Origin of the sequence: Streptococcus cuniculi, from assembly GCF_001921845.1 — a bacterium.
Lineage (GTDB): Bacteria > Bacillota > Bacilli > Lactobacillales > Streptococcaceae > Streptococcus > Streptococcus cuniculi.
Map to the genome: position 1 here is coordinate 1 of NZ_MSJM01000002.1, position 115,343 is coordinate 115,343.

General features: G+C 41.6%; 127 protein-coding genes and 3 pseudogenes (1 of these 130 running past the window's edge). 93 read left to right on the top strand and 37 right to left on the bottom strand.

What is annotated here, in order from left to right; translation table 11 throughout:
- Positions 1 to 309 precede the first annotated feature (309 nt).
- Positions 310 to 1,161: a MurR/RpiR family transcriptional regulator gene (locus BU202_RS01670; protein ID WP_075104077.1), complete on the bottom strand. Its 852-nt coding sequence runs from the start codon at positions 1,159 to 1,161 to the stop codon at positions 310 to 312.
- Positions 1,162 to 1,308: 147 nt separating this feature from the next.
- Between BU202_RS01670 and BU202_RS01675 the strand changes: the two genes are divergently transcribed.
- The 6 genes and pseudogenes from BU202_RS01675 to BU202_RS01700 all read left to right on the top strand — a co-directional run.
- The gene (locus BU202_RS01675; RefSeq protein WP_075104078.1) at positions 1,309 to 3,162 is read left to right on the top strand and encodes a beta-glucoside-specific PTS transporter subunit IIABC; all 1,854 of its coding nucleotides are present in this window, start codon (positions 1,309 to 1,311) and stop codon (positions 3,160 to 3,162) included.
- A 76-nt stretch (positions 3,163 to 3,238) separates the two neighbouring features.
- Positions 3,239 to 4,666 carry a 6-phospho-beta-glucosidase gene (locus BU202_RS01680; RefSeq protein ID WP_075104079.1) on the top strand — a complete coding sequence of 476 codons (1,428 nt, stop codon included), beginning with the start codon at positions 3,239 to 3,241 and terminating at the stop codon, positions 4,664 to 4,666.
- Between the two features lie 17 nt (positions 4,667 to 4,683).
- The gene (locus BU202_RS01685) at positions 4,684 to 5,886 is read left to right on the top strand and encodes an MFS transporter (RefSeq protein WP_075104080.1); all 1,203 of its coding nucleotides are present in this window, start codon (positions 4,684 to 4,686) and stop codon (positions 5,884 to 5,886) included.
- 11 nt (positions 5,887 to 5,897) lie between these two features.
- Entirely contained in the window at positions 5,898 to 6,716 is an 819-nt protein-coding gene (locus tag BU202_RS01690; protein WP_075104081.1) for an MBL fold metallo-hydrolase, read from the top strand.
- Positions 6,717 to 6,766: 50 nt separating this feature from the next.
- Entirely contained in the window at positions 6,767 to 7,528 is a 762-nt protein-coding gene (locus BU202_RS01695; RefSeq protein ID WP_075104082.1) for a carboxymuconolactone decarboxylase family protein, read from the top strand.
- A 91-nt stretch (positions 7,529 to 7,619) separates the two neighbouring features.
- A pseudogene (locus BU202_RS01700) lies at positions 7,620 to 7,799 on the top strand (aldo/keto reductase); the annotation flags it as partial.
- Between the two features lie 87 nt (positions 7,800 to 7,886).
- On the opposite strand, the gene BU202_RS01705 reads toward BU202_RS01700, so the two are convergent.
- Positions 7,887 to 8,774, bottom strand: coding sequence for a MurR/RpiR family transcriptional regulator (locus tag BU202_RS01705; protein WP_075104083.1), 888 nt, complete (start codon positions 8,772 to 8,774; stop codon positions 7,887 to 7,889).
- A gap of 245 nt (positions 8,775 to 9,019) precedes the next feature.
- On the opposite strand from BU202_RS01705, the gene BU202_RS01710 reads away from it, so the two are divergent.
- From BU202_RS01710 to lacG, 14 genes and pseudogenes are all read left to right on the top strand, one after another.
- Entirely contained in the window at positions 9,020 to 10,456 is a 1,437-nt protein-coding gene (locus BU202_RS01710) for a 6-phospho-beta-glucosidase (RefSeq protein ID WP_075104084.1), read from the top strand.
- 238 nt (positions 10,457 to 10,694) lie between these two features.
- Positions 10,695 to 11,012 (top strand): PTS cellobiose transporter subunit IIB, encoded by a 318-nt coding sequence (locus tag BU202_RS01715; protein WP_075104085.1) that lies wholly within the window; start codon positions 10,695 to 10,697, stop codon positions 11,010 to 11,012.
- Positions 11,013 to 11,086: 74 nt separating this feature from the next.
- Positions 11,087 to 13,095: pseudogene (locus BU202_RS10730) on the top strand (BglG family transcription antiterminator).
- Between the two features lie 3 nt (positions 13,096 to 13,098).
- A complete protein-coding gene (locus BU202_RS01725) occupies positions 13,099 to 13,416 on the top strand; it encodes a PTS cellobiose transporter subunit IIA (protein WP_075104086.1) in 318 nt (105 codons plus the stop codon).
- A gap of 21 nt (positions 13,417 to 13,437) precedes the next feature.
- Entirely contained in the window at positions 13,438 to 13,944 is a 507-nt protein-coding gene (locus BU202_RS01730) for a hypothetical protein (RefSeq protein WP_075104087.1), read from the top strand.
- Positions 13,945 to 13,988: 44 nt separating this feature from the next.
- Positions 13,989 to 15,323, top strand: a complete 1,335-nt coding sequence (celB, locus tag BU202_RS01735; protein WP_075104088.1) for a PTS cellobiose transporter subunit IIC — start codon at positions 13,989 to 13,991, stop codon at positions 15,321 to 15,323.
- Between the two features lie 183 nt (positions 15,324 to 15,506).
- Positions 15,507 to 16,268, top strand: coding sequence for a DeoR/GlpR family DNA-binding transcription regulator (locus tag BU202_RS01740; RefSeq protein WP_075104089.1), 762 nt, complete (start codon positions 15,507 to 15,509; stop codon positions 16,266 to 16,268).
- 188 nt (positions 16,269 to 16,456) lie between these two features.
- A complete protein-coding gene (gene lacA / locus BU202_RS01745) occupies positions 16,457 to 16,879 on the top strand; it encodes a galactose-6-phosphate isomerase subunit LacA (protein WP_075104090.1) in 423 nt (140 codons plus the stop codon).
- A gap of 15 nt (positions 16,880 to 16,894) precedes the next feature.
- A complete protein-coding gene (lacB, locus tag BU202_RS01750; RefSeq protein ID WP_075104091.1) occupies positions 16,895 to 17,410 on the top strand; it encodes a galactose-6-phosphate isomerase subunit LacB in 516 nt (171 codons plus the stop codon).
- Between the two features lie 28 nt (positions 17,411 to 17,438).
- Positions 17,439 to 18,428 (top strand): tagatose-bisphosphate aldolase, encoded by a 990-nt coding sequence (gene lacD, locus BU202_RS01755; RefSeq protein WP_075104092.1) that lies wholly within the window; start codon positions 17,439 to 17,441, stop codon positions 18,426 to 18,428.
- A gap of 165 nt (positions 18,429 to 18,593) precedes the next feature.
- Complete coding sequence (locus BU202_RS01760) at positions 18,594 to 19,427, top strand: PRD domain-containing protein (RefSeq protein WP_075104093.1); 834 nt, start codon at positions 18,594 to 18,596, stop codon at positions 19,425 to 19,427.
- A 39-nt stretch (positions 19,428 to 19,466) separates the two neighbouring features.
- Positions 19,467 to 19,781 (top strand): PTS lactose/cellobiose transporter subunit IIA, encoded by a 315-nt coding sequence (locus BU202_RS01765; RefSeq protein ID WP_075104094.1) that lies wholly within the window; start codon positions 19,467 to 19,469, stop codon positions 19,779 to 19,781.
- A gap of 1 nt (position 19,782) precedes the next feature.
- Entirely contained in the window at positions 19,783 to 21,477 is a 1,695-nt protein-coding gene (locus BU202_RS01770; protein WP_075104095.1) for a lactose-specific PTS transporter subunit EIIC, read from the top strand.
- A 9-nt stretch (positions 21,478 to 21,486) separates the two neighbouring features.
- Positions 21,487 to 22,896 (top strand): 6-phospho-beta-galactosidase, encoded by a 1,410-nt coding sequence (gene lacG, locus BU202_RS01775; RefSeq protein ID WP_075104096.1) that lies wholly within the window; start codon positions 21,487 to 21,489, stop codon positions 22,894 to 22,896.
- Between the two features lie 101 nt (positions 22,897 to 22,997).
- Here lacG and BU202_RS01780 read toward each other — a convergent pair whose 3' ends face one another.
- Positions 22,998 to 23,951 carry a polysaccharide deacetylase family protein gene (locus tag BU202_RS01780; RefSeq protein ID WP_075104097.1) on the bottom strand — a complete coding sequence of 318 codons (954 nt, stop codon included), beginning with the start codon at positions 23,949 to 23,951 and terminating at the stop codon, positions 22,998 to 23,000.
- Positions 23,952 to 24,052: 101 nt separating this feature from the next.
- Between BU202_RS01780 and BU202_RS01785 the strand changes: the two genes are divergently transcribed.
- The 55 genes and pseudogenes from BU202_RS01785 to BU202_RS02055 all read left to right on the top strand — a co-directional run bounded on the left by BU202_RS01785 (position 24,053) and on the right by BU202_RS02055 (position 64,448).
- A complete protein-coding gene (locus BU202_RS01785; RefSeq protein ID WP_075104098.1) occupies positions 24,053 to 25,339 on the top strand; it encodes a homoserine dehydrogenase in 1,287 nt (428 codons plus the stop codon).
- Position 25,340: 1 nt separating this feature from the next.
- Positions 25,341 to 26,204, top strand: coding sequence for a homoserine kinase (gene thrB, locus BU202_RS01790; RefSeq protein ID WP_075104099.1), 864 nt, complete (start codon positions 25,341 to 25,343; stop codon positions 26,202 to 26,204).
- 168 nt (positions 26,205 to 26,372) lie between these two features.
- On the top strand, positions 26,373 to 27,275 hold the full coding sequence (murB, locus tag BU202_RS01795) for a UDP-N-acetylmuramate dehydrogenase (RefSeq protein ID WP_075104100.1): 903 nt from the start codon (positions 26,373 to 26,375) through the stop codon (positions 27,273 to 27,275).
- Positions 27,276 to 27,519: 244 nt separating this feature from the next.
- Complete coding sequence (locus tag BU202_RS01800) at positions 27,520 to 28,674, top strand: ABC transporter ATP-binding protein (protein ID WP_075104101.1); 1,155 nt, start codon at positions 27,520 to 27,522, stop codon at positions 28,672 to 28,674.
- Complete coding sequence (locus BU202_RS01805; protein ID WP_075104102.1) at positions 28,658 to 29,458, top strand: ABC transporter permease; 801 nt, start codon at positions 28,658 to 28,660, stop codon at positions 29,456 to 29,458. The genes BU202_RS01800 and BU202_RS01805 overlap by 17 nt, the downstream gene beginning before the upstream one ends.
- On the top strand, positions 29,458 to 30,228 hold the full coding sequence (locus BU202_RS01810; RefSeq protein ID WP_075104103.1) for an ABC transporter permease: 771 nt from the start codon (positions 29,458 to 29,460) through the stop codon (positions 30,226 to 30,228). Before BU202_RS01805 ends, BU202_RS01810 begins: the two co-directional genes overlap by 1 nt.
- Positions 30,228 to 31,298: an ABC transporter substrate-binding protein gene (locus BU202_RS01815; RefSeq protein ID WP_075104104.1), complete on the top strand. Its 1,071-nt coding sequence runs from the start codon at positions 30,228 to 30,230 to the stop codon at positions 31,296 to 31,298. Before BU202_RS01810 ends, BU202_RS01815 begins: the two co-directional genes overlap by 1 nt.
- A gap of 230 nt (positions 31,299 to 31,528) precedes the next feature.
- Positions 31,529 to 32,404: a substrate-binding domain-containing protein gene (locus BU202_RS01820; RefSeq protein ID WP_075104105.1), complete on the top strand. Its 876-nt coding sequence runs from the start codon at positions 31,529 to 31,531 to the stop codon at positions 32,402 to 32,404.
- A gap of 10 nt (positions 32,405 to 32,414) precedes the next feature.
- Positions 32,415 to 33,260 carry a phosphate ABC transporter permease subunit PstC gene (gene pstC, locus BU202_RS01825; protein WP_075104106.1) on the top strand — a complete coding sequence of 282 codons (846 nt, stop codon included), beginning with the start codon at positions 32,415 to 32,417 and terminating at the stop codon, positions 33,258 to 33,260.
- Between the two features lie 5 nt (positions 33,261 to 33,265).
- Positions 33,266 to 34,117 carry a phosphate ABC transporter permease PstA gene (gene pstA / locus BU202_RS01830; RefSeq protein WP_244149002.1) on the top strand — a complete coding sequence of 284 codons (852 nt, stop codon included), beginning with the start codon at positions 33,266 to 33,268 and terminating at the stop codon, positions 34,115 to 34,117.
- Positions 34,110 to 34,859, top strand: coding sequence for a phosphate ABC transporter ATP-binding protein PstB (pstB, locus tag BU202_RS01835; RefSeq protein ID WP_075104108.1), 750 nt, complete (start codon positions 34,110 to 34,112; stop codon positions 34,857 to 34,859). Before pstA ends, pstB begins: the two co-directional genes overlap by 8 nt.
- Positions 34,859 to 35,503, top strand: a complete 645-nt coding sequence (phoU, locus tag BU202_RS01840) for a phosphate signaling complex protein PhoU (protein ID WP_075104109.1) — start codon at positions 34,859 to 34,861, stop codon at positions 35,501 to 35,503. Before pstB ends, phoU begins: the two co-directional genes overlap by 1 nt.
- Before the next feature lie 4 nt (positions 35,504 to 35,507).
- A complete protein-coding gene (locus BU202_RS01845; protein WP_075104110.1) occupies positions 35,508 to 36,185 on the top strand; it encodes a winged helix-turn-helix domain-containing protein in 678 nt (225 codons plus the stop codon).
- A complete protein-coding gene (locus BU202_RS01850; protein WP_075104111.1) occupies positions 36,178 to 37,830 on the top strand; it encodes a sensor histidine kinase in 1,653 nt (550 codons plus the stop codon). Before BU202_RS01845 ends, BU202_RS01850 begins: the two co-directional genes overlap by 8 nt.
- A gap of 185 nt (positions 37,831 to 38,015) precedes the next feature.
- Positions 38,016 to 38,678, top strand: a complete 663-nt coding sequence (locus BU202_RS01855; protein WP_075104112.1) for a DUF443 domain-containing protein — start codon at positions 38,016 to 38,018, stop codon at positions 38,676 to 38,678.
- A gap of 4 nt (positions 38,679 to 38,682) precedes the next feature.
- Positions 38,683 to 39,357 carry a DUF443 domain-containing protein gene (locus BU202_RS01860; protein WP_075104113.1) on the top strand — a complete coding sequence of 225 codons (675 nt, stop codon included), beginning with the start codon at positions 38,683 to 38,685 and terminating at the stop codon, positions 39,355 to 39,357.
- 15 nt (positions 39,358 to 39,372) lie between these two features.
- The gene (locus tag BU202_RS10330; RefSeq protein ID WP_083605732.1) at positions 39,373 to 40,140 is read left to right on the top strand and encodes a hypothetical protein; all 768 of its coding nucleotides are present in this window, start codon (positions 39,373 to 39,375) and stop codon (positions 40,138 to 40,140) included.
- Between the two features lie 240 nt (positions 40,141 to 40,380).
- On the top strand, positions 40,381 to 41,082 hold the full coding sequence (locus BU202_RS01870) for a hypothetical protein (RefSeq protein WP_075104114.1): 702 nt from the start codon (positions 40,381 to 40,383) through the stop codon (positions 41,080 to 41,082).
- Positions 41,083 to 41,125: 43 nt separating this feature from the next.
- Positions 41,126 to 41,365, top strand: a complete 240-nt coding sequence (locus BU202_RS01875) for a hypothetical protein (RefSeq protein ID WP_075104115.1) — start codon at positions 41,126 to 41,128, stop codon at positions 41,363 to 41,365.
- A 40-nt stretch (positions 41,366 to 41,405) separates the two neighbouring features.
- Positions 41,406 to 42,062, top strand: coding sequence for a hypothetical protein (locus BU202_RS01880; RefSeq protein ID WP_075104116.1), 657 nt, complete (start codon positions 41,406 to 41,408; stop codon positions 42,060 to 42,062).
- Positions 42,063 to 42,174: 112 nt separating this feature from the next.
- Complete coding sequence (locus tag BU202_RS01885) at positions 42,175 to 42,606, top strand: hypothetical protein (RefSeq protein ID WP_075104117.1); 432 nt, start codon at positions 42,175 to 42,177, stop codon at positions 42,604 to 42,606.
- A gap of 93 nt (positions 42,607 to 42,699) precedes the next feature.
- A complete protein-coding gene (locus BU202_RS01890) occupies positions 42,700 to 43,095 on the top strand; it encodes a DUF1310 family protein (RefSeq protein WP_075104118.1) in 396 nt (131 codons plus the stop codon).
- A gap of 93 nt (positions 43,096 to 43,188) precedes the next feature.
- Positions 43,189 to 43,587, top strand: coding sequence for a DUF1310 family protein (locus tag BU202_RS01895; RefSeq protein WP_075104119.1), 399 nt, complete (start codon positions 43,189 to 43,191; stop codon positions 43,585 to 43,587).
- A gap of 82 nt (positions 43,588 to 43,669) precedes the next feature.
- Positions 43,670 to 44,056: a hypothetical protein gene (locus BU202_RS01900; RefSeq protein ID WP_075104120.1), complete on the top strand. Its 387-nt coding sequence runs from the start codon at positions 43,670 to 43,672 to the stop codon at positions 44,054 to 44,056.
- Positions 44,057 to 44,314: 258 nt separating this feature from the next.
- A complete protein-coding gene (locus tag BU202_RS01905; protein WP_075104121.1) occupies positions 44,315 to 44,737 on the top strand; it encodes a hypothetical protein in 423 nt (140 codons plus the stop codon).
- A gap of 204 nt (positions 44,738 to 44,941) precedes the next feature.
- Entirely contained in the window at positions 44,942 to 45,412 is a 471-nt protein-coding gene (locus BU202_RS01910) for a hypothetical protein (RefSeq protein ID WP_075104122.1), read from the top strand.
- A gap of 44 nt (positions 45,413 to 45,456) precedes the next feature.
- Positions 45,457 to 45,825 (top strand): hypothetical protein, encoded by a 369-nt coding sequence (locus BU202_RS01915; protein WP_075104123.1) that lies wholly within the window; start codon positions 45,457 to 45,459, stop codon positions 45,823 to 45,825.
- Positions 45,826 to 45,865: 40 nt separating this feature from the next.
- Positions 45,866 to 46,237, top strand: coding sequence for a hypothetical protein (locus tag BU202_RS01920; protein ID WP_075104124.1), 372 nt, complete (start codon positions 45,866 to 45,868; stop codon positions 46,235 to 46,237).
- A gap of 93 nt (positions 46,238 to 46,330) precedes the next feature.
- Complete coding sequence (locus BU202_RS01925; RefSeq protein WP_075104125.1) at positions 46,331 to 46,531, top strand: hypothetical protein; 201 nt, start codon at positions 46,331 to 46,333, stop codon at positions 46,529 to 46,531.
- Between the two features lie 55 nt (positions 46,532 to 46,586).
- Positions 46,587 to 46,778 (top strand): hypothetical protein, encoded by a 192-nt coding sequence (locus BU202_RS01930; protein ID WP_075104126.1) that lies wholly within the window; start codon positions 46,587 to 46,589, stop codon positions 46,776 to 46,778.
- A 166-nt stretch (positions 46,779 to 46,944) separates the two neighbouring features.
- Positions 46,945 to 47,568 (top strand): endonuclease III, encoded by a 624-nt coding sequence (nth, locus tag BU202_RS01935; protein WP_075104127.1) that lies wholly within the window; start codon positions 46,945 to 46,947, stop codon positions 47,566 to 47,568.
- 233 nt (positions 47,569 to 47,801) lie between these two features.
- Entirely contained in the window at positions 47,802 to 48,785 is a 984-nt protein-coding gene (gene guaC, locus BU202_RS01940; RefSeq protein ID WP_075104128.1) for a GMP reductase, read from the top strand.
- A 211-nt stretch (positions 48,786 to 48,996) separates the two neighbouring features.
- Positions 48,997 to 50,346 (top strand): MATE family efflux transporter, encoded by a 1,350-nt coding sequence (locus BU202_RS01945; RefSeq protein WP_075104129.1) that lies wholly within the window; start codon positions 48,997 to 48,999, stop codon positions 50,344 to 50,346.
- 120 nt (positions 50,347 to 50,466) lie between these two features.
- Positions 50,467 to 51,120 (top strand): hypothetical protein, encoded by a 654-nt coding sequence (locus BU202_RS01950; RefSeq protein WP_075104130.1) that lies wholly within the window; start codon positions 50,467 to 50,469, stop codon positions 51,118 to 51,120.
- Between the two features lie 367 nt (positions 51,121 to 51,487).
- Positions 51,488 to 51,880, top strand: a complete 393-nt coding sequence (locus BU202_RS01955; protein WP_075104131.1) for a DUF1310 family protein — start codon at positions 51,488 to 51,490, stop codon at positions 51,878 to 51,880.
- Positions 51,881 to 52,101: 221 nt separating this feature from the next.
- The gene (locus BU202_RS01960; RefSeq protein ID WP_244149003.1) at positions 52,102 to 52,866 is read left to right on the top strand and encodes a hypothetical protein; all 765 of its coding nucleotides are present in this window, start codon (positions 52,102 to 52,104) and stop codon (positions 52,864 to 52,866) included.
- Complete coding sequence (locus BU202_RS01965) at positions 52,859 to 53,599, top strand: hypothetical protein (RefSeq protein WP_075104132.1); 741 nt, start codon at positions 52,859 to 52,861, stop codon at positions 53,597 to 53,599. The genes BU202_RS01960 and BU202_RS01965 overlap by 8 nt, the downstream gene beginning before the upstream one ends.
- A gap of 829 nt (positions 53,600 to 54,428) precedes the next feature.
- Entirely contained in the window at positions 54,429 to 55,304 is an 876-nt protein-coding gene (locus BU202_RS01970; protein WP_075104133.1) for a hypothetical protein, read from the top strand.
- Between the two features lie 93 nt (positions 55,305 to 55,397).
- A complete protein-coding gene (locus BU202_RS01975) occupies positions 55,398 to 56,279 on the top strand; it encodes a hypothetical protein (protein ID WP_075104134.1) in 882 nt (293 codons plus the stop codon).
- 116 nt (positions 56,280 to 56,395) lie between these two features.
- Positions 56,396 to 57,088 carry a DUF443 domain-containing protein gene (locus BU202_RS01980; protein WP_083605733.1) on the top strand — a complete coding sequence of 231 codons (693 nt, stop codon included), beginning with the start codon at positions 56,396 to 56,398 and terminating at the stop codon, positions 57,086 to 57,088.
- Positions 57,089 to 57,390: 302 nt separating this feature from the next.
- Positions 57,391 to 57,747, top strand: a complete 357-nt coding sequence (locus BU202_RS01985) for a hypothetical protein (RefSeq protein WP_075104136.1) — start codon at positions 57,391 to 57,393, stop codon at positions 57,745 to 57,747.
- Positions 57,748 to 57,855: 108 nt separating this feature from the next.
- Positions 57,856 to 58,227, top strand: coding sequence for a hypothetical protein (locus BU202_RS01990; protein WP_075104137.1), 372 nt, complete (start codon positions 57,856 to 57,858; stop codon positions 58,225 to 58,227).
- A 27-nt stretch (positions 58,228 to 58,254) separates the two neighbouring features.
- Positions 58,255 to 58,650: a hypothetical protein gene (locus tag BU202_RS01995; RefSeq protein WP_075104138.1), complete on the top strand. Its 396-nt coding sequence runs from the start codon at positions 58,255 to 58,257 to the stop codon at positions 58,648 to 58,650.
- Between the two features lie 196 nt (positions 58,651 to 58,846).
- Complete coding sequence (locus BU202_RS02000; protein WP_075104139.1) at positions 58,847 to 59,107, top strand: hypothetical protein; 261 nt, start codon at positions 58,847 to 58,849, stop codon at positions 59,105 to 59,107.
- A 30-nt stretch (positions 59,108 to 59,137) separates the two neighbouring features.
- Positions 59,138 to 59,476, top strand: coding sequence for an Imm59 family immunity protein (locus tag BU202_RS02005; protein ID WP_075104140.1), 339 nt, complete (start codon positions 59,138 to 59,140; stop codon positions 59,474 to 59,476).
- A 13-nt stretch (positions 59,477 to 59,489) separates the two neighbouring features.
- The gene (locus BU202_RS02010) at positions 59,490 to 59,948 is read left to right on the top strand and encodes an SMI1/KNR4 family protein (protein ID WP_083605734.1); all 459 of its coding nucleotides are present in this window, start codon (positions 59,490 to 59,492) and stop codon (positions 59,946 to 59,948) included.
- A gap of 304 nt (positions 59,949 to 60,252) precedes the next feature.
- A complete protein-coding gene (locus tag BU202_RS10645) occupies positions 60,253 to 60,510 on the top strand; it encodes an SMI1/KNR4 family protein (protein WP_244149004.1) in 258 nt (85 codons plus the stop codon).
- A 209-nt stretch (positions 60,511 to 60,719) separates the two neighbouring features.
- Positions 60,720 to 61,036, top strand: a pseudogene (locus tag BU202_RS02020) (DUF6572 domain-containing protein).
- A 61-nt stretch (positions 61,037 to 61,097) separates the two neighbouring features.
- A complete protein-coding gene (locus tag BU202_RS02025; RefSeq protein ID WP_075104141.1) occupies positions 61,098 to 61,388 on the top strand; it encodes a hypothetical protein in 291 nt (96 codons plus the stop codon).
- Positions 61,389 to 61,636: 248 nt separating this feature from the next.
- Positions 61,637 to 61,810 (top strand): hypothetical protein, encoded by a 174-nt coding sequence (locus BU202_RS10520; RefSeq protein ID WP_167364733.1) that lies wholly within the window; start codon positions 61,637 to 61,639, stop codon positions 61,808 to 61,810.
- Between the two features lie 242 nt (positions 61,811 to 62,052).
- Positions 62,053 to 62,358, top strand: a complete 306-nt coding sequence (locus tag BU202_RS02035) for a hypothetical protein (protein ID WP_142354757.1) — start codon at positions 62,053 to 62,055, stop codon at positions 62,356 to 62,358.
- 62 nt (positions 62,359 to 62,420) lie between these two features.
- Positions 62,421 to 63,410 carry an ADP-ribosylglycohydrolase family protein gene (locus BU202_RS02040; RefSeq protein ID WP_075104143.1) on the top strand — a complete coding sequence of 330 codons (990 nt, stop codon included), beginning with the start codon at positions 62,421 to 62,423 and terminating at the stop codon, positions 63,408 to 63,410.
- 113 nt (positions 63,411 to 63,523) lie between these two features.
- A complete protein-coding gene (locus BU202_RS02045) occupies positions 63,524 to 63,787 on the top strand; it encodes a hypothetical protein (protein ID WP_075104144.1) in 264 nt (87 codons plus the stop codon).
- 62 nt (positions 63,788 to 63,849) lie between these two features.
- Complete coding sequence (locus tag BU202_RS10765) at positions 63,850 to 64,092, top strand: YrhA family protein (RefSeq protein ID WP_208604243.1); 243 nt, start codon at positions 63,850 to 63,852, stop codon at positions 64,090 to 64,092.
- 29 nt (positions 64,093 to 64,121) lie between these two features.
- Complete coding sequence (locus BU202_RS02055) at positions 64,122 to 64,448, top strand: Imm59 family immunity protein (protein ID WP_075104146.1); 327 nt, start codon at positions 64,122 to 64,124, stop codon at positions 64,446 to 64,448.
- Between the two features lie 36 nt (positions 64,449 to 64,484).
- Here BU202_RS02055 and BU202_RS02060 read toward each other — a convergent pair whose 3' ends face one another.
- On the bottom strand, positions 64,485 to 64,670 hold the full coding sequence (locus BU202_RS02060; protein WP_075104147.1) for a 4-oxalocrotonate tautomerase: 186 nt from the start codon (positions 64,668 to 64,670) through the stop codon (positions 64,485 to 64,487).
- Between the two features lie 156 nt (positions 64,671 to 64,826).
- Here BU202_RS02060 and BU202_RS02065 point away from each other — a divergent pair, with 156 nt between their 5' ends.
- The 9 genes from BU202_RS02065 (at position 64,827) to BU202_RS02105 (ending at position 72,072) form a co-directional block, all read left to right on the top strand.
- Complete coding sequence (locus BU202_RS02065; protein WP_075104148.1) at positions 64,827 to 65,396, top strand: thymidine kinase; 570 nt, start codon at positions 64,827 to 64,829, stop codon at positions 65,394 to 65,396.
- A gap of 8 nt (positions 65,397 to 65,404) precedes the next feature.
- Entirely contained in the window at positions 65,405 to 66,484 is a 1,080-nt protein-coding gene (gene prfA, locus BU202_RS02070) for a peptide chain release factor 1 (protein ID WP_075104149.1), read from the top strand.
- On the top strand, positions 66,484 to 67,314 hold the full coding sequence (gene prmC / locus BU202_RS02075) for a peptide chain release factor N(5)-glutamine methyltransferase (RefSeq protein WP_075104150.1): 831 nt from the start codon (positions 66,484 to 66,486) through the stop codon (positions 67,312 to 67,314). The genes prfA and prmC overlap by 1 nt, the downstream gene beginning before the upstream one ends.
- Complete coding sequence (locus tag BU202_RS02080; protein ID WP_075104151.1) at positions 67,307 to 67,912, top strand: L-threonylcarbamoyladenylate synthase; 606 nt, start codon at positions 67,307 to 67,309, stop codon at positions 67,910 to 67,912. The genes prmC and BU202_RS02080 overlap by 8 nt, the downstream gene beginning before the upstream one ends.
- Positions 67,909 to 69,165: a serine hydroxymethyltransferase gene (glyA, locus tag BU202_RS02085; RefSeq protein ID WP_075104152.1), complete on the top strand. Its 1,257-nt coding sequence runs from the start codon at positions 67,909 to 67,911 to the stop codon at positions 69,163 to 69,165. Before BU202_RS02080 ends, glyA begins: the two co-directional genes overlap by 4 nt.
- A 5-nt stretch (positions 69,166 to 69,170) precedes the next feature.
- Positions 69,171 to 70,145: a nucleoid-associated protein gene (locus BU202_RS02090; protein WP_075104153.1), complete on the top strand. Its 975-nt coding sequence runs from the start codon at positions 69,171 to 69,173 to the stop codon at positions 70,143 to 70,145.
- 1 nt (position 70,146) lies between these two features.
- Positions 70,147 to 70,746, top strand: coding sequence for a lysozyme family protein (locus BU202_RS02095; protein WP_075104154.1), 600 nt, complete (start codon positions 70,147 to 70,149; stop codon positions 70,744 to 70,746).
- A 112-nt stretch (positions 70,747 to 70,858) separates the two neighbouring features.
- The gene (locus tag BU202_RS02100) at positions 70,859 to 71,632 is read left to right on the top strand and encodes an SDR family NAD(P)-dependent oxidoreductase (protein WP_075104155.1); all 774 of its coding nucleotides are present in this window, start codon (positions 70,859 to 70,861) and stop codon (positions 71,630 to 71,632) included.
- Positions 71,629 to 72,072 carry a hypothetical protein gene (locus BU202_RS02105; protein WP_075104156.1) on the top strand — a complete coding sequence of 148 codons (444 nt, stop codon included), beginning with the start codon at positions 71,629 to 71,631 and terminating at the stop codon, positions 72,070 to 72,072. The genes BU202_RS02100 and BU202_RS02105 overlap by 4 nt, the downstream gene beginning before the upstream one ends.
- A gap of 98 nt (positions 72,073 to 72,170) precedes the next feature.
- Here the strand turns inward: BU202_RS02105 and BU202_RS02110 are convergent, their stop codons facing one another.
- Positions 72,171 to 72,620 (bottom strand): helix-turn-helix domain-containing protein, encoded by a 450-nt coding sequence (locus BU202_RS02110; protein ID WP_075104157.1) that lies wholly within the window; start codon positions 72,618 to 72,620, stop codon positions 72,171 to 72,173.
- 198 nt (positions 72,621 to 72,818) lie between these two features.
- Here BU202_RS02110 and BU202_RS02115 point away from each other — a divergent pair, with 198 nt between their 5' ends.
- The gene (locus tag BU202_RS02115; RefSeq protein ID WP_075104158.1) at positions 72,819 to 73,055 is read left to right on the top strand and encodes a hypothetical protein; all 237 of its coding nucleotides are present in this window, start codon (positions 72,819 to 72,821) and stop codon (positions 73,053 to 73,055) included.
- Positions 73,056 to 73,132: 77 nt separating this feature from the next.
- On the opposite strand, the gene BU202_RS02120 is transcribed toward BU202_RS02115, so the two are convergent.
- Positions 73,133 to 73,840, bottom strand: a complete 708-nt coding sequence (locus BU202_RS02120) for an alpha/beta family hydrolase (RefSeq protein WP_075104159.1) — start codon at positions 73,838 to 73,840, stop codon at positions 73,133 to 73,135.
- Positions 73,841 to 74,081: 241 nt separating this feature from the next.
- Positions 74,082 to 75,629, bottom strand: coding sequence for a glutamine-hydrolyzing GMP synthase (gene guaA, locus BU202_RS02125; protein WP_075104160.1), 1,548 nt, complete (start codon positions 75,627 to 75,629; stop codon positions 74,082 to 74,084).
- Between the two features lie 130 nt (positions 75,630 to 75,759).
- Here guaA and BU202_RS02130 point away from each other — a divergent pair, with 130 nt between their 5' ends.
- The 6 genes from BU202_RS02130 to BU202_RS10440 all read left to right on the top strand — a co-directional run bounded on the left by BU202_RS02130 (position 75,760) and on the right by BU202_RS10440 (position 81,627).
- The gene (locus BU202_RS02130) at positions 75,760 to 76,458 is read left to right on the top strand and encodes a GntR family transcriptional regulator (protein ID WP_075104161.1); all 699 of its coding nucleotides are present in this window, start codon (positions 75,760 to 75,762) and stop codon (positions 76,456 to 76,458) included.
- A gap of 91 nt (positions 76,459 to 76,549) precedes the next feature.
- The gene (locus BU202_RS02135; protein WP_075104162.1) at positions 76,550 to 76,882 is read left to right on the top strand and encodes a putative DNA-binding protein; all 333 of its coding nucleotides are present in this window, start codon (positions 76,550 to 76,552) and stop codon (positions 76,880 to 76,882) included.
- Positions 76,883 to 76,893: 11 nt separating this feature from the next.
- Positions 76,894 to 78,459, top strand: a complete 1,566-nt coding sequence (ffh, locus tag BU202_RS02140; RefSeq protein WP_075104163.1) for a signal recognition particle protein — start codon at positions 76,894 to 76,896, stop codon at positions 78,457 to 78,459.
- Positions 78,460 to 78,494: 35 nt separating this feature from the next.
- Entirely contained in the window at positions 78,495 to 78,644 is a 150-nt protein-coding gene (locus tag BU202_RS10525; RefSeq protein WP_167364734.1) for a hypothetical protein, read from the top strand.
- A gap of 485 nt (positions 78,645 to 79,129) precedes the next feature.
- Positions 79,130 to 80,569, top strand: coding sequence for a flotillin family protein (locus BU202_RS02145; RefSeq protein WP_075104164.1), 1,440 nt, complete (start codon positions 79,130 to 79,132; stop codon positions 80,567 to 80,569).
- Between the two features lie 479 nt (positions 80,570 to 81,048).
- Positions 81,049 to 81,627, top strand: coding sequence for a PBECR4 domain-containing protein (locus BU202_RS10440; protein WP_075104166.1), 579 nt, complete (start codon positions 81,049 to 81,051; stop codon positions 81,625 to 81,627).
- A 56-nt stretch (positions 81,628 to 81,683) separates the two neighbouring features.
- Here BU202_RS10440 and BU202_RS02160 read toward each other — a convergent pair whose 3' ends face one another.
- On the bottom strand, positions 81,684 to 82,079 hold the full coding sequence (locus BU202_RS02160) for a GNAT family N-acetyltransferase (RefSeq protein WP_083605737.1): 396 nt from the start codon (positions 82,077 to 82,079) through the stop codon (positions 81,684 to 81,686).
- Between the two features lie 160 nt (positions 82,080 to 82,239).
- Here BU202_RS02160 and xerS point away from each other — a divergent pair, with 160 nt between their 5' ends.
- Entirely contained in the window at positions 82,240 to 83,310 is a 1,071-nt protein-coding gene (gene xerS / locus BU202_RS02165; protein WP_075104167.1) for a tyrosine recombinase XerS, read from the top strand.
- Between the two features lie 56 nt (positions 83,311 to 83,366).
- Here xerS and BU202_RS02170 read toward each other — a convergent pair whose 3' ends face one another.
- The 25 genes from BU202_RS02170 to BU202_RS02290 all read right to left on the bottom strand — a co-directional run bounded on the left by BU202_RS02170 (position 83,367) and on the right by BU202_RS02290 (position 108,115).
- Positions 83,367 to 84,878 (bottom strand): phosphohexomutase domain-containing protein, encoded by a 1,512-nt coding sequence (locus BU202_RS02170; RefSeq protein WP_075104168.1) that lies wholly within the window; start codon positions 84,876 to 84,878, stop codon positions 83,367 to 83,369.
- Positions 84,879 to 85,339: 461 nt separating this feature from the next.
- Positions 85,340 to 86,281, bottom strand: coding sequence for a sensor histidine kinase (locus BU202_RS02180; RefSeq protein WP_075104170.1), 942 nt, complete (start codon positions 86,279 to 86,281; stop codon positions 85,340 to 85,342).
- The gene (locus BU202_RS02185; protein WP_075104171.1) at positions 86,278 to 86,943 is read right to left on the bottom strand and encodes a response regulator transcription factor; all 666 of its coding nucleotides are present in this window, start codon (positions 86,941 to 86,943) and stop codon (positions 86,278 to 86,280) included. The genes BU202_RS02180 and BU202_RS02185 overlap by 4 nt, the downstream gene beginning before the upstream one ends.
- Positions 86,944 to 86,993: 50 nt before the next feature.
- A complete protein-coding gene (locus BU202_RS02190) occupies positions 86,994 to 88,964 on the bottom strand; it encodes an ABC transporter permease (protein ID WP_075104172.1) in 1,971 nt (656 codons plus the stop codon).
- A 3-nt stretch (positions 88,965 to 88,967) separates the two neighbouring features.
- On the bottom strand, positions 88,968 to 89,720 hold the full coding sequence (locus BU202_RS02195) for an ABC transporter ATP-binding protein (RefSeq protein WP_075104173.1): 753 nt from the start codon (positions 89,718 to 89,720) through the stop codon (positions 88,968 to 88,970).
- 29 nt (positions 89,721 to 89,749) lie between these two features.
- A complete protein-coding gene (locus BU202_RS10530; protein ID WP_167364735.1) occupies positions 89,750 to 89,890 on the bottom strand; it encodes a hypothetical protein in 141 nt (46 codons plus the stop codon).
- A gap of 339 nt (positions 89,891 to 90,229) precedes the next feature.
- Entirely contained in the window at positions 90,230 to 91,396 is a 1,167-nt protein-coding gene (locus BU202_RS02200; protein ID WP_075104174.1) for an ATP-grasp domain-containing protein, read from the bottom strand.
- 13 nt (positions 91,397 to 91,409) lie between these two features.
- Complete coding sequence (locus BU202_RS02205; protein WP_075104175.1) at positions 91,410 to 92,156, bottom strand: esterase family protein; 747 nt, start codon at positions 92,154 to 92,156, stop codon at positions 91,410 to 91,412.
- A gap of 13 nt (positions 92,157 to 92,169) precedes the next feature.
- Positions 92,170 to 92,994, bottom strand: a complete 825-nt coding sequence (locus BU202_RS02210; protein WP_075104176.1) for an alpha/beta hydrolase — start codon at positions 92,992 to 92,994, stop codon at positions 92,170 to 92,172.
- Positions 92,995 to 93,116: 122 nt separating this feature from the next.
- A complete protein-coding gene (locus BU202_RS02215) occupies positions 93,117 to 94,130 on the bottom strand; it encodes a DNA glycosylase AlkZ-like family protein (RefSeq protein ID WP_075104177.1) in 1,014 nt (337 codons plus the stop codon).
- Positions 94,131 to 94,229: 99 nt separating this feature from the next.
- On the bottom strand, positions 94,230 to 95,348 hold the full coding sequence (locus BU202_RS02220) for a low temperature requirement protein A (protein ID WP_083605738.1): 1,119 nt from the start codon (positions 95,346 to 95,348) through the stop codon (positions 94,230 to 94,232).
- The gene (locus BU202_RS02225; protein WP_075104178.1) at positions 95,348 to 95,986 is read right to left on the bottom strand and encodes a putative quinol monooxygenase; all 639 of its coding nucleotides are present in this window, start codon (positions 95,984 to 95,986) and stop codon (positions 95,348 to 95,350) included. Before BU202_RS02225 ends, BU202_RS02220 begins: the two co-directional genes overlap by 1 nt.
- Positions 95,986 to 96,903 (bottom strand): amidohydrolase family protein, encoded by a 918-nt coding sequence (locus BU202_RS02230; RefSeq protein ID WP_075104179.1) that lies wholly within the window; start codon positions 96,901 to 96,903, stop codon positions 95,986 to 95,988. The genes BU202_RS02225 and BU202_RS02230 overlap by 1 nt, the downstream gene beginning before the upstream one ends.
- Positions 96,904 to 96,907: 4 nt before the next feature.
- Positions 96,908 to 97,348: a MerR family transcriptional regulator gene (locus BU202_RS02235; RefSeq protein WP_075104180.1), complete on the bottom strand. Its 441-nt coding sequence runs from the start codon at positions 97,346 to 97,348 to the stop codon at positions 96,908 to 96,910.
- 90 nt (positions 97,349 to 97,438) lie between these two features.
- Entirely contained in the window at positions 97,439 to 98,785 is a 1,347-nt protein-coding gene (trmFO, locus tag BU202_RS02240; protein ID WP_075104181.1) for a methylenetetrahydrofolate--tRNA-(uracil(54)-C(5))-methyltransferase (FADH(2)-oxidizing) TrmFO, read from the bottom strand.
- Positions 98,786 to 98,968: 183 nt separating this feature from the next.
- A complete protein-coding gene (locus BU202_RS02245; protein WP_083605739.1) occupies positions 98,969 to 99,688 on the bottom strand; it encodes a DUF3307 domain-containing protein in 720 nt (239 codons plus the stop codon).
- 2 nt (positions 99,689 to 99,690) lie between these two features.
- The gene (locus tag BU202_RS02250; protein WP_075104182.1) at positions 99,691 to 100,350 is read right to left on the bottom strand and encodes a SatD family protein; all 660 of its coding nucleotides are present in this window, start codon (positions 100,348 to 100,350) and stop codon (positions 99,691 to 99,693) included.
- A 501-nt stretch (positions 100,351 to 100,851) separates the two neighbouring features.
- A complete protein-coding gene (gene topA / locus BU202_RS02255; protein ID WP_075104183.1) occupies positions 100,852 to 102,936 on the bottom strand; it encodes a type I DNA topoisomerase in 2,085 nt (694 codons plus the stop codon).
- 102 nt (positions 102,937 to 103,038) lie between these two features.
- The gene (dprA, locus tag BU202_RS02260) at positions 103,039 to 103,881 is read right to left on the bottom strand and encodes a DNA-processing protein DprA (protein ID WP_075104184.1); all 843 of its coding nucleotides are present in this window, start codon (positions 103,879 to 103,881) and stop codon (positions 103,039 to 103,041) included.
- A 92-nt stretch (positions 103,882 to 103,973) separates the two neighbouring features.
- Positions 103,974 to 104,936, bottom strand: a complete 963-nt coding sequence (locus BU202_RS02265; RefSeq protein ID WP_075104185.1) for an ROK family protein — start codon at positions 104,934 to 104,936, stop codon at positions 103,974 to 103,976.
- 23 nt (positions 104,937 to 104,959) lie between these two features.
- The gene (locus BU202_RS02270; RefSeq protein ID WP_075104186.1) at positions 104,960 to 105,505 is read right to left on the bottom strand and encodes a sugar O-acetyltransferase; all 546 of its coding nucleotides are present in this window, start codon (positions 105,503 to 105,505) and stop codon (positions 104,960 to 104,962) included.
- A 6-nt stretch (positions 105,506 to 105,511) separates the two neighbouring features.
- A complete protein-coding gene (locus BU202_RS02275) occupies positions 105,512 to 106,285 on the bottom strand; it encodes a ribonuclease HII (RefSeq protein ID WP_075104187.1) in 774 nt (257 codons plus the stop codon).
- On the bottom strand, positions 106,272 to 107,123 hold the full coding sequence (ylqF, locus tag BU202_RS02280) for a ribosome biogenesis GTPase YlqF (RefSeq protein ID WP_075104188.1): 852 nt from the start codon (positions 107,121 to 107,123) through the stop codon (positions 106,272 to 106,274). The genes BU202_RS02275 and ylqF overlap by 14 nt, the downstream gene beginning before the upstream one ends.
- A gap of 184 nt (positions 107,124 to 107,307) precedes the next feature.
- Complete coding sequence (locus BU202_RS02285; RefSeq protein WP_075104189.1) at positions 107,308 to 107,895, bottom strand: dehydroquinate synthase/iron-containing alcohol dehydrogenase family protein; 588 nt, start codon at positions 107,893 to 107,895, stop codon at positions 107,308 to 107,310.
- On the bottom strand, positions 107,777 to 108,115 hold the full coding sequence (locus BU202_RS02290) for an ATP cone domain-containing protein (protein ID WP_075099752.1): 339 nt from the start codon (positions 108,113 to 108,115) through the stop codon (positions 107,777 to 107,779). Before BU202_RS02290 ends, BU202_RS02285 begins: the two co-directional genes overlap by 119 nt.
- A 127-nt stretch (positions 108,116 to 108,242) precedes the next feature.
- Between BU202_RS02290 and pepF the strand changes: the two genes are divergently transcribed.
- Positions 108,243 to 110,033 (top strand): oligoendopeptidase F, encoded by a 1,791-nt coding sequence (pepF, locus tag BU202_RS02295; RefSeq protein ID WP_075104190.1) that lies wholly within the window; start codon positions 108,243 to 108,245, stop codon positions 110,031 to 110,033.
- A gap of 61 nt (positions 110,034 to 110,094) precedes the next feature.
- Here the strand turns inward: pepF and BU202_RS02300 are convergent, their stop codons facing one another.
- The 4 genes from BU202_RS02300 to BU202_RS02315 all read right to left on the bottom strand — a co-directional run.
- Positions 110,095 to 110,802, bottom strand: a complete 708-nt coding sequence (locus BU202_RS02300) for an MIP/aquaporin family protein (protein ID WP_075104191.1) — start codon at positions 110,800 to 110,802, stop codon at positions 110,095 to 110,097.
- A 64-nt stretch (positions 110,803 to 110,866) separates the two neighbouring features.
- A complete protein-coding gene (gene glpO, locus BU202_RS02305) occupies positions 110,867 to 112,696 on the bottom strand; it encodes a type 1 glycerol-3-phosphate oxidase (protein WP_075104192.1) in 1,830 nt (609 codons plus the stop codon).
- A gap of 15 nt (positions 112,697 to 112,711) precedes the next feature.
- Entirely contained in the window at positions 112,712 to 114,226 is a 1,515-nt protein-coding gene (gene glpK, locus BU202_RS02310) for a glycerol kinase GlpK (protein WP_075104193.1), read from the bottom strand.
- A gap of 181 nt (positions 114,227 to 114,407) precedes the next feature.
- Positions 114,408 to 115,343: the 3' portion of an AcpB/EbpR/MafR family transcriptional regulator gene (locus BU202_RS02315; RefSeq protein WP_075104194.1), read on the bottom strand. The gene runs 537 nt beyond the window's last position; only the last 936 of its 1,473 coding nucleotides appear in the window; the start codon falls outside the window, past its right edge — the gene reads right to left on this strand; the stop codon is at positions 114,408 to 114,410.

Here is a 115,343-nt window from a genome sequence, read left to right on the forward strand (position 1 = left end):
GTTCCATAAGCTACTTTCTAATGTGAGTTTGGTCGCTTTTCATTATAAGTCTTATGGGACTTTTTTGATACTCAAAAAGCCCTATAATCTCCAGGGTGGGTTTACCCACTACAGAAATTATAGAGCCGAAAATAGAGTATACTAGAGATGATAGAGGGAATAAATGACTAATATCATCCAAAATTCCAAGAAATTGAGCAGATGAGCTATTGGGATGATAATGGAGTAAAAGTGCTGATATAGAATATCAACTTGATCAATCGATGTCTATTTTATAGCATAAAAACAAGTATTGTAGTATGAATAAAGTTAGCGGTCTTCTTCCAATTTGCTAGCTAAATTAACTTTCTTTACATAATTTGAGAAAAAATCCTTCTTAAAATAAGTTGCGTAAATTGTGTTGAGGATAAACGATATTGATTTTTCTGTTGAAAAATTTCCGATTTTCTTAAGTTTATCTTCTCTAGTGCATAGTATGAAACTGATATCCGCATATTTTTGTAACAATTCTCCATTCTCACTAGTCAAGGCAATAATTTTGACTTTATTATTTTTTAGAACAGGAAGGTAACGGAGACTTTCAATACTTAGTGAGTTTCCTGAATAAGAAATGATGATAGCAACATCGTCCTCTTGAAGCGAAGAGCTTGTCAATCCGAATTCTCCTGAGTGACTGACCTCGATTACTTTTCCAATTGTTAGCATTTTTCGCTTAAACAGGTAAGCTAGATATTCATTGGGACTTAGGCCAAAGAGAACGACTCTCTTGGCCTTTTTTATGAGTTCAGTAGCGCTATTAAGATGATTAGCATCCATTTTATCAGCCGTATCTTGTATACTTTCTTTTTCAATAGTGGCGATTTTTTGAATGATGGTATCAATATCATCATCTTGATTAAAGGGAAGATTGTGGTCAATATCAGAATAGTGAGTATCTGAGTAATAACGTTCAGATAATAAGGCAGGAAGAAAATCAGTCCATCCTTTATAGCCAAGTGACTGGGCAAATCTAACGACGCTGGCCTTAGAGGTGAAACTAGCATTGGCGATGTCGTCTAGAGATAATTGTTCTATCTGATGAAGATTGCTCAATATACAGTTGGCAATAGCAGATTTTGAAGATTGTCTTGATTGAGCTAGCAGTTTTAAATCCTTTAACATTTCATCTCCTTATTTCACTCTATTTCATAATTTCTAAGAATGATGACTATTTTTGAAATCGTATTCCAAGTTTATCAAAATGGATAGTAATTGTCCAATTGAAGCGCTATACTTAATTCAAAAAGTAAAAGAACAAGGGAGTCAGCTATGTCAAAAAAATACCAAGATTTGGCTAAAAATATTGTAGACTTGTTAGGTGGTAAAGAGAATGTCGTAGATGTTTATCACTGTCAAACTCGTTTACGGTTTAAGCTAGAAGATTCTTCTAAGGTACAGAAAGTCGAACTAGAAAATCTTGACGGTGTGAGTATGTATATCGTAAATGCAGGTGTTCACCAAGTAGTGATTGGTACACATGTTAAGGATGTTTACGAAGAAATTTCACCACTTATTCAAGCGAAGACTGAAATGGGAGCATCAGAAGAAAACACGCCCATTATTCAACGGATTATTGATTTCATTGCCGGTGCTTTTCAGCCAGTTATCCCAGCCTTATCTGGTGCAGGTATGGTTAAGGCAGTTCTAGCGCTTTTGATGGTCTTTAAGATCATCGAAAACACTTCGCAGACCTATGTTATGTTGAACACTTTTGCGGATGGAGTATTCTATTTTCTACCGCTCATTCTCGCATTTACAACTGCACAGAAATTAAAAGCGAATCCGATTCTAGCTACAGGTGTTGTTGCTATGATGCTACATCCAAATTGGATAAATTTTGTTGCAACAGGTGAACCCGTTCGATTTTTTGGAATTGTACCATTTACACTAGCGACTTATACTTCATCGGTCATTCCGGCCATTATTGTTGTGTTTGTTCAATCGTATATTGAAAAATTCTTTAATCGAATGATTCCAAAGTCAGTTGAACTAGTCTTTGTTCCAATGCTAACTTTCTTAGTTATGGGAACACTAGCGTTTTCAGTTTTAGGACCAATTGGTGCTCTGCTTGGCCAGGGATTAGCGGTTGTGTTTACGTATTTGGCAGAAAATATCAGTTGGTTACCTGCTGTTCTAATCGGTAGCTTACTTCCTGTCATGGTGATGTTTGGTATCCATAATGGGATTGCGCCGCTTGGTGTCATGCAGATGGCACAATTGGGGTATGATAGTATTTTTGGACCTGGTGCACTTTGTTCTAATATGGCTCAAGCAACAGCCTCTGCAGTTGTTGCTTATAGAACAAAAGATAAAAAGATGAAACAGCTTGCGACATCAGGTGCTATCACTGGTTATATGGGAATTACTGAACCTATTTTGTATGGTGTAAGCCTTCCGAAAAAATATCCACTCTATGCTTCTATGATTGGTGGTGGGTTAGGCGGTCTCTATGCAGGAATTATGGGTGTTCATCGCTTTGCAACAGGTTCATCAGGACTACCAGCAGTGCTCCTTTATATTGGTGATGATACGATGGAATTTTTCATCAATATCATCATTGCCATGATGATTACTGTTATATCTACTGCTATCATAACGTATTTCTTATCATTCCGTTTTGAAAAAGACGATGTTGTTAGTGAAGTTCCAGAAAAAGCAATTACTGTAAAAGATGAGATTGTATTGAATCCAATTGAAGGTACCGTTATTCCTCTTACTAATGTAGATGATGCTGTTTTTGCTTCTGAGGCTTTGGGGAAAGGATTCGCAGTAGAACCGATTGGTGAATTGGTAACAGCCCCATTTAGTGGTAAGGTTGTGACAGTATTTCCAACGAAGCATGCAATCGGACTTGTATCTGATAGTGGTGTAGAATTACTTATTCATATCGGATTGAATACTGTTGAATTAAATGGTAGATTCTTTGAGACCTATGTTTCAGAGGGAGATTGCATTGTTTCAGGACAAAAATTGGTTAGCTTTGAACTTGATAAAATGAAAGAAGCAGGATTTGGAACACAAATTCCGATTGTGGTGACCAATACAAATCATTATTCAGAAATTGAATTGCTAAAAGAAGGAGATACTCCAAATGGAGAACCAGCTTTGAGTGTACACATCTAAAAAATGAAGCGATAAAATCTTCTCTATCGTAACTGTTAGAGGAATTCTAATGAGTATCTAGAAAGGAAGTAATAAGATGGCATTGCCTAAAGATTTTTTGTGGGGAGGAGCAACTGCTGCAAATCAAGCAGAAGGTGGTATACTTGAAGGAGGTCGTGGCTTAACGAATACAGATTTAATGCCTAGCGGGAACGACCGAAAGGCAATTGCTTTTGGAACATTGAATAATTTGGAGAGACGGTCAGATTATTTTTATCCGAGTGAAGTAGCTATTGATATGTATCATCATTATATAGATGACATACAACTACTGGCTCAAATGGGATTGAAAGTCTATCGGATGTCACTCTCTTGGACACGTATTTTTCCAAATGGCGATGATGAGAATCCAAACGAAGAAGGACTCCTTTTCTATGAAAGAATCTTTAAAGAACTAAAAAAACATGGAATAAAGCCTTTAGTTACTTTGGCACATTTTGATGTACCAGTTGCTTTAATAAAAAAATATGGTGGTTGGCGTGACCGTCGAATGGTAGATGCGTATGTGAATTATGCGACAACGGTATTCTCTAGATACAAAGGTTTGGTTAACCATTGGTTGACAATCAACGAAATCAATATTCTACTCCATCAGCCCTTTGTTGGCGGAGGGTTGACCTTTGAAGAAAGTGATAATGTTGAAGAATTAAAATATCAGGCAGCTCATCACCAATTAGTCTCATCTGCGCTTGCGACAAAAATTGCCCACGAGATTGATGAACATAATCTAGTTGGTTGTATGCTAGCAGGTGGAAGTCACTATCCTTATACCTGTCGCCCTAAAGATTATTTGGAAGCTATTCACCGTGATAATGGCGAATATTTCTTTATTGATGTTCAGGCGCGTGGTTATTATCCTCGATATGCCTTGAAAAAATTTGAACGGGAAGGTATACACATTCAGATGAATACTAAGGATGAGCAGATTTTGAGGGATAATACCGTTGACTTTGTATCCTTCTCTTATTATTGTTCTCGCACAGTTTCAGGATATGATGAGGATTATACAAGAACTACAGGCAACCTCTTCAAATCAATTAAAAATCCGAATTTGGCATCGACAGAATGGGGCTGGCAGATTGATCCACTTGGTTTGCGCTCATCTCTTAATATGCTTTATAATCGCTATCAGAAACCACTGTTTATCGTTGAAAATGGTTTAGGGGCATCTGATAATCCTAATGAAGATGGCTATGTAGAGGATGATTACCGCATAGACTATACTCGCCAGCATATTGAGGCATTTAAGGATGCCGTGGAGATTGATGGGGTTGAGTTGATGGGATATACGACATGGGGAATACTGGATGTTACAGCAGCCTCAACTGGTCAGATGAGTAAACGCTATGGTTTTATCTATGTAGACCGTGATGACAAAGGAAAAGGAAGTTTAAGACGGATTCCGAAAAAATCTTATTATTGGTATAAAAAAGTCATTGCTAGTAATGGTGAGGTGTTAGAATAAAGATAGGAGGGGAAAATATGCCTAACTGCCATAAATCATGGAAAGTATTAGCTGTTTTATGTGGCCTTGCTGCAGCAGCTATTGGGATTTCAATCAATACCTCAGGAGTTTTTTACTCAATTGTTTCAGAAGATTTGGGTATTTTACGAGGAGCATTCTCGTTTCATATGACGATATTTTCCTTGGTAACCGCGGTCAGCGCGCTATTTGTTCCGATGTTGATCAATACATTTCCGTTTAAACGATTTTTATCAATTGCAGTTTTAATAGCTGTTCTAGGAACTGGACTAATGGCAGTCTCTCATCAGCTTTGGCAGTTTTATTTCTTGGGTGCCCTTCGGGGATTTTCAACGGGGATGTTTTCTATTCTTACGATAACACTCATTATCAATCATTGGTTTATAGAAAAGAATGGCTTAGCAACCAGTGTTGCTTTAGGATTTTCTGGAATTATGGGTGCAGTTTTTTCGCCTGTTTTTTCCCAGTTGATTGTTCACATTGGTTGGAGGGGAGCCTATGTGGCAGAAGCAGCACTCATTCTTCTACTTTGTTTGCCTGCCATACTCTATTCTTTTACAATCAGACCTCAAGATGAGGGGCTTAAAGCTTATGGCGGTATACAGAAATCTGAAGAGGAAACTGTTCGAGAAACGAGCAGAGCTATAGGTATTCATTTATGTGGGGTATTGCTATTTGCCATTATGATAGGGTTTGTTTCTAGTATGACTCAGCACCTACCTGGCTACGCTGAAAGCATTGGTTTGTCAGTGACTTTAGGAGCTGGCCTTCTTTCGATGGGAATGTTAGGGAACATTATCTCAAAGTTAATCATCGGAGCACTCAGTGATTTTCTTGGTCCGTTGAAAGCTACTCTTATTTTGCTTGTCATTACCCTGATAGGAACTATATTGTTAATTCAAGGGTACTCATCTTTCTTATTACTGGTTGCGGCTTTCTTTTTCGGTTCATGTTATGGGCTGGGTAGCGTTTCTATTGCTCTTGTAACACGCGAAATTTTTGGAGACAAGAACTATGTTAAAATATTTCCAATTATTTCATTTGCAGGAAATGTAGGTGCAGCTCTCGCTTTTTCAGCCATTGGTTATATTTATGATTTCACGTCCAGCTATCTTTCTGCCCTTTTCTTGCTACTTATTTTACTGATAGCAAGTACGTTCAGCTTAGTTATTGCTTTTTACGTTTCGAAAAAATACAAATAAAGGAGCATTCTATGAAAATTTCATTTAGTAAAAATGGCCAAGCGATGCCATTTACGACAGAAGCCATTGATCAAACGGCTTTTGAACAACTCAATCACACGGAAATTCGTTGGTTGGGAAATGCCAGCATTCTCATTAACAGTCGAGGACGAGTCATTTTAATCGATCCTCTTCTAGATGGATTTGATATGCCTCTTTTGATTGATATGCCTATCAATAGCAAGGATATTCCTAGAGCTGATGCCTTGCTGATTAGTCATATTGATGGGGATCACTTGAATTTTGAAACATTGGAAAATATCAAGCATGTGACAAAGGCTTATTACGCACCGCCTTATGTTTCAGATGTTATGACGGAAAAAGGATACCCGACACAGACTTGTTTGCTGAATGAGCCCTTCTCCATTGAGGATATCAAGGTTACTCCGACCCCAACCAAGCATAACTGGCAGAGTGAGTTGGAGAAATACAATTACCGCGAATGGAAAGAAGAGGAATATGTTGGTTACTGGATGGAAACACCAGATGGAACCATTTGGCTACCAAGTGATTCTCGACTGCTTTCAGAGCATTTAACGATGCCTGAGCCAGATGTGATTTTGTTTGATTTTAGTGATAATGACTGGCATATTACCTATGATGGTGCGGTTAAATTGGCCAATACTTATCCAAATTCAGAGCTTATTTGCATTCATTGGGGAAGTGTTGATGCAGCGGATTGGACACCGTTTAATGGCAATCCAGAAAGATTGTTAAAAGACGTGGTCAATCCAGAAAGAGTTCATGCCCTAAATGTTGGTCAAGCATTTGTCTTAAAAGAAGAAGCATAAAACAATCAGACAACTGACATCGACTATGTACGTTACAGGAGGATTTTATCATGGCAGAAAAAATAGTACAAACAGCTGGAAGAGATATGCTTGGGGACTTTGCTCCTCTGTTTGCCTATCTAAATGACGATATTTTATTTGGTAAAGTATGGAATGATGATGCACTTGACTTAAAAACTCGGTCTATGATTACAGTTGTATCCCTGATGGCTTCAGGGATTACAGATACTTCACTCCTTTACCATTTGGAAAATATGAAGAAACAAGGCGTTTCAAGAGAAGAAGCTGCGGCTATCATTACTCACGTGGCCATGTATGTGGGTTGGCCAAAAGCATGGGCTGTTTTTCGCTTAGCAAAAGAGATTTGGCAGGAAAACGACTCGAAAAATACAGCAAAAGATGCCTATGAAGCATCACTCTTTTTCCCAATTGGTCAGCCAAATGATGCTTATGCCCAGTATTTTAGCGGGCAGAGTTTTCTAGCGCCCCTTTCACAGCATCAAGTTGCTATCTATAACGTTACATTTGAGCCATCTTGTCGAAACAACTGGCATATCCACCATGCCTCAACAGGCGGAGGACAAATCTTGGTGTGTGTAGGTGGAAAAGGCTGCTATCAAGAGTGGGGAAAAGAACCAGTAGAAATGATGCCAGGTACAGTCATCAATATTCCTGCAAATGTCAAACATTGGCATGGTGCTGCTCCAGATTCGTGGTTTTCTCATCTAGCAATGGAAGTAGCAGGAGAAAACACGAGCACTGAGTGGTTAGAACCTGTGAGGGATGTTGACTATTTAGAGGCCATTAAATAATACAGAATTTTGCCTATTTTGGCTTGACTTAGAGTGTACTCTAAAATCTAGAATAGAAGGATGTAAACTTATAAACTAGTGGAGGTCGCTGATGGAATACACAAAATTGGGAAATACAGGTCTTGAAGTGTCAAAATGATGTCTTGCTTGCATGAGTTTTGGCGATTCTAGCCTTGGCTTTCATTCTGGCTGGCTTCTTGATGAAGAAAAATCACATGCCATTATCAAAAAAGCGCTCGATTTGGGCATTAACTTCTTTGATGCCGCCAATGTATCGTTTTGATTGTAGACCACTTCATTATTCTCAAAAGTAAAGCACCAGCCTATTTGGTGGTACATGATCATTCTATCGTTCTCTTTACTCGCTCCGTGTTTCTTCCATAATTTTTGAAGAGGCCTGACGATTGGCTTCAATATAAGAAGCGGCCTCGATTTTAAATGAAAGATTTTCGTCGTAATTGAGGGCAAAAATGCCTGAGTAGAGCAGGTCTAGCAAATACAGAATCGACTCATCGGTCGTAAAGGTTGCGATTTTCGAGTAGAGCTTTTCTTTGGTCGAAATAAACAAGCGGCAATCAGTTAAGCGAGAAATCGAACTTTCTCCAATACTAGTAAGTAGGATGATGGGGATGTTGCGGCGATGTAAAATCGTTGCAATTCGGAGCAATGAGGTAGTCTCGCCCGAATAGGAAATCAGAAGAGCACAGGAGTTAGGAAAGGCTTGATAGGCATCGAAGTATTGTTCCCCAGCTAACGAATGGACACGGACATCTTTACGAATACGGCTCATTTTTTGTTGGAAGGTGAGCGGGAGCAGATTATTATTGCTCGTTGCAAAGACATGGATTGTTTGCGACTCAGCAAGAGTCCGAATCGCTTTGTTTAGGGTTTTATAGGAAAGGAGTGATTGAGTATCGTCAATGGCTTCTTTTTTTAACGTTGCTAGCTGGTGACTAATTTCTTGGATATTATCGCTCTTTTGAAATGGAATATTGGCATTGATTTGTGAAATTGTGCGATTGAGGTAGGTCAGTTCTTTTATGAAAGCTACTTTAAACTCTTGCCAGCCTGAAAATCCTAATTTTTGAGCGGTTCTGACAAGAGTAGATTTAGATGAGAATGTGGCGCTTGCAATCTCTGCTGTTGTTTGATGTTCAATGTTTAATTTCTTGTCTAAAATGTAGTCAATCACCGCTTGTTCACTGTTGGAAAATGTTTGGTATTCGATTTTTTCAATCAGTAGCATGAGTTTCCTTTCTTGAGTTGGTTTTATCGTTTGAAACGATGTTCTTTATTTTTCGATGATTTTTTATGAATTTTGAGAACACTGTTCCAAGTTGATGAAATGTCATTTAAAACCATTATAACAAATGGTAAGCTAAAATTGTCAATAAAAAGAAATAAGTATAGTGTTGAACGAACTTATAATGGATGTTTAGGAAGCACTCTAGTGCTTGACAGACAGCCAAGATGAGATAGAAGGAGTAACAAATGACTTTTCCAAAAAATTTCCTCTGGGGCGGTGCTTTGGCAGCCCATCAATTTGAAGGCGGAGTTCTTGAGACAACGAAGGGACTCAGTGTAGCTGATGTGATGACAGCGGGTGCCCATGGTGTACCACGTAAGATTACAGACGGTGTCGTTGAAGGCTATTATTATCCTAACCATGTAGGAATTGATTTTTATCATCGTTACAAGGAAGATATCGCTATGTTTGCAGACATGGGCTTCAAGTGTTTCCGAACCTCGATTGCTTGGTCCCGTATTTTTCCGACAGGATTTGAAACAACGCCTGACGAAGAAGGATTGCAATTCTATGACGATGTCTTTGACGAACTCCTCAAATATGGAATTGAGCCAGTCATTACTCTATCGCATTTTGAGATGCCGTACGAGCTGGCTAAGAAAAATGGCGGCTTTATGAGCCGTGATACGGTCGACCAATTTGTCAAGTTTGCAGAAGTGGTCTTCAAACGCTACAAGAACAAGGTCAAATACTGGATGACCTTTAATGAAATCAATAATCAGATGAACTACCACAATGACATTTTTGGTTGGACTAATTCAGGGGCTCATTTTAACGATTATGAAAATCCTGAAGAGGCTATGTATATCTGTGGTCACCATACTCTTGTTGCATCCGCAAAAGCAGTAGCAATTGGGAAACAAATCAATCCGGAATTCCAAATTGGGAATATGATTGCCATGGTGCCGATTTATCCTTATTCATGCCGACCAGAAGATATTCTCTTGGCAAATCAAGCCATGCATGACCGCTGGTTCTTCTGTGATGTGCAAGTACGTGGTCACTACCCAGCTTATGCCCTCAAGATGTTTGAACGCAAGGGCTTCCAGATTCCGATTACCGAAGAAGATAAGGCAGTCTTAGCTGCAGGAACAGTTGACTATATTGGCTTTAGTTACTATATGAGTAATGTTGTCGATTCTCAGAAAGAGCAGAGCAATGTCTCAGAAGCAATCGAGGCTTCCAATCCTTATAGTGTGGTCAATCCTTTCATTAAGGCTTCTGACTGGGGCTGGGCGATTGACCCTGTTGGCTTGCGCTATGCGCTCAATGCTTTCTACGAACGCTATGAAAAGCCACTCTTTATCGTAGAAAACGGATTTGGTGCGATTGATGTCAAGGAAGAAGATGGATTCGTTCATGACGGATACCGCATCGATTATCTGCGCAGCCATATTCAAGAAATGGAAAAAGCTATCAATGAAGACGGCGTAGAACTGTGGGGTTATACTCCTTGGGGCTGTATAGACTGTGTGTCCTTTACAACTGGGGAGATGAAAAAACGCTACGGCTTCATCTATGTAGATCGTGACAATGAAGGCAATGGTACGCTGGAACGTTCCAAAAAAGATTCGTATGACTGGTACAAACAAGTCATCGCAAGTAACGGTGAACAACTATAAGATAAAGAATAAGATTCAAAAATCTCTAGTGCAATTGTCATCGTTATGAGATAATAAATGGGAGTAGGAGTTCAGAAGATTTCGTCAATCTTCTGGCTCTTACTCCCTTTTTAAATAGGAGCATGCAATTCATTTCCTAATCAATACGGAAAAAATCTACATGTACAAACTTTTGTTCTTATCTTATAATCGGAATGTAAGCAGTTACATTATCAAATTATAGAAGAGGAATCTTATTATGACAAAAACAGCTTTAATTATTTGTGCAGGTGGAATGTCTTCATCTCTTATCGCGAAAAAAACCATGACTCTCTTACAGGAGCAGGGAGTGGATGTTTTTATGGATGCGCGTGGTGTTCCAGAAGGAACACGAGAAATTCAAGCAGATAAGTTTGACCTGTATCTCGTTAGCCCACAAACAAAAATGAACTTCAACCAGTTGGCGGATGCAGCTGCGAAATTTAACAAACCAGTTGTTCAAATTCCACCACAAGCCTATATTCCAATCCCAATGGGAATTGAAAAAATGGCAGCCTTGGTCAAAGAACATATCTAATATAGAAAGAAAATAATCCATTTTTGTAGTCCTTTGAAACAGTACCAAGGATTCAGATTAGACGGGAGGCGCCATTGTTCCAACCGAAAGAAAAATTATTACTTTTTTATTTGATAAAGCACAAAGAAAGGTTTGTGACGAGCCGTGATATTGCTGCCTACTTGGAGTGTTCAGATAGGACTGTACGGACCTACTACAAGACGATTGCAGCTGTTTTAGCTGATTATCCAGGAGTTGATTTGGTGGCAAAGCAGGGGCAGGGCTACTGTTTGACGGTGAGTGATTATCATCAATTTCAAACGTTTTTGGAAGAGGCTCAATTGGAAAAGAGCCAATTTGACCATGAACCAAAACTAGCCATCGATGAGCGACAGTCCTACATTCTCAACAAATTATTATTTGAACAAAACGATGTCTATTTTGATGATTTGGTGGAGGAATTTTTTGTCAGTAGGTCAACCCTATCAAACGATTTCAAAAAGATTCGCCAGCAATTACAGCCCTATGAGTTGAAGGTTGAAAGTAAGGCCAATAAGGGAGTCTACATTTCTGGAACAGAGCGTAACAAGAGACGTTTCATTATGGACTACTTTTTTGGAAATATCTTTGCTAATACCTTATACCAATATGTGGACAGTCAGCTCTTCCATGAAAAAGTCAGCTTTGAAGAATTGATGATGATTGTCCTTGAGGAATGTCGAAGAGGGGAGCTAACTCTCTCAGATTTTGTCTTGCAAAATCTAGTCATTCATATTGCGCTCGCGCTGCGTCGTATTGCTGAAGGCTTCAAAATCAACAAAGTGGAGCAAGTAGAGGCCTTAAGAGGTTCTCAGAGTCGAAAGATTGCAGAACAAATTCTCAAGCGAGTGTCCGCCTCAACTGGTATGGACATTCCTCCTGAAGAAATTGACTATATCACACTTCACTTGGTTGCCAAAAGGAACGGCTTGGAAGATGAAGAAAAGTATCCATTGATTTTGAACAACAAGTGAGGGCAGAACTGTTAGAGGCAATTGCCCAGTGCGGTGGTGACCTAGCCCCAGCCTTCCAACAAGACTTTCAATTAATCGAGAGCCTACTTGTTCACCTCAAGACCTTGTTGATTCGTCTAGAAAATGAGATTGTCTTGGAAAATCCCTTGTTAACTGATATTAAAACAGACTATGGAGCTAGCCTTGAAATGTCGCGTCAGATGATGCTTTCCATGCCTAGCTTTTGCTCCTATACTTTATCAGATGACGAATTGGCCTATATCGCTCTCCATTTTCTAGCGTCTTCTGAGCGTTTAAAAGAAAATCGCAAACCTAAATACAACATTTTGGTCATTTGTGCAACAGGTTATGGCAGTGCACAGCTGCTGAGAAATCGTATTGAAAAGGAGCTTGGTGATGCCGTATCCATTGTAGACGTCATCGGCTACTATGACATCAATGATAAGATTTTGGAGAATATTGATTTTATCATCTCTTCTATTGATCTCTCAAAGAATATCTTTACGATTCCAGTCTATACGGTGTCTGTCTTTTTCAAGGATGAAGAAGTTCGGATGATTCAGCAGGCCATTAAAGAACTAGGCGGTGAAAGAGCAGGTCATCCTCTGACTCAAACCATTTCGTCCCAGCAGTACGAAGCCTTGTTTGACGAATATCTCTCACCAAACTATTTCTTTGTGTACGAGAAGATTGACAAAGAGAGTTTGTTGCAAGAACTAGTCGAGGCTCTTTCGTACCAAGAAGATGAGCATTATGCTCTTACTTTTAAAAAGTTGATTGAGCAACGTGAGAGTATGAGTACAGTCGTGTTTAGTGAACACATTGCAGTCCCGCATCCTATTCAACCGATTGGGCACCATCATCGAATGGCTGTTGCTATCGTCAAAGAGGGGATGTATTGGAGTACAGACTATCCAGCCATTCAATTGGTTTTCCTGCCCTCTTTATCTGTCTATGGTAATGAAGGACTGGAACATCTTACTAAATTAATTGTCAACTTGGTGGATAAACCTAACATACAACGTGAATTAGTCAAATGTGCATCATTTGATGACTTCAAGAAAATCTTTTTATCGATAGGAGAAAAATAGTTTATGGATACAGAAGCATTGCAGGTTGCTGCCTTTGAAATTATTTTAAATAGCGGCAATGCGAGAACGATTGTTCATGAGAGTTTTGCAGATATGCGAAACGGTGACTATGAACAGGCGGCTGAAAAACTAGCTCAAGCCAATGACGAATTATTATTGGCTCACCAAGCGCAAACCAAGCTATTACATGAGTATGCAAATGGTACCGAGATTAAAATTGAGATTATCATGGTACACGCGCAGGATCATTTGATGACCTCTATGACATTACGAGAAGTAGCCCTTGAAATGTTAGAACTCTATAAAAAAGTAGGAGACTAATTCAAGGTTAGAAAGGTTCATATGACTGAAAAAGAAAAACAAGAATTGGAACAACGCAGAAGAGAACATGCAATCACGAGTTTGTATTATAACCGCTACCTACTCGTCCGCTATGCAACTGCCTTGTCCTTGTTTCTTTATCTCTATTGGACACTGATGTTGTATCTGGGCAAGTCGCCCTTTTACATAATGGTGCTTCCTTTAGCCTTGCTTCTCTTTAGTGGACTTTCTATGTGGGAAATGGCGAAAATGTACACCCGTGAACAACCGTCACCAAAAGTGACAATCTCATTTTATAAGGTCGTGCTCGGGACGAATTTTTTAGTGATTGCCCTGTGTCTTGCGCAACAATCTAGTTTGCTTTTCCCGCTATTTCGAACCTCAGTAACCAGTTTGGCAATCATTATTGGTGGTCATCTGTTAGCTAGCCTGGGCGTTATCGGGATTTTATTCCGCCTCAAGCGTATTGAAGCAAAACAGGACAAGCAGTTCCTGCGGATTAAGACCTACTTATCGTCCATTACTTAACTTACCAACATTTTAAAAAACTATAAAAAGGAGGAGATGCTAAAATGTTTGGATTTTTAGAAAAATATATCATGGGTCCCATGGCGAAGGTATCAACTTTCCGCCCAGTCCGGGCCATTGTAGCAGCCGGAACGGCTTCTATCCCGCTGACAATTGTAGGGTCAGCCTTCTTGGTACTTGGCGTATTGCCACAAGCCTTTCCAATCCTAGCAGGGATTTGGGCAGCGTCGTTTGATAAATTTGTAGCCTTGACAATCTTTGCCTATAAGTGTTCAATGGGGATTCTATCTCTCTACTTTGCTCTGATTATTGGTTATGAATATACGAAGATTTATGCCGAAGAAGAAGAATTGAACCTAAATCCGCTAAATGGTGGTCTTTTATCCGTCTTTGCTTTCTTCATGACTATTCCAGAAATCATCTGGAAAGACGGAATGATGGCAACTGTTACGGGTGATACAACAATCGGTGGCTGGACTGTCGGTGGCGATAGCTTGGCTCGACTTTCTACTTCAGGGCTTTTTACAGCGATTTTGATGTCTATTCTTGCAGTTCAACTCTATCGTCTCTGCGTGAAAAATAACTGGGTCGTGAAAATGCCAGAAGCAGTTCCAGAAGGAGTATCTCGTTCATTTACAGCGCTTATTCCAGCCTTTATTGTAGCTGTTGCTGTTCTATTGATTCAACTTGTCTTTATCTCACTAGGGACAGACATCTATAAAGTGGTTGCCATTCCATTTGGTTTTGTAACTCAGATTACCAATACGCTACCTGGACTCTTACTCATTTACTTCCTCGTCCATGCCTTGTGGTTGGTAGGTATCCATGGTGCCAACATCGTTATGGGACTTGTAAACCCTATCTTATTGGCTAACATGGCTTCAAACGTTGATGGAAAATTCTTTATCGCTGCCGGTGAGTTTACTAATGCCTACGTTACTGTCGGAGGTTCTGGAGCAACTCTTGTTCTTGCCTTGCTTATGGCGTTTACAGCACGTTCAGAACAGTTGAAACTATTAGGCCGTGCTTCATTAGGTCCTGCAATTTTCAATATCAACGAGCCAATTATCTTCGGTCTTCCGATTGTATATAACCCGAATTTGGCACTTCCGTTCCTACTTGCACCATTGGCATCTACAACCATTGCCTACCTAGGAATTCAAGTTGGATTTGCAGGTAAAGCTATTGTACAAACACCATGGCCAACTCCAGCAGGATTTGGTGCCTTTATCGGAGCTGGTGGAGATATTAAAGCAGGAATCCTTGCGATTGTCTGTGTCTTGGCAGCAGGTGCCATCTGGTTCCCATTCTTCAAAGCTTATGATAATAAACTGTTGAAAGAAGAACAAGAACTTGCAGACTCAAAAGCAGTTTCATAATCTCATTTCTAACGCAAGCAAATAGGCTGGACTTTGTGCCAGCTTTTTTGTATCTTGCAAGGATAGTCTAGAAGTCGTACATCCTTTTGATTTCTCCCCAATCAAACACTCTATGTTGTTTTTTTCAACATTTTCATCAAAATTTGGTATAATACAGTTAGAAAAATGAAAAAGGGGTAAGAGATGAACAAGCAGGAACGGTTGGAAGAAATTACACGATTGGTTCATAAAAGAGGAACCATCCGCATTTCAGAGATTGTCGATTTGCTAAATGTGACGGACATGACTGTCCGAAGAGACTTCAGCGAGCTGGAACACAAGGGAGTGTTAACCAAGATTCATGGTGGCGCGAGAAGCAACAAAGCCTTTCAGTTGAGGGAATTTTCTCATTCAGAAAAGCATGTTCAAAATATTGAAACCAAGCGAGCTATTGCTGCAACAGCAGCCGGTCTGATCGAAGATGGTGATACGATTTTCTTGGGGCCAGGTACAACTGTTGCCTGTCTTGCAGAGGCTATTAGCAATTCGAAACTCACAGTGATTACCAATTGTCTCCCTATTTTTACCATCTTATCTCAGAAGAAATCAGAAGATTTTCAGGTCTTTCTTCTTGGCGGTGAATGGCGCCAAGTGACCGAATCCTTTGTGGGAGAGATGACCAATACAGTCCTAGAAAAGATGCACTTTAGTAAGATGTTTTTTAGCGGCAATGCGGTCAAAGGTAATGACATCATGACCTCTACTCTGACAGAAGCCTACACTCAGCAGCTCGCCTTGAAGCATTCCTTAGAGAAATATCTGCTGATTGATGCTAGTAAAATCGGTAAAGAAGATTTTACCACGTTTTGCCAATTAAAAGATGTCACCGCAGTGATTAGTGATCACTTGACAGACGAAGAGCAGTACCGCTATTTGACAGCCTATACAGAAGTGATTAGTGAATAATGTTTGAAAAACAGCGATTTAAAAAAATCTGCTGTTTTTTTGTCGCATTTCTCAACAAAAATCGAACAAAATATGTTGACTTGGTGTTGGGTTTTGTGTATAATACAAACATAAAAGCGAACTGCTTTTAACTGTTTTGCAAAACATTTTTTTCCGGAAAACGAAACAAGACACACAAGGAGAAAACAATGACAATTATTATCGGTGCTGATCCAGCAGGAGAAAAACTCAAAAACGTTCTTCATCATTTTCTTGTTGAACTAGGCTACTCAGTGCTTGATGTGAGCAGTGGCAAGGACTTTGTCGATACCACTTTAGCGATTGCACAAGAAGTGAATAGACAAGAGGGCAATCTCGGCATTGCAATCGATGCTTATGGTGTTGGTTCGTTTATGACAGCAACAAAAATCAAAGGCATGATTGCAGCAGAAGTCTCAGATGAGCGCTCTGCCTACATGACACGTGGTCACAATAATTCTCGTATCATTACCCTCGGTAGCGAGATTGTTGGGGAAGGTTTGGCAAAAAATATCGTGAAAGGATTTGTAGAAGGTGTCTATGACGGTGGTCGCCACCAAATCCGTGTCGATATGCTGAATAAAATGTGTTAGAAAGAGGAGAAAAAGATGAAAATTGCAGTTGGATGCGATCATATTGTAACCTACGAAAAAATCGCAGTGGTCAATTATTTAAAAAATCAAGGCTATGAAGTCCTAGATTGTGGGACTTACGATAGTGTCAGAACCCACTACCCTATCTTCGGGAAAAAAGTCGGAGAAGCAGTTGTCAGCGGTGAAGCTGACTTGGGTATCTGTATCTGTGGGACAGGTGTTGGAATCAATAACGCTGTAAACAAGGTACCAGGTGTTCGTTCAGCACTCGTCAGAGATATGACATCAGCGCTCTACGCCAAAACAGAGTTAAATGCCAATGTCATTGGTTTTGGTGCCAAAGTGACAGGTGAATTGTTGATGTGCGACATCATTGATGCCTTTATCCAAGCAGAGTATCAACCAACGGCTGAAAATCAAGCCTTAATTGAGAAATTAGCTAAAATTGAAACGATCAATCAAGAGCAAACAGATAGCGCCTTCTTTGACGAATTCATTGAAAAATGGAACCGTGGTGAGTACCACGATTAGGCCTAGAAGTAGATAGGTGGAATATACGATGACAGTAGAAAATCAAAAACATACACTAATGGAAAAGGTCAGTAACCAAGAGGGAATTATCTCTGCTCTTGCCTTTGACCAGCGCGGTGCTCTGAAAAAAATGATGGCCAAGTATCAAGATACAGAGCCTACAGCTGAAGAGATTGAACTATTAAAAAGTATTGTCTCTGAAGAATTAACCCCCTATTCTTCGTCTATCTTGCTCGATCCAGAATACGGTCTTCCGGCTTCTCATATTCGTGATAGCCAGTCAGGGCTACTTTTGGCCTATGAAAAGACTGGATACGATGTGACTAGTACGAGTCGCTTACCAGACTGCCTAGTTGAATGGTCAGTAAAACGTCTCAAAAAAGAGGGAGCAGATGCAATCAAATTCCTCTTGTACTATGATGTGGACGGCGATCCTTACGTCAACTTGCAAAAACATGCCTATATTGAACGCTTGGGTTCAGAATGTGCCGCAGAAGGCTTGCCTTTCTTTTTAGAGATTTTGAGCTACGATGAGCAGATTCAAGACACGACCAGTCCAGAATTTGCCAAAGTAAAACCAAGAAAAGTCATCGAAGCCATGAGAGTGTTCTCAGATAAGGCCTTCGGAGTCGATGTATTGAAAGTAGAAGTGCCAGTCAATATGGCCTATGTAGAGGGATTTGCGCAAGGAAATGACACGGTGTACACAAAAGAAGAAGCAGCGGCTTATTTCAAGCAACAAGATGCAGCAACTCCTCTACCTTATATCTATTTGAGTGCGGGTGTATCTGCCAGCCTTTTCCAAGAAACCTTGAAATTCGCGCATGAATCTGGCGCAGCTTTCAACGGTGTCTTGTGCGGGCGTGCTACTTGGGCAGATTCTGTCCAAATCTATATGGAGCAGGGCGAAGAAGCGGCTAGAAATTGGTTGAGAACCCAAGGACGTCAGAACATTGAATCGCTGAATGAGGTGTTAGCTACAACGGCTTCTTCTTGGAAAAAACGTGTCGGTTTGTAAAGGTTTACAAGAAAATTGTTTCGTGATATAATTGTTTCAGTAGTTTGTATAGAGTGGATTGTAACTAAGAAAATTAGGCAAGACCGCAGATGAATAAGGGAGAAGACTTCCTTAGCTCATTTGTGGTCTTTTGTATTTAAAAAGATAAAGGAGATTATTCTTTAGATGTATCGTATTGTACAGTCTTTAAATAACAATGCAGCTTTAGTTAAAAATGAACAGGGAGAGCAGTCAGTTGTGATGGGAATGGGGGTCGCCTTTCAAAAGAAAAAAGGGGATCTGGTCAATGCTCAAAAAATTGAAAAGGTCTTTTCTCTCAAAAGTTCGGAATCCAAAGACCATTTCTTCATGCTATTGAAAGATGTGCCGCTAGACTTTATTACGGTGACCTATCAGGTGATTGATCAGTTATCGCATCAATATGATTATCCGATACAAGACTATATCTATGTGACCTTAACAACTCATATTTATTGTGCCTATAAGGCTGTTTTGGACCAAACCTATCAAGAAAGCAAGCTCCCCAGTATGCTACAAGAGTATCCGATTGAACATCAGATGGCGACAGATGCCTTGGTTATTTTTCGCCAAAAACTGCTACAGGACTTCCCAGAAGATGAAGTCGGACGAATTGCCCTACATTTTATCAATGCTAAGGGGGAAAAAGCAGAAGAGCAGGTCTTGAAAGTTGAGACGCTTCAGCTGGTCCTATCCTTGGTTGAAAAAGAATTAGCGGCAAATGGGATTTTGAGGACGAAGGAAAATAGCAAGTTCTACGATCGTTTGATGGTTCATTTGACCTACTTTATCCGCTATTCAGACAAGGAGCATAGCGGAACTTCATCTTTAGATCAGATGGCAGCAACCATGCAACTTGCCTATCCTAAAGCCTATGAATTGGGATCACGTATCCATGATATGATCGCCACTGAATTAGGGATCAGTCCAAACGAAGGCGAAAAAATGTATATCGTCCTTCATGTTCAGCGTTTAGTATAACAATCTCTCTCATCAAACATAGCAAAAGGAGAAAACAAAATGAATAGAGAAGAAATTACATTGCTTGGTTTTGAAATCGTTGCATTCGCAGGGGATGCGCGTTCCAAACTATTGGAGGCTTTGACAGCTGCCCAACAAGGGGATTTTGACCGAGCAGAACAGTTGGTTGCAGCAGCCAATGAATGTATTGTGGAAGCCCATCATACTCAAACAGCTCTTTTACAAAAAGAAGCAGCAGGAGATGATTTGGCCTTTAGTGTGACCTTGATGCATGGTCAGGATCATTTGATGACAACCTTGCTCCTCAAAGACATGATGTCACACATGATTGAATTGTATAAGAGAGGAAGCTAATATGAATCAGTTAATTGCACAAATCGAGCGCGGAAAACCTCTATTTGAAAAAATTTCACGCAATATTTACTTACGTGCTATTCGGGATGGCTTTATTGCTGGAATGCCAGTGATTCTTTTCTCAAGTATTTTCATTCTGATTGCCTATGTTCCAAATGCTTGGGGATTCAAATGGAGCGCAGATATTGAGACCCTTCTGATGACACCTTATAATTATTCAATGGGTATTTTGGGGCTGTTTGTCGCTGGGACAACTGCAAAAGCCTTGACCGATTCTATGAACCGCTCACTGCCTAACACCAATCAAATAAACTTTATTTCGACAATGCTTGCAGCAATTGTTGGTTTCCTGCTAATGGCTGCTAATCCAGCAGAAGGTGGTGGTTTCTTAACTGGCTTTATGGGGACCAAGGGCTTGCTAACAGCTTTCATCGCAGCCTTCATTACGGTGAATGTTTACAAGGTTTGCGTGAAAAACAATGTGACCATTCGGATGCCGGAAGAAGTTCCACCGAATATTTCACAAGTATTTAAAGACTTGATTCCTTTCACCGTTTCAGTGATATTGCTGTACGCTATCGAACTCCTTGTCCACAATGCTCTAGGTGTAAATGTTGCTGAATCTATTGGTAAACTATTAGCTCCATTGTTCCAAGCTGCAGATGGCTATGTGGGAATTACCATTATCTTTGGAGCCTTTGCCTTCTTCTGGTTTGTTGGAATCCATGGTCCTTCTATTGTAGAACCAGCTATTGCAGCCATTACCTATGCGAATGCAGAAGCGAACTTGCAATTGCTCCAAGCTGGAGAACACGCTGACAAGATTTTAACGTCAGGTACTCAAATGTTTATCGTTACGATGGGTGGTACTGGTGCGACACTGGTGGTTCCGTTTATGTTCATGTGGTTGACCAAATCAAAACGTAATAAAGCAATTGGACGTGCATCCGTTGTACCTACATTCTTTGGTGTGAATGAACCCATTTTGTTTGGTGCACCACTTGTCTTAAACCCTGTTTTCTTTATTCCATTTATTTTAACGCCAATTGTCAACGTTTGGATTTTCAAATTCTTCATTGATAGTTTGGGCATGAACAGTTTCACTGCGAATTTACCTTGGACAACTCCAGCTCCCTTAGGGCTTGTTCTAGGAACTAATTTCCAAGTATTATCCTTCATTTTAGCAGCTGTTTTGATTGTTGTTGACGTTGCTATTTACTACCCATTCCTAAAAGTCTATGATCATCAAATTCTTGAAGAAGAGCGTACCGGCAAATCTTCAGATGAATTGAAAGAAAAAGTTGCAGCAAACTTTAATACCGCAAAAGCAGATGCTATTCTTGAAAAAGCAGGCGCTACTGAAGCGAAAGAAATCACAGAACAGACCAATGTTTTGGTTCTCTGTGCAGGTGGCGGAACCAGTGGTTTATTGGCCAATGCCCTTACAAAAGCTGCGAAAGAATATGGTGCGCCCGTTACTGCTGCTGCAGGAAGTTATGGTGGACACCGTGAAATCTTACCTCAGTATCAATTGGTTATTTTAGCTCCTCAAGTAGCTTCAAACTATGAAGACTTGAAGGTTGAAACAGATAAACTTGGTATCAAGTTAGCTAAAACTGAAGGTGCACAGTACATCAAGTTGACACGAGATGGCCAAGGAGCCTTGGCATTTGTCAAGCAACAATTAGAAGACTAGAGGTGAAAAATGGTCAAACAATTACCGAAAGATTTTATTTTTGGTGGAGCAACCGCAGCCTATCAAGCAGAAGGAGCCACTCAAATAGATGGCAAGGGAGCTGTTGCATGGGACAAGTATCTAGCCGATCATTATTGGTACCGTGCAGATCCTGCTAGTGATTTTTATCATCGCTATCCCGTTGACTTAGAATTGGCAGAAAAATTTGGGGTCAACGGCATTCGGATTTCCATTGCCTGGTCTCGTATTTTTCCAACAGGATATGGAGAGGTCAATCCTAAAGGTGTTGCCTTTTACCATCGCTTGTTTGCAGAATGTCACAAGCGCCATGTGGAGCCCTTTGTGACCCTGCATCATTTTGATACACCAGAAGCCTTGCATTCTCAGGGAGATTTTCTCAACCGTGATACGATTGACCATTTTGTGGATTATGCTGCCTTTTGCTTTGAAGAATTTCCAGAAGTAAAATTTTGGACAACCTTTAATGAAATTGGTCCGATTGGAGACGGCCAGTATTTGGTCGGAAAATTCCCGCCGGGTATCCAGTATGATCTAGCAAAAGTCTTTCAGTCTCATCATAATATGATGGTGGCACATGCTAGGGTGGTTAAACTCTTTAAAGACAAGGGCTATACAGGTGAGATTGGGGTCGTTCATGCCCTACCAACCAAGTATCCCTATAATCCTGAAAATCCAGCCGATGTTCGGGCAGCAGAGCTAGAAGATATTATCCATAATCGCTTTATTTTGGATGCGACCTACCTTGGCGAATACTCCGATGAAACCATGCAAGGAGTTAACCATATCTTGGCGGTAAATGGCGGAGAGCTTGATTTGCGCAAGGAAGACTTTGAGCATTTGCAGGCAGCCAAGGACTTGAATGATTTCCTAGGAATCAATTACTACATGAGTGATTGGATGCGGGGAGATGATGTCGAGAAGACGGAGATTACCCACAACGGCAAAGGTGAAAAAGGTGGCTCCAAATATCAAATCAAAGGCGTTGGGCGCAGAGAATTTGATGTAGATGTTCCAAGAACGGACTGGGATTGGATGATTTATCCGCAAGGCTTGTATGACCAAATCATGCGGGTGAAGGCCAATTATCCAAATTATAAAAAGATCTATATTACAGAAAATGGCTTGGGCTACAAGGATGAGTTTGTAGATGGTACGGTCTACGATGATGCCCGGATTGACTATGTGAAGCAGCATTTGGGCGTGATTGCGGATGCGATTGCAGACGGTGCCAATGTCAAAGGCTACTTCCTCTGGTCCTTGATGGATGTCTTCTCCTGGTCCAATGGTTATGAGAAACGCTATGGTCTCTTCTATGTCGATTTTGAGACCCAAGAGCGCTATCCCAAGAAAAGTGCCTATTGGTACAAGCAGGTTGCTGAAAGTAGAATCCTTGAGTAGGATTGCTTCCTCTTTGAACCTGTGAATAGTTCTTTCATAAGGAACTGATAAAACAAGAGACTGGCCTTAGGCCAGTCTCTTGTTTTTTTTGTCGTATATTGTTATTGTCCAATCGTTTGGAGTAGGACTTCAGGTGTTGTGACGGGTAGGATACGAACGCGGTTGAGCGTCAGGAGGCCGTCAGCAGCAGAGGCGAGGCCTTCGTTGGTGGTCACACCGAGTTTGTACTGGGCTTCTTCGACGGTCTTGATGGTTTGGTCGGAGTAGCGCCCTGCGGGGTAGGCGACTGCAATGGTCTCTTGATTGAGGTTGTTGTCTAGGTAAGACTTGGAGTCTTTTAGTTCGGTAGTCTGTGCTTCAGGCGAGCTATATTCGAGGTCAGGATGGTTGACGGTATGGCTCTGGAAGGACATGCCATTGTCCTTCATTTCCTTGATTTGCTCCAAGGTCAGATGGTCGGCCTGGGTATCGGTTGCACCTGTGATGACGTTATTGGTCGCTTTCATGTTGTATTGTTTGAGAAGCGGGTAGGCGATGCTATAAAAATCCCACAAACTGTCATCAAAGGTGAGCCAGACGACTTTTTTATATTTTGGGAGGACATTTTCGGTCAATACTTTATAGGCTTCTTCAGGTGTCAGCGTATAGTATCCAGCCTCTTGGAAGGCTTTGAGGTGACTTTCAAATGTCGTCGGGTCAACAATCAGATTGGCATTGGCAGCTTCTTCAGGCGCCATGACATGGACGGCGTGGTACATGAGAATGGGAATTTTGACAGGTTCTACTTGTTTTTCCCAGGTAATGTCCTCGCTGCTTGACGGACTTGCTTCGCTCGTCTCCCTTATTGCTTCTTGGCTGGTTGTTGTCGTAGTTATAGCCATCGTCTGACTCTGTTGAGTGCTTGGATTGATGATTGCTAGAATGCTGTCACGATTGAGATACAAAACGATAGCCAGTAGAATGAGTAGTAAGGTACTGATTGCAGTCCATAGACCTTTGGTATGGTTGCGGCGTTTTTTGTGGTTTCGAGTCGAACGACTTCTTTGTGCGGGCATAAGGACCTCCTTTTGATATCTTCCTCTATTATAGCAAATTTTTTGCCAACTGCTTTAATTATCTGATATAATAGTAAAAATAGTTTTTTAAAGGAGCATGTATGTCAGTGAAAATTGGATTATTAGGATTTGGTACAGTAGCAAGCGGTATTCCCTTTTTGTTGAAGGAAAACGCAGAAAAGATTCAACAGGCTGCTCAAGACGAGATTGAGATTGCAAAGGTTTTGGTACGGGATGATGCGGAAAAAGCACGCTTGGAAGCAGCAGGACACAACTATCATTTTGTCACAAATGTTGATGAGATTTTAGCAGACAACGAGATTCAGATTGTCGTTGAGTTGATGGGGCGGATTGAGCCTGCTAAGACCTTTATCAGCCGTGCTTTGGAAGCAGGAAAACATGTGGTAACGGCCAATAAAGATTTGCTTGCAGTACATGGCAGTGAGTTGCGTAGCCTTGCGGAAAAGCATGGTGTGGCACTCTATTATGAAGCGGCAGTCGCAGGGGGAATTCCAATCTTGCGGACCTTGTCCAATTCATTTGTGTCTGACAAAGTGACGCGTATCCTTGGTGTCTTGAATGGGACATCGAACTTTATGATGACCAAGATGGTCGATGAGGGCTGGACCTATGAAGAGGCCTTGAAAACTGCTCAAGAGTTGGGCTATGCAGAGTCAGACCCGACCAATGATGTGGAAGGAATTGACGCGGCCTATAAAGCAGTGATTCTCAGCCAATTTGGTTTTGGGATGACCATTGATTTTGACCATGTGGAGCATAAGGGAATTTCAGGTATTTCACCAGAGGATGTAGCAGTTGCGCAGGAGTTGGGGTATGTGATTAAATTAGTCGGAGATATTCGTGAGACAGCTTCTGGCTTGTCAGCGGAAGTGTCACCAACCTTCTTGCCGAAAAATCATCCCCTAGCAAGTGTCAATGGGGTCATGAATGCAGTCTTTGTCGAGTCAATCGGAATCGGCCAGTCCATGTACTACGGACCAGGAGCTGGGCAAAAGCCGACCGCAGCTAGCGTTACCGCAGATATTATCCGCATTGTCCGTCGTTTGAAAGACAAGACCATCGGTAAGGCCTTTAATGAGTTTTCTCGTCCGCTTCAATTAGCGGCACCTGCTGATGTGCGTAGTGAATACTATTTCTCTATTGTGGCGCCTGATAAAAACGGTACCTTGTTGCAGCTGGCAGAGATTTTCAATGCAGAAGAAATTTCCTTCAAGCAAATCCTGCAACAGGCTTCTGACGGAACGCAAGCCCGCTTGGTTGTGGTCACTCATAGCATGAACAAGACACAGCTTGAAAACGTGACAGCCAAGTTAGCAGAAGCGACCGATTTCACGTTGCAAAATACCTTTAAAGTGTTAGGGGAATAAGATGAAGATTATTGTACCAGCAACGAGTGCCAATATCGGACCGGGCTTTGACTCTCTAGGGGTGGCCCTGTCCAAATATTTGACCATCGAAGTTGTAAAAGAGCAGGAAGAATGGTTTGTCGAACATGATCTAGAGTTTGTGCCGTCAGATCAGTACAACCTCTTGATTAAGACAGCTCTGAAAGTGTGCCCAGATTTGCGACCCCACCATGTCCGCATGACGAGTGACATCCCACTTGCGCGTGGTCTTGGCTCATCGAGTTCTGTGATTGTAGCGGGGATTGAGTTGGCCAATCAATTGGCAGACTTGCAGTTGAGTGATGATGAAAAGTTGCGGATTGCAACAGAAATCGAGGGACATCCCGATAATGTTGCCCCAGCTATCTTCGGAAACTTGGTCATTTCAAGCTATGTGAATAAAAAGGTGGCTAAGATTGTGACGGATTTTCCTCAAGCAAGTTTCATTGCCTTTATTCCAAACTATCCTTTGCGCACCAGTGAGAGCCGCGGTGTCTTGCCGACACAATTTTCATCGAAGAAAGCTGTCGCAGCAAGCGCCATCGCTAATGTCGCGATTGCAGCCTTGTTGACAGGTGATTTGGTTGAGGCTGGAAAAGCGATTGAGGCCGACTTGTTCCATGAACCTTTCCGCCAAAAATTGGTGCAGGAATTTTATCCGATTCGCCAATTAGGACGGGAATTGGGAGCTTATGCGACCTATCTATCAGGAGCAGGTCCAACGGTCATGGTCCTAGCAGACCAAGCCAAGGAAGTGGCGCTAAAAGACGCTATTGATGCTTTGCAGCTAGACGGGGAAAGTGTTATCTTGACGGTAGACAGGCATGGTGTGCGTGTCGAAGCATAGACTAATGTCAAAAAATAAGGCCATTTTAACCCAAACTGATTCGTAAAGGAGTGAGAACAATCGCGACTTTGACATTGCGATTGAACCCCACCTCCTTTTTTCTTTTTTTATCGTTTTTTACGGGGATTTTTGGTATAATGGACTGAATGTACTTTGGGAGTGAACATTATGAAAGAGAAAATCAAACAAACCTTAACAGAAATCGATATTCGCTTCGATGAACCATTGAAAGACTATACCTATACCAAGGTTGGGGGCAAGGTCGACTATCTGGCCTTTCCTCGCAATCGCTATGAATTGGTGCGGATTGTCGAATTTGCCAATCAGGAACAGATTCCATGGATGGTACTGGGAAATTCGAGCAACATCATCGTTCGTGACGGTGGGATTCGAGGCTTTGTCATTCGGATGGACAAGCTCAATAGCATTACCGTATCAGGCTATACAATCGAGGCAGAAGCAGGTGCCAATCTGATTCAGACAACGCAGGTTGCTGCCCATCATTCCTTGTCAGGTTTTGAATTTGCCTGTGGTATTCCTGGAAGCGTTGGCGGAGCCGTCTTTATGAATGCAGGGGCTTACGGTGGTGAGATTGCGCATATCCTTGTTTCGGCTCAAATTTTGACGCCAAAAGGCTATGTGGAGACGCTCGACGCTCGTGACTTGACATTTGGCTATCGTTCGTCTATTTTACAAGAAAATGGGGCCATTGTCCTATCTGCCAAGTTTGCCTTGAAGCCTGGTAATCACACGGCGATTAAGCAAGAGATGGAACGCTTGACCCACCTACGGGAATTGAAACAGCCCCTAGAGTACCCCTCTTGCGGTTCCGTTTTCAAACGTCCGATGGGACATTTTGCAGGACAGTTGATTATGGAAGCAGGCCTGAAAGGCCATCGTATCGGTGGTGTTGAAGTGTCTGAAAAACATGCAGGTTTCATGGTCAATGTCGCAAATGGTACAGCGCAAGATTATGAAGACTTGATTGCCTATGTCATTGAAACCGTTGCAACACACTCTGGCATTACGCTGGAGCGTGAAGTGCGTATCTTAGGAGATTCCTTAAAATAAGGGAAAATAAGGACGAATAAAGGAGCGTAAGTCTTTCAGTTTTGATTTAGTGCTAGACAGCGAGTTGCAGGCATTAGGTTCGGCAAGACGAGGTAACGCCGTAATAGATCAAGACTGAATGACGTAAGGGAGGTGAAGCCTATCGTAACCGGCAGTATAGAAGGTAGTAATGATGCCTTAGAGACAGAAAAGGCCTAACAGAGCCTTTAATCTGTAATCCATATAAAGAAGGAATTTATGAGAATTGAAGAAGCCAATTATCGAATTTAAGAACGTTTCAAAAGTATTTGAAGATAGTGGGACAGTCGTTTTAAAGGATATTAACTTTGAGCTGGAAGAAGGGAAATTTTACACCCTCCTAGGTGCTTCTGGTTCAGGAAAATCAACGATTTTAAATATCATTGCAGGACTCTTAGATGCTACGTCAGGGGATATTTATCTGGATGGCGAGCGAATCAACGATGTACCGACCAATAAACGCGATGTCCATACGGTCTTCCAGTCCTATGCGCTATTTCCGCACATGACTGTTTTTGAAAACGTGGCATTTCCCCTTAAATTACGAAAAATCCCCAAAGAAGAAATTGAAAAACGTGTGACAGAAGTCTTGAAGATGGTCCGCCTAGCAGGCTATGAAAAACGCGCCATTCAAAAATTATCGGGTGGTCAACGCCAGCGGGTAGCCATTGCACGCGCCATCATCAACGAACCGCGGGTGGTCTTGCTCGATGAGCCCTTATCAGCCCTCGACTTGAAACTGCGGACAGACATGCAGTATGAACTGCGTGAATTGCAACAGCGCCTTTGGATTACCTTTGTCTTTGTCACCCATGACCAAGAAGAGGCGCTTGCCATGAGCGACTGGATTTTTGTCATGAACGATGGGGAAATTGTGCAATCGGGTACGCCTGTAGACATCTACGATGAGCCGATTAACCATTTTGTTGCGACCTTTATCGGAGAGTCCAATATTATTTCAGGTCGTATGATCGAAGACTACTTGGTGGAATTTAACGGCAAGCGTTTTGAAGCGGTTGACGGTGGGATGAAGCCAAATGAGCCAGTACAGGTGGTCATTCGTCCAGAGGATTTGCAGATTACCCTGCCAGAAGAAGGAAAATTAAAGGTCAAGGTTGATACCCAGCTCTTCCGTGGCGTTCACTATGAAATCATCGCCTACGATGACTTGGGCAATGAGTGGATGATTCACTCCACCCGCAAGGCCATTGAAGGTGAGGTGATTGGTCTAGACTTTGAACCTGAAGATATTCATATCATGCGTCTCAACGAGACGGAAGAAGAGTTTGATGCTCGTATCGAAGAATACGTGGAGGTCGAAGAGGTCGAAGACGGCTTGATCAATGCAATCGAGGAGGAACGAAATGAAGAAAACCTCTAGATTATTCGTTCTTCCCTATGCTCTTTGGATTGCCCTCTTTGTCTTAGCGCCCGTTGCCATGATTGTCTACAAATCGTTTTTCGACATTGACGGCAATCTGACACTAGCGAACTACCAGACCTATTTCGACTCTCCCAATATGACCTACCTGCGGATGAGTATGAACTCCATTCTCTACGCAGGAATCATCACCCTTGTGACCTTGCTAATCAGCTATCCAACAGCCTTTTTTCTCACCCAGCTAAAGCACAAGCAGCTCTGGCTGATGCTGATTATTTTGCCGACCTGGGTCAATTTGCTCTTGAAAGCCTATGCCTTTATCGGTATTTTTGGTCAACACGGATCCATCAATCAATTTTTGAGTTTTCTAGGCTTGGGAACCCAGCAGATTCTCTTTACGGATTTTTCATTCATCACGGTGGCCAGCTACATTGAAATTCCCTTTATGATTTTGCCGATTTTCAATGCCTTGGATGATTTGGATCAAAATCTCATTCATGCCAGTCGTGATTTGGGTGCCAATGCTTGGCAGACCTTTACAAAAGTCATCTTTCCTCTCTCCATGAATGGCGTGAGAAGCGGTGTTCAAGCCGTTTTTATCCCAAGTTTGAGCTTGTTCATGCTGACCCGCCTCATCGGTGGAAATCGCGTGATTACGCTTGGTACAGCTATTGAGCAGCACTTCCTCACTACCCAAAACTGGGGGATGGGGTCCACCATCGGGGTGGTCTTGATTCTGGCCATGCTCCTCACCATGTGGCTAACGAAAGAGAGGAAGAAATAATGAAAAAAATTGGAAAAATCTATTTAACCATTACCTTCCTAGTCCTCTATCTCCCGATTTTTTATCTGATTGCCTATGCCTTCAATGAGGGTGGGGACATGAACGGCTTTACAGGCTTTACCATGGAGTATTTTTCATCCATGCTAGGCGATAGCCGTTTGATGCTCATCTTAGCCCAGACCTTCCTCTTGGCCTTTCTCAGCTCCTTGATTGCAACGGTCATCGGAACTTTCGGTGCTATTTACATCTACAATAGCAAGCAGAAATGGCAAAATATGTTGCTCTCCATCAATAATATCCTGATGGTGGCACCAGATGTCATGATTGGAGCCAGCTTCTTGATTCTCTTTACCGTGATTGGTTTCCAACTTGGCTTTGTCTCTGTTCTCTTGAGTCACGTGGCCTTTTCCATTCCGATTGTGGTTTTGATGGTCTTGCCACGCCTCAAGGAAATGAATGGCGACATGGTTCTTGCAGCCTATGACTTGGGGGCTAGCCAATTCCAAATGCTCAAAGAAATCATGTTGCCCTATCTGACACCTGCCATTATCGCAGGCTACTTCATGGCCTTTACCTATTCCTTGGACGATTTTGCTGTGACCTTCTTTGTCACAGGAAATGGCTATTCCAACCTGTCTGTTGAGATTTATTCACGCGCCCGTCAGGGAATTTCCCTTGAAATCAATGCCCTTTCCACTCTAGTCTTTCTCTTTAGTATCTTGTTGGTCGTGGGCTATTACTTCATCTCTCGTGAAAAGGAGGTGAACTAATGAAACGCTTGTATTCCTTTTTAATCGGAATTACCGTGATTGTCCTTGTCCTCTTTGGTATCAGCCATCAGCTTGAAAACCAGTCGAATGAGGGAACGACAGAAAAATTAGTCATCTATAACTGGGGAGATTACATCGATCCTGAACTCTTGGACAAGTTTACAGAAGAAACAGGGATAAAGGTGGATTATCAGACCTTTGATTCCAATGAAGCCATGTATACCAAGATTCAGCAAGGTGGAACAACCTATGACTTGACCATTCCGTCGGAGTACATGATTTCCAAGATGATGGACGAAAATCTCCTGGTCAAACTAGACAAGAACAAGATTAAAGGGCTTGAAAATATCGATCCCAAGTTTCTTGGCTTGAGTTTTGATGAGAACAATGATTATTCCATTCCTTATTTCTGGGGAACCTTGGGAATTGTCTACAATGACACCATGGTTGAAAATCCTCCGCAGGAATGGGAAGATTTGTGGTCAGAAGAATACCGTGACAACATCATGTTGGTCGACGGTGCCCGTGAGGGAATGGGGATTGGTCTTCAGACCCTCGGCTACAGCCTCAATTCCCGTAATAAAGCAGAGCTAGAAGAAGCAGCGGACTACCTCTATGAATTAACACCCAACATCAAGGCGATTGTCTCTGATGAAATCAAGGGTTACATGATTCAAGATGCGGCCGCAATTGCCGTGAGCTTCTCAGGTGAAGCAAGCGAGATGCTTGATGGCAATGAACACTTGCACTATGTCGTGCCATCAAAAGGCTCAAATCTCTGGTTTGACAATATGGTTATTCCAAAGACCGCAAAAAATATCGAAGGAGCCTACGCCTTTATCAACTTTATGCTACGTCCAGAAAATGCCTACCAAAATGCCTTGTATATCGGCTATGCAACGCCAAATACCAAGGCCAAGGAAATGCTGCCAGACGACGTAAAAGACGATGAGGCTTTCTACCCTTCAGATGAAACCTTGAAAAACCTAGAAGTCTACGACAACCTCGGTCGCAAACTCCTAGGAGACTACAACGATCTCTATCTACAATTCAAGATGTATCGTAAATAAAGAACACACATTGAGCAATGTCACGTTGAACTGCTCAATGTGTTTTTTTGTGGTGAGACTACTGCGGGCTGGTCCCTAGTCCTCTGTTTTTTCACAAGTGCACTTCAGCCTTTCATCATCTCTGGGGAGACGGTAGGAGTGATTTTACAAAAACTTTACAGAAAACAGGGAAAAGATTTGATAGTGAACCTGTAAGATAGGGATATAAAAATGAAGGAGTTGATTATCGTATGTTGAATCGTTTTACAAAAATGGCAGTCCTTAGTCTTGCCTGTCTAGGTTTTTTAACGGCCTGTGGTCAGAACAATACTCGTACAGTTGACCAAGCCATTACCGTCGTGTCTCGTGAAGAAGGATCTGGAACGCGTGGTGCCTTTATCGAGCTATTTGGCATCGAAGGAAAAGATGCAGCAGGCAATAAAATCGATCGCACAACTGCAAAGGCCATTGTCACCAATTCAACTGCGGTGATGTTGACGACAGTTGCTGGTGATTCTAGCGCAATCGGTTATGCTTCGTTAGGCGCCTTGGATGAAAGCACTAAAACACTCGAAATCGATGGTGTAGCACCAAGCGTAGAAACCATTACATCGGGTCGCTATAAAATTGCACGTCCTTTCAATATTGTCACCAAGAGCTCCGTTAGTGAGGCTGCACAAGATTTTATGTCCTTTATTCTTAGCACAGATGGTCAGGCTATTGTGGAAAAGACAGGCTATATTCCTGTTGCGGCAAGCACAGCTTATCAGGCTACAGCAGGTTCTGGAAAGGTCGTTGTTGCTGGATCTAGTTCTGTTAACCCGGTGATGGAGAAATTGAAAGAAGCCTATCAGGGGGCAAATGCTGGCGTGACAGTCGAAATTCAACAAAGCGACTCTTCAACAGGCGTAACGAGCGTTATGGAAGGAAGTGCTGACATTGGGATGGCTTCGCGGGAGTTGAAAGAGTCAGAAACAGCAAAAGGTGTGTCTGCAACGGTCATTGCAAGAGACGGTATTGCGCTCATCGTCCATAAAGAAAATCCCCTATCCGGACTAAGTATTCAGCAAGTGCAGGATATCTACACTGGTAAAGAGGGGCAATGGTCCACCTATATTTCAGACTAAGGGGAGTTTCATGCGCCAATTTAGAGAAGTCGGAATGCAAGCAGTCTTTTTGATGACTGCCTGTCTCTCCGTGTTATCCGTTGTTTTTATTTGTATCTTCCTCTTTTCAGCAGGCTTGCCAGCCATTCAGAAAATCGGCTGGGGCAACTTTCTCTTAGGCTTAGAATGGAGACCGTCAAATCAGATTTTTGGTATTTTGCCCATGATTATCGGCTCTGTCTATGTGACGGTAGGAGCCTTGTTAATCGGTGTGCCGATTGGGATATTCACGTCCCTGTACTTAGCGTTTTTTTGCAAGGAGAGATGGTATCCTTTCTTTAAAAGAGCGGTGAGCCTGATGGCAGGGATTCCGTCTGTCGTGTATGGGTTCTTTGGCTTGGTTGTTTTGGTGCCCTTTGTGCGGCAGTACATCGGTGGTCATGGAATGGGAGTGTTAACAGCCTCTATCTTGCTTGGTATCATGATTTTACCCACGATTATCAGTGTGTCAGAAGCAGCCTTGCGGGCCGTTCCAAAAGCCTATTACCAAGGAGGATTGGCCTTAGGAGCCTCTCATGAACGCAGTATTTTCTTCATCGTTTTACCAGCAGCCAAGCGAGGTATCTTAGCGAGTATCATTTTAGGGTTAGGAAGAGCGATGGGCGAGACGATGGCTGTTATCATGGTGGCCGGTAATCAGGCCCTGATTCCTACTTCCTTGACCTCTGGCGTGCGAACCCTGACGACCAATATTGTGATGGAGATGGGGTATTCAACAGACTTGCACCGGGAAGCGCTGATAGGAACCGCAGTAGTCCTCTTTCTCTTCATTCTGCTGATTAATACGACTTTCTACATGATTGATAAAAAGGAGTAGCCATCGTGTCATTTTTTAAACAAGCATCTAGTCGGGATCCTTTGTCTTTCGTTTTGAGATGGCTGGTCTATCTCGCAGCGGGCTTGGCCGGACTAGCAACCAGTTTTATTGTGGTCTACATTCTCTTGAAAGGCTTGCCTTATCTCCATTTGGACTTGTTTTCATGGACGTATTCTAGTACAAATGTGTCTATGTTACCTGCCTTGTTGAACACCGTTTTGATGTCAGTCCTTTCCTTAGCGCTTGCTCTTCCCATCGGCATTGGTGCTTCTATTTATTTGACGGAATATGCTAGTAGCTCTCATCCTCTAGTGACAGTAGTTCGATTGGCAACTGAAACCCTGTCAGGGATTCCCTCTATTGTCTACGGCTTGTTTGGAGCCTTGTTCTTTGTCAAGTTCCTCCACATGGGATTGTCGATGATAGCAGGGGCAGCTACCCTAAGCATTATGATTTTGCCCTTAATCATGCGGACGACAGAGGAAGCCTTACTGTCAGTTGAAGAGGGATACCGCGAGGGGAGTTTTGCTCTTGGGGCTGGAAAATTACGAACGATTTTTCGAGTGGTATTGCCTTCAGCCCTACCAGGTATTTTCTCTGGTATTGTCCTTGCCTTGGGGCGTGTCATCGGAGAGTCGGCAGCCCTTATCTTTACAGCGGGTACTGTAGCAGAGGTGGCAAGTCGTTTAACAAGTTCTGGTCGAACGCTTGCTGTACACATGTATGTGATTTCAGGAGAAGGGATGTATGTCAATCAAACCTATGCAACGGCAGTTGTTCTCTTGCTTCTCGTCATTGTCATGAACCTGTTATCTGAATGGATTGTAGGAAGGTTAGGAAGAAATAGATATGAGTAAATTAAGTATTCAACAGTTGAATTTGCACTATGGAGATTTTCAGGCCTTGAAACAAATCAATCTGGAAATTCCAAGCAATAAGATTACCGCCTTTATCGGCCCCTCTGGTTGTGGAAAATCCACCCTTTTAAAAAGTTTGAATCGAATGAATGATTTGGTCAAGAATTGTCATATCAAGGGGCGCATCCTTTTGGATCAGGAGGATATTTACCAAGAGATGAAGACGACTGTTCTTCGTAAAAAGGTAGGGATGGTCTTTCAAAAGCCCAATCCATTTCCGATGAGTATTTATGACAATGTTGCCTACGGCCCACGCACGCATGGCATTCACAAAAAAATGGAGTTGGATCAACTAGTGGAGCGTTCCCTCAAGCAGGCAGCCATCTGGGATGAAGTCAAGGATCGCCTCAACAAGTCGGCGCTAGGTCTATCAGGAGGCCAGCAACAGCGCCTCTGTATTGCGAGAGCCTTAGCGATTGAGCCAGAAGTGTTGCTGATGGATGAGCCGACCTCCGCTTTAGACCCAATCTCGACAGCCAAAATCGAGGAACTGGCCTTGGAGTTAAAGCGGGACTACACCATCGTCATGGTGACCCACAATATGCAGCAGGCCTTGCGGGTATCAGACCAGACAGCCTTCTTCTTGCTGGGAGAAGTGGTTGAATATGATAAGACTAGCCAACTCTTTAGTATGCCTAAAGACGCGCGCACAGAAGATTATATTACAGGGAGGTTCGGTTAATGCGCTCACGTTTTGAAAGTCAGCTCGAAGCCTTACAGAAAGATATGATGTATATGGGAGGCTTGTGTGAAGAAATGATTGCCCGTTCGGTTGACGCATTAAATGGACCAGGCCAGTTGGATGAGGCGATGATTCAACAAACCTACCAGCAGATGGAAGCGTTGGAGCAAGCCATTGAAGCTCATTGTCTCAAATTACTCTTACGCCAACAGCCAGTTGCCCGCGACTTACGGACAGTTTCCTCCGCCCTAAAAATGGTCTATGACATGAAGAGAATTGGCGCCCAGTCATCAGAAGTAGCAGATCTCATCAGTCACACTACCATGATTCAGCTAGTAGATGAAATTCCCTTGATTAAGAAAATGGCAGAGCAGGTCAGCCAGATGGTGGTTGGAAGTATTGATGCCTTTGTGAAAGAAAGTGATGTCCTAGCCCAAGAAGTCATCGCAAAAGACGATACAGTTGACCAATATTTTGGTACAATAAAAGAAAAACTGGCCAGTTATTTAGGAATGCAGTCTGCTAATGGAGACCAGGCCATTGACTTATTGATGATTGCCAAGTATCTGGAGAGAATTGGAGACCATGCGGTCAATATCGCTAAATGGGTCCAGTTTGCAATCACAGGTCAATTAGAAGGGTGAAAAAATGATCTACTGTGTAGAAGATGATGATGACATTCGAGAACTAATGCTCTATAGCCTTAAAACCGCTGGTTTTGAGGCTAAGGGCTTTCCAGAGGCAACTCGTTTTTGGGAGGCCTTGAGAGAGCAGCTCCCAGATTTGATTATCTTAGACGTGATGATGCCTGGTCAGGATGGGGTATCCATCCTCGAAGAATTGCAGAAAAATGCATCGACCCGTCAGGTGCCCGTGATGATGGCGACAGCCAAAGGAACAGAATTTGACAAGGTACAAAGTCTGGATTTAGGGGCAGATGACTACTTGGTCAAGCCTTTTGGAATGATGGAAATGATTTCTCGTATCAAGGCTGTCCTCCGCCGTGTCCAAAAAACGCAAGAAAAAGAGCGCGTGCACTATGGACTCATCGAGCTGGATCTGGCTCGGTATCGGGTAGTTGTTGAGGGGCAGAAGCTAGAGCTGACATTGAAAGAGTTTGAATTGTTGAGGTTGCTCGTTCGAGCGCCGCAGAGAGTCTTTACCAGACAGGAACTGTTGGATAGGGTCTGGGGACAGGATTTTCTCGGAGAAACTCGAACCGTGGATGTTCATATTGGAACCTTACGGCAAAAACTGGGACCTGCTGCTGGCTATATTAAAACTATCAGGGGTGTAGGTTATCTCTTGGAGGTCGAAAATGACTAAGAAAATCTTTCGTGCTATTTTCCTATCGACCATGGGGATTTTTCTTGGGACGGTCCTCCTTATCTTGGGCTATCTCTTCCACTATTTTTCTGACTTACAGTTGGAGCAATTGAGCACCCAGACTAGCCTGATGGCTCAAGCGGTAGAGCAAGATGGCTTTCATTATTTAAGAGAACTCGATAGCAAGGGACTCCGCATCACTTGGATTTCTCCTGACGGTGGGGTTCTCTATGATTCGGAGAAATCAGTAGACCAGCTAGGCAATCATGCAGACCGTGAGGAAGTAAGAGAAGCCAAAGAGCTAGGCATGGGGCACAGTATCCGACAATCAGATACCCTTACCCAGCGCTGGCTCTATTCAGCTCAACGATTGGCAGATGGAACGGTGCTTCGCTTATCCCTATCCCAACAAACGATTTGGGTTTTGTTGGGGCAGTTGATTCCTTGGCTAGGCTTACTTTTTGTCCTGTCCAGCCTAGTGTCGCTCTTTATTGCTAAGAGAATCTCTCACAAGCTATTGGAACCCCTTGAAAAATTGAATCTCGAAAAACCGTTTGAAAATGATGTCTATGTCGAGCTGTCTCCTCTGCTGAAACGCCTGGAGCAGCACCAGACCCAATTGGCAGAAAAGGAAGCCTTACTCCAACAAAAAAGGGAAGAATTTGACACCATCATTTCAAAAATGAAAGAGGGCATGGTCATCGTAGACAAAGAGGGCTACTTGGTTTCTTACAATGGCGCAGCGGGGCAGCTCTTGGAGTTAGACAAATCGAGCATCGGCCACCTCATTCCAGCTTTTTCCCGCCATATAGGACTGAAAGAAATCTTGGAAGCTGGCTTGACCGGTCAAAAAGCCGAGAGAATTTTTGAAGTTGGAGACAGACAAAGCAAGGTGCTCATTCGTCCTATTTGGGCAGAAGCAGAGCAGACAGGTGCCGTCATTCTCTTTTTTGATGTGACAGAGCAACACTATTTAGACAAGCTCCGAAGGGAGTTTACAGCAACAGTCTCCCATGAATTGCGGACCCCTTTGCATATTCTATTTGGCTACTCCGAAATGCTCCAATCAGGCCTTGCTTCTCCAGAAAACGTTCAATTATTTTCTACGAAAATCTATCAAGAGAGCAAACGGATGATTCAACTAGTAGAGGATATGTTACAACTAGCCCAGTTAGATGAGGGAGGAAAAATTCATAAAGAGGTAGTCGATATGACCAGCCTGACCGAGCAGGTATTAACTGGATTAAAGGAAAAAATCAAGCAGAAAGGACTTTCGTTGACCTTGAAAGCTGATACCATTTTCTATAAGGGAAATCCAGCTCTCTTACAATCCATCCTCTACAATCTTTGCGACAATGCAATCAAATACAATAAGGAGCAGGGAAAGATAAGCGTTGAATTGTCACAATATGAGGACACTCTGGTCCTTCAAGTAGCAGATACGGGGGTGGGAATTGCCAAGGCTGACAAGGAACGAATCTTTGAACGCTTCTATCGGGCAGACAAGAGCCGCTCTAAACAGGTGGGAGGAACAGGATTAGGTTTATCCATTGTCAAGTATGCCTTACAAGTCCACGGCGCAAGCATTGAGGTAGATAGCCTCTTAGACCAAGGCACGACCATGACGGTGACCTTCCCTGTTTAACCCCATTTATTTCGCAACAGTTTCATCACCAAAACACTACAGAAAAGATGTCACATTGACAGACCTTCTGTAGTGTTTTATACTATAGTATGAAGGGCTAGTATAGTAGGCATTGGCCGGAGCATGGACGGGCAGTTCACTCTAGGTGGCAATCATTAGAAACAGTGTTTGGGTGGTAAATATTTATGGAGAAGATAATACAGACAAGAGGAAGTTTTCATTTTTTAGAAAGAGATGGGAGACGATTTCTAATTGATAATCGTACTCTAGTCCCTAAGTCATATTTCTGGTTTGCTTTCAAAAAGCAATTGACGGCAGATATGTATGAAATAGACCCGAACGATACGAGGTTTGAGATTCAACATTCGAATACTGGGACAATGACATTTGTGATTATTTCTCAATCGATTGTGAGACTAGCATCAAATGTATTAGAAGATTTATTTATCCAAGTTGGATATAGTAATCAGATTATCTTTAAGTTGTTTATGGTTCTAGTGGCACTAGTGGTCAGTTATCTTATATATATCCTTACATTTCAAAGTGAAAATAAAAACTTCGAAGTATTTTTGACGAATCACCCAAAGCGATTTAGCGTAACATTAGCTACCGATGGAAAGAGAAATTTTGGTCTTGGACCAGTCTTTGTATCCCTGACAATAGGAAGTTTGGCATGGTACTTGTTAGGAGAAGATACTGTTTTGATTTTAGTTGGTTTATTCTCATTTTTAAGCTATGTATTTACTTGGAAAATCTTACCAATTGCTATGGCATATCAGTATCACAAACTTACGATTGAAGAGATTCGTCCAACAGTTCATTCTGAAATACAAAAAATTAGGGGCTAAACGTATGAAAAAACAGGCCGAATTAAGACTAACATTTAGGCAATCAACCATCGGGTGTTACCAAATCGTGGAAGTCTCTGACGGTAGACGATATGTGATGGATACGAGTACGGTCATGCCAAAAACTTTTTTCTGGGGAGCTTTGCCTGCGGAGGTAAGTGCTGATATAGTTGAATTGCGCTATGATAATCACGAATTTGAATTGCCATTGAGACCACCGATGGATACGACTTTAGCTGCGGTTATGGCGCAACCGATTGTAAAGATTCTTGATGGTCTATTTAGAAGTGTGTTTGGAAATTATAATCTTAGTCAGCAAGTCCTTGTAAAATTAATTCTCTTTATACTGTCTATGGTTATAGCATACCTTGTTGTTTTATACTCTTTAAAGCGGGCGCATCAAAGAGCTTCAGCGAAACTACCTAAAGATGTTAAGCATAAGCGGATGATTTTTAAGACAAATGGGAAACGGGATTATACTGGCTACTTTGCTTTAGTTTTAAATCTTATCTGTCTAGCATTCTATTTAGGAATAAATGATGGCGCAGAAGGAGGGCTACTAGTGGTCAATGGCCTCATTTCATTACTGACTTTTATAATATGCAGAGCAATGTTGCCGATATCAGCTGAATATCGTAGAGAAGTTTTACTATTTGATAAAATAATAGATGTGGAATAAAGAAAGTGGAAGCGAATGAAAAATAAAATAAAAAAGATGAGTCCAATAAAAGTGGAGAAATGTTATCGAACGAGTCGTCTTGTATTTGTGATAATGTCACTATCGTTATTAATAGCTACGGTGTATTTTGGAGTACAAAAATTAGATTTTATCATGTATATTTCGTTTTTTCTCGCATGTGTGCTAGTCATTCTTTATCCATTATATTTATGGCAGTTTCTACAAGGCTTACTGTGTATGGCGACAGAAGAACTAGACCCTTTGCGAGCAATCCAGAGTATGTCTAACATAAAAGCAGATAAAGGAGATTGGGCCTTTATCAATTATTCCTATCTTTACTTGATACTTGGTGAATTTGGACGCTCTCATGATTACCTTGCTCGCATAAAAGTAAAAAAACTACAGGGAAAATATCTTGTTTCTTTCTGGTTTATCAGTAATTTCCTTAGTATTTTGCAAGGTCAAGAACTAGATAGTGATGTTTTTCGACAAAAAATGGAATCAGGGAAATTCCGAACTACTAGAGAGAAATCACTTGCTCATGAAAAATTCCAAGTTCTCCAAGCTATTTCAGATATTGAATCTGGTCAGGTCAACTCTTACTTTGAGACAGCAGAAGCAAAGAATAATTTGGATAAGCTGATATATCAATTTTACCAAGCCAAAAATCAAGTGTTGCTTGGAAATGCGGATAAGGCCAAAGAACTTTTTGCGACAGTAGCACATTCCAATAATGACATTTATTTTGTCCAAAAGGCTAGGGAGTATCTGAAAGAGAAGTAAAGAGAGATAATATTTACTAAGTAGGTATAGGAGGTGCAAAGGCTGGAGCGGCGGGATACCTATACCAATTGTTGGAACGGTATCTGGAGCTGTAACAGGAGCGGCAATTGGAACATTAATTGGAGCTGGGGTAGGTATTGGAATATCTGTAGTGATGGATATGGATTTTGATTTTCTGAAGAATAAATCCATCAATGATTGGGCAAAAGATGGTTTAACAACCTTACTAGGAGGAAATTGATGGTAAAGAATAAATCAATGAAGAAACAAAATAAAGAACGCTACCATGGACCTTTGATTACCAATGGAGTTCAATTAAGCTATATCAAGGTCTATCCATGGATAAATTTACCTCCCTGTATCTTCCTATATTTTGCAGCTGGTTTTGGAGATACTATTGGATTCATTAAAGGAGTTTTAGGGATTTGCATACTGATTAATCTAATCAGCGTTGCTTGTTCATTATTTATGAAGTGGTTAAAGATTAGCACTCAGCTTATTTATTTCTTAATAGCCCTCTTTGTAACCACCACACTTATTTGGACTGATTTTTTAGGATTACTAATGGTAGTTGCAAACGGCCAATCCATTAGTGCTAACTCATTTTACCAATCACGGCTAGCTTTTATTTATAGTTTCCTACTAACAATTTTATTTGTCGCAATGCTCTTTGTTTACAGCTATTTCTACCGCAGGGATAGCAGGACAAATGGCGCTTATCGTAGCAAGGAAGCTAAGTTCAACAGTTGGGATAACCCTTTGTTTAAACGAATCCCGAGTAACTTTTGGCTTATTTTCGGGCTTGTCTTTACTGTCCCGTCCCTTCTAACAGGACATCTTCAAAATCTTTTTGGTTTCGTTCTAGGGATTTTACTGACCGTAACCTTCCCCGCAGTGATTGTGGATGCTGTCTATGCGGCTATCTATGAAAGGAAGAGTTGACCATGATTAGTGAAAATATTTTTAAAATATAAACAGGTGACATATGGAACTAAAAAAGAGAAAACTGAGCATTTTACAATTAATAGGTTATGAAGAAGAATTACCTTTTAAATTATCTTGGGAAAATCTTTGTCTATTAATCTATGAATTGGGTCAAAAATTTATGGTTGATATGATAGATATTGTTTATTTTGATGGTCCAGTATATTTTAAAATGTATCCTTTTGCGACAGCAGTACCTAGTAAGACACTAATCTTTTCTACTTTTGGTATTATAGAATAGTCGTGAGCATAATAGTAGGATAAGTACAGGTTGGTGAGAGATGTTTTTTAGAAAAGTCATTTATATGGGCGAATGTGGCGAGGGGGCAGTCTACTTTGACACGGAGCGGAATCTGGCTCTTGTTGCCCCTCAAAGTAAGTTGCTGAATACGGCGGGTACAGAAAAGACCAATCTCTTGATTCCGGGCTTGATTACCTTAGGATTTGGTGGAACAGGTTTAACAGTTGCCAATCCCTTTGGTGGCTATTATAGTGAAGCGACGTTTGTGTTTCTGATAATTGCGTGGATAGTGGAGTGTGTTGGACTGATTTGGCTCTTAGAACGCGCTCTTTATAAGAATGTCAAGCATGCTCAACCAACGACACGGCAAAATTTTCGGTCAGCTGTTTATGGTAATCTCTTTTGGAATAACTTTGGGGATAAAAGAGTCACTTTCGGAAAAAAATTAGTTATGTTCATAGTAGTATGTAGTATATTGGCAGCAAACTTAGCATTTGTACCTGCATTACTATATCACGTGATACCAAATATTTTAAATCAAGTATCTATTGATAGTGATATCATTATTTTAAGTATTTGGGGGATAATGCCGGCTATTTTGGTATTATTAGTTTGGCAAAATAACCCTATTCGTTGGCTGAATGTTGTTGAAAAATATCAGAAACGTCAAATTAAGTGGGGCAAGAGTGTGAAATAGCTAGTAAATATTATTTGTTAGCCCGTAGGGTCATCAGACAGATAGAACGGAGTAATACGAACTCAAAATGACAGTTGCGCACTCATCCGATTTCTAAAAGGAGGAAGAAAACATGAAGAAATGGGTGAAAGCTATCTTATTGGTCATTTTTGTAATCGGTGTACTAGTAGGCATTGGCATGAAAAAGGAGACCTTGATTGAGAAGCAACAAAAACGAGAGCTAGAGACTAGTATTGCCAAACTTTTGGTACATGACTATGAAAATGTCAAAGAAATTGAATTTAAGGGCTGGGGCTACTCCAGAGAAACAGGCACATGGGGGACTACTGTTATTGTCAATGCGAATAGTCAAATCAATCTTTCTTTTTCAGGGTTGTCTACTTTAAAAGAAATTTATAGTATAAGATACAATCCTTCAACTTTTAAGTTGAAGGAAAAAGTCAACATAGAGCGACTAGAGCCTATCAAAGATAGAGTGACTGAAATCGAAAGTGTTTCGTTAGATGATATAGAAGTGAAACATTCAATTAAGCTAGGAGAATAATATGTCTATTACTGATGGTAGTTATAATCAAATAGCGAAGCAGGTCTATAATATTGAACCTAGTAAAATAAAGTTTGATAAGAGGAATTTCAGATGAAAAGATGGCAAAAATGGGTACTGGGTATTGTCACAAGCCTAGCAGTAATACTTGGAATTATCTTATTGGAACAAGGATATCAACAAGCGCAACGAAAACAAGAGATGATACAAGTGGTGGAGAGTGAGGAAGTAAAAGAGGTGATAGAAGAGGGGTTAAAAAATTTAGATTCCAAGGCTTTGACAAAGGAAGGAATGATACAGTCCTATAGAGTAGACAGCAAATCTATTAAACAGAATCCGATGGGAGGAATCATGTTTACAGTATATGTGAATCATAGTTCGGAATTATATGTTTATTATAATATTGAAAAAAACGTGAACACTGGGGAGTATAGTTCTTCGGGAGGAGGATATTCAAGTACATTAGATGTTCTGCTGAAGGAGCAATAATGTCTCGAAAATCTAATTCTGAATAGAAAATTCGATTGGAGATGCTTGATACCATCCGAATCAGATACTAGTAAAAGAAATGAGGAATTCTACATGAAAACATGGCAAAAATGGCTACTAGGTATTGTTGCTAGCTTATCCGTAGTCGTTGGAGTAGTAGTCTTGGAACAAGTACATCAACAAGCGCAACGAAAACAAGAGATGATAAAAGTAGTGGAGAGTGAGGAAGTAAAAGAGGTGATAGAAGAGGGGTTAAAAAATTTAGATTCCAAGGCTTTGACAAAGGAAGGAATGATACAATCCTATAGAGTAGACAGCAAATCTATTAAACAGAATCCGATGGGAGGTATCGATGTTTCTGTTTTTATGAATGACGATGAAGAACTTTCCATGTCCTATACATTAAACAAAGATGTGGATTCGGATACATTTCTCCCCGGTGGGGTGATTATTTCTGAAAAACTTGATGATATGATAGATGCTAAGGACTAACTTGTGATGATGGGAATCATCGATGTATGAGGAGTTAGAGGGACTAAAAAACATTTAAAGGAATCGGTAGAAAGTAGGAAAAATGGGAATCACAGATATAACATGGGAAGAGTATGAAACTTTTAAAGAAGTAGCAACCCCAGATAATCTCTATATCCGAGAACATAATGGAAGCTATTACACTGTTTTTGAACTTGGTATTGCTTCTGTTCGCCGTGTTTTTGAGATACAGGCGACTGACTTTAATGAGTATTTATCAGGAAGACATTCTGCGGAGGACTTGCTTTTTAAATCACAAAACGATGCTTGGCCACCTAATGTCTCACAAGAGGAAGCAAATAAGATTTTTTGGCGAAAACATATTGAGGTTTTAAAAAATAATGCCGCAGCACAAAGGCATTTTACCCGTCAAGAGCTAGAAGAATTGTTACCAGAAGGGTCAGAAATTTTATCAAGTAGGGATGATTAATATTAACTAATAGAATTTCTAAGTGCAAATTTGATATAAAGAGCGATAGAATTTATTATATTGTTCTAATAAAATATAATTGCTTTAGTGAAGACTAAGGCAATTTTTGCTATAATAGGATTAGGAGATGTTTTTAAGCCCACACTATTAAAAGATGGTATCAGGGACAGAATCCCTTAGTAGTGGTTTGTGTCGGGCCGATTATGCGATTAGTGAAGCAGCGCAGAACTTCCGATAAAAAATTAGGAGGAAATTAGGATGGGGATTACAGATATAACATGGGAAGAAGTCAGCCAATATGAAGAAGTGAAAGGATATGGACAACAAATTTGGAGAAACAATCATCACTACTTTTTTGTGACCGAGGAGGGAGGAATAGCCTCTCAACTGGTCGTATATGAACTTTCAGAAGAGTTGTTTCAGTTGCTTGAGAGTGGAGAAAAAACTATAGCTGATATTCATTTTAGATTACAAGAGGACCGTTGGCCTCCAACGGAAAAAGAAAGAAGGGAAAGCCGTCGTAAATTTATATTGAAAGGTCTGACTCCTCTGATTGGTAATCCGAAGAGTCAGGAACTATTTACTCATACCGAGCTGGAGACATTAATTCCTTTAGCTGAACAAAGATGGATTGCAGCAAAAGGAAAATTGCCAGATGATTATATTTCGCCATTAAAATAGCTTTGTTCAATTCTTTGTGTCGATTTGAACGTTAGTATTTCAGAGTCTATACTCTGCTATTTCAATATAGGTCATTCGTATTAGAAGATGGTTATACAGGCGATAGGAAAACTCATGCCTTAAATCCTATCCGAGACATGATTCCGATAGAAAAGCAAGAAGTGTTAATAGTTGGGGTGATAATTCACGCAAGGAGAAACTAAAATGGAAGTAAAGAATCAATTAATTCGGAGTATAGAAAATGATTCATTATTAGAATGCTTATTGGGAGGTGAGAACTATTGTATCGAAAGCTCTCCTTATTCTCCTGAAGCTGGTCAAATTGATACAGGTAAAGTAATATCGAAAGGTATTTATCAATTATATCTTGAAAATAAGAATATCAAAAAACTTTTTGAACAGTCACTATGTAAAATGGCTACTTCATCTGATTACGGTCTATACATGTCTTTGAAGTATTTCGCATCACAGTTATTTAAGGAAAAAGGCCGTTTATCACCATTTGAAATAGACAAATCTCACCTAACAGAGGTTATTAAAAGGACTCTTGCAATTAAAGAAACTACAATAAGATCAGATGGAATAGGGGTGGGGATTGTCGGGCATATAGATGCTTGGCCCGAAATTGAAAGGATTCGTCGAGTGATAAAGAGTGAGTATGGTATCCAATTATAGTGTTATGAGATGTTCATAATGGAGATTCTAGTTTTTTATGTAAAATGGATGAGGAAGCAGAACAAATAGCTTTTTCAGCTATAAAAGGCAAGAATAGTTCTGAACCTATAGTTCTTGGAAAATATGATGACGGAGGTCCAACGGCTTATTCGACTATAGCCAAAGAGAGTGGTTCTCAATATTTTGAATTAGATCATTGGGATGATTTAGCTTCCCAGTACTCAAATGATAAAATCTGGAAAATAAATGAAAAGTTTTTAGATATTCAAACGAGTTCTGGTAGAGAAATATACCTTTCACATGATCCTAATATTGACTGGGGACAATCATTTTATGCTAAGGAGCTTCAGTATTTAGTAGACAATGGCTTTACTTTTAGTAAGAAAGGGGATTTATGGCGTGCAGTACGATAGCAACTATTATACAGAAAGAATTTCATGTCTAAAGAAAGGAATGTACCAAGTGTTTGGAGCCTCTGTCTTATTAGTTAAAGAACAGATTGATTTTTCTAAACGGGGTTACTTTAAACTTACGTTCAGATATTTGCCAAGCAATTATATTTTTATTATTGAGAATGAAATTAGATTGTTTAATATTTTTATATATGATGAAGAGGGAGCTAATATATCTTTATATCGGATAGAAGAATATAACAACAATCTTGATGATATGAAAAATATAAATTATGCAATAAATCTATTGTTTAATGTATTGAGAGAAGATAAATTCTTTTTATATCTTAAAAAAGATGGAAAGTATTACAAAAAAACATCGGCTGGAACTTTTGTGATTAAAAACATGCTGGAGGAACTTTATGGTAGATGATCATTATCTAAAATTACGGCAACAGGTTTTAGATTATACTAGCGAACAGATGAGAGAGCAAATAAAGGCTGGCTTGATTTAGTCCTAGGTGTAGTGACCATTGCAGTAGGAGTCTCAGCAATCCTAGCTAGCGGAGGAGCAGCGACTCCCTTGGTTGTAGGTGCTTGGATTGCAGGAAGTGGAACGATTGTCTATGGATTGTCTAATACGATTGAGGCAGGCAATAATATCTATCTTGGCTATACAGGCGATGGGAAAACTCATGCCTTAAATCCTATCCGTAAAAATGAATAAAATCGTTATCAATAGTGAAATCCTAGTTGTCTAAAAACGACTAGGATTTTACCTTTTGAGATTTAAATTAAACAAAGACTATCGTTCTGGGCTCACGGTTAACACATTACCAGAGTTTGATAGTTCTTATGAAAGCGTGAGGTTGGGACCATTTGAAGAGTTTCAAGAAATCAGTAGAGATAATGTTATTGCTAAAAATGCAGAAGTTGATATTTCCAAGGTTAAGGTGATTTATCTAGGAGAATGATAACGGAGTGACAGATGAGATATACTGGGTTATCAAACCAATATACGCAGTCGCACCAATCGTGAACGGGGAAGTGGATAAGTGAAAGACACTCTGTTTTTTCCATTTGTCCTAGCCCTGTGCTATAATAGTAGATAGTGAAAAATGAAAAAAGAAGTGAGAGTATATGGTATTATCAAAAAAACGTGCGCGAAAAGTGATTGAAGAAATCATTGCCCTCTATCCCGATGCTAAGCCTAGTTTGGATTTTCGCAACCATTTTGAATTGTTGGTAGCGGTCATGTTATCTGCTCAAACGACAGATGCGGCTGTCAACAAGGCAACTCCAGCCCTGTTTGCGGCGCTACCGACTCCAGAGAAGATGGCCGCAGCCAGCGAGTCTGAAATTGCAAGCTACATCTCAAGGTTAGGGCTGTATCGCAATAAGGCCAAATTTCTCAAAGAGTGCGCCCAGCAATTGCTCGACAGGCATGCTGGTGTGGTGCCACAGACCAGAGAAGAATTGGAATCCCTGTCAGGAGTGGGGCGTAAGACAGCGAATGTCGTGATGAGTGTCGGTTTTGGCATTCCAGCCTTTGCGGTGGATACCCATGTCGGTCGAATCTGCAAGCACCACGATATTGTTAAAAAATCAGCAACACCTCTTGAAACAGAGAAACGGGTCATGGAAGTGCTCCCGCCAGAATTGTGGCTCAAGGCTCATCAGGCGATGATTTACTTCGGTCGTGAGGTCTGCCATCCCAAGAATCCAGAATGTGCCAACTATCCCCAATTATATGAATTTGATTAAATTTCTTTCATCGCAGTCGTCAGATTGCGATTTTTTGAATTGAAATATATTAAAACCGAATAATATTCATTTGCAACAAAGATAAATTTTAATAATAACGAATATTAAAAAATCATATAGTTTTAAAATTGACAAAATCCAAACGTTTCTGTATAATGAATTAAGGAAACGTCACGAAAGACGTAGCGATGCAAGAGAGCATAGGTAGGTCATTATCTTAAAGGAGAGCTGAAATGCTGAACGAATTCCCTATTTTTGACTATGAAGACATTCAATTGATTCCAAATAAATGTATCATCAAGAGCCGTGCAGAGGCAGATACACAGGTGACCTTGGGAAACCATACCTTTAAATTACCCGTCGTTCCTGCAAACATGCAGACGATTATTGATGAAGAAGTGGCAGAGCAACTGGCAAAAGACGGTTATTTCTACATCATGCACCGTTTTGACGAGGCAGGGCGGATTCCTTTCATCAAACGCATGCATGAGCAAGGCTTGATTGCTTCTATTTCGGTAGGTGTGAAAGACTACGAGTATGACTTTGTCAGCCAGTTGAAAGCTGATGCTCCTGAATACATCACGATTGATATTGCGCATGGTCATGCAGATAGTGTGATTCAAATGATTCAGCACATCAAGAAAGAGTTACCAGAAACCTTTGTCATCGCTGGAAATGTCGGAACGCCAGAAGCTGTTCGTGAATTGGAAAATGCAGGAGCAGACGCGACCAAGGTCGGCATTGGCCCAGGGAAGGTCTGCATCACCAAGGTGAAAACTGGTTTTGGAACAGGCGGTTGGCAGTTGGCTGCCCTACGCTGGTGTGCCAAAGCGGCTCGCAAACCGATTATCGCAGACGGCGGTATCCGTACCCATGGTGATATTGCCAAATCCATTCGCTTTGGTGCTAGCATGGTCATGATTGGCTCGCTCTTTGCAGGCCATATTGAAAGCCCAGGTAAGACCGTTGAAGTGGACGGCGAGCAATTCAAGGAATACTACGGTTCTGCATCTGAATACCAAAAAGGTGCGTACAAAAATGTCGAAGGAAAGAAAATTCTTCTACCAGCCAAGGGTCACTTGAAAGATACCTTGATTGAAATGGAGCAAGACTTGCAAAGCTCGATTTCCTACGCAGGTGGAAAAGACATTTCTAGTTTGAAACATGTAGACTATGTCATCGTGAAAAATTCTATCTGGAATGGCGATGCCCACTAAGATATATAAACCAACCTGCTGGATACGTGTTCGGCAGGTTTTTATATGTAGAAAAGTTAATACAGAAGCATGACAGCAGAGCTAGATAAACCACCCTTGAGAGGGAGGGAGTCCACCAGATATTTTAGTTGACATTTTACTCTTTCTTCCTTAAAATGAAGTGTCAGCACCTCTTAGAGGTGAGAATTTCGGTGAGAGAGTAGGAGTCATTATGTATCAAACAGCGACTTGGAAGGAAAAAGTTTCCTTATTTTTAAAAATTTTTATCCCTCTTTTAGTGTATCAATTTGCTAATTTTTCAGCCAGCTTCATTGACACCATGATGACAGGGCAGTATAGTACGGTAGACCTAGCAGGGGTGTCGATGGCAACCAGCTTATGGAATCCATTTTTTGCCCTCTTGACGGGAATTGTGTCAGCACTTGTCCCGATTATTGGCCAACATTTGGGTCGAGGAAATCAGGAACGGATTCGGCAGGAATTACATCATTTCATCTACTTGGCAATCGGCTTAGCTCTGCTCTTGTTTATACTTGTTTTTGGGGGAGCCGTTCCCGTATTGCGCCTTCTGCATCTTGAAAGAGCTGTCTTTCAGGTAGCCGAGCAATATCTGCTCTATATTTCGATTGGGATTTTACCGCTTTTGTTGTTTAGCGTTTTTCGTTCCTTCTTTGATTCGCTGGGCTTGACGAGATTGTCCATGTATTTGATGCTCTTGATTGTCCCTTTTAACTCCTTTTTCAACTATCTGTTAATCTATGGAAAATGGGGCTTGCCAAGACTGGGAGGAGCAGGGACTGGAATGGGGACTGCTCTAGCTTACTGGGCTGTTTTAGGAGTTGTCATTTGGGTCATGCACCGACATCCGAAGATGAAAGACTACCAGATTTGGAAAATGAGCCGATTTGAGCTTTCCTTTATCACGGAAGACTTGCGGTTGGGCTTACCTATCGGTCTCCAAATCTTTGCGGAAGTCGCAATTTTTGCGGTTGTAGGACTATACATGTCCAAATTCTCCTCACAAGTCATTGCCTCCCATCAGGCTGCGATGAATTTTGCAACGTTACTCTATGCCTTTCCTTTGAGCATTTCTGCGGCCTTACCGATTGTCATTTCCTATGAAATCGGAGCAGGTCGCGATCAGGATGTGAAAGAATACAGCCGTTTGGGGCGCTTGACTGCCATGGGCTTTGCCTCTTTGACCTTGTCGTTTCTCTATTTCTTCCGTCCAATGGTTGCAAGCCTCTATGGCCATGATCCAGCCTTTATTCAGCTGACCTCCCAGTTTCTGACCTATGCTCTCTTTTTCCAGCTGGCAGATGCCTTTACAGCGCCAATACAGGGGATTTTACGGGGCTACAAGGACACCACCATGCCCTTTATCATCGGGCTTGTCTCTTATTGGAGCCTAACCTTCCCTATCGCTTTTTTCCTTGATAGCCGCACTTCGCTAGGACCATTTGCCTATTGGATTGGCCTCGTTGTCGGAATCTTCGTCTGCGGTATCTGTCTGAATCTGCGCTTGAAGATTGTTGCCAAGAGAGCAATGAAACAGTATTAAAATCACTAAATCCTGATGCTTTGGAGCGATCCAAGGCATTTTTTTGGTATAATAGACTCATATTTATTATAGAATAGTCGCTAATGGCATAATAGCAGAATAAGTACAGGTTGGTGAAATATGTTTTTTAGAAAAGTCATTTATATGGGCGAATGTGGTGAGGGTGCTGTGTACTTTGATACGGAGCGGAACCTTGCTTTGGTTGCCCCGCAGAGTATGCTTCTAAATACGGCGGGTGCAGGAAAGACCAATCTGTTGATTCCAGGATTGATTGCCCTAGGATTTGGTGGGACAGGTTTAACAGTTGCTAATCCCTTTGGTGGGCACTATAGTGAAGCGACGCTGGTCTTTCTGATAATTGCTTGGACAGTAGAGTTTTTTGGACTGGTTTGGCTTTTAGAACGAGTCCTTTATAAGAATGTCAAGAGGGCCCAACCTACGACCCGGGAAAACTTTCGGTTGGCTGTTTATGGTAATCTAATTTGGAATAACTTTGGGGATAAAAGAGCAACAACTGGAAAGAAAATTTGGCTCTCGGTACTTCTTTCTGCAATACTGATAGCCAATATTGGAATCGTTCCTATAGTTTATAAAATGATTTTACCGTTAATTAATAACAGGGAGCAAATAGGCAGTGAAATTATTATGATATCATTAATGGGAACCATGCCATTTTCTTTGGTGCTTCTTGTATGGCAAAATAACCCTATTCGTTGGCTGAATGTTGTTGAAAAATACCAGAAACGTCAAATTAAGTGGGGCAAAAAGACCTAAAAATATCGTAGAAATAAGAGGTATAGTGTTGGTAAATAGTATGAAAATAAACAAAATTCCGTTATATGCCTTAAGCCAAGACTTTTATTTGTTTTATGATACAGATACTCTGCACTTTTACCGTGCCTTGAATCAGTCCATGTATGCCACAAAAAAATAGAAAAGCAGTCTCGCGAAAATATCGCTTTTTCGGAAGAGTTTGCAATTCTTATCCCGCTTGTTTTGTTGTAGATTCACTTTCATGAGTAAAAAAGATTGTAACAGACAGCTGTTGCAGTTTTTTTATGCTTTCAAATTATGCTATAATAGAGAGGAAATAGTGTAGGAAAACCGCAGTTTTCCTATTCATATCGAAACGAGGAAAGAAATGAAAAAAACATGGGTGATGGTTAGTAGTATTTTCGTAGTGCTTGCCTTGATAATCGGTGGGTTTTATATGCAAAAGCAGAGTGAGAGACAATATATGTGGGAAGTAGTACATAGTGAAGAAGCTAAAAAAATTTATGAAGGATATTTATTAAATGTCGATCCAAAAGCGTTCACGATAGATGGAAAGATACAACATTATCAGATACTTGACGAGGAAACTGTTAAGAATCCGATGGGAGGCCTGATTGTTGAACTATCTATAAATCATCAAAAGCTATACAACTTAGAGGTTTTTATCAATAAAGATATTGAAACAGGGGAATTAAAAGGTACGGGTACAATAGCATCACCTGAGTTAGTGGCTTATCTGGGGGTAAGAGAAAAAGAATGAGTGACTTTACAGAAAAAGAACAACAGCAGATTGTTGAAAAGAGTATGACCCAACATTAGCTTTTTGTTTATCTGGAAACGAGGTTGTAAATGAAAAAAACATGGGTGATGGTTAGTAGTATTTTCGTAGTGCTTGCCCTGATAATCGGTGGTTTTTACATGCAAAAGCAGAGTGAACAGTAGAAGCATTCGGTCTAGGTGTATCAATTAGGTGGTGAGTACATGATGGAAATTCAATTACGATTAACAGGTAATTCAGAAGGGTTTGTTTTACAATCAAAATCGCAGATAGATGACAACTGGGTTGATCGGCTTGAAATTGTAGAAAACAAAGAAGGTTACCGTCTACAATCTCCAACAAAAGAAATTCTGGTTTTTAAAATATCTGAAAAAGTTTCCCGAACGGAAAGAATTGTTGCAAGGTCCGTCAAACAAGATATTATTTTTTATGAACGAAAGCAAGTGGACCATTTATGGGAACCAGCTTATTGGCATGGCGGTTTTCGATATGATCAAGATGCCTATGAACTAGAAAGAGTTCCTTCTGGGACAAAAGGAGACATTCTTCCAGTTACTAAAAATCATGATCCTATTGCTGTTTTTGCTGCTGGAAATGTATCTGTAGCAGGTAAGAGAGTTTTTTCCCTTTATACAGAACATTTAGAAGAAGTAGAAAATTTGTTGATACTTTATGTTGTAAACTATATTACGGGAATAAACTTTTTAAATCTTGATTCATTAGCTGTACACTATCGCCTCTTTTATGCTTTTAGTGGTCGCTCTGCCTTGACCAAGGAACATTTGGAAATGCTCCCACCATCTAGGCGCCCCTCCATTATAGAGGCTATGCTTTGGTTGTGCCTGGCTTTTGTCATTATAGGAACAATTAGTTATATTTCCCGCAAGCCTCTAATAATCTTTTTAGGAGGGATGATTGTCTATCACAGTTATATTTTCATTAAAAATTGGAAAGAAAAAGATGAGTAAGAAATATAGTGAACGGGAAAGGAGTATAGCTGGCAGTATGAAAAAAACGATTGGTTTAGCAGTATGCTTTCTCCTTTTTACACTAGGAGGATGTGCCTTAATGGAAACGAAAAATAGCAGACCATATATCGAAAAACAAGTGAGTAATGTAGAAAAGGTTTATCCCACAGAGAATGTTTATGATTTATTCGATACATTTCCAAGTGGATTTCAATTGGTTTATGATAAACTATCAGATAAAGAAGGATATCGCTATTCTGAATCGGTTGAGTTATTTGGCGATTCTTCAAAGAAGTATTTGTCTGGTAAATATGAACGTAGTCGAAAGGAGTTGGCCTCTTCCATCGAAGAGGTCTTAGATACTTTTTCAGTAGAATACACAAAGGATGGACTCATTCGTTCTGACACAAAAGAGAAAATCGCTTTTCCTAAAGAAGGTTTTCTCTTTCAGAATCTGACATTGGACAAATCCGTGTTAGCTTCTCAAACAGTAAACAATTACTCTTACAATGTGAACACGGAAAGCTATTTTATACGATACTCGCCATTTACGTATCCGCAATCTAATATGAGAGATGAGACCATATTAATGATTATGGGGGACGAACCGTATGATAAACATGGTTTTAGTCGCTCTGTTTCGCTAGATGACGGAAATGCTGTTATTATTGAGCGGATTGATGAATATAGTGTATTGAAAAACATTCCTTTATGGGAGAAAGAAAATGAGTGATTTAGTACCTTGTGTAACATTTAGCCTTGATTCCATTCTCATATGACGTTTCTGTATCCCTTGAGGAGTTTGAGGGGACAACATTGCCAAACTAAAAAATGAAAAGCAATGGTACTTTGGAAGAAAATACGAGTGCGAATAGTGAATTGTATCATGTTCAAAAAGCCAAAGAATTTGATGAATTGATAGGCGTAGATAGATGATAAGAAAGGTGTTAATATGTTACTAATGATAGTAGGAGCAGCACAAAATGAAGTGATATACTTAGATTATCGAACGAAAAGTTTTTATAAAGAGACAAAAAAAGTAAATAATATATTTATACAGTTGATGATTCCAATTATAACGGCAGTTCTTTCAGTTTTTTTTTGATAGTTTAGGGCGATCTTCTATCAGTTCAAACACGATAAAAGTAAATATTCTAAAAGCAATCATAACTTATTCCTTCATTTTTATATTCTCTAAGATAGTATTCCATAAAATAAATCAGAAACGAGAACTTAAAAAAATTGAATTCAGTAGTATAGTTGCTGATATTAATACTTATATAAAACAAAGCTTAGGACAAATCATTTTTATGATATTGTTGATGGTGTCCTCTATACTATTTTGTTGTGTATATCTAGTCAGTTCTGATATCAAGGATTTATTTATTTCTAATTTTATATTATTAGCTGCTTATACTATCCATCTTTACTATCACCCATTAAAAAAATTGAACGTATTGAAGAAAATAAAAAGAAGGATATAAAATACTTATCATCTATATTGTCCATCTTATTTTTATTGTAAGATGACGGCTGTAGCTCATTTAGCAAAGGATTACAATATGGAAACTAGAAGTAAGATTTTTGGAGCAACGTTTGAACAATCAAAAAAAGTTGTGAGTAAGAAGATATTGACCGAAGATGGTGCACAAATTGGTTTGATGTCATCTATGTCTTTCTTAAAAAGAATAAAGGCTTTACTGGGAGGTTTGTTTTTAATTGGTCTTCTTTATGCAGTTGGTATTGGCCTTCCCCGTTTTATAATAATGGAGCCACAAGAAACAAGAGTGTTATCGGAATCGACCATCAATTTGATACATTTATTTGGTGTCTATACGACAGGAATTACTGAGAAAATTATTATTTTGTTATTAGCCTTAATAGCTATAAACCTACTTCCAAAACCGAACTATGCCTTCCAAATGGCTTTTGGTAATTTGACATTAATTATCTTAGTTTTGTGCTCGACAACAGCTTTTATCCCTTTTACTATCGGTCTCACAGTAGGAGCCTTTGGTTGGATTGGCTTTGGTCTTCAGCTTTTAGTGTGCATCTATCTCTGGAAGTCTCTGATAATATCAAATATCGTTCAGCTAAAACAACGACTTTACCAAGGAGTGCCAAATGGTAAGGATTGGGGAGAAAGGCTAATGATATTTATCAAGAAATATGGTGGCATTCTCTTACTGCTTTCTGTTGTGAATCGTTGGACTTTCAACTTTGGAGAAATGGTCAAAACTAGACCAGATGTTTTCAGTTTCTTGTATGGTTGGACTTTTCTATTAGTGGCTTTTCTAATGATTTTTACGATGAGCATGACCTTGAAAAATTTTGTAGCGGCCTTTTACTTTTTTAAATACCAAAAAGAATACCGCCAGTTCTTTAAAGTCTCAAATGAACAATGGTATGGCAAATGGCGAGGGCGCAAAATAGATTAGATGATGGCTATGAGTTGGTTAAGAAAGGTGTCGGAAAGTCAGTTAAAGGTACTTGGAATATGATAACCAGTTGCTTTGGCGGAGGAGCGAAATATGCGTAATAAGGGACTATTATCTGCAACGTTTGAACAGTCAACAAAGCTTGTAAAGAAAGCGGAAATCATGAAATATAGTAATGATTTAGTGACGTCAATGAGTTTTTTTAAGAGGCTAATGCTATTTTTACCCATCTTATTTATCTTGAGTTTGATTTATATGATTGGTGTGGTGCTCCCTTTACAGATTGCTTCAGCAGATCAAACGAACCTGAGTATGTTTACGATCAGAATAATTTCCAAAATTGGATTAGCACTATCATCTTGGATAGAAAAATTGTTGATTTTGGAAGGAGTTTTGCTAATAATAAATCTATTTCCTAAAGCAAATTATGCAGTTCAGTTAATGTTTGGTGTTCTGATTTCAATAGTTTTATCGTTAATAGGTGTATTAGGTATTCTCCCTCTTGCTATCGGCCTCACAGTAGGAGCTTTTGGTTGGATTGGCTTTGGTCTTCAGCTTTTAGTGTGCATCTATCTCTGGAAGTCTCTGATAATATCAAATATCGTTCAGCTAAAACAACGACTTTACCAAGGAGTGCCAAATGGTAAGGATTGGGGAGAAAGGTTGATGATATTTATCAAGAAATATGGAGGCATTCTCTTACTGCTTGCTATTGTCAATCGTTGGACTTTCAACTTTGGAGAAATGGTCAAAACTAGACCAGATATTTTCAGTTTCTTGTACGGCTGGGCTTTTCTATTAGTGGCTTCTCTAATGATTTTTATGATGAGTATGACCTTGAAAAACTTTGTAGCGGCCTTTTACTTTTTTAAATACCAAAAAGAATACCGCCAGTTCTTTAAAGTCTCGAATGAACAATGGTATGGCAAATGGCGAGGAAAAAAGATGGATAAAAAGAAACACAAGGAGAGGTGATGGATACTATTCAATTACCAAATCGCTTGTTGGCCGGTATCAGCAAAATAGAGAGAAGGCAGATTCATAAATAGGGGGTAATATATGAACATTCAAGATAATATGATTAAGGAGGTATGATGGACGGCTTTCATTTTTCGTATGCGAATTTTCGCTATCTCGTATTTCAGCTTGATGGACAATATTATTTGTTGGATAGGCAACCCAATCATCTTATTGCCTACTTGTTTATGCCTTTGACCTGGTTTTTCTATCAAAGAGTTTATCCGCTTACAAATGAAGACTATTTGAATATAAGGCAGAAAAATGATGTAATGAAGCAGTTTGTGATTCCTTCTGCTTTAGGAGTAGGCGCATCGGTGTTTGTAGGGAATTGGCTTCGGATTCATCATGTCTCTAAATATTTCGAAACAGATTTTTCTGTGATGTTTAAGATTATTTTGTTGCTTCTGGCCATGGCTATATCTTCTATGTTGGCGTGGTTGGTGTACAATTCTAGGAAACGGAGCATAGCCTCCTTAACTCATGTGAATCTAACACAGCCACTCTACTATAAACTTAGACCTTCCAGAATCAGTTCTAAAATGATTGGTACTTATATGGCTTATCTTCTTGTTATTGTTGGGATGGCTAGTATGTCTCTTGTAGCTTTTATTTGTTCAGGAAATTTAGTCTTTTTACTCATTACTATCTTGATGGTATTTTTACATTTCATGGCAGTAAACCTTGCTTATAGTACGGATATTGGCTATTCTTATAAAGTAGTGGATCGTTTGGAAACAACAGATAAGAATAGGATGTTACACTAAGATAAATACTATTACTTAGGGTCGGCACATGGGGCTTTCTCTACAAAAGAAAAATGGCAATATCAGATAGTTGATGTCTTGCCAAATCAGAAAAGAATGCTTGCTGGACAGTATCAGCAAAATAGAGAGAAGGTAGATTCATAAATAGGGTGGTTAGAAGCAAAAAAGATTGTAACAGACAGCTGTTGCAGTTTTTTTATGCTTTCAAATTATGCTATAATAGAGAGGAAATAGTGTAGGAAAACTAAGAAGTCCTGCAACAAGTTATTCAAAGGAGTTATATGAGTTATTAGGAGGCGATAATGGAAAAAATTGAAACAAGAAAAAGTGATGCCTTGGAAATTTACAAGACTGGTGGAAAATATATTTTACGGTATCCGACATTTAATAGTACTATGCCAGAAGTTGAGGCAGAAATTCCTGAAGAAGCAGTCAATAGTTATTTAGCTGGTGAACATACTGGTGAGGAATTAATCTTTTTTTCAAATACAGGTAACTGGAGGCCAAAAATTACCCAGGAAGAAGCCAATAGAATTTTTTTACGAGAAAATCCTGAATTTTTACTGATAGATACCGCTCGGAAAAGACAGTATTTCTCGGAAGAAGAGTTTCAAGAACTATTAAAAAAAGCCTATGAAGTTTCCGAAGAGCAAAAATAGCGCATCACCATCAGGATTTAGAGACATTATATGCAGTAAATAGAGATGAGTGGTATATTGCTAAGGAGACACACTTGAATCTGATGGAGATTTTGGGAGGGCAGATAGATGAGTGATTATTTACCAATAAGAGAGAGTTTAGGATATAGAAATGTTAAAACAGCCTTGTGGAATGTATTTTCTGTCAACCTAGATGCCATATCTATTGACGAGAAATTATTCGAAAGTTTTAGTTTTATATTTCAATATAAGAGTTATGAAATGACCATGACTATTTCAGATACCGAAAAGCATGTACAGTTTCAAGCAGGGGAAGGGGGAATTTTTGATATTTGGTTTCCTAATCCAAAGGATGAATTATTTGGAGCGACATTCTTACATGAACTAATGGAAGATGAGAAAATAAAAGAGCGTACAAGAAGAGTATTTGGACGAGATGAAAAGGCTATTGAATACGCTATGCAAGCTCTGAAAGACTAACTTGACAAAAAGTATGAAGAGGAGCCTGTGAGAGAGAGTTTAGGATATAGAAATGTTAAAACGGCTTTGATGGCAATATTTTTCAAAAATTTAGATGATATCCTAATTCGAGAAGGAGAATATGAAAATTTTGCATTTGATTTCTTTTATAAAGGCTATGAGATAAATATGGGGATAGGTGCAACTGGGAAAAATATTCAATTTGAGGTGGGTGAAGGTGGCTTGTTTGATATTTTATTCCCTTACTGTATAGATGAGGAGATGGATTTTATTTTTTTGCATGAAGTCATTAAAGATGAAGCAATTAGGAATAGTGTTAGAAGGGTGTTTGGGAAAAATGAAAAAGATGTTGAGTATGCTATGCAGGTCTTAAAAGATTTTTTGGATTCTGACGAAGCTAAAGGATTACTAAAAGATAGATAATCTTTCAGGCCACTTCAGTCAATACTCTTATTTCCAGTTGCAAAGTGTTAAGAATGTAGACAATCTTGCGAAGAAGACATAGGATATTAAGACAGATAGCGAAGAAGCTGCCTTATATGGAGCATACTGTACAATGCTTATTCATATTCCTTAATCTTTACGATAGTATAGGAATGATAGCAGAGGTAATAAAATAATGTTCAAAGAAAAATTTTACGAGAAAATTCAAGAATTTGAAGGTAAACTATCTTTTTGGAAAGTTGTTTTAAACGAAAAAAAAGTATTTCCGTTTACTTATGGTTATTTTTTTGATACGACAAAACAAGTTTGGGTGGTATATGAAGTAGGTGAGAGGAGTGATTTTGGTATTCTAGCAGAATGCGGGAGTGAGCATGAAGCGTTGGAGGAGCTTTATATAGCTGTACGCTATACATATCGTGCGATTAACGGAAGATGAAATATAATGGCCTTAGGAGGCTTTTGACCAATGTTTAATTTAGAAAAAGAACGTTTAGAAATTTTATCAGACATTCATAAGTTAGGTTATGAAAGTTTAAGATTCTCGATATTTAATGAGCATAGGCCGTTAGAATGGGAAACGAGAATAGAGTTCAATCCTGAAACTAAGGAATATGAGGTATATGCTACCATGGATAGGGCTAGCAAGGGGGGAGTCTTTAGATTTAAAAAATTTGAGGAGGCACAAGAAAAATTCATTAAAAATCTGGAATTGACCGTTTTTATTAATAAAACTTCAGTGGATAACGGGGAAGTACCTGAATATTCCTCCCCTCTATGGGAGAAAACGGTGGAGGATTCTCGATGAGGAGGAGAAAACAATGAATTTTGAAAATATAATTCATTTTGGGAGCTTAAATGACCTCGAAATTAGCAAGCTAGAGCAGATAGTGGCGGTTTGTTTTCCAGAAGACTATAAATCTTTTCTCGTGCAGACGAATGGAGGAATTCCTAAAGAAGGATATTTAGCACTTAAGGCTTCAACTTTAGAGGAAGATTTACTCATTAACTCTTTTTTAGGAGTCAATGAAGATGACAATTTTGATTTTGTGGGGTGGAATGAAGAATATGGTGATGAATTGCCTGATTCAACCTTTATCTTTGGAATAGAGTATGGTGGTGGGATGTTCATTCATATTACAGAAGGAGAGGATAAGGGCGTCTATTTTTGGGATAGTAATTGGAGTTTTCCTGAAAGTTCTGAAGATGAAAATGTATATTTTCTAGCGGATTCCTTCTCAGACTTTTTGTCGATGGTTATATTTAAACGTACATTGTAATATGGTGAATCTTCAGTTTGCTATCTATATACTAATCAGTTTTTATGGTTATTTCTAACTACTTTGTTAGCATGGTCTAGTTTTATAGTGGTTATCTTTTTCGGTAAAACACTATATCAATTTCATAAATTGTATAAAAAGGAAATTAAAAGATGAAATGGAATAGTTATAAAAGTATCTCAATAGACCTAATCAATCAGCTAGAGACTGAATTACAGATTACACTACCTGATGATTATAAGAATACAGTTTTAAATTTTGATGGGGCTATCCTATACCTAATCGTTTTGAAATGAATAACAAAATGGAGGTTTTTAATAATCTAGTTAGTTTAGACCCTAAAGAATATGAGAATATCTATGAAATTTTAGAAGAGAATAGTTCTAGGATAGGTAAGTATTTATTTCCATTTGGTGAGGATCCATTTGGAAACTTGCTTTGTATTGATTATTCGGACAATCAAAGTATCGTCTTTTGGAATCATGAAATAAATTATGAAGAATTTATAGGCACTTCGTATATGTGTAAGGGATTTACTGAATTTATCGCACAGCTAAGATGACAGTTTTTCAGAACGCTTTTGGTTTGCTCTAGCTGCGATTATCTTCATACCATCATTTTTGATAGGCTATATTATCAATGTTTTTGGGCTTATTTCAGGTACTCTTTTTACTGTTACTTTTTCTGCTCTAATCGTGGCTGCTCTCTATGCCTCTGTTCGTATCCAGAAGCGATGGAATAATAAGATATAATGAACATTAGGAGGAAACGATGGCAGTAGATAATTTTGATACAGTTGATGCATTGGGAAAAAATCAAGAAGGGGATTTAGTGCTTATGATTGCCGATTATTTGGATTGGGATGATGAACACACACACTTATTAACATTACAAAAAAAATTAATAGATATTTGGATTTTGTTCAAGATAAGGAGTATCAGGAGTACTATGATGAGGATTTTTCAACATTCATTATTGATATTCACTTTAAATTTGGATGGACAGAGAATTGTAAGAAATTTTTAACGCAAGTTGTAGAAGTGGTAAAAATACTTAATGTTATTATCAGAATTGAAACAGATAATTAATCCATTAGACATTATCAAGTTCTCTATATAATATGTTAGTAGTGATTCAAAGGAGTTAAATGTGGAATTTAAAGAGCAAATTCAGGAATTGCAAAAACAATTACCCCCACAAAGACAGTTAATAGTTGGCAATGCACCAATACCTTATGCTAAAGGTTTTTATTTTGATGGTACATTAAACAAATGGTGTATTTATGAAAATGGCGAGCGAGGTGGCGCACCAGGGAATCAATTAATCTTATGGGAAGCGGATACCGAGGAAGAAATTATGGAACTATTTATCGAATCTGTAAAATCCGAAATTAAAAGGTATCAAAAATATTTAAATTGGGTTAATAATTCTAAGAAATAGATTTATAACTGATTATCGGTGATTTTAAAGAGCTAGGAAAAATATTTGAATGAGGTCAATTATGAAAAGTAATATTGTCATAGAAGCGAACTTGATAAAACTGAATGGAGTGGAAAATGTCTTCAAGCATCCAATTGCAGAGGTCAAACAAATTGGTACACTATATATTGTTAGACTAGCGATTCCAATGAATATTTTTAGATATAGAGGACTTTAACAATGTATATTGCATAGACAATAACGGAGAAATGAAATGGCAAATACAAAATGTCCAGCCAGTTGATTATCCAGAGTTTAAAACTGCGCCAATAGTTTTAATTAGTTTGAATGAAAGTCAATTATTTGTGAGTGACTTTATGGGACGAAGATATGAAGTTAAACTCCAAACTGGAGAAATGGAATTGAAAGGAATCACAAAGTAAGATATAAACTAGCACTTATTGTTAAGCAATCCTTCTCTATAGTTTGATATAACCGATTCACTAATTATAAAACAGGGAATGTTATCGGCTATAAGCATAAGATTACTAATAAGCTTGATGATATCGCCAAAGCAAGTAAGAGTCATATAGATGATATTCTTGAAAATGGAAGTAAATTTTCTGAAGAAGTTTCAAAAGAGATTATAGCTGAAACGTTTGATAGTAATTTGTTAAAAGAGTATTTGGATGATATTAAAAATTACACCAATAGAGAAATACCTAAGAGCCAGTTTGATGAATTGAAGAATACTTTACAAATAAAGAAATATGAAAAGTTATCGCCTGTTGAAGTAGCTAAGCATCGTTCTGAATTTAATAGAGTAAAAAATTCACTAATAAAAGAATGGGAAACAAAAACAGGACAAATTTGGCCAACATATTCAGAAGATGTTATAGGGAAGAACGGAAAAGTAGTAAGAAGAATAGGGGATTCATTTGACACGTTTAAGGAAGCTAAGAGATATTTCAGTATAGGTCATTCGTATTAGAAGATGGTTATGCAGGTGATGGGATTACTGTGAAAATGGATTTATTAAAATAGGAGTATAGTATGAGATTAAGAGAAAAATGGGAAGATGATTCTATTCAGCTTGGAAAGTTAGCAAATCTACAGATGATAAAAGCAATCATTTATGGTCTTTCAATTGGCGATGCATTAGGTGTACCAGTAGAGTTTCGAGAAAGGGACTCTTTTCACATCAGTAATATGGAAGGATACGGAACCTATCATCAGCCGTCAGGGACGTGGTCTGACGACACCTCTTTATCTTTAGCCTTAATTGAGCATTTATATGAGGAATCGGACTTGAATGGATTAATGGATAAGTTCGTGGCATATCGTACAGGTTACTTAACACCTCATGGGCAGTGTTTTGACATAGGAATTGCGACTAATAAGGCAATTGATGCTTATTTATCAGGAGTGTCTCCGGAGGAATGTGGTGGCAAGTGTGAAGATGATAATGGCAACGGTGCTTTAATGAGGATTTCTCCATTATCTATGTTGTTGAGGAAAAACTTTAATTTTACTGAGAAATTTTCATTAATTGAGAAGTACACAAAGATTACTCATGGTCATCCACGATCTCTTGTTGCCTCTATCATATATGTTCAGATTTTAATCGGGCTCTTACTTAATAATTCGCTATCAAAGGTTTTGGAGCAGTATCAACCCCACTTTGAAAATTATTTTAAGAGACAACCCTCATACTGGAAAGAGTATGAAACACATTTTAAGGAAATTTTTCAACCATCCTTTTTTGAAAAAGATAGGAGTGAGGTAGCTTCAACTGGTTATGTCGTAGATACCTTAAAGGCAGTGATATGGTGTGTAGGTATAACAAATGGTTTTGAAGAAGCAGTGCTTAAGGCCGTCAATTTAGGCGGTGATACGGACACAATAGGAGCTATCACAGGTACCTTAGCAGCGGCACTTTATCAACTTGAAAGCCTGCCTAAAGATTGGATAGATCAACTTGCGAACAAAGTGTTAATTGATGAAAAGTGTCATCAATTATTAGATACACTGTATAAAGATTAGATGGATTAATCATGTCAAACAAAGTAAAAAATCAAGCTAGAGAATAGGAGAAAGATTGGCCATTGGAATGGATAACTGACATTCGGCTCGTTCCGAATTGATTGGAGGGAAAGGTGACAAAAATTCAAGATTATGCTAGAAAAATCATCTTTATTTTGGATAATAATTATTCAAAGCAAATAGAGTTCTCAGGTATTATCAATTATTTATACAATTTAATGATGAAAATTGCGTCGCAAGATGATAATATTTCCTTAGATATTCCATCATTAGTTAGACAGTTTGTGGATGAAACAATGGATTATAATAGTTCTGTTATTATTTATTTAGAGAAGATGGATCAGGAAATCAAAAATGAAGAAAAGAGCAGAGATTAAAGAAATAATTTCTATATATACAGATATTGATGAGTTTGAGTTGTTAAAACAAAAACAATCAGATATTTTACCTAAATTATAATATTTATGATTATAATGAGATTTGGCATGTAAATGATGAAATGGAGAAGTATCTATTCATTGGTGAGAGTAACATAAGTTGGTATGTATACAATTTAAAGAATAAATTATACGAAGTGCTAGACAATCCCTCTGGCAGGTTGTTGAAACAATTTGGTACATTGGATGAGTTGTTGCGTCAAGTTTTAAAGGAGGCTTTAGAGAATGAAACTATCTCATCATAAGTTTAAATGGGGAAAAAGGAAGTAAAGTAGTGATAAATTTTGAGTTGGAAAAGAAAAATATAGTAGATGAAATAAAGAATAAGGGATATGAAAGTTTAAGGTATTCAATTTTTAGCGACCATAGACCACTTGAATGGGAAATAAGGCTTGAATTTGACAATAAAAATCAGCTTTACTTAGTATATGCTACCATGGATAGGGCTAGCTATAATAAAAAATTAGAGTTTGATAACTTTAAAGATGCTAAGGCATGTTTTATGGAAAAATTAGAACTTACCGTAAAATCTAATAAACTGAATATACAATTAGGATTGCCTTCAGAATATCCGTCACCATTATGGGATAAAACGAAATAAAAACTCAGCTTAGCGAATGACTAAACTGAGTTTTTTTTATCCCTTCCGTTTCATTTCTCCGTGAGGGAAGTAGGTGCCTTCTGGCATGTCGTTGATGATGACATGAATGGCTTCTTTGGGAGCATTGGTGTTGCGGGAGACGACCTCGGTCACTTCACGCGCAAGGGCGATTTTTTGTTCTTCGGTGCGTCCTTCAAATAAATCAATTCGTACAAATGGCATAGGATTCTCCTTTTTCTTTGCTAGGACTAGTATAGCACATTTGCACGGAATAGGATAGCCGAACGGAAACGTTTTTTTTTCTTTTTCTCTAGTACCGCATTTGCCGATTTTATGGTAGAATGGAATGAATGAGTTTGATAGATTGGAAAGAAAAAAGTGGCTCAATTTTATTTTAAATATGGTTCCATGAATTCTGGAAAGACCATTGAGATTTTAAAGGTAGCGCATAATTACGAGGAACAGGGCAAGAACGTGGTCATCATGACATCGGCTCTTGATACACGTGCAGGCGTGGGGATTGTTGCGAGTCGTATCGGAATGCAGCGAGAAGCGGTGGCAATCACAGAAGAGATGAATGTCTATGACTACATCGCTGATTTGTCCTTAAAACCCTACTGTGTCTTGATTGACGAGGCCCAGTTTTTGACCAAGCAGCATGTCTATGATTTTGCCCGTGTAGTCGATGAACTAGATGTGCCAGTCATGGCCTTTGGGCTTAAAAATGATTTTCGCAATGACTTGTTTGAAGGCTCCAAGCATTTACTGCTGTTAGCTGATAAGCTGGATGAAATTAAGACCATCTGTCAATATTGCTCGAAAAAAGCCACCATGGTCTTGCGGACGGTGAATGGTGAGCCTGTATATGAGGGCGAACAGATTCAAATCGGGGGCAATGAAACCTATATCCCTGTGTGTCGCAGACACTATTTTAGACCTGAAAGATAGGAGAAAAGATGAATATTTATGATCAATTACAGGCGGTGGAAGACCGCTATGAGGAGCTAGGAGAATTGTTGAGTGACCCTGATGTGGTCAGCGATACCAAGCGTTTTATGGAATTGTCAAAGGAAGAAGCAGCAACTCGTGATACGGTGACTGCTTACCGCGAATACAAAAAAGTGCTTCAAAACATCGTGGACGCTGAAGAAATGATTAAGGACGCATCAGGGGATGCTGACTTAGAAGAAATGGCCAAGGAAGAGCTCAAGACAGCCAAGGCTGACAAGGAAGCCTACGAAGAAAAATTAAAGATTTTGCTGCTGCCAAAAGACCCGAATGATGACAAGAATATCATCTTGGAAATCCGCGGGGCAGCTGGTGGAGATGAAGCAGCCCTCTTTGCAGGGGATTTGTTGACCATGTACCAAAAATTCGCAGAAAGCCAAGGCTGGCGCTTTGAAGTCATGGAGGCTTCCTACAACGGTGTCGGTGGTATCAAAGAAGTCGTTGCCATGGTGTCGGGGCAATCGGTTTACTCTAAACTGAAATACGAATCAGGTGCTCACCGAGTGCAACGTGTGCCTGTGACCGAAAGCCAAGGGCGCGTGCATACTTCAACGGCGACGGTCTTGATTATGCCAGAAATCGAAGAAGTCGAGTACGACATTGATCCAAAAGACTTGCGGATTGACATTTACCACGCTTCAGGTGCGGGTGGTCAGAACGTCAATAAGGTGGCGACAGCCGTGCGGATTGTCCACTTGCCAACCAATATCAAGGTCGAGATGCAGGAAGAACGGACCCAGCAGAAAAACCGTGATAAGGCGATGAAGGTTATCCGTGCGCGTGTGGCAGATCATTTTGCGCAAATTGCCCAAGATGAGCAAGACGCAGAGCGGAAGTCAACCATTGGTACAGGAGACCGTTCGGAGCGGATTCGGACCTATAATTTCCCGCAAAACCGTGTGACAGACCACCGTATCGGCTTGACTCTTCAAAAACTCGATACAATTTTATCTGGGAAAATGGACGAAGTCATCGATGCCTTGGTGCTCTATGACCAAACACAGAAATTAGAAGAGTTGAATAAATAATGAACTACGCTCAATTGTTTTCAAGCTATGAAAGCAAGTTGGAGGAGGTTGGCGAAGAGCCAGAAAGCCTGTCTTATACCTTTCGCAAGTTGAAACATCTCAACCTGACGGAGTTTGTCCTGCTCTTGACCAAGGAAGTGACCGCAGAAGACCAAGTATTGTTAGCAGAGATTTTTCAACAGTTGTTTCATCATTATCCAGCCCAGTACATTGTCGGAAAAGCCGACTTTCATGGTCTGGAATTGATGGTAGACCCGCGCGTGCTGATTCCTCGTCCTGAAACAGAGGAGTTGGTGGACTTGATTCTGGCTGAAAATCCGATAGAAAATCTTTCTGTCTTAGATATTGGGACAGGGAGTGGTGCGATTGCGATTAGCCTTGCTCATAGCAAGCCAAGTTGGAAGGTAGCAGCTTCAGATGTTTCGCCAGATGCCCTTGCGGTCGCACAGGAAAATGCGCAACATCAGCAAGTACAGCTCACCTTTCTCCAGTCAGATGTCTTTCAGGAAGTCACAGGGCAGTATGATATGATTGTTTCCAATCCTCCCTACATTGCACGAGAAGATGAGGCAGAAGTCGGGCTGAATGTGCTTCATTCCGAACCTTCTATCGCCTTATTCGCAGCAGAAGACGGACTAGCCATTTACCGAGAAATTGCAGAAAGAGCAGCAAACTTTCTCACCGACCGTGGAAAAATCTACCTCGAAATCGGCTATAAGCAAGGAAAAACTGTCTCTGAACTCTTTCAAACAGCCTTTCCAGACAAACGCGTCCGTGTTCTAAAAGACCAATTTGGACAGGATAGAATGGTGGTGGTCGACCATGAATAGGATTGAAAGGATACTAGAAGCAGGTGAGGCGGTTGTCTTGCCGACCGAGACTGTCTATGGCTTGTTTGGTCGAGCCTTAGACAAAAGGGCTGTCCAGCGTGTCTATGACCTTAAAAACCGTCCGCTCGACAAGGCCATGAATTTGAATGTGGCGAGTTTAGAGGACATTGTAGCCTTTTCCAAAAACCAACCAGCCTATCTAACCAAGCTCTTTCAGGCTTTTTTACCCGGTCCTTTGACCATTATTTTACAAGCAAATGAACAAGTTCCTCACTGGGTCAATTCTGGCATGAAAACCGTTGGTTTTCGTGTTCCCAGCCACCCTGTGACCTTGGACTTGATTAAAACATTTGGACCTCTGATTGGACCTTCTGCCAATCGATCTGGCACAGCAAGCGGTATCTTGTTTGACCAGATTATGCAGGAGTTTCATGGAGAGGTCGTGGGGATAAAAGATGATGCTTTTCTGACAGGGCAAGATTCGACTATTTTGGACTTGTCAGGTGAGAAAGCCCAGATTTTACGCCAAGGCGCTATCACTTGCGAGGAACTCCTCGCTCAACTACCAGAACTCAAGTTTAAAGGAGAAAATGCATGATTTTTGATAAAGAAGATTACAAAGCCTACGATAAAGAATTATGGGACGCCATTCAGGCAGAAGAAGAGCGTCAGCAGCACAATATTGAATTGATTGCTTCAGAAAATGTAGTCTCAAAAGCAGTGATGGCAGCCCAAGGTTCGATTTTGACCAATAAATACGCAGAGGGCTACCCTGCTCGCCGTTACTACGGAGGAACCGAGTGTGTGGACATCGTAGAAAGCCTTGCCATTGAGCGTGCCAAGGAAATCTTTGGAGCGAAATTTGCCAATGTACAACCACACTCTGGTAGCCAAGCCAACTGTGCAGCCTATATGGCCTTGATTGAGCCAGGCGATACTGTCATGGGGATGGACTTGGCAGCGGGCGGACACTTGACCCACGGAGCAGCTGTGAGCTTTTCTGGTCAGACCTACAACTTTGTGGCCTACAATGTTGATAAAGAAACAGGCTTGTTGGACTACGATGCCATTTTAGCCCAAGCCAAGGAAGTGCAACCAAAACTTATCGTTGCAGGGGCATCTGCCTATGCCCGTACTATTGATTTTGCTAAATTCCGTGAAATCGCAGACAGCGTTGGGGCTAAGCTCATGGTGGATATGGCGCACATTGCAGGGCTTGTGGCAGCGGGGCTCCATCCAAATCCAGTACCTCATGCCCACATCACGACTACAACGACCCACAAAACCCTTCGGGGCCCTCGTGGTGGGTTGATTTTGACCAACGATGAAGAATTAGCAAAGAAAATCAATTCTGCCATTTTCCCTGGTATCCAAGGCGGACCGCTTGAGCATGTTATTGCCGCAAAAGCCGTTGCTTTCAAGGAAGTTTTGGATCCAGCCTTCAAGGAATATGCCAAACAAGTCATTGACAATAGTAAGGCGATGGCAGATGTGTTCTTGGCGCATGACAAATTCCGTGTCATCACAGGCGGAACAGATAATCATCTCTTCCTTGTCGATGTGACCAAGGTCGTTGAAAATGGAAAAGTGGCTCAACATCTCCTAGATGAAGTACACATCACCTTAAACAAAAATTCGATTCCATTTGAAACCTTGTCACCATTTAAGACAAGTGGTATTCGGATTGGTTCTGCGGCGATTACGGCTCGTGGATTTGGTGTTGAAGAAGCGCGCAAAGTGGCTGAATTGACTATTAAAGCCTTGGAAAATGCTGACAATGAGGCGGTATTAGACGAGGTTCGTCAAGAAGTCCGTGCCTTGACCGATGCTTTTCCATTGTATGAGGCCTAATATCCATGGATATTTATATTAAAGAAGCCGTTATTCACCAATTTTCTCCAGAAGACACAGAGCTGGTCTTGGCAGACAAATTGTTGACCATTACACCCAAGATTGAGGAGTATCTGCGGAAAAAAATCGAGCGTTCCTATTCGGACGAAGCAAAGACAGGTCAATTGGGGGCTGACAGCCCCTTTCTTGACTACTTGTCAGATGATTTGCTAGCAAGTTCCATCACCATCGCTAATCTTTGGAAAGAGGAGTTTTCTGTTTCGGAAAATCTCAAAACCAATGACCTAGTCTTCGTTCGGTTTGAGAAGAATGGCGTGGAACAGTTTGCCTTTTTACGGATTTCCCTCCGTGAAAATCTGGTCCATGTGGGTGCAGAAAGCGATAGTCCTTTGAAACTCACGCAGAATAATCTGCCGAGTGCAGGCTCTGCTCCAGATGAGGCCTTGATTCTCAACCTGCAAACCCACAAGTACCACTTGATTGAAAAGCGAATCAAGTATAATGGAACTTTCTTGAATTATTTTTCAGATAATGTCCTCCAAGATAGCCCCGCCATCTCTGCCAAGAAATCCATCAAGGCAGTTGAGCAAACAGCACAGAAGATTGCAGAGAATTTCAATCAGGCGGATTTCCAGTTCCAATCCAAGGTTAAGTCAGCCATTTTCAATCATCTGGAAGAAGACAATGAATTGTCGCCTGAAAAACTGGCCAATCAATTATTTGATAACAATCTCACCGCTCGTTTGAGTTTCGTCGATGAGTTGAAAGATGTCATTCCAGAAAAAGTCAGCTTTGAGGAAATTGATAGCAGTCGCCAACTGAAAAAATTTGAAAATCAGAAATTGTCCCTCTCAAACGGGATTGAGCTGATTGTGCCGACCACGATTTATGAGGATGCAGAATCCGTCGAATTTATCCAGAATGATAACGGAACCTATTCCATCCTCATCAAGAATATAGAAGATATTAAGAGCAAATAAGATGAAAAAACTAACAAGAACGATCGCCCTTGTCGTCCTTGTTTTTCTAGCCTATCAATTCTACAAGATTCACCGAGATGTCAAGCAGGTCATGACCTACCAAACCATGGTTCAAGAGATACTCGCTGAAAATGACACCAAGGCCAACGAAGAATTGGTGCTAGCTATGATTTACACGGAAACGAAAGGGAAACAGGCTGATGTCATGCAATCCAGCGAATCCGCATCAGGATATGCAGATACCATCACAGATAGCAAGGAAAGCATTCGCCAAGGGGTCGAATACTTGAGTCAGAATCTCCTATTAGCAGAAGAGGCCAACGTGGATGCTTGGACGGCTGTTCAGGCCTACAACTATGGTCCTGCCTATATTGAATACGTTGCCCAAAACGGCGGTAAAAATACTATTGAACTGTCTACCAGCTATTCAAAAGATATTGTGGCGCCAAGCCTTGGCAACACCACAGCCCAAACCTACACCTACTATCATCCCATCGCCCTCTTGCATGGCGGCAAACTCTACGTGAACGGTGGCAATATCTACTATTCACGGCAGGTGCGATTTAATGTCTATTTAATTCGGTTGATGGGATTATTTTAAAGAAAACGAAAGAGTAAGGAGATAATGTTCGTCTTTTCTGCTCTTTTTCTTTTTCCCTTTCTCCTTTCTCAAAAAAAGTGGTATAATGAAAGAAAGGAAAAGGAGGGGGAGCATGACAAGATACGTACTGATTACCGGTGCGACAAGTGGAATTGGAAAAGCGATGGCCTACGCATTTGCCAAAAATCGTGATCAGGTGATTCTCACGGGTCGTAGAGTAGAAAAGTTGCAGGAAATCCAGGCTGATATAACAGAAAAATATGGTGTTGAGGCTTTCTATTACCAGATGGACGTGACAAATGCAGCAGAAGTAGTAGCGGTTTGCCAGCAGATGTTAGCAGACCTACCGCAGATTGACATCTTGGTCAATAATGCAGGTTTGGCGCTAGGGCTTGAAAAATTCCATAACTATGACGTGGCAGATATGGTCACCATGCTCGACACCAATGTGAAGGGCTTGCTGTATGTGACGCGCCAGATTCTACCAAGCATGGTCGAACGTGACCAAGGGCATGTAATCAATATTGGCTCGACAGCGGGTATCTATGCCTATGCAGGGGCAGCAGTCTATGCGGCCACAAAATCAGCTGTCAAGGTCTTGAGTGACGGTATCCGTATCGATACCATTGACAAGAATATCAAGGTCACGACCATTCAGCCAGGGATTGTGGAAACTGATTTCAGTCAGGTGCGTTTTCACGGGGACAAGGAGCGGGCAGCGACTGTCTATCAAGGAATTGAAGCCTTACAAGCAGAAGATATTGCCCAGAGCGTTCTATTTGTTGCCAACCAACCCCGCCACGTACAAATTTCAGATATGACCATTATGGCCACCAAACAAGCCACAGGATTTATGATTCACAGAGAAAGGGAGGATCATTCATGAAAAAATACACACTTCTTGCCATGTCTTTACTGGCTGTTTTAACCTTATCTACAGGCTGTTCTACGAAAACTCCCAAAACTAATGCGAGTAGTAGCGCAAGTTCTAGCCAAGTATCGACTAGCTCCTCATCCTCTACAGATAGCTCTTCTTCAGTAGCAGCGGCATCCAGTTCTGAAGCGCCAGCTGCAGAGCCGGTCACAGATCCTGCTGATGCCATACAGAATGACAATACAGGTGTGACCCTAGATAGTGGTCAGGATACGATTAACTATGCCAATAGTATTCTTGGAGACAAGGGCTGGACAGTCTTAGAAGACAATTACAATCGGACGGATTCCATCCCATATAACCTCTTGCAAGGAACAGACGGCTCACTCTACCGCGTCTATCAGAATGGTGTGATTCTCGACATGGACGATACGGTTGTGCACCAACCTTAGTGAGTAAAGAAGTTTCAGGCAAACAAAAAAACGAACAGAGGAAGCATTCTGATGAACGGACTTCCACATGTTCGTTTTTTCTATTTTGATGCGATGTTTTACTCTGACTGTTTCAATGCACCTGACTCATAGAGCTGCGCGATGAGGCTGGTTTGGGCTTCTTTTTCAAAGCCTAGTTCAGAGAGAAGGGTCATCATTCTTGCTTCAGAAATGCCTTTTTCTTTGGCAGAAGAGAGGGTTTTAAAGATGCTTGAAATGACATAATCGGCGATTTTGCTGCTTTCTTCGACAGACATTGGCTCATGATCAAGCGATGAGATGGTACTATATTCCTTATCACGCTTTCCAGTGAGGTAGTCGACACTCACCTGAAAGAAGATGGCTAAGTCTGTAATCTGAGCGAGATTGGGCTCGAGTAGGCCACGTTCCCATCTGGAATAGGTTCCTTGTTTGATATTGAGCTCATTTGATAATTCCTGTTGGGTTAATTGGGCACTTTTTCGTAACTCTTTCAGTCGCTGGCTAAAGAGATTTTTACTCGTATCCATGATTGACTCCATTTTTATTCATAATCGTATATTTTTTTGTTGACAAATTAGATACCAATTAGTATACTATAGATATACCATTTGGTATTAGTCATATAAAGAATCTTGTAGGATTATTTTACCATAAATCAGGCTAAATGCCTATGGTCAGATAGAGAGTTTGCACAAAAGGCACATGGAAGTAGAAAAGGAGAGAAGATGGAGTATATCAGTGCGGATCCCCATACCTTGACGGATATTATTGGAAAATTGACAGAGTTAGAAATGGTCGGCTATATTATGTATTCGCCAAAATTAAAGAAAAGAATCCTTTTGACCAACGAAATGTACAATGAATTGGACAAGGAGGAGCTACATCTCCACCAATCCCGACGTGAGGCCGTTATGCAGGCAATGGATTTAGTAAAAGAGTTCCTGTCAGAAGAAAAGGGCTAAACAAGCCTTTTTCTTTTTATAAGATATAAGTCATTAGAACATCAAAGCCCCTAACCATGCGGGCTTTTTACGTTCTATTATTTTTCCATAAAGTCAACCATCTGCCGAATGATCTCATCCTGTTGTTCGGAAGCAGAAATAGTAGCGGTACCGTCTTTTCGTTGTTGACCGTAAAGACCGAATCCGCTGTGATTTCCACCCTGAATGGTCACATAGTGTGTCGTTTCTGGCAGGCGTTTTTTAGCTTCTTCATATTTGTCCCATTTTAGGACCTTGTCTTCTGACGCAGTCAGCGACAGCACAGGGAGCTGGCTTTTTGCTAAGTCGGTGCTATCAGGCGGATAGGCTGCTAGTAGTATCAAACCTTCAACTTGGGGGAGTGCTGCGTTCATGCTAGCTACAACCCCGCCTAGGGAATGCCCGCCGATATACACTTGCTTCAAGTCATAACGTTTGATGACTTCTTGGAGCTTGCCAGTAGAGAGAATGGGAAGATGGAGGGTGGAGTGGAGGAGATAGACCGTATAGCCATGGTCTGCGAGTCCTGCGCCTAATTTGGCATAACTTGCATCTTCGACCAGACCGCCACCGTATAGAATCACGGCTCCTTTTTCATCTTTAGCCTTGAAAATGGTGGTTCCTGCCTCATTTGTGGCATTCTCCATATAAGCTAGAGCCTCTGAAGTAGGCTTGTAGGTCATGGTCTTGAGTGCAATACCGCCCGAGATTCCCACCACAAGCAGTAGGAGTAGTCCAATTTTAAGGATCTTTTTCAATCGTTTCATGTTGTTTCCTTTTTTACTAATGTTTTTTAAATGAAATAAAAAGTCGTAGTTTTGCTTACTGTTCATCAAGAAAAGAAGCCCTTATTGGAGCTTCTTTGGAGACACTCTGGCGACAATTCAATTGTTTTCATCTCGTTTTTACATGATTTATCAACTTTAAATAGTGCTAAATCAGGAATGGAAAAGGCCGTCAAAACTCTCTAGTTTATAGGCTCAGGCTAAAATGGTCTACTAGACCATTTTACTCCCACTCGACTGTTGCTGGTGGTTTGCTGGTGATGTCGTAGACGATGCGGTTGACGTGATCGACTTCGTTGACGATACGAACGGAGATTTTTTGGAGGACTTCCCATGGGATTTTGGCGAAGTCTGCGGTCATGCCGTCGATAGAAGTGATAGCGCGGATAGCAATCGTGTAGTCATAGGTACGACCGTCTCCCATTACTCCAACAGAGCGGACACCGGTATTGACGGTGAAGTATTGCCAAATGTCGCGGTCAAGTCCAGCTTTTGCGATTTCTTCACGGAGAATGGCATCAGACTCACGAACGGTTTCAAGTTTTTCTTCAGTGATTTCCCCCATGACGCGAATGGCAAGCCCTGGACCTGGGAATGGTTGACGCCAAACGACTTCATCAGGCATGCCAAGTTCTGTTCCTAAGGCACGAACTTCGTCCTTGTAAAGGGTGTTGAGCGGCTCAATCAACTTGAACTGCATATCTTCTGGCAAGCCCCCTACGTTGTGGTGCGATTTAATGGTTTGAGCCGTATCTGTTCCAGATTCGATAACGTCTGTATAGAGCGTTCCTTGGGCAAGAAATTCAACATCAGTCAGCTTACTTGCTTCGTCATCAAAGACATAGACAAATTCATTTCCGATGATTTTGCGTTTTTGTTCAGGGTCAGATACGCCTGCTAATTTATCAAGGAAACGTTTGGCAGCATCTGCCTTGACAATGTTCAAGCCAAATTTACCACCTAGCATCTCCATGACTTGGTCGGCTTCGCCCTTGCGAAGCAGTCCGTGGTCAACGAAGATACAGATGAGTTGATCCCCAATCGCTTTTTGGAGGAGAACCCCTACAACAGATGAATCAACCCCGCCAGATAGTCCAAGAAGCACCTTCTTGTCCCCTACGGTTTCACGAATCTTGGCAATCTGCATGTCGATGAAATTGTCCATTGACCAATCGCCTTTGGCACCACAGATATGGAGTGCGAAATTGCGCAAAATATCATTTCCATAAACGGAATGGCGCACTTCTGGGTGGAATTGAATCCCGTAAATCTTTTTATCGGGATTTTCAATGGCTGCATAAGGGCAATCAGCTGAAACTCCTGTGCGGACAAAGCCTTCAGGGATTTCAGTCACCGCGTCCCCATGGCTCATCAAGACCAGCTGCTCTTCAGGCGTTCCCTCAAAGAGAGGAGAAGGAGTGTGGGTCAGCTCAGATTGGCCGTATTCACGATTTCCAGCGTCGCCAGCAGGAACGACCTTGCCACCGAGCTTGTGGGTAATCAGTTGCATACCGTAGCAAATCCCCAAAATGGGAATACCTAGCTCAAAAATTTCTGGGTCAATATCAAAGGAACCGTCTTCGTAAACAGAATTTGGTCCACCGGAGAGCACGATTCCGACAGGGTTCATCTCACGAACTTCAGCTGCTGAAATCTTGTGGCTCTTGAGTTCGGAGAAGACACCAATCTCACGGATACGGCGTGAAATCAGCTGATTGTACTGGCTACCATAGTCCAGAACGATGATTTTTTCGACGTCTTGGAGTGTCATGTTATTTCCTTTCAAATAAAAATATCAAATGATGTTTCTTATTCTATCATAAAAACGAACAATTTGCAGTAAGAATGGTTAAAAAGATAGAAATTTGGTACAATAGAAAGAGAAACGAAGAGGAGTGAGTATGAAAGCTGCTTATATTGCCATTCACGATAAATTAAAAGAAGAAATTGACCGTGGAGTCTGGAAAATCGGCGAGCGTTTACCGAGCGAGCGGGACTTAGCTGATGAGTTTGGTGTGTCGCGAATGACCTTGCGCCAAGGGATTACGCTTTTGGTGGAAGAAGGGGTTCTACAGAGAAAAGTTGGTTCGGGAACCTATGTGGCTAGCACCCGTGTCCAAGAAAAAATGCGTGGAACCATGTCTTTTACAGATATTATTCAACTTCAAGGCAAAACTCCGTCCAGTCAATTGTTGTCCTATATCCGAACAAAGCCCAATGATAAGGAAGTGAGTCAATTGAATTTACAGGCAGGAGAGTATGTCGTGCGGATGGAACGTGTGCGTTTTGCAGATAATATCCCTGTTGTCTATGAGGTGGCCAGTATCCCTGAGCGTTTGATTCATAATGTCAAAAAGAGCGATGTGACCAATCATTTCTTCAAAACCTTGACGGAAAATGGCTACCGTATCGGGAAAAGCCACCAGACCATCTATGCTCGCTTGGCCAACGAACAGGTAGCCAAACACCTACAAATCACTAAAAATCAAGCCATTTTGGCGCTGCGCCAAGTTTCGTATTTGGAAGATGGTCAACCGTTTGAGTATGTCAATAGTCAATATGTCGGCGAGCGTTTTGAATTTTATTTAGAAAACAATTAGTTTGCATAATATTTATTATGTAAACTTTTTTATGACTAAAAATAGATAGGCAGGCTTTATCCCATGGGAAAAATTTGGTATAATAGAGGGTATGGAAATTGAAAAAACAAATCGGATGAATGCCTTGTTTGAATTTTACGCGGCGCTCTTGACCGATAAACAGATGAATTATATTGAGCTGTATTATGCGGATGATTATAGTCTAGCGGAGATTGCCGAGGAATTTCAGGTCAGCCGTCAGGCGGTGTATGACAATATCAAGCGGACGGAGAAGATTTTAGAAGATTACGAGAAAAAATTGCACATGTATTCCGATTACATTGTCCGCAGTCAGATTTTTGATCAAATCCTCGAACGTTATCCCGCAGATGACTTTCTGCAGGAGCAAATCACCATCTTAAGCAGCATTGACAATAGAGAATAAAGGAGAAGACCATGGCTTTTGAAAGTTTAACCGAACGTTTACAAAATGTCTTTAAAAACCTACGCCGTAAGGGCAAAATCAGCGAGAGCGATGTCCAAGAGGCGACCAAAGAGATTCGTCTAGCTCTTCTTGAGGCGGACGTTGCCCTACCAGTCGTGAAGGACTTTATCAAGAAGGTCCGTGAGCGGGCTGTTGGCCATGAGGTCATTGAAACGCTGAATCCTGCCCAACAAATCATCAAAATTGTCGATGAAGAATTGACTGCGATTTTAGGGTCTGATACAGCTGAAATCAATAAATCACCAAAAATCCCAACCATTATCATGATGGTCGGTCTGCAAGGGGCTGGTAAAACGACTTTTGCAGGGAAATTAGCCAATAAACTTAAAAAAGAAGAAAATGCTCGTCCCTTGCTGATTGCGGCGGACATCTATCGTCCAGCAGCCATTGACCAGTTGAAAACCTTGGGTCAACAGATAGAAGTGCCTGTCTTTGAGTTGGGGACAGGTGTTCCAGCGGTTGATATTGTCAAGCAAGGTCTTGAAGTTGCTAAACAAAACAATAATGACTATGTCTTGATTGATACGGCAGGTCGTCTGCAAATCGACGAAGTTCTCATGAACGAATTGCGGGATGTGAAGGCACTTGCCCAGCCAAATGAAATCCTCCTCGTGGTCGATGCCATGATTGGTCAGGAAGCAGCGAATGTCGCTCGGGAGTTTAATAACCAGCTCGAAGTGACTGGGGTGATTTTAACCAAGATTGACGGGGATACCCGTGGTGGTGCGGCGCTCTCTGTTCGCCATATCACAGGAAAACCAATCAAATTCACCGGTACAGGTGAGAAGATTACCGATATTGAAACTTTCCACCCAGACCGCATGTCTAGCCGTATCCTCGGCATGGGAGACATGCTGACCTTGATTGAGAAGGCTTCTCAAGAATATGACGAGAAGAAATCGCTTGAACTCGCTGAAAAAATGCGGGAAAACACCTTTGATTTCAACGATTTCATCGATCAGCTCGACCAAGTTCAAAACATGGGACCAATGGAAGATTTGCTCAAGATGATTCCAGGAATGGCAGGCAATCCAGCCCTTGCCAATCTCAAGGTTGATGAGCGCGAAATCGCGAGAAAACGCGCCATCGTCTCGTCCATGACACCAGCAGAGCGTGAAAATCCTGACTTGCTAAGCCCGAGCCGTCGCAGACGGATTGCCAATGGTTCTGGAAATACCTTTGTCGAAGTCAACAAATTCATCAAGGACTTTAACCAAGCCAAGGCCATGATGCAGGGGGTCATGTCAGGTGATATGAACAAGATGATGAAGCAGATGGGAATTAACCCCAATAATCTTCCGAAAAATCTGCCCAACAACATGGACATGTCTGCCCTTGAAGGCATGATGGGACAAGGCGGAATGCCTGATTTATCAGCCTTAGGCGGAGCTGGTATGCCAGATATGAGCCAAATGTTTGGCGGCGGATTGAAAGGTAAAATCGGTGAATTTGCTATGAAACAATCCATGAAACGCATGGCCAACAAAATGAAGAAAGCGAAAAAGAAGAGAAAATAAATCTCTTCTTTTTGATATAAAAATGATGTCACTTGGTGAATAAGGTGATGGACCGTGAGCAACTTGATAAGGGCTTTGCGACCTGGTTAAGTCAGATATTTGATAAAGACGAGACCGCCCAGTATACAGTCCATATCGAAGTCTGGTATCGAGACGATACAATCATCGACCAAGATTATCGGTAGACCAATCGAAAGTTTAGTTTACGTAATATTTATTATGTAAATTAAAAACATAGACAAACCCAAGATCTATTTAAACAAGTTCAAAAGCCCTGCTGACGTTACATTCAATTTCCGATTTTTGCGAGCAGAGCGAGCCTCATCAGATACTTTTCGCTGTGGTAAAAGTAGGGAGTGGGATAAAAATCGTGATTTCGTAGAAATCGATTATCCTCGCTCCTTTGTTTCTGGGCTCGGGCTAAAATAATCCACTGGATTATTTTACTCCGTAGGAAGTCGCTATACAGTCCGAACCACCTAAGAAAAGTATCGCAAAAGAACTTTTTCTTTAACCTAATTTTACATAATATATATTATGTAAAATTTTTTCTTGTTTAAAAAGATATACGTAAAATGGATTATCGTAAGTATTTTCATTAAAATTAAAAGTGCATAAAGGTTCATTTTATGCTATACTGAGGATAATAAAATATTTATGAGGTGAAAAAATGGATCTATTATATTTAATTGTTCTAATCATTGTAGTCCTCGCAATTCTAGGGATTTTCTTTGCGGGATTCGTATCTGCAAGTCCCGGAGAGATTAAGGTCATCTCAGGCCCAAGAGGGCAACGTGTTCTCCATGGTAAAACTGGTTGGAAAATTCCAATTTTAGAACGTGTTGACACTATGACAGCCGGAATGATCTCTGTTGATGCTCGTACGTCAGATTATGTCCCAACTAACGACTACATCAATGTCAAAGTAGACGCCGCGGTAAAAGTCAAAATTGGCACAGAGCGCCCCGAGCTATTTCAAGCGGCTACTCGCAACTTCTTATACAAAACCTCTGATGAAATTGCCGATGAAGTTCGTGATACCTTAGAGGGGCATTTGCGGGCCATCATTGGGCAAATGAAATTGGCGCAAATTGTAACTGACCGTGTATCATTCTCAGAAAAGGTGCAAGAAAACGCGACTAAAGACCTGGAAGAGATGGGGCTTGAAATCGTCGCATTTAATATTCAAGGGTTGATTGATGACAAAGGTGTCATTGAAAATCTTGGTATTGACAATACCGAGCAAATTCGTAAAGAAGCTGCAAAAGCAAAGGCAAAAGCGCAACAAGAAATCGCGCAACAACAAGCTGAATCGGATAAATTGGCGAATGAAGCACGTGTAGCAGCAGACCTTGAAATCGCTCAAAAGCAAAACGAACTTGCAAAACGCCAAGCAGCCTTACAAGCCGAAGCTGATACGGAGCGTGCGAAGGCTGATGCGGCCTATGCGATTCAACAAGAAATCCAGCGTAAAGAAATCGAACGTGAAACTGCTGAAGCAAACATTGTGAAGCAAGAAAAAGAGGCTGAAGTTAAAACACATGAGGTTGAAGTGCGTAAGCAACAGCTCGCTGCTGACATTAAAGCACAAGCTGATGCCGATAAATACGCTCGCCAACAGGCTGCCGAGGCCGACCGTTTAGAGCGTCAAGCAAAAGCAGATGCTGAATTGTACGAAACTCAAAAAGAGGCTGACGCCCGCAAAGCTCAAGCCGAGGCGGAAAAATTTGCACAACTCCAAGAAGCTGAAGCAATTGCCGCAAAAGGTAAAGCAGAAGCTGAAGCAATTCGCTTGAAGTTGGAAGCCGAGGCTAAAGGGTTACTCCAAAAAGCTGAAGCCATGAAACAAATGCAAGATGCGGCCATTACAGAAATGGTTGTCAATGTCTTACCAGAAATTGCGAAGAATGTAGCTGCTCCGCTTACAAATGTTGATTCCATTACCATGTACGGTGACGGAAATTCTGCCAAAATGGTAGGTGACATCATGAACACCATGAGTCAAGTGACAGAAGGAATGGGAATCGACATAAAAGAGTTGATTACAGCAACTTTAACTGGACGTGCAGCTGGACGTGCAATCGCTGAAAACACAGAGGAACAGGCATAGTTCAATAAGTCTCAAGCAACAATGTTTATGACGACTTTATTTCACGCATCGCAGAGACTTCTTATTTTAATCTTATTTTATTTAGTTCCTGAATATCTGGATTTTGGAAAGAAAATGAGCAAGCGACGTAAGAAATATGTCCTTAGTCTATCCTTTGACCAGTATTTAAAACGACTACTTTAAATCAAAAAGTGTTTGAGGTAGAAAAAAGAGAAGACTTTTTCATGTGTTTGTCGTGATATGATGAAAATTGCTTGAAATTTAGTAAGAATAGTGTATAATAGAAATATAGATGAGTAGTCGGCTCATGGTCAATCTGATAGTAATCTTGGACATAAGGGCCAAGCGGGTGGCGGACACCAAAACTAAATCCGATATCAATCTTGGACACAAGGGCCAAGCGGGTGGCAGACACCAAAATAAACCGACTAAAAAGATGACCCACAAATGTGAGTCGTCTTTTTGTTTTGGAGGAGTACGTGAAACAGAAAGACAAGTTTAGAAAACCTAATCCTAAAGAACTACGATACTTGGAACACAGCATGAAGACGTTACATGAAGCTGCATGTTATTTCCAAGAACATTTTGTTGGTCGAAAAATGATTTATAGTACCTCAAAGGATGAAATAGCTGTTTACTTTTCGGGGAGTAACTATATGCATCTATGTGGACTATCCTACTCTAAAGGAACAGAAAAATTCTTTATCGATTGCTTGGACAAAAAAGTTGATTTAAAATATTTAAAGGTTAAAGAAAATGGAACAACCATGCAAAAACTGCAAGTGCTGGCTTTTGTTTCAGAGCTAACTAGCCCTTATTTAAAACTTACTGGATCAGGGCGTTACTTATTCTTGGAGTTTGACTATGCATTGAGAACGAAGAAGCAGATTCTGGCTGTCACTTTGAAAGCGACGACTCATAAGATTGTACCACAGTCATTATTGGACTTAAAATCACAGAAGAGTTTTCCGATTGGTGAAGGAGTGACTCGGATTTATTCTATAGATTTATTGACACAAGAAATTAAAGAATATTTTAACTTGAATCGTGGCGATTGAAGGTAAATTCAAGTCTTTTTGATAGTTAAAACCCTATAATTTAATTTATGTAAACTCTAGAAACGATATTCCATGATAATCTCATCAGCATCTCGTTCACCCGTTTCAGAAAAGCCCAGATACTGATAAAATTGCCTTGCCGCCACATTGTCTTCGATGTAGCAAAGACGTAGTCTTGAATAACGTTTTTCATTTTTTAATAACGATAACAACTGAACAAGAGCCTGTTTGCCGTAGCCTTTTCCTTGAAATTCATCAGCGATAAAGAACTCCGCCAGGATATAGGCATCTAGGTCAGGAGCGTCATAATATAAGAACAGACCAATCGGGGTATGGTGATGGAAAATCCAACCAGCTGTGCTAGAAAAATGACGATAGGCATAGGCTCGAGCCAGAGTGGTCGCTACACTAGCAACGAATCTTTCCTGTTCAGGTTTAACTTTGATAGGCATGCGCCAATTGTCAGGGGTTATTTCTTGAAAATGAATTATATTGAATGTCCTTTATTAGTATGACGTATCCCACAAACATCTTTCCGAAAAACTATAATTTTCTTGAAATATATCTATCCTTGTGCTATAATGATAGATAAGAAAAGATTTGGAGAAAGCCATGCGACGTGAATTATTATTAGAAAAAATTGAGCAACTAAAAGCCGTCATGCCCTGGTATGTCCTCGACTACTACCAGTCAAAGCTCGCTGTACCTTACAGTTTTACAACCCTATACGAATATTTGAAAGAATATCGGAGATTTTTTGAATGGCTGATTGATGCTGACTTGGTGTCTGTATCCCACATTTCGGAGATTTCCTTGGATACTCTGGAGCATTTGACCAAGAAAGACATGGAGTCGTTTATCTTGTATCTGCGCGAAAGACCCTTGCTGAATGCCAATACCACTCAAAACGGGGTTTCGCAGACAACCATCAATCGAACCTTGTCTGCCTTATCAAGTCTGTATAAATACTTGACCGAGGAGGTCGAAAATGAGCAAGGTGAGCCTTATTTTTACCGCAATGTCATGAAAAAGGTATCGACTAAGAAGAAAAAGGAAACTCTTGCTGCGCGGGCTGAAAATATCAAGCAAAAGCTCTTTCTGGGCGATGAAACCATGGAATTTTTGGACTATGTGGACAGCCAGTATCAGGTCAAGTTATCCAAACGTGCCCTCTCCTCTTTCCAGAAAAATAAGGAACGGGATTTGGCAATTTTAGCCCTTCTGCTGGCTTCGGGTGTGCGCCTTTCAGAGGCAGTTAATCTCAATCTAGCTGATGTCAATTTAAAAATGATGGTCATCGAAGTCACACGAAAAGGGGGCAAACGAGATTCTGTTAACGTAGCGAGCTTTGCCAAGCCCTATTTGGAGAACTACCTTGCCATTCGTCAGCAACGCTACAAGGCTGAAAAGTCCGACATCGCCTTCTTCTTATCGGAATACCGTGGCCTACCCAATCGCATGGATGCATCTAGCATCGAAAAAATGGTCGCTAAATATTCGGCTGACTTCAAGATTCGTGTGACACCGCACAAACTGCGCCACACGCTCGCAACGCGTCTCTATGATGCGACCAAGTCTCAAGTCTTGGTGAGCCACCAGCTAGGTCATGCCAATACACAGGTGACAGACCTCTATACCCATATCGTCAATGATGAGCAGAAAAACGCCTTGGATAAGCTCTAGAAATAATCATATAGGAAAAAAGTTTACATAATCTATTTTATGTAAACTTTTTATCTTTATTCTCCAATGATTTCTTTCATTTTAGCTTGATTGACCTGAGGATAGGCAGCTAAAAAGGCAGACAAGCGTTTGAGGATCGGAAGAATGTAGCCTGATTGATCATTTTCCACTTGGAGGACCAAAAGTGGCTCATGGAGGCTCATTCGCAATAAGAACCAGCCATCTCCATACGGATCCGTTACATCAAAGCGCACTCCTTCTTCGTTTTCAGGATTAAACTGGAAGCCGTCAATCGACTGCGCTTGTAAATCAGCAATCACCTGTTCGCCCAGGGCTCGGTAGTCTTCTGCTTCTAGCTTGAAGCGGACTTCTTGTGTCTCTACAGGTTGTTTCAACTGCGCAATCAAATCATCTAGACTAGTGCCCTCTGCTTGCAAGCGTGGCAATAACATCAGGATTTTTGCTGCTGCATAGGTTCCATCATCCAGGAAGTAATTTTCCTTGAAAGCAGCATGTCCAGAAGTTTCAATCGCCAACTGGCAATCAATGCCTGCTGCATTGGTCTCAATCGCCTTGTTAATCACATTGCGATAGCCTGAAATATAGCGAATTTGCTTGCCACCCAACTCTTCAATAAAGCGTTTTAGATGCTCGGAAGTTGGTGAATTGGTCACAATGCTCGTTCCAGAGTGTTCTTGCAGAATGATTTGACTTAGAACAGCAATCAGATTGTTACGGTTTAATATTTCACCAGACTTAGTCACCAAGGCAGCGCGGTCGACATCGGTGTCAAAGATAATCCCTAAATCTGCCGCATTTTCTAGGACTGCCTTCTGAATGCTGGCCATAGCTTCTTTATTATCTGGATTTGGAATATGATTTGGGAATGTGCCATCTGGATCTAAAAATTGTGAGCCCCTTGTATCAGCTCCCAAAGCCTGTAACACCTTGTCCGCAAAGAAGCCCCCTGCTCCATTTCCCGCATCTACAATGATGTGGAGACCCTTTAATGGCGCTTCTGCTCCTTGGTTGGCCTGACGAATTTTCCCGACCAAATCTGCCGCATAAGGGGTCAGTAGGTCTGCTGTTCTAACGCTTCCGCCCGACTGTGTAGCTATTTCTTGGTCATGCTCAAGGATGAAGGCGATATCTTCATGCTCTGCACCGCCTTTTTGGCTAAAAATTTTAATTCCATTGAAATAATAAGGCAAGTGGCTCGCGGTCACCATGACACCCGCATGACAGGCAAATTCCGCATATTGGGTACTCATAAAAAGTGCTGGGGTGGTGGCTAGACCAAAGTCGATTACCTGTACGCCCAAGCGGACGGCTTCTTCTGTAAAAGCAGCTACCAGACTAGGACCACTCAATCGGCTATCGCGCCCGATACCGATGGTCAATTTGCCTGACTGATGGAGCTGAACCAGCGCTTCGTCTTGACAAAGCCAATGAACCAATCCGCGGACAATTTTTGTGACAGCTTCCGGTGTGAGATTCACCGCCAGCTCGTCTGTTGCAATCGCAATCCCACGAATATCTGAACCATTTTGCAAAACATGATGTGCCATAACTTCCTCCTTTATCTATTTCCTAGTATATCATCTTTTAAAACGTTTTCAAGTATTATCTAAAAATCGCTGTAAAAAATAAAATTTACATAATTTATGTTATGTAAACTAAAAACATAGACAAACCCAAGATCTATTTAAACAGGTTCAAAAGCTCTGCTAACGTAACATTCTATTTTTTCGATTTTCGCGAGCGGAGCGAGCCTCGTCAGATACTTTTCGCTGTGGTAAAAGTAGCGTCATTATCGGTAGTGACGCTACTCGGAAATTTTGAGACCTTGGGCTCAAAATTTAGGTATGGAATTCCATAGGAAGTCGCTACCGTCCGAACCACCTAAGAAAAGTATCACAAAAGAAACCTAATTTTGCATAATCTATATTATGTAAATTTTGATAATCTATTCTCATCGTCGTGCATGGAGGAGCTGGGCGCCACAACTGGCACTCTTTCTCTACTCCTCCTACTTCTCTTGCCAAATGCGGACCTGCGTTCCTTGGTCAATTTGGCTTGTAATCTGAATCATCAGACCTAATTGTGTCAGGACACGCTTGGTTAGGTAGAGGCCAAAGCCGCTAGCTTTCTGGTGTTCACGACCGTTGTAACCCGTAAAGCCTTCTTCAAACAAGCGTGGAATATCCTCTGGCAAAATCCCAATTCCCTGATCGGAAATCGTGACCCCATTGTCCAGATGAATGGTTACGGTACCGCTATTGGGGCTATATTTAATCGCATTGTCGATGACTTGTGAAAGAGCAAAGGACAGCCATTTGCGGTCGCTTTTTATCTGCCAAGTTCCCACCACTTCAACCGTCATTTCCTTTTGGAGGAATTGACTGCGGTATTTTTTGACCAATGCGATGATGACGTCCTTGACCTCGACTTTTTCAAAGCGGAAATCGCTGGCTTGATTGGACAACTTCATGTAATTTAAGAGATTGGCCATATAGTTGTCCAGACGGAGCAACTGATGATTGACATCGGTCTGATTAAGCTGATTGGTCTGGCTCATGAGAGAGAGAGCCGCCAAGGGAACCTTCATTTGGTGGGACCATATTTTAATCAGAGCCTGCCACTCATTTTCCCGCGACTTGTAGGCAAGAATCTCTTGCTTGGCCACTGCTTTTTCTTGCGCTAGTAACTGGAGATAGGCAAGGTCAGACGGGAGGTGGAATGCATCCAAGATTTCTTCATACAGGGCCTCTTCTAGCATGAGTTGCTTGCGCTGAAATCTGAAAAAGAGCCAAACCGTCCAAATGGCAAGGAGACTGCCGGTAAAAAAGAGGCTTTGGAGAATAAAATCAAAAGGCAGATGGTAGAGGGCAAACATGCCTAAAAAGCCAATTCCCATAAGGAGATAGAGCAGGTACCAGCCAGCGTATTCTTTCATAAATTTTGCAATCATTGGACGACATACCCCACTCCACGAATGGTATGAATGCGGTCAAATCCTAGCTCGCTGACTTTTTTTCGCAGACGAGTCATGTTGACATTCAAGGTGTTCTGGTCAATAAATTCCTCATTTTCCCATAGCTGTTCGAGGAGTTTTTCCTTAGTCACGACTTGGCCTTGGCTCTGCATGAGGGTGGTCAAAATCTTGGTTTCCGTAGGTGATAGCTGAATCTGATTCTCTCCATGGCTCAAACGCCCATCGACACTTAATTGATAATCATCAAGGACGAGCTGGGTTGTCTGGGTGAATTGCTGGATACGGCGTAAAAAGGCCGCGATTTTGGCATCTAAGAGGGCTAGCGAAAACGGTTTTGAAATGAAATCATCTCCGCCCATATTCATCGCCATAACGGCGTTCATCTCATCATCGCTACTGGAGATAAAGAGAATCGGCATGGTCATGGTCTTGCGAATCTCTGTCGTCCAGTAAAAGCCATTAAAATAGGGCAGGCTAATATCCATGAGCACAACATCGGGTTGCCATTCTGCTACTTCCTGACTGACGGCGCGAAAATTGCGTACGCTTTTCACTTGGTATTGCTGGCTAAGATGCGTTGTCAATAATTGCACAATCGTCTCATCATCTTCTACGATGTAAATTTTTTCTTTTTTCATATCCTTATTGTATCAAAAAAGTGGCTGAGCGAGCCACTTTTTCTGCTGTTTTATCGTTCAATAATACGGTAGTAGGTTCTGCTGGTCCATTTGTAAATGATGAAATAGATGAGGCAGACACTTGCAATGGTAATTCCACTCACGGTGTAAATCATGGCATGTGAGGTCACTCCAAACATGAGTAGCATTTGCTTGAGCATGATAAGAGACACGATAAAGTGGAGAATAGCCATGGCAAGCGGCATAAAGAAGACGAGTAAGATTTGAGAATTGATGGTCTTTTTGACGGCCGTCTGGCTCATGCCCACCTCTTGGAGAATCTTATAGGATTTCTTGTCTTCATGCCCTTCAGAATACTGCTTGTAGTAAATAATCAAGGCAGCACCGAGCAAGAAACTGATTCCGAGTAAGAAGCCTGTAAAGAGGAAGCCGCCAACGAAGCCTAATATCGCATTTTTGAAATCATCTTTTTGGACGACAAGTCCCAGACTTCTACTTCCATCTTCTGTCATGAAATTTCCATCATTTGCACCGACCAGTGCTTGGTATTCGTCCTTGCTAAGATTAGTTTGAACTTGATAGTTCATGAATCGGTCAGGATTGTCAGGTTGACTTTCTTTGAACACTTGTAGAACCTTTTCTAGCACTTGATCGTTGCTGACGATGAGAAGGAAGGGGTTATAGGTGTTTAACATATCAGGGACTTGAATCTTCTGTTTCACCTCTACAGCTTCAAATGTCTGATCGGCTAGGTAAATAGTTTCGACCTTGTTTTTTTGTTCTGGCTGGTAAAATATCATTTGCTGCTCTGTCAATTCCGGGATATCATTGCCCAATTTCTTAACATCTTCTTGGGTCATGACAACGAGACCTGCAAAAGCATTGACAGAAGGGGTGTTGAGTCTTTCCTTGGTCAACTCAAGCGTTTTCCCTCCGTCATAATAAATCACATCTGATAAAGCTAGGTAAGACCTGCTATCGTTCGCCTTTTCAGGATAGGTATCAAGTACCGTTTTTTGAAAAGCCTCTGCTCCTTCTTGACGATTCTTCACATAGTAGGTAATGGTCGTTTCTTTGGGAAAAAGAGTATCGAGGGTACTCGTCATATTGGTGTAAAGCGATGTCGTAGTCGCAATGGTGACAAAAGCCATGACAGCAAGAAGGGTGATGTTGGCAAGACCTGTCGCGTGTTGCTTCATGCGAAAAATCATCTGCGAGGTTGAGATAAAATGTTCAGGTGTGTAGAAATACTTCTTCTGCTTGCGCTTGGTTTTCAAATACCAGGTCATAAAGCTGATGTAAAAGAGATAGGTTCCCACGATGACAAACAGCACCGCAATAAAGAAGCGATAGAGAACCACGATTGCGCTAATTTTACTGGATGAAAGGGAAAGATAATAACCGATTCCAAGGCAAAGTACGCCCAAGATGGCTAGGAGCATGTTGCCTTTCGGTTCTTTTTCTCCCTCTTCCTTACTTCTAAACAAGATGAGTGGAGAAGAAAATCCAACCTTGCGAATGGCTAGTAATTCCAAGAGGAAAAAGATACCTGCAAAAATCAAGGTATTGAAGAAAAAGGCGACAAATGAGATGTCAAAGTGCAGATTGGTTCCCTGAACCAGATTGACAAATATCAAGTACATCAGGTTGGAAAATGCTGCGCTCAAGATGCTTCCGAGAATGACGACTAGACCAAACACCATCATCAATTCCAGCGTTGCAATGAGGGCTAATTTCTTCTTGTTCATGCCCAGCATATTGTAGAGCCCGAATTCTCTTCCGCGTTGCGTCATCAAGAAATTAAAACTGTAGATTTCCATGATGACAGAAAAAATCGTTAAGACCACACTACCCAAGCCGAGTGCCAGAGTCCCTGTTCCCATGGTTTTGGCCACCGGACTGAGAATAAGGAGCAAGGTCGAGCAATTGAGGACAAAGAGAACCAAGCTCGCTAGGATAAAAGGCGCAAAGGTTGAAAAGGATTTTCGGATATTGCCATAGGCTAATTTGAGATAGAACATGGACTATTCACCTCCCAGTAGTGCAGACATGCTGAGTGAGATTTCCTTGGCAAAATCACTGCTGGATTTATTGGCCTTATACAGTTGGTGGAAGATGCGTCCGTCCTTGATAAAGAGGACACGGCCCGCATGGCTGGCAGCATTGGCAGAGTGGGTCACCATCAGAATGGTTTGACCGTCTGCATTAATGTCTTCAAAGAGATGGAGTAAATCTTCGGAATTACGGTAATCCAGCGCTGCTGTCGGCTCATCTGCCAGAATCAATTGCGGCTGGGTAATCAAGCTACGAGCAATGGCAACCCGCTGTTTTTGCCCGCCAGACAGTTCAAAGGGGCGCTTGTTGAGCAAGTCGGCAATCCGCAACTTGGGCGCGATTTGCGCTAAACGCTCTTCCATCTCCTTGTGAGGTCGTCGCGCCAATACCAAAGGAAGAAAGATATTATCACGGATGGACAGGCTATCTAGCAGGTTAAAGTCTTGAAAGACAAAGCCTAGGTTGCGCAGACGGAAATCGGCTAGCTGGCTTTCCTTGATATTGGTAATATCATGGTTGTTGAGGATGACACTACCGTTACTTGGCTTATCAAGGGTGGCGAGAATGTTCAACAGGGTCGTCTTCCCAGATCCACTTTCTCCCATAATGGCGATAAATTCTCCCTTTTCAACTTTGAAGTCCACATCTTGAAGAGCGCGGGTTTCTTCTTTTGAAAAACGGGTACGGTATACTTTTTCTAAATGATTGATTTCTAAAAACATAAACACTCCTTTTGATTGTATCGAGCTGATTAGCCATGTAGATAGCGGTAAATAGCGGCCGTCTCTTGATAGAGAGCAGCTGCATATTCAGCTTTTTCAAGCAAGTTGGCTACTTCTGCTGCCTCTCTTGCTGTTACAGTTGATTGCTTTGCGATAGCTTTTTTCCACATAGGCTTTTCCTCGTTTCGTATGATTTATGGTATTATAGTCAATTGAATAAAGGTTAGGACATCTTGATGAACGCCAGTTCTATCTGTAGCTCCCTACCTTGTCCTATTCCTTTCTCAATCCACTATAATTATACCGCGAATGGAGCCAAGTGAACCTTACAGCCTTGTCACCCTACCTTACAGTTTTGTAAGTATCTCTATAAACAATCGATTAGTTGTATTCTCAATTAAAACGAGTATTTTTTGATTGTTTCTTAAGTAGTCGTGACGATCTATCAACGTTCATTCAAAGACTATACTACCACAAAAAAACTCGCCTGCTAAGAGCAGGACGAGGTATTAGGAGTGCGTTTGACTGATGTAAGCAATCATCTCCTCTAGTTCTGTGCGGTTATCCGTTGTGAGAATATAAATTGTATCTCCCTGTAGGGCTGCAAAGGCGCGTGGCATGCGTTTTTCCATTTTTAATTGACCAGCGTAGCGGCTGCGCAAGTCTTCCTCACTATGGACATACTGGGTCGTATCCCTGCGCGTGATGGCTAGGCAATATTGGGGTTCAAAGGTGCGTTTAGCCACTTCTTCTCCTGCTACGATACTCGCATAATCGCGATACAAATCAATCGAATGGGCAAAGTTGTAGACATCGACCGTAAAACCACCAGCAGGGCGATTGTTATACTCAATCGCGATGTAATCGTCTCCCTCACGGAAAAATTCAATATGGAAGAAGCGTTCTCTCATGCCAAAAGCCTTGACAATGGCACGGCCATAGGCTTGAAGTTTTGGATCGATGGTCTTTAAAATATAGTAGGCATTGTCCTTCTGGCTTTCCAAGAGCTCAAGTGGCGTATAATGATAGTCGAATGTCGTCTCAAAGACAATCGTGCCGTTGCGATCAACCAAACCATCATAGGTACAAATCTCGCTCGAATTGACAAATTTTTCAAAGAAATAGACGGTTTCGTGGTCCCACTGGTCTATAAAGTGCTCCACGTCTGCTTGACTGGTCAATTTGTAGGTTGCAGCAGCTCCTACTCCGTTATCGGGCTTGGCAATCATTGGCAGTCCAATTTTTTTCAAGGCTCTGGTAATATCTTTTTCCGTCTTAATTACCTGCCCTGGAACGACTGGCACACCTGCTTCTGCAAAGTATTTTTTCATTTTTGACTTGAATTTTGTCTTGCGAAGGTGGTTCGGCTTGGCTCCAAAGATGTGGAATTGCTCACGGAGAACCGCATCATTTTCCAGCCAGTATTCATTGTGGGATTCAATTCGGTCAATCGGACCATGCTTGTAAAACAGAAAGGCCACCGCACGCTTTACTTCGTCAATATCTTCGAGGTTTTCAACGCGGAAGTATTCGGTCAAAGCCCCCTGCAAGTCTGGTCCCAACTGTTCATAAGGTTCTTGACCAATCCCTAAGACATTGATGCCTTTCTTGGCTAATTCGATGGTAAACGGTTGGAAATTTTCAGGATAATAGGGCGAAATAACAATGAAATTCATACACATCACCTTTCTATAAATCAAGTGTTCGTAAGAAATACGGCATCTGCTTTCTCCACCAGACCCAGTCATGGGCCACATCGCTTCCCCACTCATCAAACCAAGCAGGGATTTGTTTTTCGGCAAAAGCAGCTTTCAGATTGTAGAAACTTGGTAAGCCGTCCTGCTCCCAGTCTCCAAGACCCGAGCAGACAATGATGTCAGACTTGCGATAACGGTCGATGAACCAGCCATCATTTTGGTTCCAAATGTAGTCCGCAGGAGAATTTTGGTAGACCGCATCATCGTGTCCGTAGTCCTGATTTCCATTAAAGAAACGGGCATCATAGATACCAGACAGGGCGATGACCTTGTTAAAGACATCGGGATGTTGCAAGAAGAAATTCAGCGCATGGTAAGCCCCCATAGAACAACCCGTCGTCATCATCGGATCAAACCAGTCTGTTGTGTGCTTGATAAAGGGAATGGCTTCTTCAATCACGTAGCGCTCGTAGGCACGGTGTGCTTCCGCACGGTCATGAATCGGTTTCCAATCCGCCAACCAGCTCTCCTTGTCGATACTTGTCAGAGTGAAAAATTGAACCTTCCCAGCTTCAATCGATCCCTTACAAGCCTCAATCATGCCAAAATCAGCATATTCAGTATAAGAGCCGCCTGATGATGCAAAGACGACCACGGGAATCCCCGCGTGTCCGTAACGATTGAGCTTCATCTCTCGACCTAGATTTCCTGACCAATGACTTAAAAATTCTACATGCATATATTCTTTCTCCTTACCATTTTTCACTTAAAAATCGCAGACAATCTGGCAGATATTTGGCCCAGGCTTCTTCATTGTGAATCGCTCCTGAAATGACTTCCAGCGCAAGATTGTCCAGTTCCACTCCACCTGCAATCAACTGGCGATAATAGGAGATTGACGAATGGATATAGGCCTGCTTGATATTGCCAGCCATAAGGGTTTTGTCGGTGTCATCTGCTTCTTCTGTTCCGACATAGATGTAGACCCGTTGATCCTTATCCAATTCTTGGCGCTCGATGTAGCGATCAAAGGCCTCTTGATGCAGCCAGTTGGCAGATGAAAAGACACCCAAGCAACCGATTTGGTCTTGGTAAGCCAAGCCCATGAACTGCGTGATATTTCCACCTAAGGAAGATCCAATCATGGCGGTATGGGCCTTATCGGCCTTGGTGCGGTATTCGCTGTCAATGAAAGGCTTGACGACTTCCATGACAAATTCTGCATACTCGGTTCCCTTGCCACCGAATTGGACCCCAGGGATATTGATTTCCTTGTATTTCCAAGCGGAATACTCATTCATCCGCTGGAAACCGTCATTGTCAATCGCTACCACAATCATCTTGGCAATGTCAGGATTACGCTTAATCGTAGGGATAATCTTCCAAGAATGTCCGCTAAAAGATTCCTTGCTGTAGAGGACATTTTGCCCATCGTGGAAGTAGACAACAGGATAGGATTGATTGGTATCTGTCTCATAATTTTTAGGAAGCAAGACCCGCACCCGACGCTTGTCCTTGCTGTAGGGAACCTCCAATTCGTGGGTTCGCATATCAAGATAAAAGTAAGACTTATTCATAGCATTCTCATTTCCATTTCAGTTAGAAATAGTATACCACACTTTTTTGATAAAATATTCAGAAAATTTAGTTATTTTTGCAAATATTCGGAAAAAACGAACAAAAAAAGAAAGGAGAAAGGTTAAATCCTCCCTCGCTCCTCATACGCCTTCCGACACTTCTCTAATTCCTGCAAGTCTGTCTGTGACAAAAGCTCAAAAATGTCTAAGATGATGTTCTTTTTTTCCTTTTTCCATGTGGCAACTAGGCGTCCCTTGAAAAAGACGACAGGCTTTACAATCCCCGTCAAGGTGTAGATATTTCGGATATACTTGGAATCAAAGAAAGGATTGGCCTTTTTCTCATAGCCCAATAAGATTTGATCAAAACCAGCGATGAAAAGACATTGTGGTACTGCTGCCGTTTCCAGCTCTCCCAAATAGTAACGCGTCTCGCCTTCCACTTCAATCGTCTGCAAATCCAGCTGCTTCATCCAGGTCAAAATCTTGCTCTTGCTTTCCTTGAAATAATACCTAGCATCTGCAAGGCTAACAGGTCCAAAGCCTGCAAAATACCGCCGTGCAATTTCTAATTCTGCGGCTTCCTTACTCCAAGGCTCAAATGCAGGCAAGCAATGAAACCGTCGCTCCCCATAGGTCTGGTAAATCTCACCCGCTTCCACCATATAGCGAAGTAGCCCGCCCCATGAGTTGAATAAAAAAGTTTCCATCTCCTTGGTCATTCCTTGCTCTCGACAAATCGTCTTCAATTCCTCACGGGTCAGGCTGCGTTCTTCCAAGGCCTCTACTAAAATCTGGTGAAACCGTTGCTTGGTCTGCGCAGAGACTGTTCCATCCCGACTAGGCTGGTCTAAAGGCAGGGAAAATTGCTTCATCCCCTCATAGAGGTAAAGAGGAATTTCTGATTTTAGATAGGCATGCACCGTTCCACGAATCGACCATTGCCGGACCAATTTTTCTCGCCATACAGCATCTGAAAATTCCCTTTCTGACAGACGTGTTTCAAATCCAACATCTACATAGGGTTGAAATTGTGCCTGCAAGCCATTCAAGTTCTGGCAAATCTCTTCTACCGTATAGGATTTCGTAAGTCCTTGCTTAGCAAGAATCATTGATTTCCATTCCTCATGCTTCATGGCAAAGCTCCTTTGCATACTACTATTAATCTGATTCTAGTATAACAAAAAAAGAGTGAGAAAAAACGTAAAAACGCTCTTTCCACTCACAAGTTAATGCTATGATTTATTCCGCATCATCAAAGTCGTCATTCCTGCCGTCACGAGGAAAGTGACCAAGGTTAGCATCAGAGAATCTCCAGCAACCATCAGGCTCATCAACAAGCCAATCGTTGGCAGAGCCAATTCGGCAAGATAAAATGTACGAGTCCAGCTGTAGCCTGCCTTGTTATAAGGTGCATGTAGGAGAATTCCAACCAAAAACAAGAAAATACCGCCATAGAGCAGGCCAACAATCGCATCATTGGATAGCTGATGCTCCTGCAACAAGGTAAAGGCAGCTGTAATAAAGCTCAAGCCAAAAAAGATAAAATAATGATAATAAATGGCACCATTTCCTGAAATATTTGTCTTATTGACATCTATCAACTGATCAATCTCTGTGATATAAAAGAGAAATAGATTAGCGACAATCAAAAAAGGAAATAGGGAAGAAAATGAAAAGGCTTCGATTGAAAAATAAGGGGCAATTCCAATAATCATCTCGCCAAAGGTGATAATCACAAGCAGAGACAGACGCTCGATGAGATGGGAGAAATGAATCGGTGTCAATCCCTTTAAGGCATCTGTCTTTTCTGGATTGAGTAAGAGAGATGGCATGAGCCAGGTCACAATAATTCCTAAAATAGCGATTGCTAGACTAATTGTATAGGGGAGAACTAGACAGGACAGAAGACTAACGATGCGCACTCCCAAAATGGAAAAGAATTGCTTGATAAAGTATTGATCGGCTGGATTTTTAGTAGTGCTATACTCAACACCATATTGTGCAAGCAGAAGGAAGGTGAGAACTGCCATTGAGCTAAAGAATGGGATGACCATTGTTTGCAAATCATTGGACAGCAAACTGGCAGCAACTAGCAGGCACATCATCTGCAAGAGCATAAAACGAGTGTTGGTCGGGCTATTTTTCCCAAAACGGTTGGTAAACACCATCTGAATCATCCAAGAATTGATAAAAACAATCAAGGCGATACTAAAGACGACAATATTTTCGAGGATAAACATTCCATGGTGAAGATGGGACAAGAGATGGGTCATTTGTGAAATAACATAGACATAGACTAAATCATAAAAGAGTTCAGTCAGCTCTACCTTTTTATGTCGAATTAGTGACATCACAACTCCTTTTCTATTAGGGGATAAACAACATTTCCCTTGTTTACGAGGGCAATCGGTGACAACTCACGCTTAATCATCTCTTCAAAATAGGCCTTGTTTTCTAAAAAGGGCGCTACAAGGCTATGACCTGTGCGAAAGATGTCCATGATATACCAGGTGTTGGGAGAATCCGCAACTCGCCCAACATACAGAACACCACTCTCTCTTGCCTGCATCTCCTGATGCAGCGTCTCAAACAGCTCATTTTGAAATGGTCTTTCCATACTTTCTTTGATACGGACAACCGTCAGACTCATCGACAGTTTTGACAAATCCTCTTCTTGAATCAAGCGCTCTTTTTCAAGCAAGACTTGAGGAATCAGCGCAATGCCTTCTTTTTCAGGGATAAACTCTTGCGCAAAGGTAGCAAAGTCCGCAAAATGTGCCGATTCGATATGCTCTTGATAAGCCATGCAATCACGGTAGACTTCTATCACGTAAAACCCTTGCTCTTTCGCATCTTCTGCCAAGTACATGGCAAGTGTTCCCTCTTCTTGTGCAATAGACTGGGTAAAATTAGTCTTTCCAATGCGGAAAAATTCTTCCAGTTCCCCTTCTGCTACTTTTAGCTTAAAAACATTGACAATCGGTTGCATTAGATTCCTTTCTGTTTCGATAAACGGTACCAATTATCCACAAAGATGGCTTGTTTTTCTTCGGTTGAAAGAGGCATCGCCTCAATCGCTGTGATAATTTCCTTGGTCGGTCCCGCAGGCAGAATACCTAGGGGCGCATCTGTTCCAAACAAGACATGTTCAACCCCAAAATAATCGACCGCTAATTCAAGCGCCTTTGGATTGCCTAACAAGGCTGTATCTACGTAAAATTTCTGGAAATCCTGCGCCATATCCTCTGGCAAGATATGACGAATCCGCTCGGCAAAATAGGGTACCATGGCTCCTGCATGGTGGACAATCACCTTCAAATCAGGATACTGTTGGAAATAACCAGCCTGTACGATATCAAGCATGGCCTGTGTCTGCTCGTATTCCCATGAAAAGACGATGTTATTGTCAGATTTTCTCATATCAAACACAGGATGGAGCCAAATAGGAACATGCAGCCTTGCGCAGGCTTCAAAAATCGGTGCAAATTCTGGCGCAGCAACCGACTGACCAAGGTGGCGACTGAACAGTTGAACCCCTACGATTTCCTGATGTTGGACTACAAATTCTTCCAGTATCTTCAGGCTGCCTTCCACATGATTGAGTGCGAGCATGGCCACCCCGCCTGCAAATTGCTCTGGATCTGCTTGCAAGGTTTCCAGCAGTTCCTGATTGGCTTCCTGAACCAGCTCCAAGGCCTCATCAGCTGCTACATAATCTTCGGGATTGACATTGACATAGGAGATGATTTGCTTGACAGAGGAGGTTTGATGCTGCGCCCGCATGGGCATATCAAGCAGGACAGGATTCTGCAAAAAGGGCATCTTGTCTGGCAACTGCGGATCCAGCGCCAGCATTTTTTGGTAAAACCTTGGTAGTAAAACATGGGCAAATACATCGATTTTCATCTTCTTATTCCTTCCAACTATTTTCCTTATCTGCTAAAATGGCATATTCTTCAAAATACGAGGTGACTTGGTTGATTTCGCCACTTTCATAGAGGGAAATTTTGTGTTCTAGGCGGTCGATGGAACGTTGGAGATTCTCCTTGCGTTGGTACAGGGTCGCTAATTGCTCTCTGAGGAGCTGTTCGCGTTCTGCATTGGTTGCTTCTCCCTCTTGTAATAGCTCTACGTATCGTTTCAATACTTCAATCGGAATCCCCGAATGGCGCAGACAAATCACCATCTCAAGCCAGTTCAACATTTCCTTGGTAAAATAGCGGTTCCCGTTTGGTTTTCTGGGAACAGGCGGCAACAGTCCGATACGTTCATAATAGCGTAGCGTATTGGAGTTCAATTGATAAAGTTCACTGACTTCTGTAATCGTATAGGTCTTTTCTGAATTGGTCATATTTCCCTCCTTTAACCGTATTATTATATCACTTATAGTGGACTATAAGTCAAGACGGGACATTGAAAACAGCTAGGAAAACCTAACTGTTTATTTCTTATTCAACGTCTCCATGCAGGTGCTTAAGTCTGTCAAAGCACGCTCTGCAATTTTCTCATAGCGTTCTTTTTTATCACGAATGCGTGGTCCTTCCAACTCTTTGATAATGCCGAAGTTGACATTCATCGGTTGGAAATGCTTGCTGTCGGCATGCGTCACATAGTGCGGTAAACTTCCGATGGCCGTTGTTTCTGGGAAGATGATTTCTTCTTCTCCCTTGAACAAGCGAGCAGCGTTGATGCCGGCTACAAGACCAGACGCCGCAGACTCAACATAGCCTTCCACCCCTGTCATCTGACCAGCAAAGAAGAGCTGCGGATTTTTCTTAGAGCGGAAAGTCTGGGTTAAGAGATTCGGCGAATCCATGTAGGAATTGCGGTGCATAACGCCGTAGCGGACGAATTCTGCATTTTCCAGTCCAGGAATCATTTGAAAGACCCGTTTTTGCTCTCCCCATTTGAGGTGGGTTTGGAAGCCTACGATATTGTACAAGCTACCTGCCGCATTGTCTTGGCGCAACTGGACAACCGCATAAGGCGTTTTATATTCGCCGTCACGTGGGCCTGTATAATCTTCTGGATACTCTAGACCGACTGGCTTCATCGGGCCGTACAGCATGGTTTTGACCCCGCGCTTGGCCATCACTTCAATCGGCATACAGCCTTCAAAGTATTTTTCTTTTTCAAAGGAATTGAGCGGTGCTTCTTCGGCATGGACCAAGGCATCATGAAAGGCCATGAATTGCTCTTTGGTCATCGGCGCATTCAGATAAGCAGCTTCTCCCTTGTCGTAGCGAGATTTCAGATAGACCTTGCTCATGTCAATGGTATTGACATCGACAATCGGCGCTGCCGCATCGTAGAAATAAAAGCCAGCCCCACCGTTGAAGGCGTGGATTTTTTCTGCCAAGGCATCGCTTGTCAAAGGTCCTGTCGCAATGACCGTAATTCCCTCACTTGGCAATTCTGTGATTTCTTCACGTACCACCTCAATCAAGGGATGATTTTCTAAGGTTTCAGTGACCATCTGTGAAAAACCTTCACGGTCAACCGCCAAGGCACCCCCAGCAGGAACACGCGTGCTTTCTGCTGCTTTCATAATAACAGAGTCTAAACGGCGCATTTCTTCCTTGAGCAGACCGACCGCATTGGTTAAGCTATCCCCACGTAGCGAGTTTGAGCAGACCAATTCTGCAAAATTGTCAGTCTTGTGCTGCGGGGTTGCCTTCACCCCACGCATTTCGTACAGTTTTACAGGAATGCCCTGCTTAGCAATTTGATAGGCAGCTTCGGAACCAGCCAAACCAGCTCCAATAACAGTAATGTAGGATTGAGACAATATACTAATACCTCTAAAAATGAATGCCGTAAACCTAACCAGCTTATAGCCTTCATTTCCCGAGTATGGGGGACACCCACACCCGAACCTTTCTAAATGTAATACCTGATTATCATACCATAAATATTCCCAAAGACCAATTAAAGAGAACGAGACATCGATTTACTTAATAATCTGAACGACCTAAAACAAACAAATCCAAGCGGCAACTAAAACACTTAGAATGCTAAAGAGCGAGCCGATAAGATAGTATTCTGCAAAGGTGGGACTTTCAGATATTTTATTGTAACGAGCAATGGACTTGGCAGTAAAGACCAGACCGATTGAGGCAAACTGGTGAAACATGATACAGATACTCATGACGATACGCTCTAAGTGGCCAATCGTGGCTCCTGCACCAGGAATCGTATCCATCTTTTGAGTACCTTGAGGCTGATATTTTTGAAAGAAGAGCTTGAAGACAACATTGGTCGGCTTGGTAATCAGTAGGAGAAACAAGATACTATTCAGCACTTCTCCTGCTAGCATAGTTGGTAACATCGTACCCTCTGTCAGTCTAGCTAACAAGAAAATGATGGACACATGTAAGGCTTGATCGATGAGAAAGATGGCCAATGTATTCCATTTGAACCATTTAGCTACATGCGGTTTTCCACTATCAATGATAGCGTGGCTGAACAGGAGCAGCAAGGTCACCCTCCAGATACTTGGAACAAAAATAGTGACCAACAGAAGCGGAAACGCTACTCCCATCAGATGGATTCCTAGATACACCTTATCCGTGTCTTTTCGGTCCGCTACTGTTTGACTTTGTAAATGAAAATCTGATACAAAATGGCAAATCAATAGCAGCGTTACAATAGGGTGCTCTAGTAGGTAGTGTGAAAGACCAGTAATAGACATTTTTACTCCTTTCCTGCTTCTTTCAGTAGTTTTAATGCGCAGTTCCGAGCTCGTAGATAGACCTTTATATGGCTCGTTTTTAAGCGCTTAGACAAGGCACTGGTGTCTAGGTCTAAGGCTCTTGCCAATGCTTGTTGGTCAAAAGATTCATGATACCGATCATTTTCTAGCAACTTTTGTAAAAGAACTTCTTGACTGGCGCGCCAGCTAGATTTAATCGCTTCACTACTAGCAATCAAGCTATTGATCACCTCTACATTATAATCTCCTTCAAAATCAACAGCAATCTGTGTATTCCCATAATCATTTTTTTGGTGAATATGCTGAAGCGCCTTTCTGGCATACCAATAGGCTGGTCCATCAGCTCCTATGCTCTGTTCAGGATTTATATTTGTCAGAATAGCACCCAGACCAAGACCAAAGCGAATTTGGTGGGGCTTCATCGCCATATTAATACTATCAATGATTTGGAATAAAGGGGCGTCCAAGGTCAGTAAACCTTGAAATTCATCTCCTAGTGTGATGGACATTTTTGAAATGACCACATCGCTATACTTCGCATTTAGTTGATGTAAACAGGATTCTAATCTTTTTTGAACTTGATAGCGATCATCGATTTTTTTCGAATCGACAATATCTCCGATTAAAGCAAAATAGTTCATAAACTACCTCTCGTAAGTCTATAGTCTTTTGAATGAACTTTGATACGTCGTCACTTTCGACTTGCCGTACTCATAGTCAATGAAAATCTATAGCAGACTAGGCGACGCCGATGCAGATAGAACTGAAGTTCATCAAATCAAGGCAACAACGTCTGCTGTTGATTTTTGAAGAGTATCAAGTACTGTCCGCGTCTTCCGTTCCTGGTCTGAAAGTTCATTCATTTAACTATAGTATAACAGATTCGGCAAAAAAAGTCCGTTATAACGGCAATTGTTCAAAAAGTCCGTTATAACGGCAATTGTTCAAAAAGTCCGTTATAACGGCAATTGTTCAAAAAGTCTGCTATAACGGCAATTGTTCAAAAAGTCTGCTATAACGGCAATTGTTCAAAAAGTCTGCTATAACGGCAATTGTTCAAAAAGTCTGCTATAACGGCAATTATTTAAAAAGTCCGTTATAAGGGAAGTTCTTTTGAAACTCCATTACAACGGAAAATGCTCTTATTTGATTTTTTCTTCTTCGTAGTCACTGTTTGGACAGACGACTTGCTTGCCACCGCCTCGGACTTTCTTTTCAACAAGGTAGTGTTGGCATTTCGGACAATCACGACCAATCGGTTTATCCCATGAAGTAAATTCACATTCTGGATAGCGGTCACATCCGTAAAAGATACGATTGCGTTTGCTCTTGCGTTCGATGACTTGACCTTTGTGACATTCAGGACAGATTACGCCAATTTCTTTCGTAATTTGTTTGGTATTGCGGCAATCTGGGAAATTGCTACAAGCATAGAACTTGCCAAAACGACCGAGTTTAATGACCATTTCATGCCCACAGACATCGCAGTCAAAACCAGCTGGCTCGTCCTTGATTTGGATTTTTTCAATCTCTGTCTCTGCCTTGGCTAACTCAACCTTAAACGGCTGATAAAAACTATCAATAATCTTCTGCCACTGTGCCTTTCCGACCTCAACATCATCTAGTTTTTGCTCCATTTCAGCCGTAAAGGTAACATTTACGATGTCTGGGAAAAATTCGACGATCAATTTATTGACAATTTCACCAAGTTCGGTTGGCTCAAAGCGTTTGGCCGCTAGCTTCACATAGTAGCGTTTCTGAATGGTTTCAATGGTCGGTGCATACGTTGACGGACGGCCAACCCCATTTTCTTCCAAGGTCTTAATCAGGGTCGCTTCCGAATAGCGAGCAGGAGGCTGGGTAAAGTGCTGTTCTGGCTTGGTCAAGACACGTTGCACCTTATCGCCCACTTCCATCTCTGGCAACATCTTGCTCTTATCCGCGTCATTATAAACCGCCATATAACCGTCAAACTTCACCTGACTCCCATTTGCGGTGAAAAGAACCCCGTTTTGTGCCAGCCGAACACTCATGGTATCAAAAATGGCTGCGGTCATCTGGCTTGCGACAAAGCGATTCCAGATAAGGGTGTAGAGGCGCAACTGATCCTTATCCAGATATTTGGCAATGGATTCAGGCGTTAATTGGACATTTGAAGGACGAATGGCCTCGTGGGCATCTTGAGCACCAGAAGCATTTTTAATCTTGCTGCCGTGTTTGGAATACTTGGATCCAAAACGCTCCGTAATAAAATCAGCGGCCTGACCTTGCGCAACGGGACTAATCCGCGTTGAATCGGTACGCATATAGGTAATCAAACCTTGTGTTCCACCGGTTCCAAGGCTCACCCCCTCATACAACTGCTGGGCAACCATCATGGTCTTGCGGGTACGGAAATTGATTTTATTGGCCGCATCCATCTGCAAGGTTGAAGTTGTGTATGGCAAGGGTGCATTGCGCTTACGCTCTTTGCGGTCTACCTTATCGACTAGGAACTCATCACCCTTAATCCGTGCTAGGACTTCTTTCACCTGCTCATTGGTTTCCAGTTTGAGTTTTTTGTCATCGAGACCATAGAAACTAGCTTGGAATTTCTTGGTGCCCTTTTTAAAGGTGCCATCAATGGTCCAGTATTCTTCTGGTTTAAAATTGTTTATTTCATGTTCACGGTCAATAATCAATTTGAGGGCTACTGATTGGACACGACCAGCAGACAAGCCTTTCTTGACCTTTTTCCATAAAATAGGCGAAATAGAGTACCCCACAATACGGTCCAAGACACGGCGGGCCTGCTGGGCATCTACTAAGTCATGATCAATCGCTCGTGGCTCTTTAAAGGCATTTTTAACGGCGTCTTTTGTAATTTCGTTGAAAACGACACGGTTTTTATCCTTCTCATCTAAGCCTAAGATATGAGCTAGATGCCATGAAATCGCTTCTCCTTCACGGTCCGGGTCGCTTGCGAGAAAGACTTGCTTCGCTTTTTTAGCTTCTTTTTTCAAATCGTTGATGAGCGGACCTTTTCCCCGAATATTGATATATTCTGGCTCATAATTATTGTCAAAATCAATAGACATGCTGGATTTTTTCAAATCACGGATATGTCCGACTGAGGCAACAACCTTGTAATTGCGTCCTAAATATTTTTCAATCGTTTTGGCCTTTGCTGGCGACTCCACGATGACTAAATTTTTCTTAGTAGTTGCTTTTTTCTTCGTTGTTACCATATTCTTACCTTTACAATATTTTTAAACTAGTATAGCACCAAAAAGAATATACTATTTTTAGGTAAGTGTCAAGATTTTTCTTTTCCTATAGGAAAACTCATTTTAGATTTGGTATTCTGAAAGGACGTCAATCCCTGATGTAATGCACTTTGCGCCCTCTTGAATCAGAAAATGACAGCCTGCAGATTTTCCATCCGTAATGGAGCCGGGAATCGCAAAAACATCGCGTCCTTCGTCTAAGGCATACTCACAGGTAATCAGGCTTCCTGAACGCATTTTGGCTTCTGCCACGATAATTCCTTGTGACAAACCTGCGATAATCCGATTTCTCTCGGGGAAATGGTACTTGAGTGGCTTCTCCCTTGGCGCATACTCTGCTAGCACCAAATGATGACGGGCAATATAGGCTTGCAACTCCTTATTTTCTTTGGGATAAGCGATGTCTAGTCCCGTTCCAATAATAGCAATTGTCTTGCCACCATTTTTCAAGGCTGCCATGTGAGCTGTAGTATCGATTCCCCTTGCCAAGCCACTGACAATCACAAAGCGATTTTGTAATTCTTTGATGATTTTTTGCACGGAACTGGTCCCTGCCTTGCTAGCAGACCTCGCACCTACCACAGCTAGTTTTGGCTTCTGTAAGAGTTCAATATCTCCTTGATAAAAGAGCAAGACAGGCGGGTTGTAAATCTGTTTTAGCTCGATTGGATAGGCCGCCTCCAAAATCGAAAGGGAAGGATATCGGTTAAATTCCTCTCGACATGCTTTAATATCTAACTGCTTGTACTGCTCGATAAAGAGGACGGGATTAGGACAGGTAGACACTAAGGCGATAGACTTAATCGATAAGGACTTACCAGCCCTCTCTTGGTGGGCTAAAACTTTATGGATATGAAGATTGGTCAAACCAGCTTTTTTTAATTTAAATAGTTCAAAGTTATTCATCTTTTCACCTCTATCTATCTATTCGTAAAAGAAAATCTAAATTTTCCTATAAAAAATTTTTTCATCAAAACAAAAAATCCCGACATAGAATGTCAAGATTTCGTGTATTTCTCAAAATAAAAACACAGGGCGCCGATTAAATTGGCTTGGTTGTGAAATTGACAGGCCTTAATCTCTACTGGTTGTAGGAGATGATGAGACCCCATTCTTTCATTGATAATCTCTTGATAGCTGGCTTGAATGCTGTCAATCAGCAAATCCTGCTGGCTAATGCCTCCTCCAATCACCACTTTTTCGAGTTTGATGAGGCTGGTGAGATTGAGAATTAAGTAGGCAATCTCTCGGCAATAATCGGCAAATAAATTGGACAAATCGCTGTTTGCTCCCTCTTGTAACTTTTCAAAAACAGCCCGTCCGTCTGCTTCTGACAGCTGCAATTGCTGGCTAGCTTGTTCGACAAACTGAACAGCTGATCCTGCATTCGCAACGAGACTTTTTACTCCGCGCAGGTGAAGGTCAAGCATGGCACCGATATCTTGCAGGGTATTGGTGTTTTTATCATGCAAGGATTGCCCGATGGGATTGAGCAGTAAATTGTTGGCTTTCAAATCTGCCAAAGTGGCCAAGTTGCCGTCTGTTACCAAGGCTAGACCAACTCCCGTTCCCAATACCAAAGCAGCACCGCATGAAACAGTTGCCAAATTTCCTACTCTTGCTTCTGCAAGTCCTGCCGCATCGGCATCGTTTAGGACGCTAACAGGCAAGGAAAAACGATTTTCAAGGTGTTTGGCAAGGGGAATCGCTGTCAGATAGGGAATCAAGCCGCCCTTGTAGACAAAGCCCGTCTTGCGATTGATTGTACCAGGACAAGAAATAGCTACCCCTGAAATCTGCTCATGATAGGTCTCGACAAGGTTTTCCAACGATGATAAGAAGTTTTCTATGGTAGCGGGTGTCGGTGTTTTTCCCTGCTCCAAGAGCTGAAAGTCCTCTGACATGAGACCGTACTTGATATAGGTACCCCCAATGTCAATCGTCAGATAGTTTGTTGCCATCTTGCTGTTTCCCTTTCCAATCGTTACAATGTCTTGATGACACGAGCAGGATTCCCTGCCAGAACAAGGTTATCTCCAAATGACTTGGTCACAACCGATCCAGCTCCAATAACCACATTATCTCCCAAAGAAACTCCTGCTAGAATCGTTACACCGCCGCCAGCCCAGAAATTATCTCCAATCGTAATTGGCTTGCCATACTCTAGCCCTGAAATCCGCTCTTTTGCATCTAGTGGATGGAGCGGTGTCAAGAGTTGCACATTTGGCCCCAACATGGCATTATCGCCGATGGTAATGGGACAGACATCTAAAAATGTACAGTTAAAATTGGCATAGAAATTCTCTCCTACATGGATATTACATCCATAGTCACAGGCAAAATGAGGCTCGATGTAAATCCGTTCGCCAGTCTTGCCAAACCATGATTTTAGTAATTGGCTCCGCTTGGCACCATCCAATTCTTGATTAAAGGCCATGCGATACTGGCGTGCTGCGTTCCGTAGTTGCACTAATTCTGCATCTCCAGCATCATATAAGGCACCTGCAAGCATTTTTTCTCGTTCGGTCATCTTGTGTCACTCTCCTTCCTTCACCATTGATTTAATCGGTTCAAAGCTCTTCCGATGAATCGGAGTCACCCCTTGTTTGCTTAAGCCTTCCAAGTGCTTAGCAGTGCCATAACCCGCATTTTGGGCAAAATCATAGCCAGGATAGGTCTTGTCAAATTCTGCCATCATCTGATCTCGTGTGACCTTAGCCACAATACTAGCCGCAGCAATCGAGAGACTATTGGCATCGCCTTTGATGATGGAGGTCTGCGAAATCGGCGTTTCCAAGGTCATGGCGTCAATCAATAGATGCTGTGGCTGTACCGACAATTGCCCCAAGGCCTCTAACATAGCGAGTTTGGTCGCCTCATAGATATTGACTTCATCAATGACTTGACGGTCCTTGATACCAATTCCTACAGCAACTGCCTGCTCCATAACTTCCTGATAAATGGCTTGGTGCTTGGCTTTAGGAATTTTCTTGGAATCATTCAAATAGCGGATTTTACAACCTTTCGGCAAAATGACTGCGGCTGCTACAACTGGTCCTGCCAAGGGTCCTCGTCCAACTTCATCAATCCCTGCAATCAGCTCCAGACCTTGGCTATACAAGGCTTTTTCATAGGTCAGCATTTGCTCTAGCCGCGCATCCTCTGCTTCTTCTGCCTGAAAATCCTTGGCTTTTTTCTGGAGCAATTGCTGCACACCTGCTCGCTCATCCTTTGCCAATTCCGCTAAACGAGGGTCGTTCTTAGCGGTGATGGAAGCTAACAGGGCCTTGACTTCCTTAATCGTTACCATTTGCATCTCCTACTGTATCGAGCGTATAAAGCCCTAGCTTACCGTCTCGGACCTCCTTGACAAATAAGCTATAAAAACGGTCATAATCCTCGCGGAAACCCAGTTTTCTCGTCATATCCATGATGATGTCAGGCGCCTCATCGTCCAGATTCATCTGCTTGAAACGCTCTTTTAAGGCTTCTGGGTAATGTGTTTTGAAATAGTTTAGTCCAAAAATCGTCACCTCATCCATCGGCAATAAATTGTCCTTAATAGCGCCTGTAAGGGCGAGCTTGAGCGCTACTGCTTCATCTTCAAACTTGGGCCACAAAATCCCTGGTGTATCGAGAATTTCCAAGTCCTTATTGGACTTGAGCCATTGCTGCCCCTTAGTCACCCCAGGCTTGTTTCCAACAACTGCAATTTTCTTGCCAGCAAGGCGATTCATCAACGTTGATTTCCCAGCGTTTGGAATACCGATAATCATGGTGCGCAAGGTTTCAATCTGAATCCCTCGTTCTTTTTGGCGTTCGATTTTCTCCCGCATGAGTTTTTTAGCTGCTTCTGTGACTTTTTTGACGGTCGCTTGCTCCTTGGAGTTGACGGTCAAGGTCGGGATACCTTGCGCCTCAAAATAGGCCCGCCATTCCTTGGTAGCTGCAGGATCCGCTAAATCTGCCTTGTTTAAAATCAATAATTTGGGCTTATCGCCCACAATCTTGGTTAACATCGGATTTTGACTGGATAAAGGCAGTCTTGCGTCCACCAAAATCGTCACAAAATCAACAAATTTAAGATTTTCCTGCACCTGCCGTCTTGCTTTTGACATGTGTCCCGGGAACCAGTGAATCGTTGCCATTGTTTAACATTCCTTCCTTCGTATACATCATTTATACATCATTCGCCATTAGATAATCAATTACCATTATACCATGATTTTAAATCATGTATAGCCATTCACACTTTAGAAACTAAAAAAGAAGCAAGGAGAGTCGCTTTCTGCAAAATAACAGCTTCCTACACTTCTTTCTTGTATCTGATTGTTAAAACAACTCTTTATAAAAAGCAATGGTTTCTTCCAGCGTTGGCATGAAAGGATTGCCTGGTGCGCAGGCGTCAATAAGAGCGTTTTTTGAAAGGTATTCAAAGTCAAATTCTTCTTCCTTGATGTCCAATTCGGTCAATTTCTTCGGAATGCCAACGGTTTCAGAGAGTTTTTCAATTTCTGAGATGGCATAGTCTGCACATTCTTGGTCTGTTTTGCCTTCTGTATGAAGTCCGAGGGCTTTTGCGACATCGCGGAATGCTGCTGGTACGCGTTTGGCATTTTCCCGTTCAACAACTGGCAGGAGCATCGCACAACAAACTCCGTGTGGGAGATTATAAACAGCTCCTAATTGGTGCGCCATAGAGTGAACATAGCCTAATCCAGCATTGTTAAAGGCCATTCCTCCGAGGAAGATTGCGTTCTTCCCCCAACAAAAAAGCCGTCCGTAGACAGCTTTTGTTGGATTATCGTACTTGTTCAAAGCGTAGGTGAACATTGATGCGGTCGCCGTAACCATTGCGCTCGAGGTCGCGTTGGAGGCGGTAAGAAATATAGTGTTCAGCAATCGCAATGTAGCCTGCATCAATCAGACGGTGTTCTACTTGTGATTGCACCATGCTGATGGTCGGACGCTCTGTATGAGCTTCTTCCAAGTCTAAAACTACTTTCTTGGTCACTTGAGCCAAATTTTGACGCCAAGTATCATCGATGACATATACAGTACGAGCAGCTTTTATAATCGCTTGGTAAATTTTTTCTGGATCAAAGTCAACGACTTCTCCACTCCGTTTAATGACTTGCATAAAAAAGCTCCTTTCTTTAGGTTTTACAACCCTCTTATACTACTATTATCCAAGGATTATGCAGATTTGTCAAGTTTTTTTCCTGAAATATGATATAATATTTTCAATACAAAAAAGGAGAATTCAAATGACAAATGCGATGCCAAAACGTCAAGAAATTGATGTGCAGTTAACCTGGGATACTTCCCTCATTTACCCTTCTCATGAGGCCTATCAAAAAGGTCTTGCTGACTACAAGGCACAGGTAGAACAGTTTGAAAAAGACTACAAGGATAAACTGACTTCTAGTGAGGTGATTGTCCGTGCCCTCAAGGAATACGAGCTTATCCAAACCATTAACAGTAAGTTGAGCCACTACGCCTACTTAAACCTTGATGTGGACAAGATGAATGCAGAGCTTGCAGCTCTGGCCAATGAATACCAAGTGACCTTGGCGACCAGCTATCCAAAGATTGCCTTCTTACAGACACAGCTTGCTCTGTTGGATGAAGCAATGCTGAACGAAGTCAGCGCTCAAGAGCCACAATGGACCAGCTATATCCAGGATATTCTTCGTAAAAAACCACATCAGCTACACCCATTACAGGAAGACTTGTTGGCTAATTTTGCTCCCACATTTGGACAGCCTTACCGCAATTATGAGACGACAAAGTTTGAAGATATGACCTTTGAAAACTTCACTGCAAATGGTCAATCTTACGGAAACAGCTACGTTTTATTTGAAAATGACTACGAAATCAGCCACGATACAGAAATTCGTCGTCAATCCGCAGCTGGTTTCTACTCAACCCTTCGTAAATATAAAAATACCACCGCTGCGGACTACCTGTCTCATATCAAAAATGAGCAAATTGAGGCAAAACTACGCGGATTCAAGTCAACCATTGACTACCTGCTCTTTGACCAAAATGTTTCCCGTGAGTTGTTTGACCGCCAAATCGATGTGATTATGAAAGAATTGGCCCCTCACATGCGCCGCTATGTCAAATTAGTCGCTAAAGCGCACGGTCTTGAAAAAATCACTCACGCAGACCTAAAAATCAGCCTGCCATCAGACTTCAATCAACGCATCACGCCTGAAGAATCCAAACAATTCTTGATCGATTGCCTTGGAATCTTAGGAGAGGATTACATTCAGATGATTGAGCAAGCCTTTGATGAGCGCTGGATTGACTTTGCTCAAAACGAAGGAAAATCAACAGGTGGTTACTGTGCAACCTTGTATGATGGACCATCTTACATTCTCTTGTCTTGGACTGGTTTGATGAATGAAGTTTTGGTACTCGCACACGAACTTGGCCACGCTGGACATTTCCAATTAGCGAAAAAACAAAGCATTCTCAACTACGATCCATCGCTTTACTTTATCGAAGCACCGTCTACTGCCAATGAGGTCTTGACATGTAACACTCTCTTGAAACAAAATCAAGATCCAGCCTTCCAAGCCTACCTCATCAGTGAATTGATCAGTCGCACCTACTTCCACAATATGGTCACTCATTTATTGGAAGCGGCTTTCCAACGCGAAGTCTATACTCGTTTGGACAATGATGAATACCTCAACGGGGACATCCTCTGCCAGATTAAACTGGACATTATCAAAGAATTCTGGGGAGATGACTTTGAAATCGGAGACGATGCAGGTCTCATCTGGATGCGTCAGCCACACTACTACATGGGCTTGTACCCGTACACCTACTCTGCGGGTCTGACCATCGGAACAGCCATGGCCAAACAACTGGAAGAAAATCCTGAAGCAGTTGTTGAAAAATGGCTCGAAACCCTCTCTCTAGGCGCTAGCCTATCTGCCCAAGACCTTGCCAAACACGCAGGCGTCGATGTCTCAACAGACAAACCATTGAAAGAAACGATTGCCTATGTCGGCTCATTGGTGGATAAGTTGGAAGAATTAGTGTAGAACTAACTTTGACTATAGTATAAACCCTGTCTCGGTTAAACAAGACAGGGTTTTTATATCCTTAGAATACAAGTCCGTAGAAGATAGCTGCTAGAAGTCCGCCGATAATTGGACCTACGACTGGTACAAGTGCATAGCCCCAATCTGAGTCACCCTTGTGTTTCAAGGGGAGAATGGCGTGCATGATACGAGGGCCGAGGTCACGCGCAGGGTTCAAGGCATAGCCTGTTGGACCACCGAGCGACACGCCGAGAGAGACAATCAAAGCGCCGACAGTCAAGGTACCAAGACCTGCTGGCATATCGTAGTTGCCAAAGGCTAGCAAGCCAAGGACAAGGACGAAGGTTCCAATCGCTTCACTGATGGTGTTGGTCACGGTGTTACGGATTGCAGGGCCAGTTGAGAAGGTCGCAAGCACTGCTCCAGTATCTTCTGTTGCATCATAGTGGTCTTTGTACATCAAGTAAACCAAGATACTTCCGATAAAGGCTCCGACAAATTGAGCCCCGATATAAGGGAAGACAGAGCCCCACGGAAGATTGCCTGCATAGGCCATCGCAATGGATACTGCTGGGTTCAAGTGAGCAGGGCCTAAGAGACCACTGATAAAGGCTGCCATTGCAACCGCAAGCCCCCAACCGATGGTAATCACAATCCAGCCAGCATCCTTGCTCTTACTCTTGTCAAGCACTACGCCTGCTACGACACCGTTCCCCAAGAGGATTAACAAAGCTGTTCCGATTACTTCACCTAATAATTCTTTTTCCATATAAACTCCTTTTTAAGCCCCTTCAAGCTAGGATTTTTACTAGTACCTAGCTCAAGGTTTCATTCTATCTATTTTTTAAATAAGCCAAGTCATTCTTGACCAAGGTTTCATCCAATAATGCTCGCTGTGCTGCTTGTTCTTCTTCAGACCAGCCGTAGTAGGCTGCCATTTCAAGGAGCACGTCATCAACGATGGCGTCAAGCTGTTCCCGCATAAAAAGCATGTAGTTGGTCCGACGTAGAAGGTAGTCCACCGCAGTGAGAGCCATTTCTTCTTTCATCGCATAGTGGAGAGAGAGCAAATCACGCTGGTTGAGCTGGCTGACTGCTTCTACTTTGTGGTTCAAAGCAAAGACTTTTGGTGCGTTTGAACCATACAAGTTCGCAAGGTAGAGCGCATCATCGTAGTGCAAGCCTTTTTTCACTCCGAGTTGTGCCAAATGTTCGATTTCTTCTGCTACATTGGCTGGATTCAACTCGCCTCCTGATACAGGATAGGTTTTGGAGTTGACCAGTCTAAACTTGCGACCGTGCTCTGCTGCAAGGATTTCTGCGACCTTTTCAAGAGCACCTTCTGCCATTTTACGGAAATCCGTAATCTTACCACCAGCTAGGGTCAACAAGCCATTGTCATCCCGATCAAGAGAGGAACCACGAGAAACGGCTGATGGATCCAAGGTCTTTTCAGACACGCTGCCTTCAAGTTGGGTCAAGTCATGCTCCACATCGTCACGTGTCTTTTCATGATTGAGATAGGCTTTGACGGTATCAATCAAGTTGTTGAAACTATCATCGCTCAATTTACCGTTGTTTCCGCCATTGTAGTCTGAAGCGCCATTTCCAGAAAGTAGAGGACGTAGTCCTGCCCAACCGCTCTCAATGTCGTCAAGGGTCAAGTTGGTACCTGGGAAACGGTTATTGACAATATCCAGCAAGTAATCGACATCTTCTTGGGTAACCATTGGATTTGCCAAATCGCCTGTGTAATCGGTATCGGTCGTTCCAAAGTAAGTCTTGTTTTCACGAGGTAGAACAAAGACCATCCGTCCATCTGCATGACCTGTGTCGAAATACGTTGGTTGTGGCACGGAAAGACGGGCGCTATCAACGACTAAATGAACTCCTTTTGTTGGACGCATTTGCAATAGGCCGCTGCCTTCACCTCCGAGATTACGCACTTCATCGCTCCATGGTCCAGTGGTATTGATGACGAGACGGGCACGGATTTCAAAGGTGCTATCAGTCAAGAGATCACGCGCCACAATGCCTACGACCTTGCCATTTTCATCCTTGATAAAGCGCTCTGCTTTGACACGACTGGCAATCAAGGCACCATCTTTTGCTGCACGTTTGATATTTTCAATCACGAGCCGGGCATCGTTATTGCGGAAATCAAGATAGACACCGCCCCCGACAAGTCCTTCTTGCTTTAAGTGAGGCTCGCGTTCCAAGACTTCTTCTTTGGTCAATACTTTGTTGGCCAAGTCTGTATTGTTGACACCTGCTAAGAGGTCATACAAGTCCATGGCAACTTTTAAGCGGAACATACTGAAAGTGGAACCTTCTTCGTCATAGACTGGAAGGAGCATCGGGTCTGGTTTTGGAATGTGCGGTGCGATTTGTTGCACGACTGCACGCTCTGAAACTGTGTCTGATACGACTTCCACGTCAAATTGTTTCAAGTACCGCAAGCCACCGTGTACCAATTTTGTGGAACGGCTACTGGTTCCTTCTGCAAAGTCTTGCATTTCAATCAAGGCTGTTTCCATTCCGCTTGCTGCTGCCTGAAGCGCCACACCTGCACCAGTGATTCCGCCCCCGATAATCAGCAAATCAAGCTGTCTGTCCTGCATTTTTTCAATGGCTAATCGTCTTGTTTCTTTTGAAAATTCCATCTTGTACTCTCTTTTCTATTCTTCTTCGTCTATTTCAGCAAATAATTGAGTCGCTGCGACAGCTTTTTTCCAACCCTTGTACAGTTGTTCCTTACGCGCATCGTTCATCGCTGGTTGGAAGGATTGACCAACTGCATTCAAGGTCTTCAATTCATCCAAATCTTTCCAGAAACCAACGGCTAATCCTGCAAGGAAGGCTGCTCCGAGAGCGGTTGTTTCTAGGTTCTTAGCTCTTGCAATTTCAATGCCTAAGATGTCTGCTTGGAACTGCATGAGTAGGCTGTTCATGGCTGCTCCACCGTCTACTTTCAAGACAGAGATTGGCATACCAGAGTCAATCTGCATGACATCAATGACATCGCGCACTTGGTAGGCAATGGATTGGAGGGTGGCCTTGACAAAGTCTTCCTTGGTTGTTCCACGTGTCAAGCCAAAGACAGAGCCACGCGCGTCTGAATTCCAGTAGGGTGCACCAAGTCCTGTAAAGGCTGGTACGACATAGACTTCATCGTTGCTGGTAGACTTGCGTGCCAGCTCTTCTGATTCAGGAGATTCTTTGACCATACGCATGCCGTCGCGGAGCCACTGCACCGCACTTCCTGCGATGAAGACTGAACCTTCTAGGGCATAGTAGACCTTGCCATTGATACCATAACCGATAGTGGTCAAGAGGCTATTTTCAGACAACTGCATGTCTTCGCCCGTATTCATGACGATGAACGAACCAGTACCGTAGGTATTTTTCACCATACCAGGCTCAAAGGCCAATTGTCCGAACAAGGCTGCCTGCTGGTCACCTGCCATCCCTGAAATTGGCACTTCTGCCCCGTAGAAATGAAACGGTGCGGTTTTGCCATAAATTTCTGAATTGGACTTGACTTCTGGCAACATGGCTTTTGGAATATTCAAGAGAGCTAGAATTTCATCATCCCACTTGAGTTCCTTGATATTGTAAAGCATGGTCCGTGCTGCATTGGAATAATCGGTCACATGGCAACGCCCATTTGTCAATTTCCAGACAAGCCAAGTATCAATGGTACCAAAGAGAATTTCACCCTTTTCAGCCCGTTCTTGAGCCCCAGGCACTTGATCCAAAATCCAACGCACCTTGGTCGCTGAGAAATAAGCATCGATGACTAAGCCAGTTTTTTTATGAATCATATCAGAGTAACCATCATGCTTTAACTGGTCTGCTAGATGAGCGGTCTGACGGGATTGCCACACAATCGCATTGTAGATAGGAAGCCCTGTTTCCTTATCCCAGACAACGGTTGTTTCCCGCTGGTTGGTAATCCCGATTCCTTCAATTTGCGACGGGTTGATACCACTTTCGATAAAGGCACCTGCAATGACGGATTGAACAGAATTCCAAATCTGATTAGCGTTATGCTCTACCCAACCCGGTTTTGGAAAGATTTGTGGAAATTCTTTCTGATAACTTCCGACCTTTTCTCCTTTTTTGTTAAAAATAATCGCACGCGAGCTGGTCGTGCCTTGGTCAATGGCCATAATGTATTTTTCTTGTGTCATAGGAGACCTCCGTTATGTTGATGTTTTGAAAACGCTTCCGTTTTCTATTTATCCCTATTGTACCCTATTTTTCCTGCTAGTTCCTATCAAAAAATATCGTTTTGCAAAAATTTTTGACAAGAATAAAAAGAGTGACATTACAAAGCCTAGCGGCAGCTGCTTTCTCACTCTTTTTCAATCCTCAACGCCTTTCCATGGAAAAGCTACTGGTTTCTAAAATTCGGTGGGCGCATTTTTGCTTTTGCTCCTCCAGATGGGCTATTTTCTCTTTTAAGGCTAGAAAATCACTAGCATAGAGCCTTTTATGAAAAGAATACAGGGGTGTCTCCATCGAAACGGGTTCATCAGCTATCAGCAGGTCGTAGTCGCTTGAGGCTACATATGACTCAATGACCACAGCGTAGGTTCGTTCAAATTCCCTTTGAAGCTGCCGTAACATCGGCTCTGCCAGAATCGGGGATTGGTAGGTCAGAAAACCAATCCGCACCACCACAGGCTGGACCTGGCTGAGGTAGCGAAAGAGTTCTGCTAGACACGCCACTTCTTCCTCCCGTTGGAACACTAGGCCGGCAACATGCGGCTGATAAAAGCGCTCTAGCACCGTCGACAATAGAGAGCGCGCATTGCCCAGAAAATAGGAAGTTTCCTGTATAAGAGGTAAGTCCAAGCTCCCTTTAAAGAAGTAGACCCTGCCCAGTAATTGATTGAGATAGTACAAAATCGTTTCATGGATGGGGAGCGGATGACCAACTTCTGTGCGAATGGTCTGGTAACACCAGGTTGTCGCCTCCCGAATCGGTCCGCCAAAGGCTAACATCCGCTCAATCTGCTGTGGGGCAAGGATGGCCTGGCTCACTAAAAAGGCAAACAGGCTCATCACTTCACCCTCACGGACAGTAGATGGTTGGTATTGGTAGAGGGTGAGGGAAAAGGCGCGTAACTTCTGATACCATTTCTGCTCCATATAGGGCTTCATCAGTTGAACCAGCTCTTGAAAATCGACATCCTGTGCCCGCATACGGCGCTGTGAAATCCCCAGCCAGAGCGACAATTGCAGGGCTTGGCGGGAATTGAATGTGGTATCAAAAAAGCGTTCAAAAAGCGGAAGATAGGTAGC

Coding starts and splice junctions, on each gene's coding strand:
- BU202_RS01670 (WP_075104077.1), bottom strand. CDS start 1,161: ATGTTAAAGGATTTAAAACTGCTAGCTCAATCAAGACAATCTTCAAAA.
- BU202_RS01675 (WP_075104078.1), top strand. CDS start 1,309: ATGTCAAAAAAATACCAAGATTTGGCTAAAAATATTGTAGACTTGTTA.
- BU202_RS01680 (WP_075104079.1), top strand. CDS start 3,239: ATGGCATTGCCTAAAGATTTTTTGTGGGGAGGAGCAACTGCTGCAAAT.
- BU202_RS01685 (WP_075104080.1), top strand. CDS start 4,684: ATGCCTAACTGCCATAAATCATGGAAAGTATTAGCTGTTTTATGTGGC.
- BU202_RS01690 (WP_075104081.1), top strand. CDS start 5,898: ATGAAAATTTCATTTAGTAAAAATGGCCAAGCGATGCCATTTACGACA.
- BU202_RS01695 (WP_075104082.1), top strand. CDS start 6,767: ATGGCAGAAAAAATAGTACAAACAGCTGGAAGAGATATGCTTGGGGAC.
- BU202_RS01705 (WP_075104083.1), bottom strand. CDS start 8,774: ATGCTACTGATTGAAAAAATCGAATACCAAACATTTTCCAACAGTGAA.
- BU202_RS01710 (WP_075104084.1), top strand. CDS start 9,020: ATGACTTTTCCAAAAAATTTCCTCTGGGGCGGTGCTTTGGCAGCCCAT.
- BU202_RS01715 (WP_075104085.1), top strand. CDS start 10,695: ATGACAAAAACAGCTTTAATTATTTGTGCAGGTGGAATGTCTTCATCT.
- BU202_RS01725 (WP_075104086.1), top strand. CDS start 13,099: ATGGATACAGAAGCATTGCAGGTTGCTGCCTTTGAAATTATTTTAAAT.
- BU202_RS01730 (WP_075104087.1), top strand. CDS start 13,438: ATGACTGAAAAAGAAAAACAAGAATTGGAACAACGCAGAAGAGAACAT.
- celB (WP_075104088.1), top strand. CDS start 13,989: ATGTTTGGATTTTTAGAAAAATATATCATGGGTCCCATGGCGAAGGTA.
- BU202_RS01740 (WP_075104089.1), top strand. CDS start 15,507: ATGAACAAGCAGGAACGGTTGGAAGAAATTACACGATTGGTTCATAAA.
- lacA (WP_075104090.1), top strand. CDS start 16,457: ATGACAATTATTATCGGTGCTGATCCAGCAGGAGAAAAACTCAAAAAC.
- lacB (WP_075104091.1), top strand. CDS start 16,895: ATGAAAATTGCAGTTGGATGCGATCATATTGTAACCTACGAAAAAATC.
- lacD (WP_075104092.1), top strand. CDS start 17,439: ATGACAGTAGAAAATCAAAAACATACACTAATGGAAAAGGTCAGTAAC.
- BU202_RS01760 (WP_075104093.1), top strand. CDS start 18,594: ATGTATCGTATTGTACAGTCTTTAAATAACAATGCAGCTTTAGTTAAA.
- BU202_RS01765 (WP_075104094.1), top strand. CDS start 19,467: ATGAATAGAGAAGAAATTACATTGCTTGGTTTTGAAATCGTTGCATTC.
- BU202_RS01770 (WP_075104095.1), top strand. CDS start 19,783: ATGAATCAGTTAATTGCACAAATCGAGCGCGGAAAACCTCTATTTGAA.
- lacG (WP_075104096.1), top strand. CDS start 21,487: ATGGTCAAACAATTACCGAAAGATTTTATTTTTGGTGGAGCAACCGCA.
- BU202_RS01780 (WP_075104097.1), bottom strand. CDS start 23,951: ATGCCCGCACAAAGAAGTCGTTCGACTCGAAACCACAAAAAACGCCGC.
- BU202_RS01785 (WP_075104098.1), top strand. CDS start 24,053: ATGTCAGTGAAAATTGGATTATTAGGATTTGGTACAGTAGCAAGCGGT.
- thrB (WP_075104099.1), top strand. CDS start 25,341: ATGAAGATTATTGTACCAGCAACGAGTGCCAATATCGGACCGGGCTTT.
- murB (WP_075104100.1), top strand. CDS start 26,373: ATGAAAGAGAAAATCAAACAAACCTTAACAGAAATCGATATTCGCTTC.
- BU202_RS01805 (WP_075104102.1), top strand. CDS start 28,658: ATGAAGAAAACCTCTAGATTATTCGTTCTTCCCTATGCTCTTTGGATT.
- BU202_RS01810 (WP_075104103.1), top strand. CDS start 29,458: ATGAAAAAAATTGGAAAAATCTATTTAACCATTACCTTCCTAGTCCTC.
- BU202_RS01815 (WP_075104104.1), top strand. CDS start 30,228: ATGAAACGCTTGTATTCCTTTTTAATCGGAATTACCGTGATTGTCCTT.
- BU202_RS01820 (WP_075104105.1), top strand. CDS start 31,529: ATGTTGAATCGTTTTACAAAAATGGCAGTCCTTAGTCTTGCCTGTCTA.
- pstC (WP_075104106.1), top strand. CDS start 32,415: ATGCGCCAATTTAGAGAAGTCGGAATGCAAGCAGTCTTTTTGATGACT.
- pstB (WP_075104108.1), top strand. CDS start 34,110: ATGAGTAAATTAAGTATTCAACAGTTGAATTTGCACTATGGAGATTTT.
- phoU (WP_075104109.1), top strand. CDS start 34,859: ATGCGCTCACGTTTTGAAAGTCAGCTCGAAGCCTTACAGAAAGATATG.
- BU202_RS01845 (WP_075104110.1), top strand. CDS start 35,508: ATGATCTACTGTGTAGAAGATGATGATGACATTCGAGAACTAATGCTC.
- BU202_RS01850 (WP_075104111.1), top strand. CDS start 36,178: ATGACTAAGAAAATCTTTCGTGCTATTTTCCTATCGACCATGGGGATT.
- BU202_RS01855 (WP_075104112.1), top strand. CDS start 38,016: ATGGAGAAGATAATACAGACAAGAGGAAGTTTTCATTTTTTAGAAAGA.
- BU202_RS01860 (WP_075104113.1), top strand. CDS start 38,683: ATGAAAAAACAGGCCGAATTAAGACTAACATTTAGGCAATCAACCATC.
- BU202_RS10330 (WP_083605732.1), top strand. CDS start 39,373: ATGAAAAATAAAATAAAAAAGATGAGTCCAATAAAAGTGGAGAAATGT.
- BU202_RS01870 (WP_075104114.1), top strand. CDS start 40,381: ATGGTAAAGAATAAATCAATGAAGAAACAAAATAAAGAACGCTACCAT.
- BU202_RS01875 (WP_075104115.1), top strand. CDS start 41,126: ATGGAACTAAAAAAGAGAAAACTGAGCATTTTACAATTAATAGGTTAT.
- BU202_RS01880 (WP_075104116.1), top strand. CDS start 41,406: ATGTTTTTTAGAAAAGTCATTTATATGGGCGAATGTGGCGAGGGGGCA.
- BU202_RS01885 (WP_075104117.1), top strand. CDS start 42,175: ATGAAGAAATGGGTGAAAGCTATCTTATTGGTCATTTTTGTAATCGGT.
- BU202_RS01890 (WP_075104118.1), top strand. CDS start 42,700: ATGAAAAGATGGCAAAAATGGGTACTGGGTATTGTCACAAGCCTAGCA.
- BU202_RS01895 (WP_075104119.1), top strand. CDS start 43,189: ATGAAAACATGGCAAAAATGGCTACTAGGTATTGTTGCTAGCTTATCC.
- BU202_RS01900 (WP_075104120.1), top strand. CDS start 43,670: ATGGGAATCACAGATATAACATGGGAAGAGTATGAAACTTTTAAAGAA.
- BU202_RS01905 (WP_075104121.1), top strand. CDS start 44,315: ATGGGGATTACAGATATAACATGGGAAGAAGTCAGCCAATATGAAGAA.
- BU202_RS01910 (WP_075104122.1), top strand. CDS start 44,942: ATGGAAGTAAAGAATCAATTAATTCGGAGTATAGAAAATGATTCATTA.
- BU202_RS01915 (WP_075104123.1), top strand. CDS start 45,457: ATGGATGAGGAAGCAGAACAAATAGCTTTTTCAGCTATAAAAGGCAAG.
- BU202_RS01920 (WP_075104124.1), top strand. CDS start 45,866: ATGTACCAAGTGTTTGGAGCCTCTGTCTTATTAGTTAAAGAACAGATT.
- nth (WP_075104127.1), top strand. CDS start 46,945: ATGGTATTATCAAAAAAACGTGCGCGAAAAGTGATTGAAGAAATCATT.
- guaC (WP_075104128.1), top strand. CDS start 47,802: ATGCTGAACGAATTCCCTATTTTTGACTATGAAGACATTCAATTGATT.
- BU202_RS01945 (WP_075104129.1), top strand. CDS start 48,997: ATGTATCAAACAGCGACTTGGAAGGAAAAAGTTTCCTTATTTTTAAAA.
- BU202_RS01950 (WP_075104130.1), top strand. CDS start 50,467: ATGTTTTTTAGAAAAGTCATTTATATGGGCGAATGTGGTGAGGGTGCT.
- BU202_RS01955 (WP_075104131.1), top strand. CDS start 51,488: ATGAAAAAAACATGGGTGATGGTTAGTAGTATTTTCGTAGTGCTTGCC.
- BU202_RS01960 (WP_244149003.1), top strand. CDS start 52,102: ATGATGGAAATTCAATTACGATTAACAGGTAATTCAGAAGGGTTTGTT.
- BU202_RS01965 (WP_075104132.1), top strand. CDS start 52,859: ATGAGTAAGAAATATAGTGAACGGGAAAGGAGTATAGCTGGCAGTATG.
- BU202_RS01970 (WP_075104133.1), top strand. CDS start 54,429: ATGGAAACTAGAAGTAAGATTTTTGGAGCAACGTTTGAACAATCAAAA.
- BU202_RS01975 (WP_075104134.1), top strand. CDS start 55,398: ATGCGTAATAAGGGACTATTATCTGCAACGTTTGAACAGTCAACAAAG.
- BU202_RS01980 (WP_083605733.1), top strand. CDS start 56,396: ATGATGGACGGCTTTCATTTTTCGTATGCGAATTTTCGCTATCTCGTA.
- BU202_RS01985 (WP_075104136.1), top strand. CDS start 57,391: ATGGAAAAAATTGAAACAAGAAAAAGTGATGCCTTGGAAATTTACAAG.
- BU202_RS01990 (WP_075104137.1), top strand. CDS start 57,856: ATGAGTGATTATTTACCAATAAGAGAGAGTTTAGGATATAGAAATGTT.
- BU202_RS02000 (WP_075104139.1), top strand. CDS start 58,847: ATGTTCAAAGAAAAATTTTACGAGAAAATTCAAGAATTTGAAGGTAAA.
- BU202_RS02005 (WP_075104140.1), top strand. CDS start 59,138: ATGTTTAATTTAGAAAAAGAACGTTTAGAAATTTTATCAGACATTCAT.
- BU202_RS02010 (WP_083605734.1), top strand. CDS start 59,490: ATGAATTTTGAAAATATAATTCATTTTGGGAGCTTAAATGACCTCGAA.
- BU202_RS10645 (WP_244149004.1), top strand. CDS start 60,253: ATGGAGGTTTTTAATAATCTAGTTAGTTTAGACCCTAAAGAATATGAG.
- BU202_RS10520 (WP_167364733.1), top strand. CDS start 61,637: ATGAAATGGCAAATACAAAATGTCCAGCCAGTTGATTATCCAGAGTTT.
- BU202_RS02040 (WP_075104143.1), top strand. CDS start 62,421: ATGAGATTAAGAGAAAAATGGGAAGATGATTCTATTCAGCTTGGAAAG.
- BU202_RS02060 (WP_075104147.1), bottom strand. CDS start 64,670: ATGCCATTTGTACGAATTGATTTATTTGAAGGACGCACCGAAGAACAA.
- prfA (WP_075104149.1), top strand. CDS start 65,405: ATGAATATTTATGATCAATTACAGGCGGTGGAAGACCGCTATGAGGAG.
- prmC (WP_075104150.1), top strand. CDS start 66,484: ATGAACTACGCTCAATTGTTTTCAAGCTATGAAAGCAAGTTGGAGGAG.
- BU202_RS02080 (WP_075104151.1), top strand. CDS start 67,307: ATGAATAGGATTGAAAGGATACTAGAAGCAGGTGAGGCGGTTGTCTTG.
- glyA (WP_075104152.1), top strand. CDS start 67,909: ATGATTTTTGATAAAGAAGATTACAAAGCCTACGATAAAGAATTATGG.
- BU202_RS02090 (WP_075104153.1), top strand. CDS start 69,171: ATGGATATTTATATTAAAGAAGCCGTTATTCACCAATTTTCTCCAGAA.
- BU202_RS02095 (WP_075104154.1), top strand. CDS start 70,147: ATGAAAAAACTAACAAGAACGATCGCCCTTGTCGTCCTTGTTTTTCTA.
- BU202_RS02100 (WP_075104155.1), top strand. CDS start 70,859: ATGACAAGATACGTACTGATTACCGGTGCGACAAGTGGAATTGGAAAA.
- BU202_RS02105 (WP_075104156.1), top strand. CDS start 71,629: ATGAAAAAATACACACTTCTTGCCATGTCTTTACTGGCTGTTTTAACC.
- BU202_RS02110 (WP_075104157.1), bottom strand. CDS start 72,620: ATGGATACGAGTAAAAATCTCTTTAGCCAGCGACTGAAAGAGTTACGA.
- BU202_RS02115 (WP_075104158.1), top strand. CDS start 72,819: ATGGAGTATATCAGTGCGGATCCCCATACCTTGACGGATATTATTGGA.
- BU202_RS02120 (WP_075104159.1), bottom strand. CDS start 73,840: ATGAAACGATTGAAAAAGATCCTTAAAATTGGACTACTCCTACTGCTT.
- guaA (WP_075104160.1), bottom strand. CDS start 75,629: ATGACACTCCAAGACGTCGAAAAAATCATCGTTCTGGACTATGGTAGC.
- BU202_RS02130 (WP_075104161.1), top strand. CDS start 75,760: ATGAAAGCTGCTTATATTGCCATTCACGATAAATTAAAAGAAGAAATT.
- BU202_RS02135 (WP_075104162.1), top strand. CDS start 76,550: ATGGAAATTGAAAAAACAAATCGGATGAATGCCTTGTTTGAATTTTAC.
- ffh (WP_075104163.1), top strand. CDS start 76,894: ATGGCTTTTGAAAGTTTAACCGAACGTTTACAAAATGTCTTTAAAAAC.
- BU202_RS02145 (WP_075104164.1), top strand. CDS start 79,130: ATGGATCTATTATATTTAATTGTTCTAATCATTGTAGTCCTCGCAATT.
- BU202_RS02160 (WP_083605737.1), bottom strand. CDS start 82,079: ATGCCTATCAAAGTTAAACCTGAACAGGAAAGATTCGTTGCTAGTGTA.
- xerS (WP_075104167.1), top strand. CDS start 82,240: ATGCGACGTGAATTATTATTAGAAAAAATTGAGCAACTAAAAGCCGTC.
- BU202_RS02170 (WP_075104168.1), bottom strand. CDS start 84,878: ATGGCACATCATGTTTTGCAAAATGGTTCAGATATTCGTGGGATTGCG.
- BU202_RS02180 (WP_075104170.1), bottom strand. CDS start 86,281: ATGATTGCAAAATTTATGAAAGAATACGCTGGCTGGTACCTGCTCTAT.
- BU202_RS02185 (WP_075104171.1), bottom strand. CDS start 86,943: ATGAAAAAAGAAAAAATTTACATCGTAGAAGATGATGAGACGATTGTG.
- BU202_RS02190 (WP_075104172.1), bottom strand. CDS start 88,964: ATGTTCTATCTCAAATTAGCCTATGGCAATATCCGAAAATCCTTTTCA.
- BU202_RS02195 (WP_075104173.1), bottom strand. CDS start 89,720: ATGTTTTTAGAAATCAATCATTTAGAAAAAGTATACCGTACCCGTTTT.
- BU202_RS10530 (WP_167364735.1), bottom strand. CDS start 89,890: ATGTGGAAAAAAGCTATCGCAAAGCAATCAACTGTAACAGCAAGAGAG.
- BU202_RS02200 (WP_075104174.1), bottom strand. CDS start 91,396: ATGAATTTCATTGTTATTTCGCCCTATTATCCTGAAAATTTCCAACCG.
- BU202_RS02205 (WP_075104175.1), bottom strand. CDS start 92,156: ATGCATGTAGAATTTTTAAGTCATTGGTCAGGAAATCTAGGTCGAGAG.
- BU202_RS02210 (WP_075104176.1), bottom strand. CDS start 92,994: ATGAATAAGTCTTACTTTTATCTTGATATGCGAACCCACGAATTGGAG.
- BU202_RS02215 (WP_075104177.1), bottom strand. CDS start 94,130: ATGAAGCATGAGGAATGGAAATCAATGATTCTTGCTAAGCAAGGACTT.
- BU202_RS02220 (WP_083605738.1), bottom strand. CDS start 95,348: ATGTCACTAATTCGACATAAAAAGGTAGAGCTGACTGAACTCTTTTAT.
- BU202_RS02225 (WP_075104178.1), bottom strand. CDS start 95,986: ATGCAACCGATTGTCAATGTTTTTAAGCTAAAAGTAGCAGAAGGGGAA.
- BU202_RS02230 (WP_075104179.1), bottom strand. CDS start 96,903: ATGAAAATCGATGTATTTGCCCATGTTTTACTACCAAGGTTTTACCAA.
- BU202_RS02235 (WP_075104180.1), bottom strand. CDS start 97,348: ATGACCAATTCAGAAAAGACCTATACGATTACAGAAGTCAGTGAACTT.
- BU202_RS02245 (WP_083605739.1), bottom strand. CDS start 99,688: ATGTCTATTACTGGTCTTTCACACTACCTACTAGAGCACCCTATTGTA.
- BU202_RS02250 (WP_075104182.1), bottom strand. CDS start 100,350: ATGAACTATTTTGCTTTAATCGGAGATATTGTCGATTCGAAAAAAATC.
- topA (WP_075104183.1), bottom strand. CDS start 102,936: ATGGTAACAACGAAGAAAAAAGCAACTACTAAGAAAAATTTAGTCATC.
- dprA (WP_075104184.1), bottom strand. CDS start 103,881: ATGAATAACTTTGAACTATTTAAATTAAAAAAAGCTGGTTTGACCAAT.
- BU202_RS02265 (WP_075104185.1), bottom strand. CDS start 104,936: ATGGCAACAAACTATCTGACGATTGACATTGGGGGTACCTATATCAAG.
- BU202_RS02270 (WP_075104186.1), bottom strand. CDS start 105,505: ATGACCGAACGAGAAAAAATGCTTGCAGGTGCCTTATATGATGCTGGA.
- BU202_RS02275 (WP_075104187.1), bottom strand. CDS start 106,285: ATGGTAACGATTAAGGAAGTCAAGGCCCTGTTAGCTTCCATCACCGCT.
- ylqF (WP_075104188.1), bottom strand. CDS start 107,123: ATGGCAACGATTCACTGGTTCCCGGGACACATGTCAAAAGCAAGACGG.
- BU202_RS02285 (WP_075104189.1), bottom strand. CDS start 107,895: ATGCAGGCTACATTGCGATTGCTGAACACTATATTTCTTACCGCCTCC.
- BU202_RS02290 (WP_075099752.1), bottom strand. CDS start 108,115: ATGCAAGTCATTAAACGGAGTGGAGAAGTCGTTGACTTTGATCCAGAA.
- pepF (WP_075104190.1), top strand. CDS start 108,243: ATGACAAATGCGATGCCAAAACGTCAAGAAATTGATGTGCAGTTAACC.
- BU202_RS02300 (WP_075104191.1), bottom strand. CDS start 110,802: ATGGAAAAAGAATTATTAGGTGAAGTAATCGGAACAGCTTTGTTAATC.
- glpO (WP_075104192.1), bottom strand. CDS start 112,696: ATGGAATTTTCAAAAGAAACAAGACGATTAGCCATTGAAAAAATGCAG.
- glpK (WP_075104193.1), bottom strand. CDS start 114,226: ATGACACAAGAAAAATACATTATGGCCATTGACCAAGGCACGACCAGC.